The organism is Massilia sp. CF038, from assembly GCF_900129765.1.
Taxonomy (GTDB): Bacteria; Pseudomonadota; Gammaproteobacteria; order Burkholderiales; family Burkholderiaceae_D; genus Telluria_A.
On the sequence record NZ_FQWU01000002.1, the window covers coordinates 1,429,516 to 1,544,858 of the forward strand.

The following is a 115,343-nucleotide window of genomic DNA, read 5'->3' on the forward strand; positions in this document are numbered from 1 at the left end:
ATAAAAGCACCACCACGGTGCAGGGTTTGGCTTGCTTGTATATAATGTAGCCCGCTGTCCATTCGAGAGACAGCAATAACCTTTATTTGGGATATCCATGAAAAAGAATCTTCTGATCGCTCTGATCGCAGCTGCCTCCATCGCTCCAGTTGCTGCACACGCACAAGCCTACCTGGGCGGCACCGTGGGCTATGCTCACCAGAAAGCAACCATCGAAGACATCGGTTCGGTCAAAGACCACGATGTGTCGGGTTCGGTATTCGGTGGCTACCAGATCACCAAAAACTTCGGCGCCGAAGTTGGCTACGTGTGGCTGAACAAGCTGCGTCCAACCGCTGACGACGTCACCTTCACCATCGAGCCACAAGTGACCTACCTGGCAGCAACCGGTTCGTTCCCACTGAACGACAAGTTCGCTCTGACCGCCAAGGTTGGCGTTGCTTCGACCAGCACCCGTTTCTCGGCTGCCGGTGAAGTTTCCGAAAAAACCCGCCAGACCAGCCCAGTTCTGGGCTTCGGCGTGTCGTACGCAATCACCCCGGAAGTTGTGGCAATTGCTCAGTACGAAAACTTCGGCAAAGTCGTGAAAGAAGACGGCGGCCACCTGAAAGCCCAGAACATCGGCTTCGGCTTGCGCGTCAGCTTCTAAGACAGTCTTTTCTGTCTGAACTGAAAGCCGGCCTTGTGCCGGCTTTTTTCATATCGGGCCGCCCGCCCGCGGGTAAAATCAAGCCCTCGCCCACATGGAATGTCGAATGAGCTACGACTTGATGGTCTTCACCCCCGCTGCCGCGCCGGCCAAAAAGCGCGGCCCCTTTCTCGACTGGTATGACGCGCAATCCGAATGGAAGGAAGATCACGGCTACGATGACGCGGCCGTCTGCGGCCCTGCCCTGCGTGCCTTCTATGAAGAAATCGCCCAGATTTTCCCGCCGCTGCTGGAAGACGATGGCAACGGCACCGACTACACCATCGGCAGTGCCCTGATCTATATGACCTTCGGCTGGGACAATGTGGACGCTGCATGGGAAGCGGTATTCCGCCTGGCCGGCAAGCATGCGCTGGGCTTTTTCGATGTCAGCTCCGACCTGGCTGAAACCTGGCTGCCAGACGGCAACGGCGGCTTGTACACCGCGCATGCCGATTAATGGCGCAAGCGCTGCCGATCTTCTGGCCGCACGCGGCAACGGTGGGCCACATCACGGTCAGCAGCGCGGCGGTACATGGGGTATTTCCGGCGCACCAGGGTGACGACGCGCGCATCGGCTGCCACCTGGTCGCCGCCGGCAAATACCGCAATGGCGCAGCGCGCGCCTGGTGCCGCAGTCACCAGCATTACTGGGGCACCAAGGCCGATCTGCAAGCGCTGGCCGAACAAGGCGAACAGCGCTGTGCTGCCGCCGATTGCGCCATGGCTTATGTGCGCCAGCCACAGCTCATCGACCTGACCCTGCGCCCCACCCTCCCCCAGGCCAGTGCGGCGCTGGCGCTGCGCTACGACCACCGCAGCGGCTTGTTTGCCAACGCTGACATCGTGCAGGTGAACCTGACGCCGCCTGCCGTCACGGCGCTGCTCGATGCCATGGCGCAGGGCCGCCAACTCGGTTGCGTCGATTGCCGGCACTGCGGCCATCCGCATCTCGATCTGGGCAGCTTTGCCGAGCGCCCCCACCGCCGTCACACTTGCGGCAACTGTGGGCACGACGCCACGCATAGCAGCAGCGATATCGTTTCCAATCCCTTATTTCCTCTGCTTCAGTATTACGGCGTGGCGATGCAGGCCGCGCTTTCAACCGTGCAGCGCTTTCTCGTGCTATAAAGACATCACCTACCGAGGAGAACAACATGGACGAGATGGAACGCCGCCAGCAGGAGCGCCGCCAGGATCACCAAACCGCCTCCCAGATTACCGAAGCTGCTGCTTTGCAACGTGCTTTTGGCAGCGATGCAGCCCAGCGCTTCCTCAAGCTGCGCGGCATCGGCGACGAGCTGGCGCAAGAACTGCTGATCGAAAACTACGACCGGCGCCAGGAAGCGCGGCGCGCCAAGCTCGCCTCAGTCAACTAGGGCGGCCACGGCCCTCACAGGGCGGCGCGGCGCAGGGCGGCCACCGGCACTGCCTGCAGGCCACCAGGCTCAGCCACGCTGCCCTTGACCGAGCCAATCACCCACAGGGTGGCGGCCACGATCTTCTCGATGCAGTCGAGCACGCCGTGGAATAACTGTCCGCCAATGGTGGCCAGCAGATGCCACAGACCGGTCGCGCTGTCGTGCACGATCCGGGCGTGGGTGGCTGTGCCGCATTCCAGCCAGCTGAACAGATCGCCCACGTCGCCATGCACGGCATGCGGAAACGCGGCCGGCGCAGCTGTCCCAGGCTTGGCGCGCGCGGCATTCTGGCTGCCCAGCGCCAGGTAAGCCTTGCCAAGCGAGGCATCGTCGGCCATGCCGGCGGCGGTCTGAAAGGCTTGCTCCATCGGGTTGACCATCAGGCTGCAGGCGCCGGCGCGCACTTCGAAGCGCGCGCCCGCCAGGCCGCTCACATGATCCACAATGTGCAGGGCACCGTGGGCATCGGTGAGCACGCTCAGGGCCACCGGCCCCACCATCCGGTACAAGCCATTGATATGCACCGAAGTCACACTGCTCGCACTGAGCTGTACAGCCGCGTGTGGCACGGGCATGCCGTTCTCATCGCTGACGCGAATGCAAGTGACGTAGGCAGAACTGCTGCATGCCTGCTGCAGCAAGTTCGACGGCGGCAGCATGATGCGGCGCCGGTTCCACAAGCCGGTCACGGGCGACTTGACCGATTTCAGCAGGCCGTCGGCGCCGCGCGCCAGCAGCACCAGTGCGCCATGCAGGCGGTCGTAGAACGGCGAAAAGGCGCTCACGCCAGCCAGCATGCACAAGGGTTTGCTCCAGGCGCCGGGGTCGGCCGCCTGGCCTTGGGCGCAGCTCAGGTAGAACAGGCTGCCGTCGGCGCGCAAACCCCATACCACCACGCGCTCGCCCGCCCGCAGTGCGCGCAGGCTGCGCACCTGCTCGAACAAGGGGGCCTGTGCCAGGTGCACGGCCTGGGCTTCGCGCGGGCTGCCGGCGGCAAACATATACAGGCCGCCCTGGGCCGCCACGTACAGATCGGTGCTGTTGTCGACGTTGCGGCAGGCGGCGATCGCCTCCGGCACCTGGTCGCCTGGCAAGCGCAGTGCGACCGGCGCTGGCGTGACCTGCCCGCCCGCACCGTGCAAGCTGCTGTACTGCAATCGGCGCAACCCATTGCCGCCTGACAGGGTGTACACGCCCTCGCTGCAGTCCGCGCGGCCCAATACGCTGGCAAAGCCGTCCAGCAGGGGCGCCGCAGCGCTGGCGTGGGCAATCCAGGTCGGATGGCTGGGCGTGCTTAAATCCAGATAGTAGCGGCGCAGGACCAGTTCGCGCGCGCCCGGGTTGGCGATGATATCGATCGCGATTTCGTAGCGGTCGCTGGCGTCGCTGATGAAGACCCTGGCAATGTGCAGCGGCTCCGGCGCCGCGCTGTCTTCCGCATTGTAGGGACAGGGCAACCAGCCGGGCGCATCGGTCCAGCTGGTATCGGCATCGGAATTGCCCAGGCTGAGGTAGAGGTGGTCATCGCTGCCATCGGACAGCACCATGGCCAGGTCAATGGCGCCGGACTCGCCTTGCACGGCAGCGAACTGCTTGCAGCTGGCACCCCACGGAAAATCGCGCCGGGTCTGGCCGCTGGACAGATCGGACCGTGCCCATCCATGTTCGCGCCCCGACTCTTCCTTGGCCACGCACAGCGCTTCGCCACTGCCAATGAAAAACAGCAGGGCGCCGCCGGCGCGGCTGTGCACCGCTTCGAACTGATGCTCGGCGTCGAGAATATCGGCCTGCACGGCGTACTGGGTAAGGTCGGACGCGGCGCTCAGCGTGAACTGTCCTGCACTCATGGGTCTTCCTGATGACTCTAAAACAAGGGAAGCACGGATCGGCGATGTTGACTGCAAATGGCGCAGATTACCGACGGTCGCGCCAGGAAAGGGGCCTAGTGTAGCAGTATTAACAATCCTTTTGAGCAAGTGTTTGCACAAAATGCTACACATTGCTTACTTTTCTGGCAGTCAGAAGCGTTTTACGAAACGTTTGCGCACTTCCTGGAAGCCTTGCGTGAGGTAAAAGCGATGTGCCTCGGTGCGTTTTTCGCTGCAGGCCAGTTCCAGGTGCGCACAGTTGCGCGCTTGGGCCCATTGCTGTGCATGCGCAACCAGCGCCGCGCCAGCGCCCTGCGAACGCCAGGTGGCATCGACCACCAGCGCTGAAATCACAGCCCAGGGACGGGCCACATGCAAGGGGGCAAACAGATGCATGACCAGCACCCCGACCAGCGCGCCATGGTCCATGGCCACGGTCACCTCGGCGCCGGCGCAGCTTAATTGTTGCTGCAGATGGGACAGGGGCGTGTCGTAGCCAAGCTGGATAAACAGGTCGGCAATGCCGGCGGCATCGCTGGCCTGGGCCGGGCGCAAGGTGATGGGTGTGGTCGGGCCGACATGCATGCCGGCATTCTACCCGCTGCTGGCGGGCCGGATGCGGTACACACAGCGGCGCCCGCCGGACAGCAGATGCTCGGCCCGTTCAACCTGGCACTCGTCGCCCAGTACACGCTGGAAAATGGCCAGTTCGGCGCGGCAGAAATTCTGGCATTCGCGCGCCGCCGCGCAGATCGGGCAATGGTTCTCGACCAGCAGCACGCTGCCATCGGCACACTGTTCCGTCTCGGCCATATAGCCCTCCGCATCGCGCAGCCGTGCCAGCGCATCAACCTTGGCCGCCAGATCCGGCTGATCCGCCACTTCCATGCGGTAATTGGCTTCGATCGCTTGATCGCGCGCGGCAATGAGCTGGTCCAGTCCCGCTTCGCCAAACACGCTGCGCGCTTGCAGGATCAACTGCACGGTCAGGTCGGCATGGCGGTCCGGGAAACGCGCATGGCCTGCGGCCGTCAGCACCCAGCGGCGGGACGGCCGGCCCACCTTGTCAGCCACCTCGTCGAAACTGACCAGTCCTTTTTCGTGGGCCGCTTCGAGCTGGCGCCGCGCGCCCATCGAGGTAATCGCCAGCGCGCTGGCCAGCGCCTGTGTGCTGGATGGCCCGCGCGTTTTCAGCAAGAACAGAATCTGTTCGGACGATTTCATGGCGCCACCCCGGCGGCTGGTCCGGCCATTTGCACGCGCCAGCCGCGCAAGCGCCAGCCTGCCCAGGCAGCAAGTGCCGCGCCCAGCAGTAAAATCAGGCGGGTATCGAGCAGGGTCAGTACGGAACCGGCCAGCGCCATCAGGATGTTGGCCAGGCAGAAGGTGGTCGACAGCAAGCCCATGACGGCGCCATGGCCAAAGCTGCCAAAGCGTTCGGCGCACCAGCCTGGCACCACCGCGTTGTAAAACGCGTTGGGAATGCCAAACAGGACGATGGCGGCAATGCCGACCCACACGTTGCCCACCGCAACCAGGGCCACAGTGGCGGCCACCGCGGTGGCATTCCAGGCTGCGCGGCGCAAGGGTGCAATGGCGCTGGGCCGCCCTGCCACCAGCGATGTGAGCGTCATGAGGCCGCACAGCGCCGCCGTGAGCCAGGCAATACCCGTGGCCCCATAGCCCGCCACCTCCACCAGCCACAGGGGATAGAACTCGTAGAACGCCGTCACGCCGCAGGTGTACGCCAGTTGGACAATGAACAGCATGCGCAGTTCGGTATGGCGCAGCAAATTAAAAGCATGCTGGTCGCGTGCCACCTGCCACCAGGCGCTGGTCGCTTTGGACGGCGCTTCCTGCGGCAAGGCCAGCGCCACCATCGCGGCGGTCAGCACCAGGGCGCCGCAGGCGATCCAGAACGGCACTGTGATGCCAAACACCAGCGTGGCGCCCGCCAGCAAGGGCCCGGCCAGCCAGCCCATGTAAAACGCCCCGTTCAGCCATGACAGGGCGCGCACGCGCAGATCGCCCTCGAGCTTGTCGGCCAGCAGCGCGCGTGCCACGGCGCCATTGCCTTCCATCAGGCCGGTGCCAAAGCGCGCCACAATGAACAGGGGGTAGGATTCGACCAGCAAGGCCCCGGCCGTGACGGCGTGGCCGATCGCCGCGCCCAGCGCCGTCAACAGCAGCATGGGGCGGCGCCCGTAGCGGTCGGACAGCGGGCCCAGCAGCGCATTGCCAATCAAGAGACCCAGCGGATTGATGGTCAGGGCCAGGCCAAACAAAAATTTGGGCGGCAAACCCATGAAAGAATTCAAGCCATTGCTGGCGCCAGAGGCAAACAGCGGTGGCAAGATGGGGTACGGCAGCGATGCGCCTATCGTGGCAAACAGGCCCAGCAGACAGGCGGCGGCAATCAGGAGCTTGGTGTGCATGCCCTGACTATACGATCAGCCCATCAATAAGTAAACGAAATAGTTTATAAATCAAAAATAAGGCAGGTCGCACTGGTCGGTGGGCTGGCGCGCGGCATCGAGTCGGAACGCGCACAAATCAAAGCGCACGCCAAAGTCGAGCGTGATGGTTTCTACTTTGCCATAGGGCAGGAACAGCGCGCGCTGCACATGCTGCCTGGCCTGCAGCGCACCCACATTGGCCGGGATGGTCATGCTGCCGTTCTGCTGCGGCGTGGCCGCGTGCTGGCTGCGGTCGACATCAACCATCAAATCGAGCTCGAGCGACACGCCGCCGTCAACCGCACGCACGGTGCCGAAACTGCGCTGCGCGCGCAGCACGCCCCAGCTACAGTTGCCCGCGGCATCGCACTGGCGCAACTGGGCCAGGGGAAAGTGCTCGCTGCTGCCGGTCAGGCTGTGCACAGGCCAGGCCGAACGCAAGCCATCGCGCTTGCCGCTCATGGGATTATCAAACGACAGGCTATTGATCAAAGAAACCGGCGGATCCGGCGGCGCACTGGCGCAGCCCGCCAGTGCCAGCGCGGCGAGGCCGCAAACGAAGGAAAAGGGGCGCATGATGAGCTTCCTGTCCAGCTGAAGAAGTTGACAACACAGGGAGCGTAACAGTGTGGCCGGGCAAGCAGCGCGCGGCTGAAGGAAGGCGGCCCGGCCAGATGTGCAGGCCAGGCCGGTACAGCGAAAACTTAGTCGAGCTTCCAGGCGTAGTCGACTTTGGTCCAGGTTTGCGCGGGTGCGCCATCCTTGGTGCCAGGCTTGAACTTGCAGGCGGAAATCGATTTGATGGCCGCCTTGTCCAAATTCTTGAAGCCGCTGGTTTTTTCCAGCTTCGACTCGACCACACTGCCGTCCGGGGCGATCAGGAAGGACATGGATACCGTCCCCTGTTCCTCGTTCATCAGCGAGGCTTTCGGATATTCGGCCTTGCAGGCGGCCGCGTTAAAGACGGCGGGAACTTCGGCCGCCATGGCTGCACTGCCCATGACCGACATCGTCAACGCTGCAAGAACACTGAGATAACGCGCATTGGTATTCATAATCCCCTCCACTTCGACTTCGAACAAGCTAAAGACTGCGAATCAGAACTCTTCCCACTCGTCGCTGCTGGCGGCGCTGGCAATTTTCTTGGGCTTGGCGGCGGGCGCGGCGGCTGGCGCTGCTGCCGGGCGCTTGAGCGCTGGCTTGGCCTTGGCAGCCGGACGTGCGGCCGGCTTGGTGGCCGAGGCGACCGGCGCCGTTTCCAGGACCGAATGCTGTACCGTCTGCGCTTGCTCGCCGTCGACCAGCTTGAAGACGCTGACCACATGGGCCAGTTCGCTGGCCTGGTCTTGCAGACTCTGGGCGGCAGCGGCCGCTTCTTCCACCAGCGCGGCATTTTGCTGGGTCATGGCATCCATCTCGATGATCGAACGGTTGACCTGTTCGATCCCGGCGCTCTGCTCCTGGCTGGCGTTGGAAATCTCGCTCATGATGTCGGTCACGCGCTTGACGCTGGCAACGACTTCATCCATCGTCACGCCGGCCTGGCCGACCAGCTTGCTGCCGCGTTCGACCTTCTCGACCGAATCGCCAATCAGGGTCTTGATTTCCTTGGCGGCAGCGGCGCTGCGCTGGGCCAGGTTGCGTACTTCGGACGCCACCACGGCAAAGCCGCGGCCTTGTTCGCCGGCACGGGCCGCTTCCACGGCCGCGTTCAAGGCCAGAATGTTGGTCTGGAACGCGATGCCATCGATCACGCCGATGATGTCGACAATCTTGTTGGCCGAGGTGTTGATCGAGCCCATGGTGTCAACCACTTGCGACACCACTTCGCCACCCTTGCGTGCCACGTCCGATGCGGTCGCGGCCAGCAGGTTGGCTTCGCGGGCATTGTCGGCATTCTGTTTGACGGTCGAGGTCAGCTCTTCCATGGCCGACGCGGTCTTTTCCAGCGAGCTCGCTTGCATTTCGGTGCGCGAGGACAGATCGATATTGCCGGCGGCGATTTCACGCGATGCGGTGCCGATGGTTTCGGTACCCACGCGGACCTGGCCCACGATATCTTTCAGGCTGTTGCGCATTTCACGCACTTCCATCAGCAGGCTGCCTTTGGCGGCGCGGGTGGTATCAATCGACACCGACAGGTCGCCGTGGGCGATGCTGCTGGCAATGCGAGCCGTGTAATCGGGTTCGCCGCCAAGCTGCTTGATCAGGCCGCGGGTAATGGCCACAGCAGCCAGAACGCCCAGGAAGACGGCCAGGCCGCCTAGCCCCAGCATGGTATTGCGTGCCAGGCTGTACGCACCGCCGGCGTCGGCCGCGGCTTGTGCGGTTGCTTTTTCTTCCAGCACTGCCAATTGTTCCAGTGCCGCCATCCATTTTTTCTGGGCCGGGCGAATTTCGCGGATCAAGACCTTGGTCGCGTCTTCGGCTTTACCACCGAGCCACATTTCCGATGCCTTGGCGATGGCAGGCATGGCCACCGCTTCATGTTCCTTGATTTGCTTGAGCAAGTCCTTTTCCTGGGCCGTGGTGCTGGCCTCGCTGTCGAACTTTTCGGTCAGCTTCTTCTGGTCGACATCGTAGGCCGCCGCCAGCTCGCTCACGCGCTTCATTTCCGGCGCCATGTCGTCCGGCTCGGACAGCAGGGTCAGAATGCGCAGCGAGGTGATGCGGTCGCCCACGTTGGCGCGCATATTGATCACCAGGCGGTTGACGACGTTGTTCACGCCCACGACGTTGTCCAGGCGGTCCTGAATCAACTTCATGTTGTAAATACCCACGCAGGTGACCGCGACCAGGAAGAACAGGACCAGGCAAAAGCCGAGGCCGAGACGGATACCGACCTTCATGTTGGATAAATTCATAGACGTGTCTTTTAAAAGCTGCGATGGATGGATTTTTGGCCGCATCAACGGGCACTTTTGGCGCGCCGTTTGGAAGAAACCCACGATGTGGATATCTGCGTATTTCAGTCAGGATAAATCAAAAAAATGACTGCGGATGCAAAAATATCGCCGCTTGCACGCATTGTTTCGCTAGAACAACACATTTTATTGTGATTGTATAAAGGAAACTATAATTACTTAAAAGAATTATAAATGGACAGCTTGTTGGACCGATAATTACCGGAGAAAACCGGTAGCTAAAACGACATCGCCCTCGCGGAGGCGGGCTCGCATGCGAGCCCCCTATACCACGCTGAACAACCTCGGCGAGGTGGAATGGGCCCCCGCCTGCGCGAGGGCGATGTGGGGTGTTTGCTTACTCCGCGCTGCTACGCATGCGCGCTGCTGCTTCGAGCAACAAACGGGGATCGGCCCCGGCCAGCTTCTTGGGATCGGACATGGTCTGGCGGAACGCGCGTGCGCCCGGCAGGCCTGCCATCAGTCCCAGCATGTGGCGGGTGATCGAATTGAGCTTCAGGCCGCGGCTGGCGTGCAGGTCCAGCTGTGCCTGAATGTAGGGAATCATCGCCTCGAGCACTTGCTCGCGCGATTTGACGGCGCTGTCGTCGCCGTAAAAACGGCCATCGTAGCTGGCCATCGCATACGGGTTGTGATACGCCTCGCGTCCCAGCATCACGCCGTCGACATGCTGCAAATGGGTGGCAATCTCGTCATCGGACTTGATGCCGCCGTTGATGATGATTTCCAGATCCGGAAACTCGCGCTTGAGCTGGTAAGCCACCTCGTACTTGAGCGGTGGAATCTCGCGGTTTTCCTTGGGCGAGAGCCCTTTCAGAATGGCATTGCGGGCATGCACGATGAATGTCTTGCAACCGGCATCGGCGATCGTGCCAACAAAGTCGCGCACAAAGGCGTAGTCCTCGTTGCGGTCAATGCCAATCCGGTGTTTGACGGTCACGTCAATGGTGACGGCGTCACGCATGGCCTTGACACAGTCGGCCACCAGTTGCGGTTCGGCCATCAGGCAAGCGCCAAAGGCGCCCTTCTGCACCCGTTCCGACGGGCAGCCGCAATTGAGGTTGATCTCGTCGTACCCCCACTGCTGGCCCAGCCTGGCGCTGGTAGCCAGGTCGGCCGGATCGCTGCCGCCCAGCTGCAGGGCAACGGGATGTTCTTCTTCGTTGAAGCGCAGATGCCGCTCCACATCGCCATACACCAGGGCGCCGGTGGTCACCATCTCGGTGTAGAGCCAGGTATGGCGGGTGATTTGACGGTGGAACACGCGGCAATGACGGTCGGTCCAGTCCATCATGGGGGCAACCGACAAGGTGCGCGCAGGCAGGCCGCGTTGCCCTGTGGTTTCGACGGCAGGCGCACCCGCAAGACTGGTTCCAGATTCCATTTTATTTCATATTCCACAACGGTTTTCGCCCTTGCCGCTACCGGCAATGGCGAACGAGGCCGTTATGATAGCGCACTTGAGGGGGATCGGGCTGGCAGGCAAGAAAAGCCCGCTGGGCCAGACGGCGACAGCGGGCGGCGCGACCAGGGGCGCTGGCTGCGCCCCAGTGCAATGCACTACAAATTGTGATGGTAATAGACCAGCACCCGCCCCAGGTTCGACTGGTTGGTGTAGTTGTCCAGCACGGTAATGCTGTTGCCGTCATCACGCAGCAAGGTCCAGTCGCGTTGTGACTGCAGCGTGCAGGTCTCGCCTGGCGGGCACACGCCAATCCGCGAACCGTTGGCGCGACGATAGACGTTAATGACCAGACGGCCATTGTCGAGCAGCCAGGAATTGGTGGTCACGTCGCGACTGGTCCCGTCGGGATTGAGGATCGTTTCGAGACCGTTCTGGTCAGCGCGCAGCTTGATGAAATAAGCGCCGCTGAGGTCCGAAATGCCCAGACTCCAGGTTTGCGCCGCCTGCGCGGCAGAAAACGCGAGGCCGGGCTGCATTTCCACCATGTTCACGCCGTAGGTGCGCATTTCGGTTGGCGTGCTGTAACGCACCAGCCAGCGCTGCGTGTTCAAGCTCAGGTTCGTTGCGCGCGCCATGTCGTAGACGGTGCCATTGCCAAACACCAGGTGCAGTTTGCCATCGACAATGCTCCAGTTGACGCTCATCCCTGGCTGTTCGAGCATGACCGCCGTGCCGTTGGCGGCAAAGGCGATGCGCGACAGCCCCGTACTTGGCACGGCCGACAGCACAGGCGCGCCCCCGAACGATTTGCCGGAAATATCCTGCGCCGCCAGGGCTGGCAAGCTATCCCATGCGTCAAACGCATAGGTTACGGTTTCTTCGTACGGCTCGGCGGTGGCGCCACCCCGACCGATATAGTTGAACGAACCGATGCTGGTCACGGCCATCAGACCGTGATTCGGTCCACCCGTCACCTGACGCAACTTGACCGAATTAATCGTAAACGTCCCCGTATCGCCATGGACGGTCACGCCGCTGCGCGTTGGCGCGGCATTGAACGCAATGTCCAGCGCACGGTCCTTGCTCCAGGTACCACTGACCATCGCATTGTTGACCGACAATTGAGCCACGCCACCCGGCGCCAGCCGTACTTCCAGTCCGGGATTGGCACCCGATGGCAGCAAACCGTTGTCGAGTATCAGGACGCGCTCGCGATCGATCACCAGGCTTGGCACCGACAAATCGAATGCGTTTTGCTGCAATTCCTGCTTGGCCGGTTCGATCAGGTCCGCATGGTTTTGGTACACGTCCTTGGCAAATACAGCATACGTGGCCTCGTTCTGCACCAGCTCCAGCGTGTCGGGCACGCCCGCTGGCAAAGGCAAGGCAGGCTGCTGCAGGCTGAGCGCACGGGTCGCCAGACGCATCATGGCGGCCACCTGGAAAATCTGCGCCTGATTGATTCTGCCATTGGCCACGTCCAGCGCGTTCTGATTTGCCGGCACCAGGCCGGTGTTCGCATCACGCAGCGCGATGTAGCGGCCACTCGACACCAGACTCACATTCAAGTCCGCCACTTGACCGTCGTGCACGCGGCCAGTGCCGGCGCTGGCCGTCAGCAGCGAACGGGCGGTGCCGGCCAGAGTGATCATCTTGATGTACCGGTCGTTGGCACGGATGGGCTGCACGGTGATGGTGACCATCGCGTCCGGTGCCTCGAATACAACCGGGATCTCGTAAAAGCGTTCGTTGATGACAGTTTGCGTGAACGCCCGCCCGCCCACCTTGACCGTGACGGTACTGTCCACGCCGTCAAGCAAGGACAGCTTGCCCGCCAGACGCAGCGGCGTACCGACCACCACCGTCAGCTCGCCAGTCGCGGTGGCAGTGCCGCCAACGGCGCGCACCACGTAGCTGAGTTTGTCTTCACCGGCGTAACCTGCTGCCGGCGTATAGGAAATGGCACCATTCTTGATGACCGCGCTTCCATGCAGCGGCGCTGCTACGCTGACCAGTTCGAGCTTCAGACGGTCAGGATGGCTGTCATTGGCCAGCACGTCGAGCGCATTTTCCTGATTGATGGTGGCAGCAAAGGTTTCGGCCAGCACCACGGGCGGCTTGACCGCTTGGGTTGGTGTGGGTGTTGGTGTTGGCGTGGTCGGCGGCTGCTGTCCCGACGGCGGCGACTGCGGTCCGGTACCGTTCAGATTGAGTGACTGGTCTGCCCCGCCGCCGCCGCCGCAGGCGGAGAGCAGCGTGACTAGTGCGAACCCGGCGCTCGCGAAGGAAAAGCGTGAAAACTTGGTCGTCATGAGTACACTTCAAAAAAGGTGACAGGAAAAGATCAGCATGCCAAAACAGCGCAAAATATTGAACAGCCGGCAAGTATCGTAGCCAGATGAACAAACGTCAATTTTATTTAAGGGAATTGGAAGTTTTACAACACCAACATTTAATTCTATGTACACATAAAAAACCCGCTGCCCGGATAACCGGACAGCGGGTTCGATGAGAGCGGCGCGGCTTACGCTTCGCGGCTGGCCTTCTTGCGCTCGTGCTCTTTCAGGTAGCGCTTGCGCAGACGAATCGATTTTGGCGTGATTTCAACCAGCTCGTCGTCAGCAATGAATTCCACAGCGTACTCGAGCGACATCTGGACTGGCGGCACCAGACGCACGGCTTCATCGGTACCCGACGAACGCACGTTGGTCAGCTGCTTGCCCTTGATCGGGTTGACCACCAGATCGTTGTCACGGGAGTGGATACCGATGATCATGCCTTCGTACACTGGGTCGTTGTGGACCACGAACATACGGCCGCGGTCTTGCAGTTTCCAGATGGCGTAGGCAACGGCAGCGCCGTCATCCTGCGAAATGAGCACGCCATTGCGGCGGCCAGCCATTTCGCCCTTGCTGTTGTCGACAGGCGCGTATTCATCGAACACGTGCGACATCAGGCCGGTACCGCGGGTCAGGGTCATGAATTCGCCCTGGAAACCGATCAGACCGCGTGCAGGGATCTTGTACTCAAGGCGAACACGGCCTTTACCATCCGATTCCATGTTGGTCAGGTCGCCACGGCGACGGCCCAATTCTTCCATCACGCCACCCTGGTTGACTTCTTCGACGTCAACCGACAGGTTCTCGAACGGCTCGTGGCGCACGCCATCGACCATCTTGAACACTACGCGTGGACGCGACACGGCCAGCTCGAAGCCTTCGCGGCGCATGTTTTCGATCAGAATCGTCAGGTGCAGTTCGCCGCGACCCGACACTTCAAAGATGGTGTCGTCGTCGGTTGGTGCCACGCGCAGGGCGACGTTGGCCTTCAGTTCGCGGTCGAGGCGGTCACGCAGCTGACGGCTGGTGACGAACTTGCCTTCGCGGCCAGCCAGTGGCGAGTTGTTGACCATGAAGTTCATGGTCAGGGTTGGCTCGTCGACGGTCAGCATTGGCAACGCTTCTTGCACGTCCGGTGCGCACAGGGTCGAACCGATGCCGATTTCGTCGATACCGTTGATCAGGCAAATGTCGCCGGCAACCGCTTCGTCCACCAGCACGCGCTCCAGGCCCTTGAAATTCAGCACCTGGTTGATGCGGCCCTTGATTGGGGTGCCGCCTGGACCGTTGATGACAACGACGTCCTGGCCGGTTTTGACGCGGCCGCGATTGACGCGGCCAATGCCGATTTTACCCACGTACGACGAGTAGTCGAGCGAGGTGATTTGCATCTGCAGCGGGCCGTCCGGATTGTCATCGCGCACTGGCACGTGTTGCAGAATGGCGTCGAACAAAGGCTTCATGTCGCCTTCGCGCACGTCTTCGGTCAGACCGGCGTAACCGTTCAGGCCCGATGCGTAGACGATCGGGAAGTCCAGCTGTTCATCGCTGGCGCCCAGTTTGTCGAACAGTTCGAACGTCTGGTTGATGGCCCAGTCAGCGCGCGCGCCCGGACGGTCCACCTTGTTGACGACCACGATTGGCTTCAGGCCCAGCGCCAGCGCCTTGCGCGTGACGAAACGGGTCTGTGGCATCGGGCCTTCTTGTGCATCGACCAGCAGCAGCACCGAATCCACCATCGACAGCACGCGCTCGACTTCGCCGCCGAAGTCGGCGTGGCCTGGGGTGTCAACGATGTTGATGTGGGTGCCTTCGTATTCAACCGCGCAGTTCTTCGACAGAATCGTGATGCCGCGTTCTTTTTCGAGGTCGTTCGAATCCATGACGCGGGTATCGACCGCCTGGTTTTCACGGAAGGTACCAGACTGGCGCAGCAGCTGGTCCACGAGGGTGGTTTTGCCGTGGTCAACGTGGGCGATGATGGCGATGTTGCGAATTGCGCGTTTAGAATTTGACATGGTCGTAAAGAACGGAAATGTACGTGGTGTACGAAGGTGTACGGGTATTGCTTGAATCAGGAACCCACTAGTATAGCACGCAAAAGGCACTTATTGCAGGTAGCCAAGCTTGGAAATCGCTGAAAATTCAACAGCTTGCTGCCATTCCTGCCACAATCGCGCCTGTTTTTGGGGCAGCGCGGCAGCGCTTTGCCAGCAAAAACGCCCCCATCGCCTTCGCGCGGCCGCGGGCCCATACCACGCCAGCAAGTGGTGCGATCAGCCCGCCCGTGCGATCATGAAAGGCTCACTGCATCCACCAACTCAGCAATGTCCCTCACCATGACAATACCCGCCGCGCCGATCGAACCCGATTCCTCCGTCTATGAAGACTGGATCAGCCACTGCTTCGACCATCCTGTGGACGACAACGGCTGGAACGACTGGGCATGGAGCGATGCCGCCCTTGCATGGCAACTGCCGGCCAGCACCACCCTCGCCTGCCTGAGACGGCTGTTCAATACATCCTCGGACAGTTTGCGTCGTTTCTCCGACGAACAGCTCAGGAACGGATTTGACTATCTTTTGATGAGCTCGGCCGACATTTACACGCTGAAAGACCCGTCGCTACCCGAAGCGGATCGCCTGACCTGCGTGCGTGCGCTATCCAATCTCTTCAGCGGCATTTTTTCAGAGCGGTGCACGGACGCCCCATGCCGCAACAGCAAAGAGGAAGAACATTCCGTGTTGAACAGCGTTTGCTACATGTGGTTCGACATCATGCCCATTCACGCCACGTTTGGCGCGGAAAGCAAGCGATACGAGGTCGTCATGTTCGATGTGCTCGAAGCAGTCCTCGCGCTCGATTCGCTGGCATGCCAGGAGGCCGCCCTGCATGGACTGGGCCACTGGGCCGATCCTGACAACTTCGACAGGATCGAGCAAATTGTCGCGGCCTACCTGGACCGCATTTCTGCCGATCACGTTCTGCGCGCCTACGCCCGCCCGGCGGCCTTCGGCTCATTGGGGTAAGCTGGCCTTGCTGCGCAGCGCCGCTGCTACCTGGGCGCTGCGCTGACCGGGATCTTGCGTGGCGCCGCCTGCTGCGTTTTGGGAATGCGGATCTTCAACACGCCTTGTGCCAGTTCCGCCGTCGCTTGCGCGCCATCCAGGTCGCGCGACAGCGCAAACGTCCGCTCGTAGTGCTGATGCCGCACCTCTGCATAGCGGGACTGCATGTCCTGCGGAATATCAAGCGAAAGCGCACCCTCGATGGTCAGACTATGCGCCTCCAGGCGCAGATGAAGGTTTTCGCGGGAAACACCCGGTATGTCAGCCAGCAAAGTAATACCGCCGGCGTCCTCGATTACATCCACTGGCGGGGTGAGGACACCCACGTTGCGCGTGCCAGCCGCGCCTGCCGCTGCCGCCCCCTGCTGGCCCGTGCCCTGCCCTTCCATGCGGCCGTCGCCAACCTGCTGCGCCTGCGCCGGCTCGGCGCCCTGGCCCATCGCCTGGCTTTGCTTATCTGTATCCATGCTGCCCTCCCATTTTAGTGAACTGAAATGCGGCGCGGCTGCACTGATTCGCGCCGGGCTACCGAAATGTGCAGCACGCCGTCGCGGTAGTGCGCGCTGACCGATTCCGCATCCACCTCGTCGGGCAAGGTGAGCACGCGGCGAAAACTGCCGGCAAAGCGTTCGTTGATCTGCACGGTCGCACGCTGGGCCTGCGAATGCAGGTCGTCAGTGCGCTGACCGGCAATCGTCAGCACGCCCTGCTCCAGCTGCACATCGATTGTTCCCGGCTCCAGGCCGGGTGCGAACACATACATCTCGATGCTCTTTTGCGTGGTGCCGACATTTAGAGCCGGAAAGCCGCCGCGGGCAAAGCCGCGGATGCTGGACTCCATGTCGAACGCCTGCTGCAGATCGCGCTGGAAGCGATCGAGCTGGGCAAACAGATCATCGGGGAACATGGAACGATAGTGCATCATTGACCTCCATGGAATGCTGGGTTGTCGCGGTTAGACGGGAGGCTGCGCGCAAGGTTCCTATATGATGGCGTCATGCACTCATTCCGACTCCTCGCCCTCGCGCTTCTGTGTTGCTGCACTCCCGCACAGGCCATGCGCCCCGTCTACCATCCGCTCGCGCTCGAAGAGCTGATCAGCCAGTCCGACACGATTGTTCTGGTCGAGCGTGAGGAACCATTGAAGTCTGTTGCGCAAATCGAGGAAAACGGCTGCACCGCCCAGCGCTGGCCGCTGACGGTGCAGACTGTGCTGAAGGCACCGGCTGATCGTGTGCACCCGGGCCAGGTGCTGCCAGTGCTGGTGAACGCGATTCCCTTGATGACTTGCGGCTTCGACAAAAGGAACATCAGCGTGTCGTACCCGGTGCGCCGTTACGTCGGCTTCGACTACAACTTCTACACCGCGCCATCGCGACGTTTTGTGGCCTTTCTGAAGACAGGCCCGCGTGGCCCTGAAATGACCGCCGTCGGCGCCTTTGAAACTGAGGCGCGCATTGGGGATATCGTCAGGCTGATCAAGCCCTGAGACCCCATGGCGGCAGCGTCCGCCGCCATGGGGACTTACTGGGCCTGCTTGCCGTACACCGTGTACTGTGCCAACTTGCCGTCCTTAGTGAACATGCAAATGACACTCAGGTCGCCACCACCGGTCTTGATGCGGAAGATGCGCATCTTCATGCCTGCCTTGTCTTCTTCCATGATCTGATCGATCGCCGTGATTTCGCCTTTTGGCGCCAGTGAGCTGGTGATATCGCTGAGCACCTGCCCGCTCAGATAGCGCGCCAAATCCGCGGTCATGCGCGAGCGCGCAGGTGTCCCGCCCTGCAGATCAGTGAACATGCGGCGCGCCAGTTCGCGGTCGCGGCGTGCCGCGGCATCTGGCACCGGTGGGGCCGCTGCGGCTTGCGGCGCCCCTTCCGGCTCTGCCGCCGGTGCTGCCGCCGTCGCGGGCAGCAGCATCTCTTCCAGCGCGCCTTCGACATTGCCCGCCAGGCGGAAGTCAGCCGTGTTGCTTAGAATGGCAATCGCCAGGCCTTCAGCCGGATACACCAGATTGCGCGACATGAAGCCTGCCACACCGCCGCCATGGCTCCAGCGCGCCCTTCCCTCCGGTGTGACATCGACGGCGATGCCAAGACCGTAATTTGTCTCGGCGCCCCCGGGAACGACAACTTCCTCGGTCAGCAGCGCGCGCGACGCGGGCGACAAAATCGTATTGTTGATCAGCGCGAGATCCCAGCGCACCAAATCACTTGGCGTCATGGCGAAGTGGCCGGCAGCGAAGGTCCAGCCTTTGCCCTCGGGCTTGGGAACGCGCAGCGGGCCCAGCGCGTTTCGTTCGTAGCCTAGCGGGTCGCCCGAGCCCAGATCAGCGTGGTCGAGATCGGTGGCCGATGTCATTCCCAGCGGCGCCGTGATGCGTTCGCGCAGGAAGCGTTCGAGCGTCTGGCCGCTGACTTTTTCGATAATGCGTCCGGCAATGACGTAATTGGTGTTGCTGTAGTCCCAGCGCGTGCCGGGCTTGAATGCCAGCGGCTTGCGGCCGTACTTGTTCATGATCTTGTCCGCGGTGGTTGGTGCGGCCATTTCCACAGGCGCGTATTCGAGCGGGTAATAGTCGACGTAGCCAGCCGTGTGTGCGAGCAGCTGGCGCACACTGACGTCACGCGCGCCGCTCAGTTGCGGGAAGAATTTGGCGACTTTATCGTCCAGGCTGAGCTTGCCATCTTGCCCCAGCAGGAGCACGCCAGCTGCAACGAATTGCTTGGTGACAGAGCCAATCTTGTAGCGCATTTGTGCCGTCGCGGGCAGTGCGGGATCCAGCCGCGCATTGCCGTATGCCTTGGCGTAGGCCAGCTTGCCGTCCTTGCCGATGGCTATCGAAATACTCGGTTCTCCGCTGGCGGCCAGATGTTTTTCGATCAGTGCATCGATCGCCTTTTCAGTGTCGGGCAAAAGCTGGGCCGATGCGGCCAGCGGCAAACAGAAGGCAATGGCAAGGCTGAGACGACGCATGATGCTCCTTTACTTGATGGGAGCATGGTTATCTCATGCGCATCCGGAGCAGTCAATACAGCAAGGCGCTTATCGTATATGCATGACTCAGGTATGAGCGGTCGCGATCAAGCGCTCAGGCGCCAGGATCTGGTATTCCTGCAGATTGGCGGTACCGAGCAATTTACCGTCGTGATACACGCGCACGCGGCCCAGCTCACTTGGCAGTGTGAGCGCTTCCTTACCCAGCGCGAGGCGCTGGCCCTGCAGGAAGCGTTTGGCCAGCTCCGGCGTCAGCTCGACTGCCGGGAAGCTCGACAGCAAGGCGTCGACCGGCGCCAGCAGTTCCACCGGTGCCGGATGGGCGCCGATCTGTTCCAGCGTGACCATGCCATCCATCGTCAGCGCGCCCACCTGGGTGCGGCGCAGCGCGTTCAGGTGGGCGCCGCAGCCCAGCGCATTCCCGATGTCTTCGCCCAGCACGCGGATGTAGGTGCCCTTGCTGCAGGTGACTGACAGCTTCAGGAACGGCGCTTCATACGAGATGAATTCAAGCTTGTGGATGGTGACGGGGCGCGCTTCGCGTTCGAGCGTAATGCCTTCGCGCGCGTATTCATAATAGGCTTTGCCGTCGCGTTTCAGGGCCGAGTACATGGGTGGCACTTGCATGATCGGGCCGCGGAACTGGGGCAGTACGGCGTCGATCTGTTCGCGCGTGACGTTCACTTCTTTCGTGGCGATGGCTTCGCCTTCGGTGTCGCCCGTGTTGGTGGTAATGCCCAGGTGGACCGTGGTGTCGTAGGTCTTGTCGGCTTCAAGCAGGTCTTGCGAGAATTTGGTGGCTTCGCCAAAGCACAGGGGCAGCAAGCCGGTGGCGAACGGGTCCAGGGTGCCGGTGTGACCGGCTTTTTTGGCGTTCATGAAACGCTTGGTCTTGATCAGCGCGTCGTTCGAGGACAGGCCGACCGGCTTGTCGAGCAGGAGAACGCCGTCGACCAGGTCGCGGACTCGTTTTGGGTGGATTGGTTTCATTGTTACCTCAAAAACATCGTCCTCGCGAAGGCGGGGACCCATGCCACGCTGAACGAATTCGGTAACGTGCTATGGGTCCCCGCCTTCGCGAGGACGATGTTGACTCTTATCTTGCGATTATTCCGAATCAGCTTCCGGCTTTGCGTCCGGCTCGGCGTCAGCCGCGCGCGTGGCGTTGGCCTGGTCGATCAGCAGTGACATTTCCATCCCGCGCGAAGTCGAGGTATCGTGCACGAAGTGCAGCATCGGCAGCGTGTGAATGTGCAGGCGCTTGCCCAGCTGGTTGCGGATGAAGCCCGAGGCCGCGGCCAGGCCGGCGATGGTGTTCTTGACCGACTCCTTGTCGTCCTTGAACATGGTGAAGAACACCTTGGCGTGCGCGTAGTCCGGCGTGATCTGCACTTCGGTGATGGTGATCATGCCGATGCGCGGATCCTTCAGGCCCGAGGCCAGAATTTCAGCCAGATCGCGCTGGATCTGGTCAGCCACGCGCAAGCCGCGTGCCGGAATGGTTTTGCTATGTTTGGCCATTTTCTTTTCCTACTCTCTAAAACAAACGGGGCGCCAATAAGCCAGGCTTATTGGCGCCCCGTCGATGTAACGCTAAATTACAGCGTACGGGCGATCTCTTGGACTTCGAAGACTTCGAGGACGTCGCCGACTTCGATATCGTTGTAGTTCTTGAGCGACAGGCCGCACTCGAGACCGGCGCGGACTTCTTTCGCGTCGTCCTTGAAGCGCTTGAGCGAGTCGATCTCGCCAGTCCACACCACGATATTGTTGCGCAGCAGACGAACCGACGACGAACGCTTGACCACACCATCGGTGACCAGGCAACCGGCAATCGCGCCCACTTTCGAGACCAGGATAACCTGGCGAATCTCGACCGCACCAATGATGGTCTCGCGCTTTTCTGGCGCCAGCATGCCCGACAAGGCAGCACGGATCTCATCGATCGCATCGTAGATGATGTTGTAGTAGCGGATGTCCACGCCGTTCGACTCGGCCAGCTTGCGCGCCGATGCGTCGGCACGGGCGTTAAAGCCGATGATGACCGCTTTCGATGCAACCGCCAGGTTGACGTCGGACTCAGTAATGCCACCCACCGCTGCGTGTACAACCTGTACCCGCACTTCGGAAGTCGACAGCTTCTGCAGCGAGCCGACCAGCGCTTCCTGCGAACCCTGTACGTCGGTCTTGATGATGACCGGCAGATTCTTGACTTCGCCTTCGCCCATGTTGTCGAACATGTTCTCCAGCTTGGCCGCCTGCTGCTTGGCCAGCTTGACGTCGCGGAATTTACCTTGACGGAACAGACCGATTTCACGCGCTTTGCGTTCGTCTGCCATGACCATCACTTCTTCACCGGCGACCGGCACTTCGGTCAGACCTTGAATTTCGACCGGGATCGAAGGACCGGCTTCGGCAATCGGCTTGCCGTTCTCGTCCAGCATGGCGCGTACACGGCCATACGAGGAGCCGGCCAGAATCACGTCGCCGCGCTTCAGAGTACCCGACTGCACCAGGATCGTCGCGACCGGGCCCTTGCCCTTGTCCAGACGGCCTTCGACCACCAGACCACGCGCTGGCGCGTCGACCGGGGCTTTCAGTTCCAGCACTTCGGCCTGCAGCAGCACCTGTTCCAGCAGGGCGTCGATGCCCTGGCCGGTCTTGGCCGATACCGGCACGAATGGCGATTCGCCACCGTATTCTTCAGGCACAACCTGTTCAGCGATCAGCTCTTGCGTCACGCGGTCCACGTTACCACCTGGTTTGTCGATCTTGTTGATCGCCACAACCAGCGGTACGCCGGCAGCTTTCGCGTGAGCGATTGCTTCCTTCGTTTGCGGCATCACGCCGTCGTCGGCTGCGACCACCAGAATGACGATGTCGGTGGCTTTCGCACCGCGGGCACGCATGGCGGTAAACGCTTCGTGACCCGGGGTATCGAGGAAGGTGATGATGCCGCGTGGCGTCTCGACGTGGTAAGCGCCGATGTGCTGCGTAATCCCGCCTGCTTCGCCCGATGCCACCTTGGCGCGGCGGATGTAATCCAGCAGCGAGGTTTTACCGTGGTCGACGTGGCCCATGACAGTTACGACTGGTGCGCGCGAAGTCGACTCGAAGTGAGCGTGCTCACCCTGGTCAGCCAGCAGTGCTTCCGGATCGTCCAGTTCAGCGGCAAACGCCTTGTGGCCCATTTCTTCGACCAGAATCATGGCCGTTTCCTGGTCCAGCACCTGGTTGATGGTGCACATCTGGCCCAGCTTCATCAGCTGCTTGATCACTTCGGACGCCTTGACCGACATCTTGTGCGCCAGTTCGGCGACGGTGATGGTTTCAGGGACGTGGACGTCCTTGATCACGGCCTCGGTTGGTGCCTGGAAGTTGGTTTCGCGGTCATCGTTGTGCGACGAACGGCGGCCACCTTTGCTGGCACCACCACGCCAGCCGTCACGGCCAGCCGGCGAACCGGTGTTACCACGTGGCTTGATGCCGCCGCCCGGTGCGCCGCGTTTTTTCGCGTCGTCCGACCAGGTGGAGGAGACATTGGCCGACTTGATCGACTTCTTGTCCGCGCCCAGTGGCTTCTTCTCGTCTTTTTTCTCGCCTGGCTTTTTGTCGGCCGGCTTGTGCAGCGTGCCTTCAGGTGCCTTGGCCTTGATCGCGGCAACCGGTGCCGGCGCAGGTTCAGGCGCCTTGATGGCACGGCGCGGTGCATTCATCATCGCTTTGATCTGCGCGACTTCGTCGGCCACGGCCTTGCGGGCGCGGTCGTTCGCTTCAGCGCGTTCGGCAGCTTCCTTGGCAGCAGTGGCGGCCTTTTTCTTGGCTTCTTCGGCAGCGGCCTTCTTGCTTTCGTCGTCGGCTGCAGCACCAGCGGTGGCGCTGGCGGCAGCGGCGGCGCGCTTGGCTTCTTCAGCCGCTTCTTTTTTCGCGTCGGCGTCAGCCTGCTTGGCTTGCGCTTCTTTTTCCGCTTCCAGCTTGGCCAGACGGTCCTGCTTCTCGCGCAGATCCGCTTCCTGGCGGGCGATCAATTCGGCTTGCTTGCGCGCTTCTTCTTCGCGGCGTGCCACTTCGGCAGCGTCGATCACGGGTGCGGCTGGTGCGGCAGGTGCTGGCGGCGCAACGGGTTCGTCGCGCTGCACGAAGGTGCGCACTTTCTTGACCGCGACCTGGATGGTGCGCGATTTACCGGAGGCGTCAGCCTGCTTGATTTCAGTCGTTTCCTTGCGCGTTAGCGTGATTTTTTTCTTCTCGCCGTCAGGTGCCGACCCGTGGGTCTTGCGCAGGTGATTCAACAACTTATCCTTATCATCTTTCGACAATGGATCTGACGTCGAACTTTTTTCGACGCCGGCAGAACGCAGCTGCGTCAGCAGCAAATCTGCAGGCATCTTCAGTTCGGTGGCAAATTGGGCTACGTTGTTACTCGCCATTCAGTCCTCTTTTCTATGTGTCGCGGAGATGATAAAGATACTCAAATTAAGCCTTGGCCACTTCTGCAAGGCTCCAGGCTTTCGCCTGCAGCGCTTTGGCGCGGTCATCGTACTTTGAGTCGACCAGCTTCATCTCGTCGTCGGTCACATCATTAAATTCATTTTTGATCAGTTCACGTGCACGGTCGGACGACAGGGCCAGAATGGCGCCGAATTCGTCGTAGGCCAGCGCGGCAAACGCACCAACATTCTTGATACCGGCCAGGCCCAGCTTGCCCGCAGTGGTGCGATCCATGCCTTCCAGGTTGACCAGCTGCTCGTCCATGCCTTCGAGGCCTTCTTCCGAAGCGATGGCTTCGGTCACCAGGGCGTCACGGGCACGGGTGCGCAGTTCGTTGACGGTATCTTCGTCGAACGATTCGATGTCCAGCATTTCGGAAATCGGCACGTACGCGATTTCTTCCAGGCTGGCGAATCCTTCTTCCACCAGGATGTCAGCCACTTCCTGGTCAACGTCCAGTTTTTCCATGAACAGGGCACGCACGGCAGCCGTTTCGGCAGCCGATTTGTTTTCCGATTCTTCAGCCGTCATGATGTTGATCTTCCAGCCGGTCAGCTCGGCGGCCAGGCGCACGTTCTGGCCCGAACGGCCAATCGCGATTGCCAGGTTTTCTTCATCAACCACAACGTCCATGGCGTGCTTCTCTTCGTCCACCATGATCGACGACACATTGGCCGGGGCCAGTGCACCAATCACGAATTGGGCAGGATCGTCGGACCACAGCACGATGTCGACACGTTCGCCACCGAGTTCGCCGGTCACAGCCTGCACGCGCGAACCGCGCATGCCGACGCAGGTGCCGATTGGATCGATGCGCTTGTCGGCGGTGTACACCGCGATTTTTGCGCGCACACCGGCGTCACGTGCTGCCGATTTGATCTCCAGCAGGCCTTGCTCGATCTCTGGCACTTCCAGTTCGAACAGCTTCATGATGAACTCTGGCGCGGTGCGCGACAGGATCACTTGCGGCCCGCGCATATTGCGGTCGATACGCAGGATGAAGGCACGTACACGGTCGCCGATACGCAGGTTCTCTTTCGGGATCATCTGGTCGCGCGGGAGGCGCGCTTCGATCTTGCCCGATTCGACGATCGCGTCGCCGCGTTCCATGCGCTTGATGGTGCCGGTCACGAGCGAGTCGCCGCGCTCGAGGAAGTCGACCAGAATCTGTTCGCGCTCGGCGTCGCGCACACGCTGCAGGACCACCTGTTTGGTGTCTTGCGCGAAGCGGCGGCCGAATTCGACGGACTCGATCGGTTCTTCGATGTATTCGTCTACCTCGATGTCAGGGATGTTTTCCTTGGCTTCGAAGTGCAGGATTTCCTGGTCAGGCAGCTGCAGGCCGGCTTCATCAGGGACCACGTGCCAGCGGCGGAAGGACTCGAACTCGCCCGAGTCACGGTCGATCGACACGCGAATGTCGACTTCGCCCTCGTAACGCTTCTTCGTCGCTTGCGCGAGTGCGAATTCGAGCGCCCCGAAGACGACATCTTTATCGACATTTTTTTCGCGCGCCAGCGCGTCAACCAATAATAAAACTTCGCGGCTCATGCTTTGCGTCCCTTAAAATCCACTTGCGGCACCAGGCGTGCCTTATCCAAGTCGGCGAGCGTAAATTCCAACTGCGCCGGACCATCCTTACTTTCAAATTCCAAACCGATTTTGTCGCCCTGCGGCGCTTGCAAAATACCCGTGAAGGTCTTGCGGTTCGCTGCACTGCCCATTGCCACTTTCAGCTTGACGGTGCATTCGCAGCCCGCAAAGCGTTCAAAGTCGGCCATGGTGCGCACCGGGCGATCGAGCCCCGGCGACGAAATCTCGAGCCGCTCGTAGTTGACGTTTTCTACCGTCAGCACGTGCGACAGCTGGTGGCTGACGGTTGCACAGTCTTCCACCGTGATGGGACCTTTTTCAGCCGCATCGGCAGCAGTGAAGTCGATATACACGCGCAAGATCCCGCGCTCGCCCCGTTCGACATCAACGAGTTCGTAGCCCAGGCCACTGACTGTCTTGGCGATCAATTCAAACTGCTGCAAACACATTCTCCAAAAACGATTTACCAAAAAAAAAATGGGCATCTGCCCATCTTCTTATATTCCGTACCAGATGAAAGCACTTGCAGACTCAGGCTGCTCAATACTTTTATTAGGCTGCAGATTATAACCTGTTATGGCCTTTCCCGCAATCGGGACAGGGCAAATGGACAGGCAAACAACACTTATGCAATGTGCATCAATTGCCGTTGGGCACCACTAGCAAAGCACGCTGACCACCACATCGCCCTCGCGAAGGCGGGGGCCCATTCCACGTTGCCGAATTCGGTGAGATGGAATAGGTCCCCGCCTTCGCGAGGACGATGTAGTGGTGCGCTTAACCCCGCCGACCGCGCCGTGGCATGCCGTGGTCGGCGCCGCGCGGGCCTTGCGGACCCTGCGGACGGCGATTGCCACCGCCGGCATTACCAAACCCAAACGTCGTCTGCAGCGGATCCGGCTGACGCGGACCGCGCGGCTGGGCATCACCCTTGCCACCCGGACGCCCCGAACGTTGCTGCCCGTCACCTTGCGGACGCCCACCTGGCCGCCCTTGCCCACGGGCCGGACCATTGCCATTGGCTTCAAACGGACCGCCGCTGCGTGGCTGACCGCCACCCATGCCGCCGCCCATCGCACCACGCCCTTGCGGACGGCCACCCGGACCACGCGCGCGCCCGTTTGGCGGACCAAACGGATCGGCGTTGCGGTTGGCGTCGACGCGGTCGATGCGGTTGCCATCGGCGCGCTTGTCTTCATCGCTGCGGGCACGCGGCTCGCCGCCACGGCCTTTTGGGCCACGGGCGTCGTTACCGGCGCCTTTTTTCTCGACACCAAACGCGGCCAGCAGGTCGCGCACGGTGTTTTCTTCCATTTCTTCCCAGCGACCGCGCTTCAGGCTGCTTGGCAGGGTCATGGCGCCGTAGCGGGTACGAATCAGGCGCGACACCGTCAGGCCCACCGCTTCGAACATGCGGCGCACTTCGCGGTTACGGCCTTCGCCAATCACCACGCGGTACCATTTATTGATGCCCTCACCGCCGCCATCGGCAATCTTGGTGAAGCTGGCCAGGCCATCTTCGAGCTCCACGCCCGCCAACAGTTTCTGCCGCATGCCCTCTTCCAGCTCGCCCAGCGTGCGCACGGCGTATTCGCGGTCGATGTTGTAACGCGGGTGCATCAGGCGGTTGGCCAGGTCACCGGAAGTGGTAAACAGCAGCAAGCCTTCGGTATTGAAGTCGAGGCGGCCAACGGCCAGCCATTTACCGGCCTTCATGGTCGGCAGACGGTCAAACACCGACGGGCGGCCTTCCGGATCGTCGTGACTGACAATTTCGCCAGCCGGCTTGTGGTACACCAGCACGCGCGGCGGCTTGGTCGATACCTTGCGGTGAATCAGCTTGCCGTTGATGCGCACGGCATCGGTCGGCAGAATGCGCTGGCCAATGTGGGCCGGCTCGCCATTCACCGACACGCGGCCGGCAACGATCAGGTCTTCCATGTCGCGGCGCGAACCGAGACCAGCTTCGGCCAGCACCTTGTGCAGCTTGGGCGCATCGTCGTCCGAAGTCAGGTCGCGCCGGGCCGGCTTTTGCGGCTGGCCGCGGCCGCCGTCATTGGCGTCGAACGCATCCGAGGTCACATACGAAAACGCCGCATCGGCGTCGTACACGCGGCCCTTGCCATGGTGTTGCAGGCCAGGGTTGCCCTTCTTGTTCTTTTTAGGACGGTTGCGCTGCTCGGCAGTGCGCTCCGGACGCGGACCGCGCTCCGGACGCGGCGCCTGCTCGGCATCGGCGCCAGCAGTGGCGATCTCTTCGGCACCAGCCGGACGTTCCTGCTGCTTGCGCGCTTCGCGCTGACCACGCTGCTCGCGCATCTGACGCGGACCACGCGGTGCGCGCGGACCACGGTCCTGGCGCGGCTGGCCTTCGGCACTGCTCTCGCCGGCGGCTGGCACGGCTTGCTGGGTCGCCGGTGCGGCGTCGGCAGAAACGGCGGCAGGCTGCTCGGCCTGCGGCTTGGCGGCACGCGGTTTGCGTGCCACTGGTGCGGCGTCGACGGCGGCTGGCGCATCGGCGCCGGCAACTTCGGCCACCACCTTCTTTGCGCGCGGTTTCGGCGCCGGCTTGGCGGCGGCGGTGTCTGCCGCTTCGCCTTCCACTGCCACTTTTTTGGCTGCGCGCTTCGGTTTTGGCGCGTCCACGCCAGCAGCGTCGGCTGCCGGTTCGGTCTGGACCTTGGTGCGGCGCTTCGGCTTGGCAGCCGCTTCGTCATTGCCAGCCATGTCGGCGGCGCTCGTCTCTGGTTTAGTTGGATTCATCGTTCGTTTCTTGGTTGTGCTGACCTGGCGCAGCGTCAACCGTTATTTCTGGCGCAGGGTCGTGAATAAGGACTTCAACAGCGGAAGCAGTGGGGCCGGACTCGTCGATCGCGGCCGGAGCTTCTGGCTCCTGCGCATCGCTGCTTCCTGCACCTTCGTCGGTGACAGCGGCCTCGGCCGCCATCGGTGTTACATCAGATTCTTCGGGTACATCTTGTTCCAGGGCAGGATTTTGATCCTGCTCCTGCTCCTGTTCTTCCTCGACCGGGGCCATGGCCGCCTTGTCGAAGTTTTCCTGCAGGGCCGCTTCCAGCGCTTCCATTTCCTGGCCGCTTTGCGTTGCGGTCAATTCCTGCAGCGGCGGCAGCTGCGACAGGGAACTCAAGCCCAGGTCGTCCAGAAATTGCTTGGTCGTGCCCAGCAGTGCCGGGCGGCCGATCACTTCGCGGTGGCCAATCACATCCACCCAGCCGCGGTCTTCCAGCATCTTGATGGTCTGCGAGTTGACCGTCACGCCACGAATTTCTTCAATATCGCCCCGCGTCACTGGCTGGCGGTAGGCAATGATGGCCAGTGTTTCCAGCGTGGCACGCGAATACTTTTGCGGCTTTTCGGGGCTGAGCCGATCCAGGTACTGCTTCATTTCTGGCCGGCTCTGGAAGCGCCAGCCGCTGGCCAGACTCACGACCTCGATGCCACGGTCTTTCCAGTCCAGGCGCAGCTCTTCGAGCATCAGCTTGATGGTATCGGCACCCACGCCGATGCCCATCGGGCGGCCATTGTCGTCCACGTCGACGAACAGTTTCTTCATGCCGTGAATGGTCATCGGCTCCCGCGCACAGAGCAAGGCGGTTTCGAGGACTCGTTTGGCCTCATCAGTATTCATAACGATGTCGTGTGCGGATAGAGCAATAAAAACCAATCAACGAATGGCGGGCGGCGCCATCGAATGACGCCGTTTTGCAAATAAAAACGTTGAAACTGGAATCCGTCGCCGGGGCCGATGTGCGCCTGGCGGGATGTTACTGGTGGCGGGATCCGTACCCGCGCACACGGCTGAATGCACACCCGGCGATTCTAAGCCGTTGATTTATCTAGGAAAAAACCGGTTCGTCGCAGCGGCCTGGAGGCCAGGCTCGGGGCGCGCAGCGCGTCAATGTTCGGCTAGATCCCGTCTAACTGCGGCCATTGTACCTGATAAAACCGGCAAAGTGAGAAACCGCGCTGGCGGTACTCAGGCCGCCAGCTTTTCGTCCAGGATGGCAGACACGCCCAGGAAGGCGGGATATTGCGCCGTGATCACGTAGGTCGGGACGGCGGCAAGGTAATGCACGAAGCGCCCTTTTTGCTCGAAGCGGCGACGGAATTTGGATTGCGCGAAGCGTGCGCCCAGGCGTGGCACGATGCCGCCACCTATATAGATACCACCTTGCGCACCCAGGGTGATGGCCAGATTGCCAGCGACTGTGCCGAGCATACCACAGAAGGTTTCCACCACGTCATCGCACAGGGCACATTCGCCTGCCAGCGCGCGGCGCGAAATCTCGGGAGCGTCCAGGCCCTCGTTGGGGCGGCCGCTGTGCTCTGCCAACGCACGGTACAGCAACTCCAGGCCGTCGCCCGAGAGGAAGCGTTCGGCCGATACATGGTCGAAGGCTTTCCAGGCAAATTGCAGCACCGCCACTTCGGTCGGGTTTGCGGGCGAAAACGTGACATGGCCGCCTTCGCTCAGCAGCGCGGTCCAGTTGCCGTTGCAGGGAATCAGACCCGACACGCCCAGGCCGGTTCCGGCACCCACCAGGCCCAGCGGGGTTTGCGGTACGGCGTTGCCGCCGCCAATCTGCATTTTCTGGTCATCGGCCAGATGCGGCAGCGCCCGTGCCAGCGCCGTGAAATCGTTGGCCACCACCAGCGTCTTGAAACCGCAAGCGAGGCGCAGCGACTCGATCGAGAATTCCCAATGGTGATTGGTCATGCGCACCAGGTCGCCGGTAATCGGATTGGCAATGGCCAGGGCGGCGTGGTGCAAGGGTGCGCTGGTGACAGCAAGCACCGAAGCGCTGGCCAGGTAAGCCTTGAGCGCGGCCGACAGGGTGGGATAGTCGGCGCACGGCAACACTTGAATCTGCTCGAAGCGGCCAGGGGCAAACTCCAGTGCGAAGCGCGCATTGGTGCCACCAATATCGGCCAGCAGCCGCGGGCCATCGGCATAGAGAGCGGATGACGAAGTGGTCGGCGCGGTATCGGGCTGTGCAGTCATGGCAGGTCATTCTGGATTGGACCTGTCAAGCTTAATGGATGACCATCCAGAGGCGCAAGCACTCTTTGTAGTTTTAGTACAGAATTTAGAAAACAATGAATACACGAGACATATTTCGTACAATTGTTTCGTAGTCTGAGTACTAAAACCGACCTTGTCATGACGTAAATATCAAGATTCGTTTCTGTCGAAAAACTTTACACATTCGGTTGCAACAAAATTACCCAAATGAATAAGTCGTTGAATCTAAATAAGTATTTCCAGCAGGCACGAAGCTTGCATAGGGATGCTTGCCCTCACCAACTTCTTATGATCATGACCTTGAAAAAAATTCTCTTCAGCCTGCTGGCCGTGGCATCGATCGGCACCGCTTCGGCCACGCCGATCAGCGTCGATGAAGCCTACAAAACCTCCGCCGTGGCCATCGTGTCCACCGGTACGGTATTCAGCTTCCTGATCAATGCCGGTGACGACTTTGTCGCCGGTAACGACACCTTCACCTCGGGCTCCCTGTTCTTGCGTCTGAGCGACCCGCTCAAGGGCAATGAGACCTACACCTTCATCCTGGGTGCCGAAGCTGGCGCGCAGAAATTCACCAAGAACGGCAACAACAACGTCAACAACGGCAACAACGCCGTCGACCACGAAGTCGTGCTGAACGCCCATTCGCTGGCGTCGCTGAGCGAAAATGGTTTCCTGCAAGTGTTCCTGAAAGTGAATAACGGCGGGAACTACAGCTTTGAAGGCGCAACGCTGCAAGCCGAAGGCAATCGGGTTCCAGAACCATTCACGCTGGCACTGATGGGCGTGGCGCTGGCAGGCGTGGGCGTGGCCCGCCGCCGCAAGTAATTAGCATGTAAGTAGCAAGCAATTCGCAAGCCTCGCGCCTGCAAGCCCGGTTCACGCAAGTGGCCGGGCTTTTTTTGCCTCTGCGGCTAAGGCCGTGCCGCGTTCCAGGCCTCCAGTCCGCCCTTGAGCGGGCGGGCACGGTGAAAACCGTCAGCCAGCAACTGTTTGGCCACTTGCGCGGCAGTCACATCATTCGGGCAGCTGCAATAGACAACAATATGACGCTCCTTGTCGAGGCCCGCCATGAAGCTTTGCGCGTTGCCCGCATCGAACATCAAGGCACCGGGGATGGCCGCTTCCAGCTGCTGCGCCGTCAGGCTGCGGGCATCGATCACGATGGGCTGGTGTCCTTCGTTGATCAGACTGGTAAATTCCGCCATGCTGATGCGCTCGACATCCATATTGGCAAGAAAGCGGCGCCGCTCCACATACTTATAGAGCACAAACAGCGCCAGCAACGACAAGATCAGCAGCAAGGCGGTGGTGCCCATGGTGCTCATGGTATCGAGCAGCTTGTCGACGCTTTTATGGAACCAGGCGCCAAGCGCAATGCCGGTGCCAGCCCACAAGACACTGCCCGACAGGCTGAACGCGACAAAGCGCGGCGTACTCACGCCCAGCGCGCCGGACATGGGCGAGGCAATGATATTAAAGCCCGGAATGAACTTGGAGACGATCAGCGACTTGGGGCCGAACCTGGCGAACTTGTCTTCGGTCTGGCTCACGCACGAATCCGGCGACAGCGAAATCTTGCACAGCAGACGAAGAATGCGGGTGCCGTAAAAGCGGCCGGCGCGGAACCAGAAAAAATCGGCCATCAGGCAGGCCAGAACGGCCACCGCCAGGCAGGCCAGGCCGCTGATTTCGCCGCCAGCAGCCAGGGCACCGGCCACCACCAGCAGCGGAAAGGCAGGAATCGGCAGCCCGCCCTGCTCCACCAGGACGATGAAAAAGACGATGAAAACACCGTACAGCTGCAGCAGTTCGATCAGGTTGGGCATGGCGACTCGGTTGGAAAATAGGCTTCCGCGGCAACGCTGGCAGCGCGGGGCATACCAATCTTAACACCACCAGACAAACCCTACCGGGCGCCCGGAATCGCTTCCAGCAGCGCCCTGGTGTAGGGGTGCTGCGGCGCGCGGTACAAGGTGTCGGCATCGGCCATTTCCACCACCTGCCCTTGCTGCATGACCATCACCTGGTCGGCCATGTAATGCACAACTGACAGATCGTGCGAGATGAAGATGTAGCTCATGCCGTATTCGTCCTGCAAGTCCTGCAGCAAGTTGAGCACCTGGGCCTGGACCGACACGTCCAGGGCCGAGACGGATTCGTCGCACACCAGGATGTCCGGCCGCATGGTCAGGCAGCGCGCGATGGCAATGCGCTGGCGCTGTCCACCCGAAAACTCGTGCGGGTAACGGCCCAGCGCCTGCGTCGGCAAGCCCACCTTGTCAAGCAAGGCCAGCGCCAGCCGAGTGCGCTCGCCCGTGCCAGCGCCAATGCCATGAATCTGCATGGGCTCGAGCAAAATCTGGCCGACAGTAAAGCGCGGGTTGAGCGAAGCGTAGGGATTCTGAAACACGATCTGCATGCGCCGCTTGTATGCCATGAACTCGCGCGCCGGCATGGCCAGCAGGTCGCGTCCTTCAAACAGCGCGCTGCCACCGCTGGCCTGATGCAAGCGCAGCAAGGTCAGGCCCAGCGTGCTTTTGCCCGAACCGGACTCACCCACCACGCCCAGCGTCTTGCCGCGCGCGAGAGAAAACGAGACATCGCGCACAGCATGGAATGGGCGCGTGCCGAACCAGCCCTCGCGCACGGGAAAACTCGTGCTCAGCTTGTCGACCACTAGCAGCGGCACATCATCCGGCGCGCTGCCCCGATGGCGCTGCGGCGCGGCGGCCGGGTCGACCGGCGCATCGTCGAGCACCGGCAGACGCATCGGGCGCTGGTCCAGGCGCGGCCGGCAGTGCAGCAAGGCTCGCGTGTAGGCATCCTGCGGATCATGCAAGACCTGGCGCACGGCGCCCTGCTCGCGCACTACCCCGTGGCGCATCACCACCACCTGGTCGGCAATCTCTTCCACCAGCGCCAGGTCGTGGGTGATGAACAGCACCGACATGGCATGCGACTTCTGCAGCCTGGCAATCAGCGCCAGGATCTGCTTCTGGATCGTCACATCAAGCGCCGTGGTCGGCTCATCGGCAATGAGCAGCTTGGGCGCGCAGGCAATCGCCATGGCAATCATCACGCGCTGCTGCTGGCCGCCTGACAACTGCGATGGATAAGCGCCGATCCGGCGCTCGGGCTCGGGGATGCCCACTTCGTGCAGCAGCGCCAGGGTACGCGCCCTGGCCTGGCTGGCATTCATGCCCATGTGCAGGCGCAGTACCTCGCCGATTTGAAAACCCACCGTGAACACGGGATTGAGCGACGACATGGGCTCCTGAAAGATCATGGCAATGTCGCGCCCGCACAGGCGCCGGCGCGCATGGCGGGGCATGTGCAGCAGCTCGCGGCCGTCAAACAGCATGCTGCCGGCCGGATCGACCACGGCCGCGTGCGCGTCCAGCAGCCCCATGATGGCCAGCGAGGTGACCGACTTGCCGCTGCCGGACTCCCCCACCAGCGCCACGGTCGCGTTCTCGGGCACGTCGAACGACACGCCGTGCACCACCTCGCTCACACTGTGCGCGCCGGTTCGAAATGCCACACGCAGATCGCGGACCTGAAGCAGCATGCTCATCCTTGTTTGAGGGTGGGATCGAGCGCGTCGCGCAGCGCATCGGTCAGCAGCGAAAACGCGCTCACCAGCAAGGCCATTGCGCATGCGGCCGCGCTCAGCTGCCACCACTTGCCGAGTATGAGCTCGTTCTGCGCTTCATTGAGCATGCTGCCCCATGACACCACGCCCACTGGCACCCCAAAGCCCAGGAACGACAGGATCACCTCGGCCTTGATGAAGCCGACCACCAGGATCGACAACTGCACCAGCGCTACATGGCTGACGTTGGGGAAAATATGGATGAACATTTTGCGCCAGTGCGAGGCGCCAATCGCATCGGCAGCGCGCACGTAATCACGCCCCCGGTGCTTCATGTACTCGGCGCGCAGCAAGCGAAACGGCCCGGTCCAGCCGGTCAGGCCCAGAATCAGCACAATCGTCAGCACCCCCTTATGCTGCAGCACGGCCGCCACGGCCAGGATCATCAGAATGGCGGGAATGGCCGTGAAGACGCTGTACAGCCAGTTGAACAAATCGTCAACCACACCACCGAAATAACCGGCCAGCGCGCCAAACAGGGTACCCAGAGTGACTGCCAGCAGCGCTGCCGCCAGCCCGACCACGACCGACGTTTCGCCGCCCTTGATGGTTTTTTTCAGCACGTCGTGGCCCCATTTGTCGGCGCCAAAGGGCAAGCTGCTGCGTTTGGGCGCCTGCACGCCCGCGCCGGCGCGCTCGAGCTGCGCTGCAATGGACGCAATATCGTCGGCCAGCGGGTCGAAGGCATTCGGCGCCTGCGGCTGTGGCGGCGCCGGCAACAGTGGCGCTGCATCAGCGCCGTCGATCAGGTAAGGCGGCGCATAGCTGAGCGCGACCTCGTCTTCCCAGTCAGCCACGATCAAGCCCGTGCGCGACAGCGCCAGCAGCACCAGGAACAGGCCCACCACACCCAGCGCCAGCATGGCCAGCCGGTCGGCGCACAGCCGCCGCCAGGCCAGCATCCATAAGCCGGGTGCGCTGCGCATCAGGCCAGCCGCACGCGCGGGTCAACTGCCTGATACAGCAGATCGGCCAGCAAGTTGAACACCATGGTGGCCATGGCCACGTAGACCGTGATTGCTTTAATCACCGGAAAATCACTGCGCTCGACTGCCAGGATTACTTCGCGCCCGATGCCCGGTATGCCAAAAAAGCGTTCCAGCAAAAACGCGCCGATCAACAGCGCAGGCAGATTGGCCATCACATGCGTAATGATGGGAATGGCCGCGTTGCGCAGCACGTGCACCCAGCGAATGCGCCGTTCCGGCACCCCCTTGGCACGCGCGGTGCGCACGTAGTCCTGCCCTGCTTCGTCGAGCACAAAACTGCGGTACAGGCGCAGCGTGGGCGCCAGCGACACGGCCAGCCCGATCAGAATCGGCAGCGGCGCGTAACGCAGCAGATTGACGCCAAGACTGTCACCCCAGCCTTGCACCGGAAACAGCCCCATCTTGTACGCGAGCACATACTGGAACACCACGATATAGACCAGGATGCTGACCGACATGCCGACCGTGCACGCCAGCATCACAGCCCGGTCGATGCGCGAACCGCGTTTGAAGGCCAGGGCCAGCGCCAGGGCAATGCCGAGCGCCGTTTCCAGCAGCGTCAATGGCAGCAGCACGGTCAGCGAGGGCCCCAGGCGCGAAGCAAGAATATGCGACACGGGTTCCCCGGTGCTCCAGGCATTGCCAAAGTCGGCACTGAGAATCTGCCCCAAAAAGATCCACAGCTGCACCGGATAAGGCTGGTCGGTGCCGAGCTGGCGGCGGATGTTGGCGATCTCGCCGGCATCGGCCATCTTGCCGGCCAGGATGAATGCCGGGTCGCCGCCAATCCAGTTGAATAGCAAAAACACCAGCACGACAACGCCCGCCATGGTGGGGACCATTTGCCACAGGCGACGCAGGATAAAGGCGAGCAAGGATCGGCCTCCCGGAAGAATTAGCTGCACGATAACGCATCTGCGCGGCTTGCGCACATGATTGGTGCATATACATACGCAATCAGCGCATAAAGGCGCTCATATACTACTTTTTTCGCAAAAGTGTAGGTCTAATTCAGGCGTGCGCATGATGTGTTGTATTTGAACACTTTCCAAGGTTTCAGAATTGACATTGACGCCTTCACAATGCTTCCATAGCTTTTTTGTCCCACGGGAGTTTGAGTAATGATGAAGCCAACTGTGTTGTCGCTGTCCCTGAAAGCCATGTTTGCCGCTGGGGCCGTGATGAGTATTTCAGCGATTGCCCAAGAAGCAGCGCCGACCATGCAACGCGTCGAGATCACCGGATCATCGATCAAGCGTCTGCAAGCTGAGACAGCCACCCCGCTGTCCGTAATCAAAGCAGAAGAATTCGTCAAGGCAGGTGTGACCAACGTTCAGGAAGCCCTGTCGCGCATCCCTGCCAACCAGTCCGGCATGGGTGCCGGTAACGCCGTGGGCGGCAACTACAGCGGCCTGCCAACGGGCGGCATGGCCAGCGCCGACTTGCGCGGCCTGGGCGGCGACAAGACCCTGGTGCTGCTGAACGGCCGCCGTCTGGCCAACCATCCTTACGATGGCGCCGCAGTCGACCTGAACATGATTCCAATCAGCGCCCTGGACCGCGTTGAAGTGCTGCGTGACGGCGCTTCCGCGATCTACGGTACCGATGCGATCGGCGGCGTGGTCAACTTCATCACCAAAAAATCGATCAACCAGACCACCATCACCGCTGAATTGCTGCGCCCGAAACAGCAAGGCGGCGATGAAGAGCGCGTCAACCTGTCTTCCGGCTTCGGCAACCTGGCCACCGACGGCTTCAACATCTTCGGTGTGCTCGACTGGCACAAGCAAGAATCGATTGGCTCGCAGCAGCGCGAATTCTCGAAGACCGGTTACGATCTGGCCAAAGGCCTGAACGCCACCAGCGGCACCACCTTCCCGGCCAACTACCAGGATCCAGGCCTGATCCCGGGCGGCCCTGCCACCACCGGCAATCCAAGCTTTGCCACCGGTTGCAACCCGCCGTACTCCTTCCCTAACCCGGCAGCGGGCGCCACCACCTGCCGCCAGGATTACACCCGCCAGGTCGATGACAATCCGGACCAGAAAAAACTGAGCGCCTTCGTCAAGGGTGCGTTCAAGGTCGGCGACGGCCACCTGGCCACCGTTGAAGTGCTGCATGCAACCAACGAAGTCATTTCGCGCACCGCCCCACCGCCGCAAACCGGTCTGGCGCTGCCGAACACCAGCCCTTACTACCCGGCTGCCGCCAGCGGCGCGACCCTGTCGGTCAACTGGCGTCCACTGGAAGCAGGCCAGCGCACGATTCTGTCGAAAGGCAAAGCAGACCGCATCGTCGCTGCCATGGAAGGCAATCTGTCCGGCTGGGATTACAAGGGTGGCTTGAACTACTCGGTCAGCAAATCGGAAGAGAACTTCATTGGCGGTTACGTCCAGGATGCGTCCTTCGCCGCTGGCGTGGCCAACGGCATTCTGAATCCGTTCGGTCTGCAGAACGCTGCTGGCGCCGCTTACCTGGCCAGCACCGCCCTGCGCGGCCAGGTCCAGAACGCCGAAGTGAAAAACACCGGCTTCGACTTCAAGGCCAGCCGCGACATCATGGAAATGTCGGGCGGCCAGATGGCCGTCGCGTTCGGTGCGGAAGCACGCCGTGAAGTGGCTGACTTCTTCGTCAACCGCGACATCGCAGGCCAGGCCGCCAGCTCCGGTCTGTCCGGCTCGCTGTCGACCGGCGCCTCGCGCAACATCCAGGCACTGTTCACCGAACTGGTCATGCCAGTGACCAAGGAACTGGAAGTGCAACTGGCGGCCCGTTACGACCGCTACAGCGACGTTGGCAACACCACCAACCCGAAGATCGGCATCCGTTACCAGCCATCGACCGCCCTGCTGCTGCGCGGTTCGGCCAGCACCGGCTTCCGTGCCCCAACCCTGTTCGAGAAAAACGCGCCGCCGTCGAAAAACGACACCAGCAACGCGTATAACGATCCGATCCTGTGCCCAGGCGGCGTGGTTGCCAACAATCCGATCGCCAACGAACTGCGCGATTGCGATCTGCAACAGTTCAAGCTGCAAGGCGGCAATGCCAACCTGAGCCCGGAAAAATCGAAGTCCTTCTCCTTCGGTGCCGTGTTCGAGCCAACCCAGGCGCTGACCCTGACGGCCGACTACTGGAACATCAAGCTGAAAGACAAGATCGACGCGCTGCCGGAAGAAATCATCTACGGCGACTACGCGAAATACCAGGCGCGTTTCCTGCGTAATCCGGATGGCACGCCGTTCGCCATTTCCGACTTCAAGGAAAACCTGGGCGAAGTCGAAACCGACGGTATCGACGTGAGCGCGATGTGGCGTCTGCCGAAGTCCGAGATGGGTGCCTTCACCCTGTCGCTGGACGGCACCTGGCTGCACAGCTACAAGTACCAGAACGAAAAAGGCGGCGCCTTTGACGAAAACGTAGGCCGCTTCGGCGCCACCTACGCCAAGTTCCGCTGGCAGCACACCCTGTCGCTGGGCTGGAAGCAAGGTCCATGGGGCGCGACGCTGAGCAACGCCTACAAGACTGGCTACCGCGATCAAGGCGGCACCCGTGACGTCGATGCGTACAGCCTGTGGAACCTGACCGGTACCTGGGAAGGCATCAAGGGCCTGAGCCTGATGGCTGGCGTGAAAAACCTGCTGGACGAAGATCCACCGCTGACCATCCAGTCGACGCTGTTCCAGCAAGGCTACGATGCGCGTTACACCGACCCGGTCGGCCGCGCTCTGTACCTGCGCGCGAGCTACTCGTTCTAAGTTAGTCCGTTGCATGAAAAGGCCCCTTTCGAGGGGCCTTTTTTTATACTTTCGCGACAAAGTTCGCACATAAAATGTTGCACAAACAGTTACACTGCAGAGCCGTCGGCATGTCGCTGTCGGTGTACAACGATCCCACCACAGGACCAAGATGAAGAACAATGCAATGCGCATCGCCGCGCTGATGACGCTGGCAGCAAGTGTGCTGATGACCGGCTGCGCCACGACCCCGACGGACACGGCAGCGCAGCCACAGGAAAATGCGAGCAAAGAATACGCGACGGGTTCGCGCCTGCCTGTGCGCAAGCCAGCGGCAGCCGCCCCTGCTGACAAAATTTGATCGTTGGCGCCCTAGGGCGCCAGACGTTGAAAAGCCCGGCCAACGCAAGTTGCCGGGCTTTTTTTTTGCAGCATCGTCCTCGCGCAGGCGGGGACCTATACCACGTTACCGAAGTTGTTCAATGTGGAATGGGTCCCCGCCTTCGCGAGGACGGTGTAGTTGCGGCTCAGCCTTCCTGGCGCAAGCGGCGCTGGCGCACGGCTGCCGCCAGGCCTTCGAGCACTTGCACGCTGCTGTCCCAGTCGATGCAGCCGTCCGTTACCGACTGGCCGTACACCAGCTCCTTGCCCGGCACCAGATCCTGGCGTCCGGCCACCAGGTGCGATTCCACCATCACGCCCACAATGCGGGTATCGCCACCAGCGACCTGGTTGGCAATGTCGGCGCACACCGGCACCTGGTTCTCGGGCTTCTTGGAACTGTTGGCATGGGAGGCGTCGATCATCAGGCGCGAGGCCAGGCCCTGCGCGGCGATCTGCTGGCAAGCCAGCTCGACGCTGGCAGCATCGAAATTGGGCGTCTTGCCACCACGCAGAATGATGTGGCAATCCTCGTTGCCGTTGGTCGAGACGATGGCCGAGTGCCCGCCCTTGGTTACCGACAGGAAGTGGTGCGGCTGCGAGGCAGCCTTGATCGCTTCCACGGCGATCTTGATGTTGCCATCAGTACCGTTCTTGAAGCCCACCGGACACGACAGGCCAGAAGCGAGTTCGCGGTGCACCTGCGATTCAGTGGTGCGGGCCCCAATCGCGCCCCAGCTGATCAGGTCGGCAATGTACTGCGGGCTGATCACGTCCAGGAATTCGGTACCGGCGGGCAGGCCCAGTTCGTTAATGTCGCGCAGCAGTTCGCGTGCCATGCGCAGACCATCGTTGATGCGGAAACTGTTGTCCATGTACGGGTCGTTGATCAAGCCTTTCCAACCCACCGTGGTGCGCGGCTTTTCAAAGTACACACGCATGACGATTTCCAGGTCACCGGCAAAGCGCTGGCGTTCGGCAGCCAGCCGGTGCGCGTATTCCATCGCGGCCTTGGTGTCGTGAATCGAGCAAGGGCCAATTACCACCATCAGACGGTCGTCCTGGCCATGCAGAATGCGATGCAAGGCCACACGCGCGCCGGCAGCGGTCTGCTCGGCCGCTTCGCCGCAGGCAAACTCGCGAATCAGGTGGGACGGCGGCGTCAGTTCCTTCATTTCGCGGATGCGAAGGTCGTCGGTGCGTGGCATGGTGTTCTCCGTGATGGGTAATCGAATTGGGTAAAAAAAAACCGCCATCGCTGGCGGTTTTTCTGGATTCTTGCTGGATCTCGTCGTTGCTACGTGAACCTGCCGCTACTCCACCGCCCTGAGGTTGGAATGGCTAAAGTAAAAGTGGCAGGTAAAGAAAACAGCGTGGCGCATGGCGTGATCGGAAATGTGTTGCAACGACTATAGCACACATTCCCTGCCCCTTGGCAAGGCCTTTGTGGTCAGCTGCCGCCGCGCTTTGGCACAAGCGGTTGCGGCCTTCCCACAAAGTGCGCGCGATGCCAGCCACCTTTGATCCCGCTCAGACGGCACGCCAATCCCAGTGCAAGACTCGGCTGCTCAAGCCCGATCCGACGGGCGCGCCTTCCTCTTTCCCTGGAGCTCCATCATGACCGAAACCACGCTTTCCCTCGCGCTGCGCAAGTTGTTTGCCGGCAGTGCGGCTTGCAGCGCCGCCTTGCTGGCACTGCCGGCGCAGGCGCAGCAGACCACCACCGAACCCATACAGCGGGTCGAAATCACCGGCTCGTCCATCAAGCGCCTGGCCGCGCAAACAGCGCTGCCCATCACCTCGGTGCGGGCCGAAGACTTTGCCAAGCAGGGCCTGGCCACGGCCCAGGAAGTACTGGCCACCATACCCATGAACCAGACCTCGACCAGCGGCAGCCAGTCGGTCGGGGCCGGCACCGGCGGGCGCAGCGTGGCCGACCTGCGCGGCCTGGGCGGCGACAAAACCCTGGTGCTGCTCAATGGCCGGCGTCTGGCCAACCACCCCTTCTTTGCCGATACGGTGGACTTGAACATCATTCCCATTGCCGCCCTGGACCGGGTGGAGATTCTGCGCGACGGCGCCTCCGCCATCTACGGCACCGACGCCATTGGCGGCGTGGTCAACTTCATCACCAAGCGTTCGTACAAAGGCATGGGCATCACGGCCGAAGCATATGTGCCGACCGCGTCCGGCGGCGGCGACGAAGCGCGTTTGAACTTTACCGGTGGCTGGGGCGACCTGAACGCCGATGGCTGGAATGTGCTCGGCGTGGTGGACTACCACCGCCAGGCGGCATTGCGCGCGGCCGACCGGCCATTTTCCAGCACCGGCGTGCGCCCCGAACGCGGCGTGATCCAGACCAGCGGCACGCCCTTCCCTGCCAACTTCTTTTCCGAAAACGGCATTTCGGGCAACCCCAGCTACGCCACAGGCTGCCTGCCGCCAGGCTCAATTCCCAACAGCGACCCGACCAATCCCACCTGCCGCTTCGACTTCACCCGCTATATCGACAACATTCCGCTAACCTCGCAGCAAACCTTCCTGGGCCGCTTCAGCAAAAAGTTTGGCGACGAGCATACCGCCAGTCTGGAATACCTGCACAGCCGCAGCAACAACGAAGCCGCCGTGTCGCCGCCGCCGCTGGCCAATATTGGTCTGACCATGTACGGCAGCAGCCCGTTCTACCCGGGCGCCGGCATTACGCCCGCCGTGGCTGGCCTGACGGGCGAGCCGCTGGACATCAGCTGGCGCCCGCTGGTGACGGGCAACCGCGTCACCTACGATGTCAGCATGTCGGACCGGGTGCTGGCCAGCATGGAAGGCAGCATGGCGGGCTGGGACTACAACACAGGCTTGTCGCATTCGGTCGGGCGCGCCCGCAGCGCCTTCACCGGCGGCTATGTCATCGACCAGCGCATCATTGAAGGCGTCGGGGCCGGCATTCTCAATCCCTTCGGCGAACAAACGCCCGAAGGCACCGCCTTCCTCGGCAATTCCCTGCTGGCGGGCCGCTTCCTCAGGGCGCGCATCAACAGCAGCGCGTTCGACTTCAAGGCCAGCCGCGATCTGCGTGAAATGGGCGGCGGCCAGCTCGGTTTTGCCATCGGCGGCGAACTGCGCCACGACAAGGCCACGTATACCGTCAACCGCGAGCTCGCTGGCCAGGCCTCCAGTTCCGGCTTTGCCGATGCGCAGGACCAGCGCGGCAGCCGCACCATCCGCGCCATCTTCAGCGAGGTCAATATGCCCTTCAGCAAGGCGCTGGAAGTCAATCTGGCCGGCCGCTACGACTACTACACCGACGTCGGTGGCAATTTCAGTCCCAAGATCGGGGTACGCTTCCAGCCGGCACAGCAAGTGCTGCTGCGCGGTTCCTACAATACGGGCTTCCGCGCGCCCACGCTGTATGACATTTATGGGCCGCAAACGGTCACCAACACGGCCGAGCCCTGGGATGATCCGGTGCTGTGCCCTGGCGGCACGGCCGTGGCCGGCGCCAATCCCAACGTGGTCTGCAACCAGCAGCAAAATATCCGCCAGGGCGGCAATCAGGAAGTCGAGCCGGAAGAATCGCGCACCTACACCGCCGGCATTGTGCTCGAACCCACGCGCAATCTGACACTGTCGGCCGACTACTGGGATATCAAGCTGGAAGACCAGATCAGTGCGCTGGCCGAGCAAACGCTGTTTGGCAACTACCCCAAGTACAGCAATCTGTTTGTCTACAACGCGGCCAACACGCGCCTGGAATACGTGCAGGCCACCACCACCAACCTGGGCGAGATCCGCACCCGTGGGGTCGACCTGAGCTTGCTGTGGCGCTTGCCGCAAAACCCCTGGGGCAATTTCTCGCTGGCCATCGACGGCACCTGGGTGCAGAAGTACGATTATCAGAACGAGCCAGGCGGGCCCTTCACCGAAAATGCGGGGCGTTACGCCGATGCTTCGCCGGTGTTCCGCTGGCGCCATAACGCCACGCTGTCGTGGTCGTCGCGGCCATGGACGATCACACTGTCCAACCGCTATTTGTCGGGGTACACCGACCAGAATGCGGTGGAGCAGCAGTTCCAGCAGCGGGTTGATCATTATTCGATCTGGTCGCTAGCGGGAACGTATTCAGGCAATCCGTCGGTGGACGTGACGGCGGGGGTGAAGAATTTGCTCGATGATGATCCGCCGTACACGAATCAGACCACCACGTTCCAGCAGGGGTACGATCCGAGGTATACAGATCCATTAGGGCGGACCTTTTACGTGCGGGCGACGTACAAGTTCTGAGCGCAAACGCAAGCGTAAACGCACATCGTCCTCGGGCTCGGCGCCCCCCTTGGCGGGGACCTACGATCCTTGGGCGGGACTTTCTACGTGCGGGGAACGTACAAGTTCTGAGCGCAAACGCCAGCGTAAACGCACATCGTCCTCGCGGAGGCGGGGACCTATAGCACGCTGAACGACTTCGGTAACGTGCTATAGGTCCCCGCCTTCGCGAGGACGATGTGGGGTGTTGGCTGGCTTAAGCTGTACCGCCGACGGTCACGTCTTCGATGCGCAGCGTGGGCTGGCCGACGCCTACCGGGACGCTCTGGCCTTCCTTGCCGCACACGCCCACACCCGAATCGAGGCGCATGTCGTTGCCGATCATGGAGACGCGGTTGAGCACGTCCGGGCCATTGCCGATCAGGGTCGCGCCTTTCACCGGGTAAGTCACCTTGCCGTTTTCAATCATGTAGGCTTCGCTGGCCGAGAACACGAACTTGCCGTTGGTGATATCAACCTGGCCACCGCCAAAGTTGACCGCGTACAAGCCATTCTTGACCGAGGCCAGAATTTCCTCCGGGTCCTTGTCGCCGCCCAGCATGTACGTATTGGTCATGCGCGGCATTGGCAAATGCGCAAACGATTCGCGCCGCGCATTGCCGGTCACCGGCATCTTCATCAGGCGCGCATTCATGGTGTCCTGGATATAGCCTTTCAGGATGCCATCTTCAATCAGCGTGGTGCACTGGGTCGGATTGCCTTCGTCATCGATGTTGAGCGAACCGCGGCGGTCGGCCAGGGTGCCGTCGTCGACCACGGTCACGCCCTTGGCCGCGACGCGTTCGCCAATGCGGCCCGAAAACGCCGATGACCCTTTGCGGTTGAAGTCGCCTTCAAGACCGTGGCCGATCGCTTCGTGCAGCAGCACGCCAGGCCAGCCTGGTCCCAGCACAATAGTCATGGGGCCGGCCGGCGCCGGCCGCGCATCCAGATTGACGACGGCGGCCTTGACTGCTTCGGTCGCGTACTTGTCCAGGATCTCGTCGCTGAAGTAGCCATAGCTGTAGCGGCCACCGCCGCCGGACGACCCCATTTCGCGGCGGCCATTCTGTTCCACGATCACGGTAACCGACACCCGCACCAGCGGCCGAATGTCGGCGGCCAGCACGCCATCGCTGCGCACCACCAGCACCACATCGTATTCACCAGCCAGGCCCGCCATGACCTGCACCACGCGCGGGTCTTTTTTGCGGGCCATTTTTTCCACGCGCTCGAGCAGCTTGACCTTGGCCGTGGCATCCAGTGACGCCAGCGGGTCGTTCGGCAGATAGAGCGAGCGTCCGCCCACTTCCGTCATGGATGAGGCCACCTTGATCTTGCCAGCGCCAGCCTTGGCGATGGTGCGGGTGGCCGCAGCGGCATCGAGCAAGGCGCGCTCGGAAATTTCGTCGGAATAGGAAAACGCGGTCTTGTCGCCGGAAATGGCGCGCACGCCCACGCCCTGGTCAATCGAGAAGCTGCCGGTTTTGACGATGCCTTCTTCCAGGCTCCAGCCTTCGCTTTTGGTGAACTGGAAATATAGGTCGGCGTAATCGACCTTGTGGGTAAACATCGTGCCCAGGGTCGAGAGCAGCTTGCCTTCATCCAGGCCAAACGGGGTCAGCAGCACGTCGCGCGCCACGGCCAGGGAAGAGAGATTCGGTTCGAACGGTTTCATGGCAAGACTCTTTCATCAATGAACTGGCATTGTGCCATATCCCTGTGGTGGGGGCGCTTCAGAGCTTGCGGTGCTTGAGTGCAGGCAAGCTTTCGCGCACGCTGGCGAGGTAAGCCGGATCGATGCTGCCGCTAATCACGCCCTCGCCCTCGGGCAGCACAGCCTTGATCTCGCCCCACGGGTCGATCAGCATGCTGTGGCCAAAGGTGCGGCGCCCATTCGGGTGGGTGCCGCCCTGGGCTGACGCCAGCACATAGCACTGGTTTTCGATGGCGCGCGCACGCAGCAGCACTTCCCAGTGGGCCAGGCCGGTGGTGTGGGTGAACGCGGCCGTGACCACCATCAGCGTGCACTCGCCCATGGCGCGGAACAGTTCCGGGAAACGCAGGTCGTAGCAGATAGCCAGGCCAACGCGGCCAAAGGGCGCATCGAATACCATCACCGACTCGCCCGGCACGATGGTGCGCGCTTCGTCGTACGCCTCGCTGCCTTTGGTAAAGCCGAACAGGTGGATCTTGTCGTAGCGGCTGACCGGTTTGCCCTGCGGGTCGTACACCAGGGTGGTGTTGAGCACGCGGCCGGCGTCTGTGGACACCAGTGGCAGCGTGCCGCCAATGAGCCAGATGCCGTGTTCACGCGCGGCCTGGGCCATGCAGTCCTGAATGGGGCCGCTGCCGGGCTGCTCGGCCAGGGCCACCTTGTCGACGTCGCTCATGCCCATGATGGGCCAGTATTCGGGCAGCACCACCAGCTGGGCGCCGGTGGCAGCTGCTTCGGCCACCAGGCGGCGCGCGGCAGCCAGATTGGTTGCCACATCTGGCGTGCTGATCATTTGTACGGCGGCTACCATGCTCATGGTGTTTTTCCTTCCGGGACAGCGGTGCCGGGCTCGGCGGCGGCAGTGGCGCGCGCCCCGGCCAGCTTGGTCACGACCGGCGCCTTCCACGGCCCGGTCACCTGCATTTCATACGTCAGTGCGCGCATCATCGGTTCGCGCAGGAACAGCTGGGCCAGGAAACTGCCCAGCCCAATCACCGGGTTGACCGCCAGGGCATAAACCAGCGGCCCTGTGCCCAGATTGAATTCCGGGATCACCACCACATGGAGGTTGGTGGTCTCGTTTGCAATATCAGCCGTGCCATCCATCAGCACCGTTGCTGCCACGCCCCACATCTTCAGGTTGTCGGTGCGCGCCAGACCGCGCGTGATGGTGGCATTGGCCGTGATGCCGTCAAAGGCCAGGCCTTCGGAAAACACATCATGGAAGTCCAGCTTCAGGATGCGCGGCAGCATTTGCAGGCTGAGCACGCCCAGCAGCTTGGCTGCGCCCGGGTCTTTTTTCAGGAATTGGCCGGACGCCAGGTTCATGTCGATCTTGCCCGAGAGCGAAGGAATATCCAGCGAATATGGCACCCCATTCCAGGCCAGGTCGCCTGACAGCGTGCCCTTGCCCCGCTTCAAGGTATCGGGGAAGCCGAAACGGTCGAGCAGCTTGCCGGCGTCATCGATCTCCAGCTCGAAATTGATGCTGGTGCTGCTGACGCCATCGCGGCTGGCCCACCTGCCCGTGCTGTGCAAGGTGCCGTCCGGATTGGCCAGCAGCAAGCGGTTGATGCGCCACTCCCGTCCGCCTGCCGTGCGTTCATTATTGGCCAGCAACTCCAGCCGGCCCAGGGGTTTGTTGAACAGCTCGAAGCGTTCGGCCACGATGTCGAGCGCGGGAATGGTGGCTGCCGGGCTCTTGGTGTCTTCCAGCAAATCCTTGACGTCGGCAGCGGACGATTCGGGAATCACCAGCGCGGCCAGGCGCGCAGTGACCTTGCCCAGGCCCTGGCCGCCAGCGCCTTCGTCCCAGCTGAGGTGGCCGGCCACCTGGCGCGCATCGATGCTCGCTTGCCAGGTCTGGTTCTGGTGCGACACGCCCACCATCACGTTGTCGAGCTTGCGGCCGGCAATGGTCAACTGGTCCGCGCGCGCAGCCATGACGTCGGGCACCACATACTGCGCCAGGCTCATCGCAGGCGCGGCGCCTGCCGCCACCGGTTCCGGCTTGGCATTGCTGACCGCGCTGGCCAGGGTCATCCACTGGTCCACATTCAGGGCGCGCAGGCTGACATTGACCATCATGCCGCCATCGGGTTCGGGGGCCGGCACATTCACGCCGACTCCGCCGCTTTTCACTTCCCACGCCCCCTTGCCCAGCTTCTGGCGCTGGTAGCGCACGGCCACCGTGCTGCCCAGGGCAATGCGAATGTCGTCGCGGCTGACGCCCTCGCCGGCCGCAATGCCATTGAGCGTGAAATGCAGGGGCATGGCGTCGGCTGCCGCTTTTGCCAGCGGGGCGGGAAATTCCAGGCCCATGCCGGTCAGCGCCGAGTCGACCGTGATCTGGGGCAAGCCATCGCGCACCGTGATCAAGCCGGTGTAACGGGCGCTGCCATGCAGGCGGCTGACCACGGGCACCATGGCCGGGGCCGCGTAATTGCGGCGGATGCCGTCGGCGCTCAGGCTGCCGCTCAGACGGATGGCCACCCCGCTCTCGCGGGTTGAGCCGCCGGTCAGGGCCAGCGGCCCGCCCAGCACGCTGGCGCCGACCCCACTCAGGGTCAAGCCCTGTTCCGTGAAGTCGAGCTTGCCAACCGCGGCCTGCAGGGGCGGCAATTCCGGGAACAGCACCACATCGTTGCGCAGCAATTGCAGCGAGCCCTGCACTTTGGCGTCATGCAAATGGGTCAGCGGCAATTGCAGGCGCAAGCCCAGCTTGGTGTTGCCGGTGGCGCGGGTCGGTTCCGTGAAATGGCCGATCCAGCCAGCCACGGGCGAGGCATCCACATAGCGCAGGAAATCCTGCATCGGCCCGGCGGCGCTGCCTTCGATCTCCAGGGTGCGATCGGGCGAGCCCAGGTCCGCCACCACCGCTTTGACCTTGGTCAGCGGCACGCCCAGGGTGCTGGCCGTCTCCGCCGTGATTTCCATGCGCGAACGCTCGAACAGCAAGTGTCCGTTGATCTGCTCGGCCAGCGGCCACAGTGGCGCTTTGCCGTCGGCAGCAAAATGGTTGGGGGTGTAGTTCAGCACGCCATTTTCAATGCGGCCGGCTACCCGGAATTCCCCCTGCGGCTTGTCACCGCGGAATGGGAACTGGGCCAGGTCGCCGCGCAGGCGCACACTGCCGTCATGCAGGGTGCCATCCTGAATCGCGCCCACCAGCCAGTCGTGTAGGCCGGGCGGGGTTTGCAGGGGCAGGTAACGGCCCAGGGTCTTGGCGTCAAACCCATTGATGGTGCCGCTCAGGTCCGCCATGCCGGCCCCCTTGCCTGGCGGGGCGGCCAGCGGCAACTGGTGGCGCCCGGACAGGGTCACGCGCAGCGGGCCTTGCACCAGCGCCATGTTATCGAGCTGAACCAGCAACTGGTCCTTGGCCGCAAAGCTCCAGCGCGCCTGCAGATTGAGTTCGTCAAAGGCCATGGCCGGGTCGTCAAACCAGGCTGGCAGCTGCAGCACCGTGTCGCGTGCATCGAGTATCAAGGTGCCGCCCACGTCGGTGGCATCGATGCTGCCGGACAAATTGTCGAATCCGGGGATGGCCGGCAGCGCCGCCGTGGCAGCCTCATTGCCGCGCCGCGGCTGCGCCAGGCGGGCCGGCTGGGCGTTCATGCCCAGGCCGGTCAGGCGCCCTTTGACCCGATACGAACGAATGGCCGGGTATTTGCCGCTCCAGCTGGCGGAAAAATCGCTCAGGCTGCCGCGCGGGGCAAAGTCGGTCAGCATCTGGCGCTGCGAGGCGCGCAGCGGCAATTGCACCGCCAGCTTGGCCAGGGTGGCCAGATCGAGCTGGCGCGCGCTCAGGTGGAATTTTTCCGCCTGGCCGTCCCGCGCCGGGGTGTAGGCTTCACTGATCGAGGTTGGGGCCAGGGTCAGGCCGTCGGTGGTGGTCAGGGAAAAATTGTCGAGCGCAATGGTGTGGCCGTTCGCGCCAAACACAGGCTGGTCGCGGTTGCTGCCGTCCGGGAAGGTTTCGCTGGCGGACAGGCGACCGGCCACGCGCGCCAGCGCCAGGGGCGGCAAGTCGGGGGCCAGGCGTGCACTGACATCGACCAGGGCCAGATCGGCCGTGAAAGCGGCCAGCTTGGCGCGGTGCAAAGTCAGCCAGGCGCGCACTGCGCCCTTGCCGCTGCTGATCTGGAAAGGATAATCGACATACGCCTTCCAGCCGGCCAGGTCGGTGCCGGCCACGTCGGCATACAGTTCGCCGCTCCACTGGGCCACGTCCGACACGCGCGCGCCAAAGCGCGGATGGCGGAAGTCGGCCCGCACGTCGAGCGGTCCGGACAGGCTGGCCGGCGGCGTGGCGCGCAGCCCGAAGCGGTGATGGGTCCAGCGGTTGAGCAATTGCAGGTTGACGTTGCCCAGCGCCAGTTCCGGCGCGCCACGCAATTCATCGGTCCAGCGCAGCGTGCCTTCGCGTATGACCACCTCGCGCTGGGACAAGATCCAGTCGCCCCCACCGCCCTTGCCCGGCTTGTTGTCCAGCAGAATCCCTGCCACAGCGATGCGCCCCTGGGGGTCGCGCCGGATATCCAGGTCGGGGCGAATGATTTCCAGACTGTCAAAGCGGGGGCTGGCGGCCAGCACACTCCACCAGGACAGGGTGGCCGACACGCTCGGCAACGACAGCGCCTGGCGGCCCTGGGCGTCGCGCACAATCACGTCGCCCAGGAACAGATTCGGGCGCAAGCCCTGCCAGGATGCATAAATACGCGTGATGGAGACCTCGCTGCCCAGCGCGCGCGTGGCCTGGCGCTCGATATCGGCCTTGTAATAGTCGATATTGGGCAGAATCGCGTAGCGCAGGAACAGGAAAATGAAGGTAAACAGGAAGTAGGCCAGCAGCGCCAGCTTGATCACAAACCCCAGCACATGGTGCGACGCCACATTGGCCATGCGGTACGCGGCGCGCGCGCGGTGCCAGCGCTTGCCCAGGTGCAGGTCGGCGAGGTGGAGGTGATCGGCGTGTTGTTCTTGGTTGTGCATCAATAAGCTGAAAAAGGTGTCGCCGCCGCCTGCGCCGGAGTGCGGCCCAATTCTACCCCATCGCAGACTTTCCCTGAGCCACTTTGGATTGTCATTTGTTTCTGAATGTTAATAGTCTGGCGAGACTTGCGTCGGCGCCGCACGCGCCTTACCATCGCTCCCATGACCTCCCCCTCCCTGACTGGCGCTTCGCGCTTTTACCAACGCTGGCTGGCGGCCGACCCGGGCCGCGCCGGCGCCCTCGATGCCCTGGTCCAGGCGCCCCTGTCCCAGCTGGACCTGGCGCAAGCGCTGGCCCAAGAAGGCGCCAGCGGCCTGCCCCTGCCGCGGGCTCTGCGGCGCCTGCGCAACCTGCTGGTGTGCGGCCTGATCCGGCGTGACCTGGACGGCCAGGCCGACCTGCACGAGGTGGTCACCAGCATGACCGCCTTTGCCGACTTTGCCATCCAGACCCAGCTGGCCGCCGCCATGAGCGAGCTGGTGGCCAGCCACGGCATGCCAATGGGCTACGAATCGGGCTTGCCCCAGCACATGATGGTACTGGCCATGGGCAAGCAGGGGGGCGGCGAACTGAACGTCTCTTCCGACATCGACCTTATTTTCGTTTACCCGGAAGACGGCGAAACGGCGGTGGAAACGGGCCAGCGCCAGCTATCGAACCATGAATTCTTTACGCGTCTGGGCAAAAAGCTCATTGCCGGCCTGTCGGAAATCATCGAAGACGGTTTTGCCTTCCGGGTCGACATGGCGCTGCGCCCGAACGGCGCTTCGGGGCCGCTGGTGGCCAGCCTGAACATGGTGGAGGAATACCTGATCGTGCAGGGGCGCGAATGGGAGCGCTATGCCTGGGTCAAGGCGCGCGCTGTCACCGGCACCGCCGCCGACATTGCCGCCCTGGATGCGATCGTGCGCCCCTTCGTGTTCCGGCGCTACCTCGACTTTGGCGTGATCGACGCGATCCGCAACATGCACGCCCAGATTCGCGCCGAGGTTGACCGGCAGGAGCGCCTGCATCCGGACCGCAGTAACAACGTCAAGCTGGGGCGCGGCGGGATCCGCGAGATTGAATTTCTGGCCCAGGTATTCCAGCTCATTCGCGGCGGACGTGACGCCGCCCTGCGCGACCGGTCCACCCGCGCCACGCTGCGCGTGCTGGCCGACAAGGAGTTACTGCCGGCGGCCACCGTGGACCAGCTGCTGGGCTCCTACACTTTCCTGCGCAATCTGGAGCACCGCCTGCAGTACCTGGACGATGCCCAGACCCACACCCTGCCAGTGAGCGAGGCCGACCGCCACACCGTGGCGCGCATGATGGGCTTGCCCGACTGCGCCACCTTGCTGGCGCAACTGGCCGAACACCGCGCCTTTGTCGCCGGACAGTTCGATGCCATTTTCAGCGACAAGAACGGCAAGGAAGGCGAACAGGTCGACCCGCAATCGTCGAGCACGCTGGCTGACCTGGACCGCCAGGAAGCAATCCAGGCGCGCCTGGCCGAACTGGGCTTTGACAACCCGGGCGCCGCGGCCCAGCGCCTGATGGCCACCTGGCAAAGCCCGCGCCTGCAATCGCTGCCGGAAGCGTCGCGCACGCGTCTGCTGGCACTGGTCAATGCCGCTTTGCCCCAAATTGCCGCCACCGCCGCCGACAGTGCGGTGGGCAGTCCCAGCGCCACGCTGGGCCGGCTGCTGGATTTCTTTGAAGCCATTGCCCGCCGTTCGGCCTACCTGTCGCTGCTGACCGAATACCCGCACACCCTGGCGCGCGTGATCCGCATGATGTACGCCAGCGGCTGGGCCGCCACCTTCCTGACCAAGCACCCGATCGTGCTGGACGAACTGCTGGACGACCGCGTGCGCAATGCCGCTCCCGACTACGTGGCGCTGGCGGCGGAACTGCAGGTGCAGCTGGACCAGTACGACGGCGACACCGAGCGCCAGATGGATATTCTGCGTGAAGCCCACCACGCGCAGCTGTTTCGCCTGCTGGCCCAGGACTTGGCGGGCGACCTGTCGGTGGAAAAGCTGGCTGATTATCTGTCGGCGCTGGCCGACACCATCGTGGCCGCCACCATGGCCGCTGCCTGGAAGACCATTGCCACCCGCCACCGCGAGGTGCCGCGCTTTGCCGTCATCGCTTATGGCAAGTTGGGCGGCAAGGAACTCGGTTATGTGTCCGACCTGGACGTGATCTTCCTGTTTGACGACGACGATCAGGAGGCGCCCGGCAATTACGCCAAGCTGGCCCAGCGCTTCATCACCTGGATGACGGCGCACACCTCGGCCGGCATCCTGTTCGACATTGACACGGCGCTGCGGCCTGACGGTGCCTCCGGCATGCTGGTGTCGTCGGTGCAGGCGTTCGAGCGCTACCAGGAAAATGCGGCCTGGGTGTGGGAGCACCAGGCGCTGACGCGGGCCCGTTTCTGTGCTGGCGAAGCCGCCATTGGGGACAAGTTCGAGGCCGTGCGTGAACGCGTGCTGCGCAAGGACCGCGGCGGCCAGGCGGAGGAACTGCGGACCGAGGTGCTCAAGATGCGCAAGAAGATGCGCGATGCCTACCCCAACCGCACGGCCTTGTTCGACCTCAAGCACGATGAGGGCGGCATGATCGATATCGAATTCATCGTGCAGTACTTGGTGCTGCGCCACGCGGCGCAGTATCCGCAGCTGACTGCGAACTTCGGCAATATTGCCCTGTTGCGCATGTGCGGCGAGCTCGGCCTGATTGACGCGGCGCTGGGCCAGGCCGTGGGCGATGCCTACCGCGCCATGCGCCGCTTGCAGCACCAGTTACGCTTGCAGGGGCAGGACAATGCGCGCCTGGATCCGGCGCTGGTGGCCCAGCATGCCACCCAGGTGCGCCTGCTGTGGACCTCGATCTTGCCGCCGGCATTGCCTGGGTAGGCTGCCCACACGGCCAACCTTGCCATCGGCCTGTCCCAGGGACGCCGCCGCGCCCTGTGCGGCATCGTGTCTATTTCGGTCGCGTTGTGTCTCGTTTTGCCTCATTTGGTCGCGCTTTTCCTAAGCGCACGCGCAATACGGCAAAACGGGACAAAACGGGACAAAACGAGACAAGATAAGACGCGATGCCCCACAGTCGCGCACCCGGCAGTGCCAATGCGGCAGGCGCAAAGTGCAAAAAACAAAGCCGGCTCGCAGCCGGCTTTGTCATACACGGTCCGTCAGATCAGAACGTGTACTTCGCCACCAACGAGAAATAGCGGCCATACGGATTGTGCAAGCCCTCGTTGTAGCCGGCCAAAGGCGCGCCGGTGGTGGTGCTGGTCCCGAAGCCCGGATCATACGGTGCCGGGGTATCAAGCAAGTTCTGAATATTGATATTCAAGCTCAGGTTCTTGATGCCGGTATAGGTATAGCCCACGCCCAGGCGGGTCCAGCTGTTGACCTCGCATTTCGGGAACCATGCCTCGTAGTTCGGATTGCCGGCCGCCCGATTCGGCTCGCTGCCCTGGCGCGTGCCATAGTGGCAGAATGGCTGCTCGTAGGTGGTATCGGCATCATATTTGCGCAGCAGCGAGACCGCACCCACGAAGTTGATGCTGGCGTTGAACGAATGCGCGCCATTGGTCAGCGTGGTCGACAAATTGGTCTTCCAGCGCGGCAGCGGAATGCCGCTCGACAGATTCCAGTCCACCAGCCCGGCCTGATAGCCCGCCAGATTGTGCTCCACGTCGCCCGGATGTTGCGCCAGCGTGTACTTGTGCAGGTAGCTCGAGGTCAGCTTGGCGCTGAACGCGCCCCACTCGCCCAGATTGCGGCGATAGGCTGCATCGAAGTCAACGCCCTGCACTTCGGTGGCGCCCTGGTTGGACCACGGCAGGCGCACAAACAGCAGGGGCCCCGTGCCAGGGATCGCATTGCCATTGCTGTCGCGCAGCAGGTTGGCCGGGTTCTGGTCGCGCTGTACCACGCCTGGATTGGTGTCCTCGTTGCGCAGGGCTTCGAAGGAACTGCCCAGCGCCACCTCACCTTCCTTGCGGATCTTGTACAGATCGATGCCGAAATCCATGCTCGACGTTGGCGAATACAAGAAGCCCAGCGAGACGCTCTTCGATTTTTCAGGCTGCAGATCGGGATTGGCACCGCCCACACCGCCTGCGGTCTTGTTGCAATCGACTTCCGTGGCGCCTGGCTTTGGCGTGCTCTCGTCGATCTCGCAGCGGCGTGGATCATAAATACCGGACTCGAAGAATTGGGAGCCACCTGGCGTGACCTGGTTCAGCGCTGGCGCGCGGAAGCCACGGGCAAGAGTGCCGCGCACGGCAAACCCTTCCGTGACGGTCCACTTGGCGCCCACCTTGGGTACGAAGTTGGTCTTGATGCCGGGGTACTTGTCAGCACGGCCTGCAAAATCCATCTCGAAATTTTTCAGGAATGGGGTGCGCAGTTCGACAAACATCGATTTCACATCGCGCTGGCCATCGATGGCCGAATTGGCCAAGCCGAAGATCTGACCGCTGCCCAACAAGGGATCTGGCGTCATCGTCAGCTTTTCACGCCGCACCTCGGCACCCACCGCCAGTCCCATGGCGCCGCCTGCCAGTTGGCCGAAGGTGGTGTTGGCTTTGACGTCCCAGTGCAAAATGGACGCCATGTTGTCGTTGAGGACATCATGCGACAAGCTCGGATCGGCCGCGACCGACGCGATTGACGCGCCAGCGTTGATCTTGCGCAGGGTTGGCAAGAACAGGCGACCGTAGGTAATGTCGTCGCGCTGCGAACCGTTGTACAGCACGGCGCTTTCCCAGTCCCAGCCGGCGTTGCTTCCCTGTATGCCAGTCACCAGACGCGTGTTGCTGTTGACAGTGCGGGTGCCGCCGCGCAGGTTCTCGAAGCGGTAACCGATCGAGGCGCGTGCGGCCGGGAACGGGTTGTCGGGGTGACCGATTGGCAAAATGGTCTGGTACGGCGCCACCACACTGTCGCTGGCAAAGTTGGTGGTCACGCCCTGGCCCAGCGTGATGGGCGCGCCGGTGTAATCGCGCGCGCTGCGGGTGTACGCCACTTCGGCAAACGCTTTCATGCCGCCGCCGAGCTTCATGACGCCCCGCGCCATCATGCTGGCATCTTTGCCGGCGCCAGTGCCTTCCAGGAATTGATTGGTGTTGAAATTGCAGAACTGACGGCCAAAAAACACGCTGGTGGTGGCCAGCCCCATGTTGGCCGCGCCCGTGAGCAAGCGCGAGGGATCGCAATTGGTGCTGGTCACCAGGCGGGCCGCCATGTTGTTGCGGTTGACGGCAAAGTTGCCGCTGCCCGGCGCCGTTTCGCGGTAAAACGAGGGGTAGGCCGAGACCGTGCTGCCGTACGGCGTCGCGTAGCGGTTGTTCAAAAACTTGGCGGTCTCATATTCGATATCGCGCACTTCGTCGCGCCCCACCCGGTCACGCTGCGACACATCGGCGGTGACAAACACGTTGTAACCATCGTCGTCAATGTCGCCCATGCCCCAGAAGAAGTTGGCGCCTTTGCGGGCAAAGTTGCCATCGTCGTTGCCGCTGGCGCGGGCCGACACTTCCAGCCCCTTGTAATTGTTTTTGGTGATGAAGTTGATCACGCCGCCAATCGCATCGGAGCCGTACACGGCAGACGCGCCATCCTTCAGGATTTCCACCCGGTCCAGCGCCGACAGAGGAATCGCGTTCAGGTCGTAGAGCGTGGAGTTGCCGTTGTTCGGATCGGCATAGGCAGCCGGGGTCATGCGCCGGCCATTGAGCAAAATCAGGGTCGAGGTCGAGGACAGGCCGCGCAAGGAGGCGGTCGACGCCCCGCGCGAGAAGCTGCCGTCATTGGTATCGAGGTTTTGGTCCGAGCCCATGGCGGGCACCTGGCGCATCAGTTCGGTGACAGTGGCCGCGCCGGAGTCGCGGATGTCTTTCGCGGTAATGACCTGGATGGGCGCCGTGCCCTCTTTGGAGGTGCGTTTCAGGTTGGACCCGGTGATGTACACCGTACCGGCATTGCTGGTATCGCTTTGCTGCGCGACTGCCGCATGGCTCGAGGCGATAGCCAAGGCGACGGCAATGACACTTTGCTTGAGGACGAGTTGCTTGTTCATGTGGCTCCATGCTGGCACCCTGGGTAAGGCTGCGCGAAAGGTTGCGGGATTCATACATATATGCATGACCCTCGAATTTCGCATGAACGCTGACAAATAGGCAATTGTGACGGGACGGCAGCATGCAGAATCGATAAATGTGTCGTGTAAACCCCTAAAATGTTAAATTTTGAACTGATGGTGTCTCAAAAAAAACACTGCCCTGGCACTGAGAACAGCCCCGACGGCGTCCTCGCGAAGGCGGCGGTGCGACGCCGCGACCCATAGCGCGCCAAACGGCTAGGCAATGCAAAGGCCAAACGGCGCGCAAAAAAAAACGCCCCGAGGGGCGTTTTTGTCGACAGCATCAAACGCTTACTTCGCGTTCATCAGCGCCACGGTGGTGTCCAGCATGCGGTTCGAGAAACCCCACTCATTGTCATACCACGACGACACTTTCACCAGACGGCCCGACACCTTGGTCAGGGTCGAGTCAAAGTTCGACGACGCCGGGTTGTGGTTGAAGTCGATCGATACCAGCGGCTCGGTCTGGTAAGTGAGTACTTGCGAACCTTCGGCTGCCGCCTTCATGATGGCATTGACTTCATCCACCGTCGTGTCGCGCTTGGCGATGAACGACAGGTCCACCAGCGACACGTTGATGGTCGGCACGCGGATCGCGAAACCGTCCAGCTTGCCGTTGAGTTCCGGCAGCACCAGGCCCACCGCAGCGGCAGCGCCGGTCTTGGTCGGGATCATGCTCATGGTGGCCGAACGGGCGCGGCGCATGTCTTCATGCATCACGTCCGACAGCACCTGGTCGTTGGTGTAAGCGTGCACGGTGGTCATCAGGCCGGTTTCCAGGCCGATGGCGTCGTTGAGCGGCTTGACCAGCGGGGCCAGGCAGTTGGTGGTGCAGGACGCGTTCGAGATCACGGTGTCCGATGCCTTGAGCACGCCTTCGTTCACGCCAAACACGATGGTCGCGTCCACGTCCTTGCCGCCTGGTGCCGAGATGATGACTTTCTTGGCGCCGCCCTTCAGGTGGGCCGAGGCTTTTTCTTTGGTGGTGAAGAAGCCGGTGCACTCAAGCACCACGTCCACGCCCAGCTCGCCCCATGGAATTTCTGCCGGGTTGCGCTGTGCGAACACGCGGATCGAATCGCCATTGACGATCATGTTGTCGCCATCGACCGTCACGGTGCCAGGGAACTTGCCGTGCGCGGTGTCATAGCGGGTCAGGTGGGCGTTCGACTTGGCGTCGCCCAGGTCATTGATGGCCACGATCTGGATGTCTTGCTTTTTGCCACCTTCGTAGAAGGCGCGCAGCACATTGCGGCCGATGCGGCCATAACCATTGATTGCAACTTTGATCGTCATACTAAGCTCCTGATTGATAAGAAAAAGGGACAGCTGGCGGACCTTACGCCGCTAATACGATGTTGACCTTGGCCACGACGTTCTCGACCGTGAAGCCGAAGTGCTTGAACAGCAATGGTGCCGGGGCCGATTCGCCGAAGGTGTCGATGCCGACCACGGCGCCTTCCAGGCCAACGTACTTGTACCAAAAATCGGTCACGCCGGCTTCAATGGCCACACGTGGTACGCCGCGCGTCAGCACGCTTGCCTTGTAGGCGGCATCCTGGCGGTCGAAGACGTCGGTCGACGGCATCGAAACCACGCGCACGGCCACGCCCTGCTCTTTCAGAGCGGCAGCCGATTTGACCGCCAGTTCGACTTCCGAACCGGTGGCGATGAGAATGACTTTGGCGTTCGGCGCATCCTGCAGCACGTAGCCGCCGCGCGCGATGTCGGCGATCTGGGCCGCGTTGCGCTCCATGTAAGGCAGGTTCTGGCGCGAGAAGATCAGGGTCGACGGGCCGTTCTGGCGGCGCACGGCGGCGCCCCAGGCAGCAGCCGACTCAACCGTGTCGCAAGGACGCCAGTTATCCAGGTTCGGGATCAGGCGCAGCGAGGACACGTGTTCGATCGACTGGTGGGTCGGGCCGTCTTCGCCCAGGCCGATCGAGTCGTGCGTGAACACGAAGATCGAACGCAGCTTCATCAGCGCGGCCATGCGCAGCGCGTTGCGGCTGTAGTCCGAGAAGGTCAGGAAGGTGGCGCCAAACGGAATGAAGCCGCCATGCAGGGCCACGCCATTCATGATGGCGCTCATGCCGAATTCACGCACGCCGTAGTTGATGTGGTTGCCAGGTTTGCCGGAACGCAGTGCCACGCACTCTTTCCAGTTGGTCAGGTTGGAGCCGGTCAGGTCAGCCGAGCCGCCCAGGAACTCGGGCAGCGCCGGGGCCAGCGCCTGAATCGCGTTCTGGCTGGCCTTGCGGGTGGCGATGTTTTCTTTCTTGTCCACGCAGGCGGCAATCGCGCCAGCCAGCACGGCGTCGAAATTGGCCGGCAGGGCGCCGGTCATGCGGCGTTCCAGTTCAGCAGCTTCCGCTGGATGCGCGACGCGGTAGGCGGCAAACTTGTCATTCCATGCTGCTTCCATGCTGGCGCCGGCAGCCTTGGCGTCCCAGGCGCTGTACACCTCGGCTGGGATCTCGAACGGCACCGAGGTCCACAGCAGGTGCTCGCGCACGGCCGCCACTTCCTTGTCGCCCAGCGCGGCGCCGTGCACCTTGTCGCCGCCTTGCAGGTTGGGCGAACCCTTGCCAATGATGGTCTTGCAGCAGATCAGGGTTGGCTTGTCCGATGCCTTCGCTTGGGCAATGGCCGCGTCCACCGCCGCCACGTTGTGGCCGTCGACCGCGCGGATCACGTTCCAGCCATAGGCTTCGAAGCGGGCCGGGGTGTCGTCGGTGAACCAGCCTTCCACCTTGCCATCGATCGAGATGCCATTGTCATCGTACAGGGCAATCAGCTTGTTCAGTTTCAAGGTGCCAGCCAGGGCGCACACTTCGTGCGAAATCCCTTCCATCAGGCAGCCATCGCCCACGAACGCGTACGTATAGTGGTCAACCACGTCGAAACCAGGCTTGTTGAATTCGGCTGCCAGCAGGTATTCCGACAAGGCCATGCCCACTGCGTTGGCAATGCCCTGGCCCAGCGGCCCGGTGGTCGTTTCCACGCCGGGGGTAATGTCCACTTCCGGATGGCCCGGGGTCTTGGAATGCATCTGGCGGAAGGCGCGGATGTCATCCATGGTCAGGGCGTAGCCCGACAGGTGCAGCAGCGCGTAATGCAGCATCGAGCCATGCCCGTTCGAGAGCAGGAAACGGTCGCGGTTGATCCACTTCGGATTGGCCGGGTTGTGCTGGTAATGGCCGGCCCACAGCGCAACGGCGATCTCCGCCATCCCCATTGGCATGCCTGGGTGGCCAGAATTTGCCTGTTGAACAGCGTCCATTGCCAGTGCGCGGATTGCATTGGCCATCAGGGTGGTGGGGAGCGTAGGTTTCATGGGTCGGTCAGCTTCGAGTCTGTGGATTGAGAATGCGGGCGGCGTTGCACATAGTACTGAGCCAACTATTTTACCAGACCAGAGGGCGCCGAATTAAAATGCGCAGCGTTCTTCGCCAACTTTTCCACTCTGTCACAGGACCCGCATGCCGCGCTTCTACTGCCCCCTGCCCTTGCTTGCCGGCGCCACCGTCGACTTGCCCGAGACGGTCGCCCACCATGTGCACGTGCTGCGCCTGCAGCCCGGTGATCCGCTGACCCTGTTCAATGGCGATGGCCATGCTTATCAGGCAGCGCTGGTGGCGCAGGACAAGCGGCGCGCCAGCGCGCGCGTGCAAGCGGTGCTGGCGGCCGACCTGGAACTGCCCTACGCCATCACGATTGCCCAGGCCTTGCCCGAGGCATCGAAAATGGACTGGATTGTGGAAAAAGCGGTGGAACTCGGGGTCGCGGCCATCGTGCCCCTGGCCGCCCAGCGCTGCGTGGTGCGCCTCTCGGCCGAGCGCGCCGAGAAAAAAATGCTGCATTGGCAAGGAATTATTGTGGCCGCCGCCGAACAGTGCGGACGCAACCGCCTGACCCGGCTGGCGCCCCCCGCAGCCTTCCAGGACTGGACAAATCAACATGATTTACACCGCCGGATTTTGCTCTCGCCGCGCGCCTCGCAAAGCCTTTCCAGCTGGGCCAAACACCAGCCGCCACAAGCCATTTCGCTGATGATCGGACCAGAAGGCGGCTTTACTGAGCAGGAAGAAGAAATTGCGCTGGCGCGCGGTGCGCTGGCACTGGGCATGGGCACGCGCATTTTGCGCACCGAAACCGCCGCCCTGGCCGCCGTTGCTGGGCTAAACGCCCTATGGCAGAACTAGAACTGCAAGCGAGAAATATTTCATTTGGTTTACTCAACAAGTGTTGTTTGTTTGCTGAATTTGACCGGTGTCATTATTGACAGTCGGCTATCGGAAGTGGTCTCATGCATGGGTCCAAACGATCACGCAGCCTCGCCCATGAAGCAAGGAACGACATGTAAGTCCGTTGTAAAGACGTGATCACCGGTCGTTAAACATTCATTTTGTTTATTACCGCCTGACTAGATCAGCAGGCACATCACCAAAAAATTGGAGAATCCATGCATCAACGTAAACAAATCGCCGTAGCAGTGGCGGTTGCCATCAGCTCGATGAGCGCCTACGCTCAAACCGCCGATACGACAACCGTTCAATCGGTTGAAGTGACCGGTTCGCGCATCAAGCGCGCTGCCGCCGAAGGCGCTCTGCCTGTTACGGTCGTCACGCGTGCGCAGCTGGAAGATTCGGGCGCTGTCACGATTGCTGAATTCATCCGTAACTCGACCTTCTCGAGCGCCGGCCAACCACGTCCGCAATCGGGCTCCTCCGCACAATCCTTCGCTGGCGCCAACCTGCGCGGCCTGGGCTCGGAGCGTACCCTGGTTCTGGTTGACGGCCGTCGCGTTGCGAAGGCACCAAACCGCGGCGATGCAGCTGACATGAACTCGATCCCGATGGCCGCCGTTGAGCGCATCGAGATCCTGACCGACGGCGCGTCGGCAGTGTACGGTTCTGAAGCAATCGGTGGTGTTATCAACATCATCCTGCGTAAAGATTTCGACGGCGTGTACTACTCGGTCGGCCGCACCAAAACCAACATCGACGGTGGCGATCGCGAAGAAGCGTCGGCAATGATCGGTATGACCGGCGAAAAAGGCCGTATCATCGCCGGTATGTCCAAGACCAAGCGCGACATCATCTTCGTGCGCGACTATCCATGGGGCGCAGCGCAAGGCGCGTCCGTGTTTGCCAACACCTGGTACGCAGCGACCTCGGACGGCGAAGGCGGTTTCCTGCCAGTGGCAACCCAGGGTGGCTTCCGCGGCAACGCCGGTGCTTGTAACGACCCAGGCCGTGGCTTCTACATCCCAGCTGGCCAGACCCGCTGCCGTTACGACTTCAACCTGGTTGCCGCTGACGAAGCTGCAACTGGCGCGACCTCGATCTACGCTCGTGGCGAATACAAGATCGGCGCTGATTTCAACGCGTACGTGACGATGTCGAACACCAACAACACCTCGTTCGGCCGCTACGCTCCAGTACCGGATTACATCGAAGTGCAAGCCAACGCACCAGGCAACACCTCGACCACCCCAGGTCAGCGCGTGTTCCTGGCGCACCGCTTTGCCGCTGCCGGCAACCGCGACACCTCGACCGACGGCAACCTGCTCGACATGTCCCTGGGCGTGCAAGGCACCGCAGGCGGCTTCGACATCGACGCTGGCGTTCGCAAGACCAAGTCGCACCTGGTGGAAACCGGCCGTGGCTTCGTCGTCAAAGGTCTGGCAACGACCGCCATCAACAATGGCGTGTACCGTACCGATGATCCGTTCCTGAACTCGGACACCGTCCTGAAATCGATCACCACCACCACTGGCCGTGATTCGCTGTTCCAGTCGACCGAATTCTACGCAAGCGCAACCCACGACGTGTTCTCGATGGCTGGCGGCATGAGCCGTATCTACGCCTCGCTGGAACACCGCAAGGAAGTGTACTCGGACTTGTACGACTCGCTGTCGGAAGCTGGCGAAGTGCTCGGTTCGTCGGGTAGCTCGGCAGGCGGCAGCCGCAAGGTTGACGCAGCATCGGTCGAGTGGCTGTTCCCAATCACCAAGACCCTGGAAGCGAACTTGGCTGCACGTTTCGAGAAATACTCGGACTACGGCAACGACTTCTCGCCAAAAGCATCGCTGCGTTGGGCACCTACCCGTGCTCTGACCCTGCGCGCATCGGTGGGCCGCGGCTTCCGCGCTCCAACCCTGCCGGACATCACCGCCAAGCCAGCCTTCTCGGCTGACGATATCGTCGACCTGCGTCACTGCCTGGCCGATGGTGGCTTCACTGCTGCCCAGTGCGCAAGCCAGGCATTCCAGATCCAGGCTCTGCGTATTTCGAACCCGAACCTGGGCTCGGAAAAATCGAAGCAGTTCAGCTTCGGTGGCGCATTCGACGTGAACCAGTCGTTCACCGTCAAGGCTGACTACTGGAACACCGAAATCACCGACGTGATCTCCTTCGTTAGCGCGCAGGAAATCGTTGACCGTGACAACGGCGACGTTGCCAACCCAATCCCGAACGGCCTGTCGATCACCCGTGATCCAGCCACCGGCGCTATCTTGAAGATCGTCGCTGGTTCGACCAACGAAGGCTTGCTCAAGTATTCGGGCGTGGACGTCGGCGCGACCTTCACCCACAAGTACGCCAACGCTGGTAAGTTCAAGCATGATCTGACCTGGTCGCACGCGTTCAAGTCGGAAGTGAACGGCACCGAAAACAATGGCACCTTCGGTTCGCCGAAGAACCGCGTCTCGCTGAACAACAGCTGGGGCCTGGGCATGGTTGACGTTGCATGGAACGTGAATGCAATCGGCAAAAACGGCGACAAGGAAGACCTGTATGTGTCGACCTACACCACCCACGATCTGCAAGCAACCGTGTCCCCAGGTTTCATCAAGGGCATGAAGCTGAGCGTTGGTCTGGTGAACGCCTTCAACAAGCAGCCACAACTGGTGTCGAACACCTCGAAGCCTTTCAACTACGACCTGTACGATGCGTACGGCCGTCAGGCTTACTTCCGTCTGGAACAGAAGTTCTAAATCGGGTGTGATGACCTGAAGGGGCACGCCTGGCGCACCCCTGTTTGATCGAGCCGCAGCGATGTTTTCGCTGCGGCTTTTTTCTTGTCCCTCCCACTTTGCCAAGACCTCCCATGCCGCCCATTTCCGTCTTGCGCCCTGCCCTGCGCCTGCTTGCTGTCCTTGCGCTCATGCTGGGCCAGCCGCTGCACGCAGCCCCCGCACCGATTCCCGTGCAGGACTTTTTCCGCCACGCGGCCGCATCCGGACCGCGTCTGTCGCCCTCCGGCACCAAGCTGGCGCTGCTGATCCCGAGCGAAAACGGCCGCTATGCGCTGGCCATCGCCGACGTCGCCACTCCCACCCGTTTTGTCGGGATTGCCCGCTTTGACGACGCCGATGTGGCCAGCTTTGGCTGGATCAATGACGAGCGTCTGTGGTTTGACGCCACTGATTTGCAAGTCGAAGGCGGCGAGCAGCTGGCCAACGGCCTGTTTGCCGTCAATGTCGACGGCAGCGGCTTCGTCAAGCTGATCACCCGCCGCAGCGAACGCCAGCTCGGCCAAGGCGCCGAGCGCGACATTCTGCCGGGCGACCGCAACACGTTTTACGGCGTCTTCAATGATGGCTCCGACGACGTCATCGTGCAGCACTACGAATGGGTGTCCGACGATGCGCCACCAGACAGCACCCTGCTGCGCCTGAACACCAGAACGCGCACCAGCAAGACGTTCACGCCAGTGGGCGCCCCCGATGGCGTGCGCAGCTGGCTGCTGGACCGCCAGCGCCAGCCGCGCGTGACCGTCAGCAACGACAGCAAGAGCGGGGTGATGGTGCACTGGCGCGACCCCGCCACCAACCAGTGGAAAAAACTGGCCAGCTACGACGCCGTCACGCCGGACAGCACGGCGTTTTCCCCGCTTGCCATTGACGCTGACGGGCAACTGTACGTCACCGCCATCGACCCGGCCAGCAGCGCCGGCGCGCGCACTGCCGCCCTGTTTCGCTATGCCCCGCAGACCGGCAAGATCAGCGACAAGCCCCTGCTCAGCCTGAAGGGCTTCGACTTTGAAGGCAATCTGCACATCGACCCCGACAGCGGCAAGACGCTGGGGGTGACCTACCGCAGCGATGCCAGCGGCGCGGTCTGGTTCGACCCGCGCATGAAGGCCGACCAGGAAGCGGTCGACAAGCTGTTGCCCGGCACCGTCAACGTTCTCAGCTGCAACCGCTGCGTCACCACCAAGCACGTGGTGGTGAACGCCAGCTCCGACCGCCAGAGTCCGGTCTACTTCCTGTATGAGCGCGCCAGCGGCAAACTGACGCTGATTGCCTCCAGCCGTCCCTGGCTCGACTCGGCCCGCATGGCCGAACAGGATTTCGTGCGCATCAAGGCGCGCGACGGCCTGGAGTTTCCCGCCCTGATCACGCGCCCTCAGGGCAAGGGCCCCTTCCCCACGGTGGTGCTGGTGCATGGCGGCCCCTACGTGCGCGGCGAAGCGTGGGGATTTGCCCCCGATACCCAGTTCCTCGCTTCGCGCGGCTATCTGGTGATTCAACCCGAATATCGTGGCAGTACCGGCTACGGCGATACCCTGTTCAAGGCCGGCTGGCGCCAGTGGGGCCTGGCCATGCAAGATGACATTACCGACGCCACCCAATGGGCCATCAGCACCGGCCTGGCCGATGCCAGGCGGATTGCGATTGCCGGCGCCAGCTACGGCGGCTACGCCACCATGATGGGCCTGGTCAAGGAGCCGGCACTGTACAAGGCGGGCATCAACTGGGTGGGCGTCACCGATATCGGCCTGATGTACGACATCGGCTGGAGCGATTTCATGGGCGACAAATGGATGCAATACAGCATGCCGCGCATGATTGGCGACCCCGACAAGGATGCCGCCCAGCTGCGTGCCACCTCGCCGCTGCAGCAGGCAGCCCGCATCAAGCAGCCAGTGTTAATGGCGTATGGCGAGGAAGATACGCGCGTACCCATGCCGCACGGCACCAAAATGCGGGACGCGCTCAAGCGAGCCGGCAACACCAATGTTGAATGGGTCACCTACCCAGGTGAAGGCCATGGCTGGATGCTGGTCAAAAACAATGTAGACTTCTGGACGCGCGTGGAAAATTTCCTCGCCAAGAACTTGAAATAGCCGTACCGCGGTCCCGCCGGGCGATCCCTGGCGGGCCTGTCCCACCACTTCCGTTTGAACAAGGACGAATAACAATGAAGACAACCCTCCATCGCCTGAGCGCCGTGCTGATCGCAGCGGCATTATCGACGACCGCCAGCGTCACCCTGGCCCAGAGCGCCAAGCCTGCTGCCAAGAGCGCCAAGGCAGGCAAGGACAAGCTGCAGACCAAGGAAGAGCTGCGCGCTTGCATGCTGCTGCGCGAAGACAACCTGGCACGCGCGGCCGACCTGGAAAAGCGCAACGAGGAAAGCCTGAAGAAAAAAGCACTGCTGGCCCAGTCGCCGGAAACCGGCGTGGCCGCAGCCAAGGCCGAGGTCGAAGTCAAACTGGCCGAAGTCCGGGCCGCCGACGCCCTGGTCAAGGAAAACAGCGAAGCCGTTGCCAGCTGGAACGAGCGGATGGCCGATTTCGAAAAGAATTCGAAGGATATGCGCAATGCCGACCGCCGCCGCCAGGTACTCAAGGATGAGCGCTATGCGCTCAAGGCCAAGGATGAAAAACTGGTGGCCGACCGCGCGCTGAAGGTGACCGCCTATGAAGCATCGGTGGCGGCCGCCAATGAAAAAATCGCGAACGGCGGGCGTGCGGCCGAAGAGTGGAACAAGAACAATGATGCGCTGGCCGACGAGCAAGACCGCCTGAGCGACGCGCGTGACAAGTGGCACGCCGAATGCGCCAACCGCCGCTTCATCGACACCGACGAGGCGGAAATCAAGAAAGAAATGAAGGCGCGCAAGTGAAATCTGGCCCTATCCTGACCGTGCCACCGACGGTGGCCGAAGTAATCAGCAAGGCGCGCGCCCTGATGGCGGAATCGCAGGCGATCTCTGCCGAGGCAATCCTGCGTCCGCTGGTGGCCAAGTATCCCGACTGTGTGGAAGCGTGGATGCTGCTGGCCGACCTGGCGGAGCAGCGCGGCGATGACGACCGGGCCCGCGCTTGCCTGGCCAGCGCCCAGGCCCAGGCGCCGCGCAGCGAAGCGCTGGCCATCAATATCGCCCAGGCCCAGCTCGAAGCGGGCAAACTCGGTGACGCGGTCGAGACGCTGGCGCGCCTGCTGGCCGAGCTGCCCCTGAGCGTGCTGGGCTGGGTGATGCTGGGCGACGTGCTGCAGCTGGGCGGCTTGCCTGCGCTGGCAGCCACGGCGCGCTACGAGGGCATCACCCGCGGTCAGTCGCTGGGCTTGATGGTGAACATGGAAACCACCCCCGAGCCCCTCCGTCCCGTGATCGAGCAACTGATTGCCAGCATCAACGAGGAAAAGTTTGCCCGCCTCGGCCAAGCCTTTGCCCGCATGCGCGAGCAACTCGGCGCCAGTGCCATCACGCGCGTGGAGCACGCCATTGCCGCCTACCTGGGCCAGGTCAACGACGGCCCGGCCAGTGTGCACCAGCGTCCCAAGTTCCTGTTCTTCCCCGGCCTGCCCGAGGGTCCATACCACGATCCTTATCTGCACCCCTGGGCCAGGCAACTCGACCAGGGCTACGATGCCATCCGCGCCGAAGCGCTGGCCGTGCTGGGCCAGAACGAGGGCGTGGAAAACTTCCTGTCCTTCCAGCCTGGCCAGAGCAAGGCCGGTTACCTGGGCGGGGACGGCAGCAATCCGTCCTGGGATGCGTTCTTTTTCTACCGCCACGGCCAGCGCAACGATGCCAACCATCTGCGCTGTCCCGCCACTTCCAGCGTGCTCAAGAGTATCGAGCTGTGCGAGGTGGAAGGCCAGGCGCCCGAGATCTGCTACTCGATCCTGCAGCCCGGCACCCACATCATGCCGCACCACGGCGTGACCAACACGCGCCTGGTGATGCACCTGCCCTTGCTGGTGCCAGCCGACTGCGCGCTGCATGTGCACGGCGCCGACCCGCATGTGTGGAAAGAGCGCGAGCTGGTGATGTTTGACGACACCTTCAAGCACGAAGCGTGGAACAAGTCGCAGCATACGCGCGTGGTGCTGTTGATGGATTGCTGGAATCCGCATCTGACGGCGGCCGAGCGGGTGGCCACGCGCCACCTGACCGAGACCATTGCCACCTACGAAAACTTCCCGCTGGAAGACTTGGGCAAGATCGCGCAGCAATTGCGCGGCGCCACGCCGGTCCCGGCGTAAGGCTAGGCCGCGCTGCGGCGTGCACCTGGGTTCAGGTGTGCGCCGCCGCGCGCTGCACGCTGATGGCCCAGCCCATCAGCACGTCCTGCTCCAGGATGGGCGCCAGCGCCAGCGTGCCCTCGGCGCCCGCCAGCGTGCGTCCCAACTGCGCCGCAGCGTCCGCATCGAGCGCGTAATCACGCAATTCCGCCAAGCGCAGGGCGGCGTCGGCCAGCTGCGCGCGCAGTGCCGCCAGCGCCGCTTGCGCACTGGCAGCGCCGTCGCGCATGGCCATGTTCAGAATGGTCGCCAGCGCCTGCCGTACTTCCACCAGCACGTCCGGACAATTGCTGCCTGCCGCTTGCGCTGCCAGTGCATCTTGCAGAGTATTGAAACGCTCGCGCACTGCCTGCGCTGCCGTATCCTGCGCCAGCGCCGCCCGTCCCTGCTCGGTGGCGGCGCGCGCCACCGGCCCGATCATCCCCAGGGCGGTGTCAAGCATGCCTTCGGGCGCGGTCAGCCAATCGAGGTGGGCCAGTTCGGTATGGGCCAGTTGCACTGGCCGCGCCTCGGCATGGTGGCACACCAGGCGCACCTGCCCATCCGGCTTGCACACACGCAGCAATTCCGGCACCGTGCGCGCCAGGTCGGTGTATTCGAGCCCGTACTGGCTGATCACCATGTCAACACTGGCGTCGGCAAATGGCAGCGCTTCGGCGGCCTGCTGGCCGTGAAAGCGCAGCTGCGCGCGCCGTGCCGGCGGCAGCGCATCGAACCAGGCCGGCGCCAGCGTGGCCAGGTCAATGGCGTCGCAGGCAATCTGCCCTTGCGGATCAAAGTCAACCAGCAACTGCGGCAGTGCGCCATTGCCGGTGGCAATGTCGAGCACGCGTGCGCCGGGCGCCAGCGTGGCAAAAGCGCCGCGCCAGAATTGCGCCAGCGCGCCTTCATAGCGGCTGCCAAAGCTGCCGCCGCAAGAATGGGTGGCGCCCTGCGACCAATAGCGGGTCCAGACCGCGCGCCGCTCGTCCAGTGCTTGTTCCATAGGGGATCCTTGCCAAAGCATGAGGCCGTCAGTATCTCCGCCACCTGCCGCGCGGTCAACGAAAAAACCCGCCGAAGCGGGTTTTTTGTGGCACAGCGGGTGCTTAGAACTTGTAGTTGGCAGTCAGGTAGAAGGTGCGGCCCAGCGGGTCGGTGTAGCGCCCGTCGTAACCGACCTGGTTGCCGCCGCCGGCGTTGCGGATCGACAGGGGTGGATCCTTGTCGAGCAGGTTCTTGATGCCGCCTGTCAGGGTCAGGTTGGGCACCAGGTTGGCCTTGAGCTGGTAGTCCAGCGTCACGTAACGTTTGACGTCATGGTCGGTCATGGCCACCACGGCGCCAATGGTGCCGTCTGGATTGACCGCGCGCACCGCCTGGTCCGACACCTCGAACGGCTGATCGTGGTAACCGGAACGGTAGTTGGTGGTGAGCGAATGCAGCGTTTTTTCGCCCTTGAGCGTGAATACCACGCGCGAAATCACACGGAAGGTCACATTGTTGTACGAGTCGAAGCGGCCAATGCTGCGTTCCGTTTCCAGCACGTTCGCGGTGGCGCCCGGGACCGACTGCTCGGCCTTGAGCATGTAAGTGCCGGTCCAGTTCACTGCCAGTGCGCCAATCGGGGTCTGGCCCACGCGCCAGGTGGTATCCCAGTCCAGGCCGCGGTAGTGCGAGTTGGCCAGGTTGAGCGGATTCTGCTCGGCCACCAGCACATTCGATTTCTGGATCGGATCGTAGTAGGAGCGCATGTACTTGTCAGCCAGATCCTGGCGGCCGAACAGCAGGCTTTGCGACAGGAACTGGATCTGATTTTTCAGCTTCACGTCCCACATGTCCAGCCCGAACGACACGCTTGGCACCGGCTCCACGCGGAAGCCAATGGTGGCTTGCTTGGAGGTTTCCGGCTTGAGGCCGGCGTCGCCCGTCAGGGCATTGCCACTGGTCAGCAGGCCATACTCGGCTGAACCGCGGCACAGCGTCAGGCGCGGGTCGCCAGGGGCGAAGGTCGGACAGGGGAAGAAGTTCGACGAGCCACCATTCTTCAGCGGATCGGCGATCTGGTTCATGGTCGGCGCCTTGAAGCCGGTACCGTAGGAACCGCGCACCAGCAGCGTTTGCACCGGGGTCCAGCGCGCGGCCAGCTTGTAGGTCGCCTTCGAGCTGGAATTGCCCACCGAACCAGCAGGGCTAGGCACGCCCTTGATGTCGTAGCTGATGTTCTTCTTGTCCACCGCGTCATAGCTGTCGTAACGCACGGCTGCCGTGGATTCCAGAGTTTTGCTGATTGGCATCAGCAATTCGGAGAACGCACCCCAGTTGTTGCGCGAGGCGTCCAGCGCTTGCGAACCGGTGCCGCCGCCGATGATCACGTCGGTCCAGCCCGGGTTGCCGGGGCCGGGGCCGATCAGGATGCGCGCCGGATCGTCCTTGAAGTCCTGGCGCGTGAAGTCGGCGCCCACACCCAGCATGGCGCTGCCGCCTGGCAGCGAGAACGCTTCACGCGAGGCGCTGGCATTGACGACATCGATTTTCGAGCGTGTCGTTTGCAGCACATCATGCAGCACGGCCGGCGCCAGGATGGCGGCGGCGCCCGTTTGCAGGCGGAATGGATTGTACGCGCCGGTGCGCACCAGTTCTTCGAACTTGTCGCCACTCATGTAGCCGGACACGGCCAGGTCGGTCTGCTTGTTCTGCGAATGGGTGTAGGCCGCATTCATGTCCCAGCCGCCCAGCCGGGTCTGCATGCCCAGCACCACGTGTACGGCGTCGGTCTTGTACTTGTCTTCGCGTCCGCCCGCATCGACGCCGCGATAGTACAGATAGGCGTCGCTGACATCGGCCGGCACAATGCCAACCGTGCTCAGCAAAGGAGCGATGGTCGAATTGTAGGCGCCGATGTAGTTGGCGTTGGTGGTGCGCACACCGGTCTCCTTGTCGGTCGAGAACACCGTCAATGGCTGGGCCGCTGGCGCGTAGCGCGCCTGGTTGCTGAACTTGGACAGCACCATCTCGGCAAACACGGTGGTGTCATCGCTCAGCTTCATGGTCGCGGAGCTGAAAATGCTGTCGCGCTTGAGTTCAGGCAGCAACTGCACGGTGGAAGCATAGTCGAAGCGGCAGGCATTGCCACGCGAGAAGGTGTTCGGCGACGAGCATTTGCCGGTGGTGGTCAGATCGTGGTTGAGCACCTCGTCCTGGTTATCCACGCCGCCGACCTGCGTAATCGCTTCCACGTTGGCAGGGGTGGAATTGATACTGGTTTGCCAGGTCGCAAATTCTTTGCCGTTGTGGTTGAACTTGCGCGCGCCCGTTTTCGCGAATTCGCGCTGGTTCGCATTCAGGGCCTTTTGCTGGTCGTGGCTGTAAGCCACCAGCACGTTGTAACGGTCGGTATCAAGATCGCCCCAGCCTTTGGAAATGGCAAAGTTGCTGCTCTTGCCACCTTTTTCCTGGGGAATATTTGCGGTCGCTTCGATATTGAAGTCGCGCTGGTTTTTCTTGAGAATGAAGTTGACCACGCCGGCAATCGCGTCCGAGCCATACAGGGTCGATGCGCCGTCGGTCAGAATTTCCACCCGCTCCACCGCAGCCAGCGGAATGCTGGCCAGGTTGACCGCGCTGCCGGTGCCGTAAGGCGCCATGCGGCGGCCATTGAGCAGCACCAGCGTGTACTGGGTACCGATGGCATGCACCGAGGCGGTCTGCACGCCGCCGCCGCCGCCGTTGACCGAGGTCGAGGACGTAATAAAGCCTTGCATGGCCGGCAACGCGGCAACCAGGTCAGCCACATTGTTGACGCCAGTCTGTTCGATTTGCGCGCGCGTGAGCGTTTGCACCGGCAGCGAACCTTCGGCGGCAATGCGCTTGATCGAGGAGCCGGTAATTTCCACCCGCTGCATCACGGGTTCAGCAGCCTGTTGCGCCAGCGCGGGTAGCGCCAGCAGGGACAGACCAATGACGGCACTGCCCGCATACATGGTACGCAGCGAACGGGCCAATACGGTTTCATTCATCATGGGGGTCAAAACCTTTATATTTGTCACCACTATTTGATCGTCACTTTCAGGTATCCACCCGAATAGCATGTTGTTGAGCTGGCATTGATCGAATACCAATACTCAACAAATCATGTGACCATATCCAGTCAATACGTGTCAATACATTCAGGCAACATTAGTCATGTTTCAATCGTTTTCCATGCCAAAAGCCACAAGGCATGGCAGCTGCCCCACGGGCTAACGTAAAATAGCGGCTTTGCGCTGTATCCGGAAAGCCTGACCATGTTGCGACTGAACGAAGTAAAACTCCCGCTCGACCATCCCGAACAAGCCCTCACCGATGCCGTGCTGGCGCGCCTGGGCATCGATGCGGAGCAGTTGCGCGGGTTCACCGTGTTCAAGCGCAGCTACGACGCGCGCAAGCGCAGCGCCATCGTGCTGATCTACGCCCTCGACGTTGACGTGGTCGACGAAGTCGGCGTACTGGCCCGCATGAAGGCCGACGCCCACCTGATGCCCGCGCCTGACACCAGCTACAAGTTCGTCGCTGGCGGCGAACAGCTGCAAGGCCATGATCTGGGCGAGCGGCCGATCGTGATCGGCACCGGCCCGTGCGGCCTGTTTGTGGCCCTGATTTTGGCGCAGATGGGCTTGCGCCCGCTGATCCTGGAACGCGGCAAGGTGGTACGCGAGCGCACTGTCGACACCTTCGGTTTCTGGCGCAAGCGCGAACTCAATCCGGAGTCGAATGTGCAGTTCGGTGAAGGCGGGGCCGGCACCTTCTCGGACGGCAAGCTGTACAGCCAGATCAAGGATCCCAAGCATTACGGACGCAAGGTGCTGACCGAATTCGTCAAGGCAGGCGCGCCGGAAGAAATCATGTACGTGAGCAAACCGCACATCGGCACCTTCCGCCTGGTGAAGATGGTTGAGCAGATGCGCGAAAACATCATTGCGCTGGGCGGCGAATACCGCTTTGGCTGCAAGGTGGTCGACATCGAAGTCGAAGGCAGCGGCCAGGCGCGCCAGATCCGCGGCGTGACGCTGGCCAATGGCGAGCACATTGCCAGCCGCCATGTGGTCATGGCCATTGGTCACAGCGCGCGCGACACCTTTGAAATGCTGTACGAGCGTGGCGTGTACATCGAAGCCAAACCGTTCTCGGTGGGCTTCCGGGTCGAGCACCCGCAGTCACTGATTGACGTGTGCCGTTTTGGTCCGAATGCGGGCAACAAGATTCTTGGCGCGGCTGATTACAAGCTGGTGCACCATGCCAGTAACGGCCGTTCCGTCTACAGCTTCTGCATGTGCCCGGGCGGCACGGTGGTCTCGGCCGCGTCCGAGCCGGGGCGCGTGGTCACCAACGGCATGAGCCAGTATTCGCGCAACGAGCGCAATGCCAATAGCGCCATCGTGGTGGGCATCACCCCGGCCGATTATCCTGGCCATCCGCTGGCTGGCATTGCGCTCCAGCGCAAGCTGGAAGAAGGCGCGTTTGCGCTGGGCGGCGGCACCTATGATGCGCCTGGGCAGTTGATGGGCGACTTCGTCAAGGGACGTGCATCCAAGGCGCTGGGCTCGGTTATCCCCTCGCTCAAGCCGGCCGTGCACCTGACGGATTTGGCCACCTCGCTGCCGGATTACGCCATCGTGGCGCTGAAGGAAGCCTTCCCCGCCTTTGACAAGCAGATCCGCGGTTACTACAAGGAAGACGCCTTGCTCACGGGCGTGGAAACGCGCACCTCGTCACCGATTCGTATCAAACGCAACGATGACGATTTGCAGAGTTTGAATACGCGCGGCTTGTTCCCGGCTGGTGAAGGCGCCGGTTACGCGGGCGGGATTTTGTCGGCTGCGGTGGACGGGATCAAGGTTGCGGAAGCGGTGGCCTTGTCGATGGCCAAGGCGAAATAGCCACCACATCGCCCTCGCGAAGGCGGGGGCCCATTCCATGTCAACGATTCCAGCGACATGGTATGGGGCCCCGCCTCCGCGAGGACGATGTGGTGCGGCTATAGCCAGCCGGATTTGCGGAACCGGTAATACAAATACCCGCACAAGCTGAACATGAACGCCAGCGCTGCCGGATACCCCCAGTGCGACTTCAGTTCCGGCATGTAATCGAAATTCATCCCCCACACGCCGGCAAACGCGGTGAACACCGCGAAAATTGCAGCCCAGGCCGCCAGCCGTTTGTTGACCTCGCCCTCATCAATCGCCACCATCGACAAGTTCACCTGAATCGCGGTGCCGATCGTATCGCGTATGGTATCGAGCGAGGTATTGATGCGATACAGATGATCCTGCACATCGCGGAAGTAATCCTGGGTGTCGCGGCAGAAGGCCGGCACCCGCCCACCGTGCAGCTTGCCCACCGCATCCAGCAACGGCGCCACGGCGTGGCGCAGAATCAGCACCTTGCGCTTGAGCTCGTACAGACGCTCGATATTGTCGCGCTGCGATCCCTTGATAAAGATGCGGTCCTCGATCTTTTCCAACTCCGACTCGAACATGTCGACCACCGGGAAATAGCGGTCAACCACGGCATCCATCAGCGCATACAGCACAAATGAGGACCCCATGGCCAGCAAATGGGGTTCGTTTTCCGCGCGCGCACGCACGCCCAGGAAACCGCGGTTGCAGTTGTTGCGCACGGACAGCACGTAATTGTGCGCGACAAAAATATCAACCTCGCCCACGTTGAGCTGGTCGCCTTCCAGTTCCACCGTCTGCACCACGGCAAACAGCGATGCGCCGTATTCTTCGATTTTGGGACGCTGATTGCCGCGCGAAGCATCTTCGACCGCCAGTTCGTGCAAGCCGAACTCGTGCTGCATGACGGCCAATTCTTCCGGCGCCGGTTCGCGCAGCGCCACCCAGACAAAGGTATCGGGATTTTCAATGTAGTCGCTGATGGCCTCGACAGGGATATCGGACAGCTTCTTGCCTTCCTGGTAGGCGACACAATTAATCAGCATAAAATTCCGTAAAGTAAATTCGCGTTGCATACGCAGGCGCAAGCTTACACCACATTACGGGCCCGGTAGCCGCGCTGTAAAACAACATCGCCCTCGCGCAGGCGGGGGCCTATACCACATGTCCGGATTCGGCAACATGGCATAGGCCCCCGCCTGCGCGAGGGCGATGTGGTGGTATTGCTAAATTACTCGTCTTTGGCGCCGTCGATACCCAACTCGGCAATCTTGCGCGTGATGGTGTTGCGGCCAATGCCCAGCCGCACTGCCGCATCGTTCTTGCGTCCGTGCGTGTGCTTGAGCGCCGTCTTGATCAGCGCCGATTCAAACTGCCGTCCCAGCACATCCATCACTTCCGACTGCCCTGCCGACAGCATGCTGGCCGCCTGCAACTCCAGCAAACCAATCCAGCCGCCAGCGGCGCTCAAGGACGCAATCGATGCAGTCGGCACCGTCGCATGAATCGCCCCCATGCCAGGCTCGGCTGCACCCAGCGCCATGCTGGTCTCGCCGCCGCCATCCTGGCCGGCCGTCAATTCCAGCGGCATGTCCTTGATCTCGACCGTCTGCCCTGGCGCCATCACGGTGATCCAGTTGCACAGGTTTTCCAGCTGGCGCACATTGCCCGGCAAATCCAGACTGGACAGGAAATGCATGGCCGAGTCACTCATGCGCTTGGTCTCCACCCCCAGTTGCTTGGCGCTTTGCACCAGGAAGTGGCGCACCAATATGGGGATATCCTCGCGCCGCTCCCGCAAACTGGGCAGGCGCAGCCGGATCACATTCAGACGGTGGTACAAGTCTTCGCGGAACAAGCCATCACGCACGCGCTGTTCCAGGTTCTGATGGGTGGCCGTGATCACGCGCACATTGGCCTTCATCGGCTGGTGGCCGCCCACACGGTAGAAGTGGCCGTCCGACAGCACACGCAGCAAGCGCGTCTGCAAGTCGAAGGGCATGTCGCCAATTTCATCGAGGAACAAGGTGCCGTTCTCGGCCTGCTCGAAGCGGCCGCGGCGGGTAGTCTGCGCGCCCGTGAAGGCGCCGCGCTCGTGACCGAACAATTCGGATTCCAGCAAGTCCTTCGGAATCGCTGCCGTATTGAGCGCGATGAAGGGCTGCTGCGCACGCGGGCTGTGCTTGTGCAGCGCACGCGCCACCAGCTCTTTGCCGGTGCCCGATTCGCCCGTGATCAACACCGTCACGTTCGATTGCGACAGGCGGCCAATGGCGCGGAACACTTCCTGCATCGCGGGCGCCTGGCCCAGGATTTCCGGCGTGTCGGTGGGGCCCGATTCCACGCTGGTTTCGCGCAAGCTCTCTTCCAGCGCGCGCCGGATCAGCTCGACAGCCTTGTCGATGTCGAAGGGCTTGGCCAGATATTCAAAGGCGCCGCCCTGAAACGCGGCCACGGCAGAATCAAGGTCAGAGAAGGCAGTGATGATGATGACTGGCAGACCTGGATAGCTGGTCTTCATGGTCTGCAGCAAATCCAGGCCCGACTCGCCCGGCATGCGGATGTCGGAGACCAGCACTTGTGGGGTGTCGAATTCGAGCGCGGCCATGGCGTCGCGTACGTTTGAAAAACTCTTGGTGGCAAGGTTTTCGCGTGCCAGGGCTTTTTCCAGCACCCAGCGAATGGAGGCGTCGTCGTCGACTATCCAGATTGGTTTCATGTGTTCGCGCTTCCCCGCAATATGGATCTTCAATTGGTGGGATCCGGCTCCCAGGGACGCCGCCACAGCTTATGGCAGCGGCAGCAAGATCCTGAAATCCGTAAATCCAGGCCGGCTTTCGCACTCGATCACACCCATGTGCTGTTGCACGAAGGTTTGCGCAAGCGTCAGCCCCAGTCCACTCCCCCCTTCCCGTCCCGATACCAGCGGATAGAAGATGCGGTCGCGGATCAGGGGTGAAATCCCCGGTCCATTGTCGATGATATGCAAGTCTAATGCCAGCCCGTAGCGCACCTTGGCCAAGGTCACCTGGCGCGCGACCCGGGTCTTGAAAATAAGCTGGGCGTCACCGGCCGCGATCTGGGCCGACAAGGCCTGGGCCGCGTTATGGGCAATGTTGAGTACCGTTTGAATCAGCTGTTCCTTGTCGCCCCGGAACTCGGGAATCGAGGCGTCGTAATCGCGCTTGATGTTCAAACCATTCGGAAACTCGGCCAGCATCAGGCTGCGCACGCGCTCGCATACTTCATGGATATTGACGTCGCCCACGATGTGCGGACGGCGGTGCGGCGCCAGCAGCCGGTCAACCAGGGTTTGCAGGCGGTCCGCTTCCTTGATGATGACCTGGGTGTATTCGCGCAACTGGGTCAGGTGCAGCGGTGGCAGTTCCAGCTCCAGCAGCTGGGCCGCGCCGCGGATGCCGCCCAGCGGGTTCTTGATTTCGTGGGCGAGATTGCGCACCAGTTCCTTGTTGACCTGGCTCTGATCGAGAATGCGCTCCTCGCGGTCGAGCTTGAGCTGCTGCACGTTTTCGCGCAGCTCGATTACCAGCCCGGCATCATCGACGGCACTGACGATGCTGTGCACATGCAGCGGCTCGCGCCCGCTGCGCTCGAGCGCCAGATCCTGGCGCAGGTCGGCGTACTTATGGGCCAGGGCCTGGCTGCACAAACTCATTAATTCTTCGGCATTTTGAAACAGGGCATCGAGCTGCTGCCGCTGCAAGGCCTTGAGCGAACTGTCGAGCAAATGTTCGGCTGCCGCATTGGCCCAGGTAATCATGCCGGTCGGATCGACCAGCAGCACGGCCGAGGCCAGCAAATCGAGGGCGCCCAGCGACTCCGGCGCGTACTGCGCAAAGCCGGGCGCACCACTCATTTGATGTTCGCGATTTCGCGCTCGAGCGCCTCGATGTTTTTCTCGGCGCGGTTGATGCTGTCCTTCATCTGCTCGACGCGTTCCTGGTACTTGGCATAGTTGCGCTCGTTACCCTGACGCTCAGGCTCGCCATTGTTGAATTCCTTCTTCATCTCGGCCAGCTTCTTCTTCTCGGTACGCAGTTCTTCCTCGAGAATGCCGCGCCGGTCGGAGTCACGCGCCTTTTGCTCGGCATCGTTCACCTTGGGAAAGGCGGCCGGCGTGGTTGGCGGCGGGCTCGGTGCCCGGGCGCCGCCCTTGCGTGGCGCTGGAATCGGCGTGCCGACGTTGTTGCTGATGTCGAGTGTCTTGCAGCCGTTCTTGTACGAATCGGTCAGCACCCGGCGCCCTTCGGCGTCAGTGCACAAATAGATACCCTGGGCCTGGGCCGGCAGCTGGACCAGCAGCGCGCCCAGCATGGCAAGCCCCGGCGCGAAGCGGCGCAGAATGGAACGTGGGGTTGTCAGATTCATCTCCATGGTCGTAGTTCACGGTTGCCCGTGCGAAAAATTGGTTCAACCCGAATATACAACAAACAAAGCAAAACGCGAGGAAAGCCGTAGCGCTCCTCGCGTTTTTTACACCGTCCTTACATTTTACGCCAACAGCCCGATGTCAGGTCGACATCAGGTGCTGACAGCATTGCAATTACAGCGAGTAGTACATGTCAAATTCAGCAGGGTGCGTGGTCATGCGCATGCGCTGCACGTCCTGCATCTTCAGTTCGATGTAGGCATCGATCATCGAATCGGAGAACACGCCGCCACGGGTCAGGAACTCGCGGTCCTTGTCCAGCGCTTCGAGCGCTTCTTCGAGCGACGAGCACACCGTTGGGATCAGCTTGTCTTCTTCCGGCGGTAGGTGGTACAGATCTTTGGAAGCGGCTTCGCCCGGGTGAATCTTGTTGGCGATACCGTCCAGACCCGCCATCAGCAGCGAGGCGAAGCACAGGTACACGTTGGCCAGTGGATCCGGGAAACGGGTTTCAATGCGGCGGCCTTTTGGATTGGCCACGTGCGGAATACGGATCGAAGCCGAACGGTTACGTGCCGAGTACGCCAGCTTGACCGGGGCTTCAAAGCCTGGCACCAGACGCTTGTACGAGTTGGTGCCTGGGTTGGTGATCGCATTCAGCGCCTTGGCGTGCTTGATGATGCCGCCGATGTAGTACAGCGCGTCGTCCGACAGACCGGCATAGCCGTCGCCAGCGAACAGGTTCTTGCCGTCTTTCCAGATCGACTGGTGCACGTGCATGCCCGAACCGTTGTCGCCAACGATTGGTTTTGGCATGAAGGTGGCGGTCTTGCCGTAGCTGTGGGCCACGTTCCAGACCACGTACTTCAGGTTCTGGGTCCAGTCGGCGCGCTCAACCAGGGTCGAGAACTTGGTGCCGATTTCGTTCTGGCCAGCGCCAGCAACTTCGTGGTGGTGCACTTCAACTGGAATGCCCATGGCTTCCAGGATCAGGCACATTTCCGAACGCATGTCCTGGAACGAATCAACTGGTGGCACTGGGAAGTAGCCGCCCTTGACGGTTGGACGGTGGCCGCTGTTGCCGCCTTCGGTCTTGGCATCGGTGGCCCACGACGATTCATCCGAATCGATCTTGACGAAGCAGCCCGACATGTCGATCTTCCAGCGCACGCTGTCGAAGATGAAGAATTCTGGTTCCGGACCGAAGAAGGCGGTGTCGCCAATGCCGGTCGACTTCAGGTAGGCTTCGGCGCGCTTGGCGATCGAGCGTGGATCACGGTCGTAGCCCTTGCCGTCCGACGGTTCGATCACGTCGCACTGCATGAACAGGGTGGTTTCTTCCATGAACGGGTCAATGTTCGCGGTGTTTGGATCCGGCATCAGCAGCATGTCCGACGCTTCAATGCCCTTCCAGCCGGCGATCGACGAACCGTCGAAAGCGTGGCCCGACTCAAACTTGTCGAGGTCGAAGTGGGAAATCGGCACGGTCACGTGCTGTTCTTTACCACGGGTGTCGGCGAAGCGGAAATCAACGAATTTGACTTCGTTGTCTTTTGCCATTTTCAAGACTTCTGCGGCGGTCATTGCCATGCGTATTTCTCCTAATTGAAATGGGGACTTGCCGACGGGCGACAAAACTCAGAGGGGACAGAAAGCAGAAACTGTGCCAGCATAATTGGCATGAGCAAATGCAGATTGCGTCGTTGAATGTGCTGGCAATTGATCCTAAAATTGCGTGTTCCTGTTTTGACATCGAAATTGCGCGAGGTCAATCGCGCACAACTCTGGTGCAATCGAATAAATTTGCACCGATTTGATGCGTTTTGCACGAAAACGGGCAAAATGCATCGGGCTGGTGCAAGCGTCGCCTATCTTAAACCACCTATTGTCCTTTGGAGCAGCAAATGAGCACAGTCGACCAAGTATTAGCCGCCGCCCGCGAGCGTGCGCCGGGTGCAGGGTATGCGGGAGCGGTCACGCCAGCCGAAGCGTTTGCGCTGGTGCAGGCTGACCCACGGATGAAGTTGATCGATGTGCGCACCAATGCCGAGCGCGACTGGGTCGGACGGGTGCTGCTGCCCGAGGCCCAGCACGGCGCAGTGCAGTGGAGTACCTATCCGGGCGGCGTGCCCAATCCCGACTTTGTGGCGCAGCTCGATGCCGTGGCCAACAAGGACGACGTGCTGCTGTTCCTGTGCCGCTCCGGCGTGCGCTCGCGCCACGCGGCCACGCTGGCGACGCAGCACGGCTACGCCAACAGCTTCGATATTCTTGAAGGCTTCGAAGGTGACAAGGATGCCGAAGGCCACCGCAAAAATGTCGGCGGCTGGTGCAAGGCCGGCCTGCCGTGGGCGGGCGCCTAAGACACGAACAGATGCACATCGCCCTCGCGCAGGCGGGGGCCCATGCCACCTCACCGAATTCCCAAAGGTGGCATGGGTCCCCGCCTGCGCGAGGACGATGCGGGGCCGCCATCCACACTACAACAACAGACACAGTCGATACTGCTGGCGCAGCTGGTGGAACCAGACCAAAGGCTGACGCGGAAATCAGGCCCGCTGATGCTTGTTAATGCTCGCAATACCGAGTTCCATTTTTTGGCGTGCTGACGAATTCGCGGAATGCACCCGCATTTTCGGAGGAACAAATCCGCGGGTGATCACGGCTTCCTCTACCCACAACACCACGTCATAGCCAGTACCGCGTACGTCATCGCCCAGATCGTGATCCAGGCTCAATTCGGTAACCTGGCCCGTTTCAAGAAGCGCGATTGCTTCGTCGGGCCAGTAGACGCGATGCCAGCCATCGGGCGTCGCTCTCTCATCGTCCAGGTAAACTTTCATCGCGCCCGCACCTCATCACTGATCGATTCTGGGAAAATCATGCCGGCGGGGATGCCGCGGTCTTCACATTTTTATGCATCAACAACTTCACCGAAAAGCTGTTTTTCAATACCGGGACATTGTTGATTTTGCTTTCAAACAGCTTCACGGCAGCACGCCGTTTTGGACCAGACCAGGACCCAGGCCGGTACATCACGAAGCGCTTGCCGTCCCCGTGCAACAACATCATGCCATTCCTGCTGAATTCGATGCTCCGCACCTCGCGCCACAAGATACGGTAGTGGCCAAAGCGATTGATGTCGCTAATGCCTTCTTCGTCCAGCTCCAAGCGCCCGCCCGCGATCAGGATATAGGCGCCAAACAAGATGAAGGCACAGAAAAGCAGAGCGGGACCGACCTGTCCCGCAAGAATTGACGCTGTAGCAAAGAGCATGAAAAACACAATACCGATCCAGGCCATGATCTTCGGGCCGGCGAAATCAACCTGCAGCGGCTTGGCCCGCCTGAAACCTGAAGTCATACGTTACGCGCCGGCCTTATGCAAACCAGTCGTGGGAACCGCGGCATTCATCGCATTCCTCACCCGCTGCCGCACAAAGTTGATGTGGCTGCGCAGCCCATACAGACCATCGGCAAACGCCAGTGGAATGGAAATCTGATTCACCAGTTCTTCAATTTCATCGAGCCGCTTGAGCAAGCCTTCGCACTGGACCGGATCGCCCTGGGCTGTTTCCAGCTCCTGTTCCACGGTGCGCAATTGACCATACCAGCGGTACACGCGCGAGCGGATGCGCCACACATACAGCGGCGGCACCACTTTCGACAGCGGCAGCACCAGGGCAGCCAGCGCCACCACCACAACCCACATGCGGTCGAGGAAATTGGCCATCCAGAAGCTCATATACCGCTGCAGCATCGGCGGGCCATCCTTGTAGAACTTGGCCGCCTCGTGCGCAACCGGAATCTCGGTGTAGCGGGCCGACGGGAACTGCCCCTGCTGCTGGAACCAGCCGGTGCCGCCATGAATCGCCGTGGCTGACTGCACAAACAGATCAACCAGCGCCGGGTGGATATCTTCGCGCGCGACCAGCGTGGCAGTCGGCGCGATCAAATGGTAATCCTGCGACGGAATGTCGCGTCCCACGTCCACAATCCCGCGCGGCAGCACCACGTGCGTCATGTAAGGCAGGCGCCGCGTATAAGCCTCGGCCTGGGTGAAATTGAATAATTTGATGCCTGGCGTTTGCAGCAGCATTTGCACCAGCAGCGCGTCCGGGCCGGACGAGAACACCAGGCCATCGATGCGCCCTTCCAGCAGTTCCACGGTGGCCGGCGTATTTTCCAGCGCACCCATGGTCAGATCGGCGGGTTCCACGCCATTCAAGGCCAGCACCTGGCGGAACATTTTCGGCACACCCGTGCCTTCCGGTCCAACATTGATCTTCAAGCCTTTGAGCTGGGTAAGCTGGTCTACCGCCACAGGCTCGCGCAGGAACAGCCAGACCGGTTCGGTGAACAGGCTGCCCAGTGAGACCAGGCCCTTGCGCTGCGCCTCCGCCTCTTCGGTGGAGCCGCTTTGCACGAAGGCGATATCGACCTTGCCGTCGTTCAGGCGCTGCAGATTCTCCTGCGAGCCCAGCGAGGGCACCAGGGTAACCTTGATCTTGTGCTTGGCCATCGCGGCCACGTATTTTTTGCCCAGTTCCTCATAGGCGCTGTTTTCCTGCCCGGTGGCCAGGGTGACCGCCCGCGGTGGGGTCGGATCGACCAGGAAATAGGCCAGCACGCACAGCGCGGCAATGGTCAGGACAGTGGGACCGGTGGCGGCAACCAGGTCCTTGAAGGAGAACTGGGTAAACTTCCGGATTTTGGACATGGCGAGTTGCAGTGGTTTCATGGACTGGGACAATGCCAACATTCTATGAAACTTGCAAGCTTTACCGTCGCCTCATCGCCCTCGCGAAGGCGGGGGCCCATGCCACGTCACCGAATTCGGACAAATGGCATAGGCCCCCGCCTGCGCGAGGGCGATGTAGCTACTCTCGCTTTCTGCGCTTTATGCGTGGCTCAGCGCACGCAGGCTTTGCCCACCGTATCCTTCGGCGGTTCGATCATCGGCATCAGCGTCGGCGCCAGGGTCGTGAGCAGTTGCACCGGCAATGCGCTGGTAAAGTCGTAATTACCCGCCTCCGGCCCGTGCACATACGCCGTCATACTGCCAAAGAAGCGCTCACCAATATTGAAGACGAAGGTCGCAGACCGGTTCACAAAGCGCGATTCGATCAGACGGCCACCCGCGCCATACACCTCGAAACGCTGGTCACCAGTACCGGTTTTGCCACCGACGGCGATAATCGAACCGTCCGCCATCTTGAACGCCGCCTTGACACGCTTGGCGGTACCTTCCGACACCACGGCGCGAATCGCATCGGCAGCAGCCCGCGCCACCGCTTCGGACAGAATCCGTTCGCCCACTGGCGCCTTGGAATGGCGCACCAGCGTTTCGTACGGCGTGGCAGCGGCAAAGTGCAGCGAATCGATGCGCTCCACCGGCTTGCGTATGCCCTGGTTGACGATAATGCCCATCATTTCGGCCAATGCAGCCGGACGGTCAGCGGACGCGCCCAGCGTGGTGGCATACGACGGCACCAGCGAATCGAAGGGATAACCCATGCGCTTCCATTGCGCGTGAATCTTCAGGAAGGCTTCCATTTCCAACAGGCCGGCAATGCGCCGGTCCTGGGCGTGCTTGCGGTGGGTGTTGAACAGCCACGCATACACTTCCTGGCGCTGCTTGGCACTGGCGCTGACCACGTCGGCAAACTTGGCCTTTTCGTGCTCACGCATGTACCCGACCAGCCACAGTTCCAGCGGGTGGATGGTAGCTAGGTAACCGCGATCGGCCAGCGACATGGTGGTTGGCGCATATTGCTCGTACATGCGGGCGATACGTTCGTCCGGCACTTCGTTCTTCGACTCGAGGTTGTCGTTGATGAAGTCTCCGAACTCCTTGACCGAGGCATTCGGGTAAATCGTGCGATGCACGTTCGCCAGCCGCACCGGCGTTTTACGCATACTGGCCAGCAGCACCTTTTGCGCTTCGTCGGCCGTCTTGTTGCGGTACTTGTTATAGAAGCGGCCCAGGAACTCCTGTCCTTCACGGTCCGCGAAACGGGCAAGGTATTCAGCCCGGCGCGGATCGTCGGCGTCGGCCAGCAGCGCGGCTGAAGAACCAGGTAGCTGGAACATGTAGTAACGGACCACGTCGCGCATCAGGCGCACGAAGACCAGGTTGGTCGAGCTTTTCAGCGCGTCGCGTACCGGCATGATCTTCTTGTCATCGAGCTTGCTGAAGTTACCAAAGGTATGCAGACCGCCACCCGTGAAGAAGCCTTCGAACGGGCTGGCTGAATACTTGCGGTCCAGCGCTGCCGCCAGCATCGCAGGCAAGCCGCGGTCGCCATTTTTGGGCAGGTTCAGGAAGTAAGCAATGCCCCACTGCGACAGCAGGTCCTTGGGATCGACCACGGTCTTTTTCAGTTCCGCCGCGTCCATCGGCTCGAAGCGCTGGTGCAGCTGGTCGACGATGTCGAGGTAGGTGACCAAGGTGCGCAGCTTGGCCGTGGAACCCAGATCGAGCTTGGCGCCTTCATTGATGTCCAGTGGCTGGTCGTAGTTATCGGTCTGCACGCGCAAATAGTTAACGTTCTCGCCGCGTTCCATGAGCGTAAAGCTGTAGACCACATTGGCCGGATCGCCATTGCCCAGCATGCCCTTGCCGGTCAGGCCAGCCGCTGCTGCCGCATCGGCGTCGCGCAGGTTGCGCAGCGCCGCGGTGACTGCTTTCTGCGCGTCGGAATCGAGAGTACTCACCACCGACAGGTCGAGCCGGTCGAGGTTATACAGGCGGCCGTCGCCCAGCAAACTGCCCAGGTGGGTACGCACGGCGTTGGTCGCTTTGCGCGAGACGAAGGTGTTGGCCGCCGGGGGCAGCACGCCCGAGCCTTGCGACGGCTCCAGCTTGACCTTCAGGGCCGCATCGCGCAGCGCCGGGGTAATCACTCCGGCCTGGGCCAGCACCTTCAAGTGCGTGTTGGTCAGTGCTTCCAGGTCGTCCTTGCCGGCGCCCAGGTAGTGCGCCGGGCGGCGCTGGGCAATCATCAGCGACAGCGCCTGCTTGTAAGTGAGCGCTGCCTCGCGTGAGGTCGGATTGCCTTTCAGGGACGCTTTCATATCGTTGAAGTCGCGCCCATACCAGACCCACATGCCGTCGCCAATGCCGTTGACTTCGCCGTAGCCCAGCTTGGCCGACAGAGGCACCGTATTCAGATAGTCCACCACGATCTGACGCCGAGCCACGGTGGTGTCTTCGCCATACTGGTAGGCGCGCAGCGTGGCAGAACCCATCTGGCGCAGTTTTTCCGACAGCGAACTGGTACGGCCGTCCGGTGAATGGCGGTATTTTTCGATCTGGGTGGCCAGCGTGCTGCCGCCGGCCGAGCGCTGATCGCTGCCGGTGAAGACATTGAGCGATTTGTCGAACACGGCCTTGCTGAAGCGGTCCCACTCGACAGCCGGATTGCGTTTCGGGTAAGTGGTATCAAGCAGTTCGCGGTTTTCGATGAACAGCAGGCTTTGCACCAGCAGCGTGGGCGCCTGCTCGAAGTTTTCGAAAAAGCGCTCAGGGTAGCGCGCAGCGAACAACGGCTGGCTCTTGCAGTCGAGGATTTCCAGGCCGACCTTGGTCTTTTCGCGGTAGGTGGCAAACAGGCCCATGTCGGCCAGTTCGATCATCTTCGGCGAAATGCGGGCTTGCGCTTCGATGTCGTAGTCGCGCTCCTTCAGTTTGCCCAGGTAGTCGGGCAAGTTGGCGTAACCGAGCCGCTCGTCGTACGGGCTGTCATGCGGGAAGCGGATCGCGTTGCTTGGCCCCTTTTCGACCTTGTAGCTGATTTTTTTGGCAATCTTGGAAAACACGCGTGCCTGCATGGACGAGGTACGCGACTCGTTAATGGCCCACACCACGGCAACCGACAGCAGCATCAGCAACAGCAGGATCAGTGCGGGTTTGATACGGCTGCGCTTTTTGGGCGGCGTGGGCGCTGCTTCCTGCGGCGCGGATTCATTCTGCATGCCTTCACCATCTTCTTGTGGTCCCTCAGGCACCAGCGACAGGTGGGGATGCGGATAACTGAACGCGGGCTGACCGCGTTCCTGCGAATTTGCCGACACGGCGCGGGCGCGTAACTTGCGTACTGCGCGCGCGACGATGCGGGGCCGTCGAAAACGACGATTACTTTCCATGATGGCTCAACCGGTTTGAATCAATCGTACCTGCGTTCACCGCATCAACCTTCGCCATCTGTGCAACAGGTTTCTCCAATGAGCGTGGTGGTCAATCGTATTGCTTTGTTTATTCAAATTGTCACAGGAATTTTGCGATGAATTCCCGTGTACGCACGACTACCATTGCACCACATCGCAGGCAGCGGCACGAAGGTCTGTTCAATAAAAACTGAACTGCCTGTTTGTTTTTCGCAAAAAAACAACGGCTGAGTACACAGCATGAAAACATGCCTGCCGTTTTGTCATGCAACGGTCATCGAGCACCTGCATGACACACTGATCAGACCGGCTTGAATTCCACTTTCATGCGCGCCAGTTCGGCACACAGATGCGCAAACGCCGCCTTGGTTTGCTGCGCCTCGCCTTTCACGCCCAGCTCGATGTGGCGACGCGTCGTTGCATCACCCACACTTGGCAGACTGAACACCTTTACCGGTGCGTAGCTTGCCTCGATTGCGACCATCAAGGGTGTGAGTTCCGACTCCGCTGCACCAAAAACAAGCACCGACTGCTCGCTGCGCGCTTCCAGATTAAACAGGTCGCTGTAGTGTTCATCGAGCACCCAGGCAATCATAGGCCAGGCCATGACCGGGAAACCTGGCACAAAATGATGATGCCCCACGGTGAAACCGGGCACCTTGTTGTACGGATTGGGAATCAGGCTGGCGCCACGGGGGAATTCGGCCATTTTCAGGCGGTGCAGATTGTCTGGCGTATCCAGCTCGGGTGTCTTGCCGGCTTCGAGGTACATCTCGCGGATGCGCTCCTGAATCAGGCGCTTGCCTTCCGGATGCAGCTCAAGCGGCAAACCGAGCGCTTGCGCGGCGGCCTGGCGCGTATGGTCATCCGGCGTGGCGCCAATCCCGCCGCAGGAAAATACAATATCGCCGCTGGCCATGGTGCGCGCCAGGGTGGCGCTGATACGGGCCGGATCGTCGCCCAGATATTCCGCCCAGGCCAGTTGCAAACCGCGCTCGGCCAGCAGGGCCACCACTTTGGCAAAGTGCTGGTCCTGGCGCTTGCCGGACAGGATTTCGTCGCCAATGATAATCAGACCAAATGCCACCTTGCCCCCTTGATTAGAGTTGCTTGCCGGCCGCGCGCAAGTCCTGCAGCGCTTGCAGGCAGTAATACTGGAACCACAGACCGGTAAAAATGAAGATCAGCACAAAGATCCAGATCGACAAGGGCGCCAGGATGGGAAACAGCACCACTGACAGCACTGTGCCGCCGACCCAGACCAGCCCCGGCAAGGCCCCTGCCACGCCGGACACGATGCCGATCACCATCAAAGGGGTGCGGTGCCGACGCTTGAGTTCCTGGCGCTCTTCCTCGCTGGCATGATCGGCCAGTGCGTCGTAACTCATCACATGCGCAGTGAGCCAGCCCCACAGCAGCACCTGGACCGGCACCGATAGCGGATACAGCGGCAGCGTCAGCAGCCAGATTGGCAGAAACACCAGCATGCCGCCCATATTGGTTTTCACACTGCCGATGAAACTGCCCCCGTTCTTCTTCTCCAGCTGGGGATATTGGCGCGCCGACACATGACGCACGATGGCGGGCATGGCCGCCACCCCCATGAAAATGAATGCCGTCACTATCATCAAGGGCAACAACAGCAACATCGCCAGCAAAGGCACAAGCACGTTTTTCAGGAATCCCAGGCCCAGCATGCCCAGCACCCCATTGCCTTCCTGCAATCCGTTAGCGTCGAAAAAGGCCTGGATCGCATCGAACAATGGCTGCAAGCCGGTGTAGAGCAAGCCGCTCCACAAGGCCACCGACAGGAAAAAGGGAATCGCCGACAGCAGAATCATGCGACCACTGAACTGGGACACCAGGGCGCGCCCGAAGGCGGTCAGAACAGGACGCAAAGCGAGTTGGGACATGGGTGGCGGGCTGTTAAAAATGACAATGAAACCGAAGCATAATCGAAATTCTGTCCACCCATGTGCAATAGCGCTTTGGGGCGCCTTCGACTACAATCCCCGGTTACTCCCACATTAACAAGGAATAACATGTCCACGATCACCACCGATTCCGGTCTGCAATACGAAGAAATTACCGTCGGCGGCGGCGCCGAAGCCAAAGCAGGCCAGCACGTTACCGTGCATTACACTGGCTGGCTGCGCAACGACGACGGCACTCAGGGCGCCAAATTCGATTCGAGCAAGGACCGCAATGACCCATTCCAGTTCTCGCTGGGCGCAGGCCAAGTGATCCGCGGCTGGGACGAAGGCGTGCAAGGCATGAAAATCGGCGGCCTGCGCCGTCTGACCATTCCTGCCAGCCTGGGCTACGGCGCACGTGGCGCGGGCGGTGTGATTCCACCGAACGCCACCCTGATTTTCGACGTCGAACTGCTGGGCGTTTAAGAATGCGCGCGCTGCTCCTGGCACTGTTGCTGCCGGCATTAGGCGGATGCACGGTGCTGGCGGTCGGCGGCGCGGTCGTTTCGGTGGCCTCGACGGCTGTCGGTGCTGGCGTGGCCGTGACCAAAGGCGCGGTCAACGTCGCAACCTACCCGTTCCGCGACAGTGACGAAGAAAAAGAAGCAAAGCGCAGGAAAGAAGAAGCAGAAGAAAAGCAGAACGACTGACCATCGCCCCTTCGGGGGCGATGTTGTTTGTGCCGCTCGCTCCGTGTTATAGTAACAACCCTCTTCGTTGTATTGGCTGCTGCCTCTGAAGAAACCGCCTCTTGCGAGGTGCGATTTCTTACGTCTTGAAAGCAGCCATGAAACACCCTGTATCTCCCTATCGCCTGAGCAAGGCGCTTGCCGCGCATGGCATTCTGGCCGAACGCGATGGCAACATCGTGCGCGTCAGTGCAGCCGGCCAGCACGATGTCTCTGCCGAAATTTTGCTTCCCGCCTCCCTCCCCTTGGAGGCCAAGGCAATTACCCAACTGCTGGCTTTCGCCGGCGTACGTCATCCATCCGGCGGCCAAGTGTGCAAAGCCTGCGCCACGCCCGACTTTCATCCGGGCTCGGTGGTTCCGGTCGGCAGTATTCTGGTGACCAGCCACGATCTCGTGATCCCGCAAGCAGTTGGCACCGATATCAATTGCGGCATGCGCCTGCATGTTCTGGATCTGAGTCTGGACCAGTTCCTGGCAAAAAAGGCCCAGCTGATTACCCTGCTCAAAGGCGATTTGCTGGAAGGCAGCCGGAATGTGCCGACCACACCAGCGGCCATGACGGCGCTGTTCCAAGGCGGTCTTGGCGCGTTCTGGGAAACCATGCAATGCACGCCCGAGGGAATTTTCGCGCACCTGGATTTTGCACAGGTCAAAGCTGAAACGGAAAAACTGTTTGCCGCCTCGTTCACCCTGGGCAATCCTGACTATGCGCCGGAGGGACTGCAAGACCGCCGCCGCGGCATGATGCGCGACCCAGGCTTGGCCACCATCGGCGGTGGCAACCATTTTGTCGAATTTCAGCAAGTCTCGGAAGTGCTCGACCGGCGCCGTGCGTACGCGCTTGGCGTGCGCCCCGGTCAGCTGGCAGTGATGGTGCACACAGGGTCACGCGATGTTGGCTTTTATGTGGGCCAGCGCTGGATGGATCGCGCAAAACAGGAATGGCCGGCGGGCCTGAAACATCCTGCTTCCGGTCTGTATGGTCTGGTCGGGCCCCTGGCGCAGGAATACCTGTCCGCAATGCACGCGGCGGCCCACTATGCCGATGCCAACCGCGCACTGGTGATGGAACTGGTGCGCCAGCGCATACGGCAAGTGTATGGCGACCTGGCCATGCCGCTGGTGTGCGATGTTCCCCACAACATCGTGCTCAGCGAAGCAGCCGGCAATGTCCACCGCAAAGGTGCCACGCCCGCGCATCCGGGGCAGCCGCTACTCATACCGGGCTCGATGGGCGACGACTCCTACTTGCTCGACGGGCTGGGCAACACGCGCTTTGCCAATTCCGCCAGCCACGGCGCCGGGCGCGCGGTATCGCGCATGGAAATGACCTGGAAGTCCAACAATGACGGCCTGGTCGCCGCCAGACAATTTGAATGCATCACCTTGCGCGAGGAGCGAAGGATTGAAGAGGCGCCCAGTGCCTACAAACCGATCGGCCCGGTAATTCAGTCACAAGTGGAGGAAGCCCTGGTCAGCACCATCGCGCGGCTGACGCCGCTGTTGACCTTCAAAGCCTGACACCAACCCCCGTCGCCCTCGCGAAGGCGGGGGCCCATTCCACCGATGATCGACCGTGGAATGCGGATGGAACGAAGCCCTACTCCCAATCACCCATCAGCGCCAGCATCACCAGCTTTTCAAATTCCGGCGCAAAGCGCTTGATAATATTATCCGGGTCCTGCACCAGCGCATCGTCAGTCACTATGCCAAACTGCACCCCGCCGTTATAACTCAGGATCGATACCCCAATCCCGATGTCGCCCGACTGCGGCACCCAGAACATGCACTGATCCAGCTGGCTACCCGCAATAAACAGCGGCTGCTGTGGACCGGGCACATTGCTCATGACGGCCGTGGCCTTGCGCGCGAAGTAATTCTGAATCTCAGTCTGTACCTGCTTGGGCGTCGCCCCCAGCACACCCAGCACCGACATGGCCACCAGCGCCGTATAGCTGCCCTTGAGCTCGTTCATGCGGTGGCGCACTTCAAACAAGCGCGCCACTGGATTCTCCAGCCCGACCGGCAGCACCAGCGGCACCAGCCCGAACGCATTGCCCAGCTTTTGCTGACGGCTGGCCTTGCGCAGATTGACCGGCACCATGACGCGCACGTCGCAATCGCTTTCAACGGCGTCGCCCTTGGAACGCAGGTAGGCGCGCAAGGCGCCTGCCACGCTGGCCATCAGCACGTCGTTAATGGAGCAGCCAAACGCCTTACTGATGGCTTTGACCTCGGCCAGCGGCAGCGGTTCACTCCACGAGACATGCTTCTTGCCGTTGGGTTTACCCTTGAGGCGAGTATGACTATCTTCGTCCATCGTGGTCAGCTTGACCGCATCAATCGCCAGCTGGCCTGCTGTGTGCCCCAGTGTCGACAACTGCCCGGGCAACTTGTCGAGGTCGGTCATCATGGTGAGCGACTTGATGAACATCGACGACGACAGATCGATGGCCTTGACGGACGCGGCCGTCACCGGCAGCATGATCTGTTCCCACGGGTTTTCTTCGGCAGCGGCGGCCGCACGCGGCGTGGGCGAATGGTCTTTTTCGTCGACGCTCTTGTCGAACATCGACATGAACACGCCCACGAGCGCCACCCCATCCGCGATGCAGTGGTGGATGCGGATGATCAGCGCCTGGCGCAGCTTGCCGTCTTCCCCCATGCAATTGTCGACCAGGTGCATCTGCCAGAGCGGCTTTTCCGGGTTCAGGGGCTGCTGCGAAAGCGTGCCCACCAGTGCCTGCAGCGCTGGCTTGTTGCTGGTGTTATTCTTGTTGGACGGGAGCGCCGTGTGGATCACATGGTCGTCCAGATCGACTTCCTGTTCCTGCCACCAGGCACCCGACAAATCATTCACCACGCGGCTGCGGAAACGGCTGTACACAAGGAAACGCGACTCGAGCGCCTGGCGCAGCCCTGCCACACTGACCGGCTTGCTGAGCATCGAGACGCCCACGATCATCATCAGGTTGCCTTCAGAATCCATCCTCAGCCATGCCGTGTCGACCGTCGACATTTTCCTGCGGCTTAATCCGGACAGAGCTTTCGACAACATGGAGCGTCTCCTCTAAAGAACTGCGTTTTGGCTATTATGTCGCGCAATTCGATTGCCGTTGCGCTAAGATTCTAGGCACATTACTCTAGCGACAATATCCGAGCAACCATTTTTCAGCCAACAGGAGACTTTATGAGTTTGCAAGAACAATTCGACCAGGCCCTCGCCGATTCCAAGAACCTGCCAGAGCGTCCGGACAATATGACGCTGCTGAAAATCTACGGTCTGTACAAGCAGGCATCGGCTGGCGACGCCGACGGCAAGCGTCCAGGCTTCACCGACATGGTCGGCCGCGCCAAGTTCGATGCATGGGATGGCCTGAAAGGCACCAGCAAGGAAGACGCGATGCAGCAGTATGTGGATTTGATTGAAGAATTGAAGGGCTGATCCCAGCAATCAGACGAATGCCGCTCACCCTTGGTTGAGCGGCATTTTTATTGGCGGGTGATACTCGTCTGAAGGAAATCCATGCTGCACCATATTTCGCTCGGCGTACGCGACCTGGCGCTGTCCAGCGCGTTCTACGACGCGGCGTTCGCTGCTATCGCTTATCGGCGCGTATTCGAAGATGATGATGCTGTCGGTTACGGCCTGGTCGATGGACAAGACATTCTCTGCCTCAAACTGAACGACGCGGCGCAAGCGCCGGGGCCGGGCTTTCATCTGGCCTTTAGCGCCAACTCACGTTCGCAGGTAGATGCGTTTTACGCAGCGGCCCTGAAGATCGGCGGGCACTGCAATGGCGCGCCGGGGCTGCGTCCGGATTACGGCGACCATTACTACGCCGCATTCCTGATTGATCCGGATGGCTACCGAATTGAAGTGGTTACCAAGAACCCACTGCAGTCCTATTCATCGTGACTAGCAATTCTGTCGATCGCCGAAACGCTGCATCCCCGGGGGCAGAATATCGTCAAGGTCTCCGAATGCGGGTTCACCAAACCCCATTCACGCGTGATTTTCCATTTTGGCAGTTCATCGGTATCTTCGCTCGCCGGACTGACGGCAAACGACCAATGGCCTGAGTAAAATGCATGCAGATAAAGTGCAGGTTCGCTCTGCGCAGTCTGTATTTCCAGCGTGGCGACATACCCTTGCTGCGCCAATTTTGGATGGCTGGTCGTGTTGAATTCGTTCGTTTCCCCATCAATCCCACTGCAGCAGACCATCCGATTGCTCGCGCCCCAAAACACTGCGGCGACGCTATCGTCCGATGCGTCTGCTTTTTTGTTTTTATTGAAGAACACGTCATTCCTCTCAAAATTCTAGCGGATCAGGATAGAAGCAAGGCATACGCCAGCCAAAGCAGGCTGCCATAGAGTCCCGCATAAGAGATCCAGACAACGCACGCCAGGGCCTTGATCCATCCACTCGTCAACCGCCAGGCATGACCAGTCAACACAAACCTGACAAAACGGAACTGGATTTTCCAGTCGGAGGGCGATCTCGAAAATATCGTGCTTGCCTTGGGCCGTCCGAGTTCATCGAACGACGACGGGGCGTGGGCCGAAAAAAAACGCAGGAATAGCGGTACTGACACGTACGCAAGAATAGTAAAGCCAAGAAAGGAGAAAATCGCAAGCGGTGGGATCGGGTATGACGACATGCGCCCTCTTCAATGATGGACCGAAGATGAACTGGGCCACAAATGAGACAAAATATGGATCTCGACGGGCAACTTCATGCCGCCGCGCCTTCTTGATGTCAGGCAGCCCCAAACACCTTCTTCATGTTCTCGTGCACCTTGGCTTCAATGGTTGGCGCAAACGCGCTCATCAAAAAACCCAGGCGAATGAACATCTCGGCCTTCTTTTTTTCCAAGGTCAACTGCCCCTGCACACCGCTGCGCTCGAAGCGCAGCACATCGCCCTCCCATTCGCATTCCAGACCGTATTCGTCAGCAATCGAGTCCGCCACTTTCTGTGCGGCTTCGCGCGCCTTTTTAGGGGTGAGTTTATGTTCGTGGACGATATTAATGTCTGCCATGTTGTTCTTCCTTGGTCATTTTTCGGCCATCATACCACCTGCAACATAGGCCCTGTAGCACCGTATTGCTGATTTATAATTGCTCTCTAACATTGCGCCAGGAATCCCATGACCGATATCCAACTGATTGCCGCCGTTCTCTTTGGCCTGGCCCTTGCGCACACCTTTGCTGCCAAAACCTTTGAACGCTTGGCCGACCGCTTCCCGCGCCACGCTGGCCTGTTCCATTTCTTCGGCGAAGTCGAGGTGGTGTTTGGCCTGTGGGCGCTGGTGCTGATTATTGCCATGGCCGTCGTGTCCGGTGGCGCCGAAGCGATCAAGTACGCCGAAACACGCACTTACACCGAGCCCCTGTTCGTGTTCGTCATCATGGTCGTGGCCGCGTCCAAGCCAGTGCTGGAAACCATCCGCGCGCTGATTAGTACTGTGGCGAAAGTCGTTCCCTTGCGCACTGCCGTCGTGCGCGTGTGGCTGTGTCTGGCGCTGGTGCCGCTGATCGGCTCCTTCATTACGGAACCGGCGGCCATGACGCTGGCCGCATTGATGCTCGGCCCTTTGATTTTCCGCCAGGGGATTCCTGAGTGGCTCAAATACGCCGCGCTGGGCGTGCTGTTCGTGAATATTTCGATCGGCGGCACGCTGACCTCCTTCGCCGCCCCGCCCGTGCTGATGGTCGCCACCACCTGGAATTGGGACAGCGCTTACATGGCCACGCACTTTGGCTGGAAGTCGGCCCTGGCCGTGGGCCTGAATGCGACCGTCATTACCTTCCTGCTGCGCACCCACATCAGCAACGACGCGCCCGGTGCCCCAAAACCCGACCGCATCCCGCCCCTGGTGGCACTGATTCACTTGCTGTTCCTCGGTGGCGTGGTCGCGTTTGCCCACCATCCCGTGATTTTCATGGGCCTGTTCATGTTCTTCCTCGGCTTTACCAAGGCGTATGAGCAATACCAGAACCCGCTGATTTTGAAGGAAGGCTTGCTGGTCGGCTTCTTCCTGGCCGGGTTGGTGGTGCTGGGTGGCATGCAGCAGTGGTGGTTGCAGCCGATCGTGTCGAGCCTGAAGCCGACCGCGCTGTTCTTCGGCGCCACCGCCCTCACGGCCATTACCGACAACGCCGCCCTGACTTACCTGGGCTCCCTGATTGCCGGCATGAGCGAGGAAGCCAAGTACATGCTGGTGGCCGGTGCCGTTGCCGGCGGCGGCCTGACCGTGATTGCCAATGCGCCCAATCCTGCGGGCGTGTCGCTGTTGCGAGAAGGCTTCAACGACAACGAGATCGGCTTTGGCAGCCTGCTCCTGGGCGCCCTGCCACCCACTGTGGTGGCCATGCTGGCCTTGTTCCTGCTGTAGGCGCACTGTTTGACCTGAATCAATCGCTGAGCCCGCCAGCCACGCCACTATTTCCGCTATAGCCGCCTTGTTTCTGGCGGTGCAAGCGGAGATTTCATCATGGAACGTCGGTCCAGCAAATCAGAACCTTTTTCGGCGCATCAGCCGCCGGTCAGCTTCATTCCCACCCCCAGCGCTGCCTATCGGCAGCATCGCAAAAGTGTCGCCACCCTGCTTGAACCCGGCCCTCCCCGTACCGGACTTGGCGCGGAACCGGTGCCCGTGCCATTTGGACTCGGTGCGCGCGTCCTGATGTGGCGCCAGGATCCGTCGGTGGCCGAAATCAGCACCCGCAAGGTGTTTTTGCCGGGGCTGATGCTGGACGGCCCGCGCGACGCCCGCGTCACGTTCGGCCAGCCAGGCATTGAGGCGGTCAGCCCGAATGCCTTTGGCGACTTTGTCACCACGCCCGATACGCCCCAGTTCGATGCTGTGCACACCTACGCCGTGGTGCGCCAGACGCTCACCATGTACCAGCGCGCCCTGGCCGGCAACGATGCGACCGACACGCCCTTGCCCTGGCAGTGGAATGATGGCGCCAACGTCGAACCGCTGACCATCTTCCCGTACGGTTTGCCGAATGTAATGAACGCGTTTTACAGCCGCACCGAGGCGTGCCTGAAATTTGGCGACTTCGTGCCGATCGGCCAGCCAAGCCGTGTCTACACCTGCCGCTCGCTCGATATCGTGTCGCACGAAACAGCGCACGCCGTGCTCGACGGCCTCAAGCCTGAATGGCTGTTGGCCGACAATCCGCCCCAGACGGGCGGCCTGCACGAATCCTTCGGCGACATGACGGCGATCTTCCTGACCTTGTCGCAGCTGGACCAGTGCGAAGCCATCGTGGCGCAAACGCGCGCCCGCCTGCACGATAAAACCTTCCTGGCAGACATTGCCGAGCAATTCGGCCTGGCACTGGGCCGCCCCAACGGCCTGCGCAACGCCGACAATGACATCACCCTGTCGCAGGCCGGCACCGAAGTGCACGCCATTTCGCAAGTGTTCACCGGCGCCGTGTACGACGTGCTGGCCGACGTGTTTGCGCTCGAACGCGATCCCGCGCGCAAGGACGACGCGGCCGTGCTGCACCAGGTCGGCGCCGTGATACGCGGGCTGGTCCTGCGCGCTTTCATCGCCGCGCCCGACCATGCCGCCACGTACGCCGATGTAGTCAATGCCATGCTGCGCCTGGCGGTAGACGATGCATTGCCGATGGCGACCCGCAACGCGATCCGCAACCGCTTTGTACAGCGCGAAGTCGTCCAGGGCGAGGTGGACCAGGACCATGTCGCCGGTGTCGACTTGTTACCCGGTGTGCAGGATGCGCCGGGAGCAATCCAGGACCGGCGCGCCTGTTGCGGGACGATGAACCTGGCGGAGTATTACGACGTCGAAGCCTTACTGGACGTGGAACGCGATCAGCTGGCGAAATGGTGCGCTGAAAATGGCCGGCCAGCGCCACTGCAGCCTTGACATCTGGAGACAGCTATGAAAATCACAGCACATTGTGCCAGCGGCCTTAGTGGCCAGGCGGAACACTACCAGGTCGACACGGCTCTGTTGCATAACGGCTCCTGCATCGAAGCCCTGCTCGACAGCGTGGAATACCTGCCCGCCGCGCGTCCGCCGCCGCTGGGCGCAGATATCGGCCAGTGGCACATCACACTCGACAACGGTCGACAGCAGCATACGGTGGCCTTCGTCGAAGATGGCAGTGCAGCCGCCTTGCCGTGGCAAACCCTGCTCACCCAGCTGCGCGCCAGCGCCGAAACGGGCTTGAACAGCCCGTTTCTCCGTTAAAAAATCGTCAACATGCGCGCTGACCCTTGTATTTGCTTATGTATATTGTGTATAAGCCTGATTTGTGGGAATAAGCGAATTGCCTTAAAATACAGTGCTTTGCTTTAGTAGGCGGACGTGTTACGCACCGCCAGCGCGCAGCACCCCTTTCTAGATAGGACTGTTATGACCCACGTTGTCACCGAATCGTGCATCAGCTGTCGTTACACCGATTGCGTCGATGTATGCCCGGTAGATTGTTTCCGGGAAGGCCCGAATTTCCTGACGATCGACCCTGACGAGTGCATCGACTGCGCCGTGTGCGTGGCCGAATGCCCAGTCAACGCCATTTTCGCCGAGGAAGACGTGCCGGCCGACCAGCAGCAGTTCATCAAAATCAACGTTGAACTGGCACGCGCCTGGCCGTCCATCACCAAGACCAAGCCAGCCCTGCCAGACGCAGAGCAGTGGAAAGACGTCAAAAACAAGTTGGACCAGCTGGTACGCTAACACGCTCCCGGCGCCGCTGCGGCGGCGCCAGCACGATTGCGCAGGACATGGCACACTGATGCCCCTGACGCGGTGCAACATCGCACTACCATTCAAAATCAACAGGAAGTAACGCATGTCTATTACCGCCACCCACGAAGCGGGCAGCATTGCTGCCAACAGTACCTTTGCCGGCGCCATCGAAACCGATGCCGTGATTATCGGCGCGGGCCCGGTCGGCCTGTTCCAGGTGTTCGAACTCGGCCTGCTGGAAATCAAGGCTCACGTGATCGATTCGCTGGCAGCGGTAGGCGGACAATGCGTTGAACTCTATCCTGACAAGCCGATCTACGACATCCCTGCCGTGCCTGTCTGTACCGGCCAGGAACTGACCGACAACCTGCTCAAGCAGATCGAACCGTTCGAACCAACGTTCCACCTGGGCCAGGAAGTCACCGGCGTGCAGCGTCGTGAAGACAGCCGTTTCAACGTTGAAACCTCGACCGGCACCCGCTTCATCACGAAGACCATCTTTATCGCCGCTGGCGTCGGTTCGTTCCAGGCGCGTACGATCAAGGTGGATGGCATCGAAGTGTATGAAGGTTCGCAGCTGCACTACCGCGTGAAAGATCCAAGCCTCTTTGAAGGCAAGAACCTGGTCATCTGCGGCGGCGGTGACTCCGCGCTGGACTGGGCACTGAACTTCGTTGGCAAGGCTGAATCGGTTGTGCTGCTGCACCGCCGCGAAGACTTCCGCGCTGCGCCAGCATCGGTGGCCAAGATGAAGGCTCTGTGCGATGCCTACGAAATGCAACTGATCACCGGCCAGGTGACTGGCTTTGACGAAAAAGACGGCAAGCTGGCCGAAGTGAAGGTCACCGGTGCCGATGGCGTCACCCGCCGCGTACCGCTCGACATGCTGCTCGTGTTCTTCGGTTTGTCGCCAAAACTGGGCCCGATCGCGGAATGGGGCCTCGATATCGAGCGTCGCCAGCTCAAGGTGCAAAACACCGAAAAGTTCGAAACCAATGTACCGGGCATCTTCGCCGTGGGTGACATCAACACCTACCCAGGCAAGAAGAAGCTGATTCTGTCGGGCTTCCACGAAGCTGCTCTGGCCGCTTTCGGCGCTGCACCATATATCTTCCCGGACAAGAAGATCCACATGCAGTACACCACCACCTCGCCGAAGCTGCACAAGATTCTCGGTGTGGAAAGTCCTGTATTTGACTGACATTGTTCAGTAACTCGCACGCAACAGATGCCCCGCTCAGTCGGGGCATTTTTTTTATGCGTTAGGTAGCTCATAAACGCAGTGCAGCATACTGTGTTAAAACTGGTTAACGCTTACGGATTCCTTACGCGAAATTCCAGTGATGCTGGATTTCCAATAGGCACCCAAAATTGCAAGTTGCCTTTCCCAAATAGCCTATAATCGGCGGGCGGGAGCTGCAAACGATTGCAAGCCAACCGATCATTTTGAAGGAATATGTATGCTTTACCAATTGCACGAGATGCAACGCTCATTCCTGACTCCGTTGATGCAGTGGGCTGATGCCTCAGCGAAGTTGTTCTCCAATCCCGTGTCGCCCCTGGCCCACACGCCGTTCGCGCAGCGTATCGCTGCCGGTTACGAGCTGATGTACCGCCTCGGCAAAGATTACGAAAAACCAGCCTTCGAGATCCGTTCTGTCGTCATCGGCGGCGAACCCGTCGGCATCATGGAACACACGGTCGAAGAACGTCCGTTCTGCAAACTGCTGCATTTCAAGAAAGACTTGAGCGACAAACAGTTCGCCAAGCTGAAGCAGCCAAAGGTGCTGGTCGTTGCACCGCTGTCCGGCCACCACGCCACGCTGCTGCGCGACACCGTGCGCGCGCTGCTGGTCGAACACGACGTCTACATCACCGACTGGACCGATGCGCGCATGGTCCCGGCGACCGAAGGCCCGTTCCACCTGGACGACTATATCTACTACGTACAGGATTTCATTCGCCTGCTTGCACCCGATCTGCATGTGATTTCGGTGTGCCAGCCAACGGTTCCGGTATTGGCCGCCATTTCACTGATGGCCACTGCCAAGGATCCGCAGCTGCCGAAGACCATGACCATGATGGGCGGCCCGATCGACCCGCGCCGCTCGCCGACCGCCGTCAACGATCTGGCGACCGAAAAGGCGTACTCGTGGTTTGAGAACACGGTCATCTATTCGGTGCCCGCCAACTACCCTGGTTACGGGCGCCGCGTGTATCCGGGCTTCCTGCAGCATGCGGGCTTCATCGCCATGAACCCCGGCCGTCACGCGCAGAGCCATCGCGAGTTCTACATGCACCTGGTGACCGGTGACGACGAACCGGCCGAAGGTCACCGCAAGTTCTACGACGAGTACAACGCGGTGCTTGATATGCCTGCTGAATATTATCTGGACACGATCAAGACCGTGTTCCAGGACTTCAGCCTGCCGAAGGGCACCTGGATGGTGGGTGGCCAGCTGGTACGGCCGCAAGACATCACCAACGTGGCGCTGCTGACCGTCGAAGGCGAGCTGGACGACATCTCCGGTGCTGGCCAGACCCAGGCGGCGCATGATCTGTGCACCGGCATTCCGGCTGACATGCAGCAGGATTATGTGGCGCCGGGTGCCGGCCACTACGGCATCTTCTCGGGCCGGCGCTGGCGCGAGACGATCTGTCCGAAGATTGGCGAGTTCATCCGCCAGCACGGGTAAACAAAATGCCGCGAACTTCGCGGCATTTTTTTCGCACATCGCCCTCGCGAAGGCGGGGGCCCACACCACGCTGAACAACTTCGGCGGCATGCTATAGGCCCCCGCCTCCGCGAGGGCGATGCGCTAACGGCGACGCGACCATCCCCCAGCAGCAACATCGCCCTCGCGAAGGCGGGGGCCTATTCCACGCTGAACAACTTCGGTAACGTGGAATAGGTCCCCGCCTTCGCGAGGACGACGCGCCAACGGCGACGCGACCATCCCTTCAGCAACCACATCGCCCTCGCGAAGGCGGGGGCCTATTCCACGCTGAACAACTTCGGTAACGTGGAATGGCTCCCCGCCTTCGCGAGGACGATGCGCTAACGGCCACGCCCCCTATCCCTCCGGCAGCAACATCGCCCTCGCGAAGGCGGGGGCCCATACCGTGCTGAACAACTTCGGTAACGCGGAATAGGTCCCCGCCTCCGCGAGGACGATGTCGCTCTTGGCGACTATAATATCGCCATGTCCGCAACAAAAACCCTCGCAGACCAGGTCGAAGACCTTTTGCCGCAAACCCAGTGCACCAAGTGCGGGTTCGCAGCCTGCCGCCCTTACGCGGAAGCCATCGCCGACGGCAGCGCCAACATCAACCAGTGCCCGCCTGGCGGCATGGAAGGTGTGCGCCGCCTGTCCGCACTTACCGGCCGTCCCGTCATCCCGATCAACCCCGTCAACGGTATCGAACGCCCACGTCCGGTCGCCTTCATCGACGAAGCGCTGTGCATCGGCTGCACCCTGTGCATGCAAGCCTGCCCGGTGGACGCCATCCTGGGCGCGAACAAGCAGATGCACACGATCCTGCCCAGCCTGTGCACCGGCTGCGACCTGTGCGTGGCACCCTGCCCGGTCGACTGCATCACCATGATGCCGGTCACCGGCGAGCGCACCGGCTGGAACGCGTGGTCACAGGAGCAGGCTGACGACGCCCGCTCGCGTCACGACTTCCGCACCCTGCGCCTGGCACGCGAACGGGCCGAGAACGATGCGCGCCTTGCCGCCAAGGCGGCCGCCAAAATGAAGGAAGTGGTGGCCGAAGTGACCAATACGCCGGAAGAACTGGCAGAAAAAGAACGCAAGCGCGCCATCATCGCCGCCGCTATGGAGCGCGCCCGCCAGAAAGCCCAAGGTCAATGAATCCCGCCAAACGCCAAGCCATCTTCGAGCGCCTGCGCGCTGCCAATCCATCCCCCAAAACCGAACTGGAATACACGACCCCATTCGAATTGCTGATTGCCGTGCTGCTGTCGGCGCAAGCAACCGACGTGGGTGTGAACAAGGCCACGCGCAAGCTGTACCCGGTTGCCAATACGCCGCAGGCGATTCTGGATCTGGGCCTGGACGGCCTGAAGGAATATATCAACACGATTGGCCTGTATCCCACCAAGGCCAAGAACGTGATCGCCACCTGCCAACTTCTGGTAGACCAGTATGGCGGCGAAGTGCCGCGCACGCGCGAGGAGCTTGAGCAGTTGCCAGGCGTGGGCCGCAAGACGGCCAATGTGGTCCTGAACACCGCGTTTGGCGAGCTGGCCATGGCGGTGGACACGCACATCTTCCGCGTGTCGAACCGGACCAAGCTGGCGCCAGGAAAGGACGTGGTGGAAGTCGAGCACAAGCTGATGAAGTTCGTGCCCCAGGAATTTTTACTGGACGCGCACCACTGGCTGATTCTACACGGCCGCTATACCTGCATTGCGCGCAAACCAAAGTGCTGGAACTGCGTGATTGTCGATCTGTGCGAATTCAAACAAAAGACCCCAGCGCCCGAGGGTCTTTGATCAGCCACCACATCGCCCTCGCGAAGGCGGGGGCCTAAGTCGGCGTATCCACATCATCCCACTGCGCATGCTGGAAGCGCACCAGCCAGTTCAGCGCGTGATGCCGTTCCGAGACAACGCCCGCATCGATGCCCTCGATTTCCGGCTGCGCCTTGCGGCGCCGTTCCCGAATCGACCAGTGCAAACGATAGTGCAAATCAAGCGCATCGAGGATCTCCCCAGGATCGCGCAGCTTCCCTTTGCTCAGCTCACCCAGCAAGCGCACACACTCACCCGCATCGCATGGCTGCGGGGGATATGGCAGCTCGGGCGCCAGTCCCAGCGACCACAGTAATAGATACACCGCTTCATAGCGCCAAAGCAGCTGCACGCTCTGGTGCTGCGTGGGCGCGTCCAGCTCAAGGTAGGCTTGCTCGGCAGCGGAAAGATGGTCGTCCGCGCCCAGAATTTTACTGAACAGCTCATCCACGCTCATCGGCTGCCCGGCCAGGCATGACTCGGCCCGCAGTGCGCATACCAGCAAGGCCTTGATACGGCCAGCGATCTCCTCTTCGCTGCGCAGAACGAGCTCTTTCTCGCACACCAAGGGCGGCAGACTGGCACCTGTTTCAACACCAGCAGCCGCCAGCTTGCCTTCGATGCGCGCCTTGCGCGCCAGTGCCTGCTCCGGATATGGTTCGCTCGCGCCGGCGGCGCTGCTGCCGTCACCGGCGTGCACCAGCACCAGACCATCCGGGTCAAGCACATGCCCATCCGGGAGGAACAGCAGCGCATTGGCCTTGCGCGCCCACGCGTACAGCGCGGGCATTTCGCCCGGCGCGACCCACAGGCTGGCATGCTGCTGCACGCGCTGCAGGTGCAAGATGGCGTGGTATTTGTGACTCGACATTTCGGGGGTGCCGCGCGACAGCACATAACCGCAAAAGCCATCCAGATGCGTCAGTAACTCAGGATCGGACAGGTCGCGCCGGTTATTGAGCACGTGGCCAAATTCAGGCTTGGGCAATGCCAGCAAGGTGCTGTAGGCATTCACCAGAATCATGTCGTCGGTGGCTTTGGTCGCTGCGATGTCGTCTGGCGCGCGCCGGAACAGGTTTTTGAGTCGTTCGATCATGGGCGTGTCGATAGTTGGTCGGTAGGTCGGTCGCGATCGGCCGGCGCATGCGTGGTATGGGCCCCCGCCTGCGCGAGGGCGACGTTATTTCGACTAGATCAAGACCAGGTTATCGCGATGAATCAGCTCAGGCCCTTCCAGGAAACCGAGAATCGCTTCGATCTCCGCCGAAGGCTTACGCATGATGCGGCGCGCCTCGGAACTGGTGTAGTTGCTGATGCCGCGCGCCAGCGCCGTGCCATCTTCAGCCAGGCAGGTAATCACGGCGCCACGGCCAAATTCGCCGCGTACTTCCATCACGCCAATCGGCAGAAGGGACTTGCCCTCGCGGGTCAGCTTGGCCACGGCGCCCGCATCCAGCACCACCTTGCCTGCCGTGTGCAGATGATCCGACATCCACTGCTTGCGCGCTGTCAGGTGCCCGGTTTGCGCAGTCAGCTGGGTGCCGATGGCTTCCCCGGCCGCCAGGCGCGAGAGCACGTCGCTGTCGCGGCCCCAGGCGATGATGGTGTGGGCGCCCGAACCGGCAGCGCGCTTGGCCGCCAGGATCTTGGTCAGCATGCCGCCACGCCCGATGCTGCTGCCGGCGCCGCCGGCCATCGCTTCCAGTGCCGGGTCGCCGGCCTTGCCTTCGGCGATCAGCACGGCCGCAGGATCCTTGCGCGGATCCGCGCTGAACAGGCCATGCTGGTCGGTCAGAATCACCAGCGCGTCAGCTTCGATCAAATTGGCCACCAAGGCACCGAGGGTGTCGTTGTCGCCGAACTTGATTTCATCGGTGACGACCGTATCGTTCTCGTTGATGATCGGGACCACGCCCAGCCGCAGCAGCGTGGTCAGCGTCGAGCGCGCGTTCAGATAGCGTTCGCGGTCGGCGAGGTCGGCGTGGGTCAGCAGCACCTGGGCTGTGCCCAGACCATGCGCGCGGAAACTGGTTTCGTAAATCTGCGCCAGTCCCATCTGCCCGACGGCGGCGCAGGCTTGCAGTTCATGGATGTCGGTGGGGCGCTTTTCAAAGCCCAGGCGCAGCATGCCTTCGGCAATTGCGCCCGAGCTGACCAGCACCACCTGCTTGCCCAGCGCGCGCAAGGCGGCAATCTGGGCAGCCCAGCGGGCAATGGCGTTGTGATCGAGTCCGCGCCCGTCGTTGGTGACGAGCGAGGAGCCCACTTTGATGATGATGCGTTGTGCAGTTTGTATGACGGATTTCATCGGCGCTTTAGGATCAGCGCGGGCGCAGGGCCAGCAGCGCTAAGCCGCCAGCCAGTTCCAGCCCGCATATGACTAACAAATATCCCTGGGGCAGACCGATTGCAAAGGCCGCGATCAGGCGGCCAGCCGGCTGCGCCAGGATGAACAATGCTGTGATATCGCCGAGCACAGGCTGGTCGCCATGCTTTGCTGCCAGAAGCGCCAGTCCCGCGGTAGCGAGCCTGACGCCGACGTACATGGCGAAGAACTGGCTGTAGCCGTTCACGCCTGCTAATAACATGCCAAAACTGGTGGCCACACGGTCCGGATCGATCAGTGCCATCCAGGCCGACAGGCTCGACACCAGCGCAATCAGCTTGAGCAGCGCAGCGCGCTGGCCAAGCCGGGACTGCAGGGCCAACGGCAGCTTAATCAAGGATCTTGAAGCGCGGATCGTCCGGATCGATCGACGAAATGCCGCGTGCTTCTTCAGTCATCTGGGTCTCTTCGGCACGGTGCTCGCTGTGACGCTTCGCTTCCAGGTGCAGGTAGATCGCATTGACCAGTTCCTGGCAACCGTCGTGGTTGAGCGCCGAAATCTCGAACACAGGGCCCTTCCAGGCCATGCGCTTGATGAAGTCCTTGACGATCTTTTTGCGATCATCTTCCGGCACCACATCGAGCTTGTTGAGCACCAGCCAGCGCGGCTTGTCGACCAGCGCTTCATCGTACTTTTGCAGTTCCTTGACCAGCGCCTTGGCTTCCTTGACCGGATCGACATTGGTTTCAAACGGCGCCAGGTCGACAATGTGCAGCAGCAGGCCGGTACGCTGCAAGTGACGCAGGAACTGGTGGCCCAGGCCCGCGCCTTCGGAAGCGCCTTCGATCAAGCCAGGAATGTCGGCGATCACAAAGCTCTTCTCGTGCGAGACGCGCACCACACCCAGGTTCGGGTGCAGGGTGGTAAATGGATAGTCAGCGATCTTCGGCTTGGCGTTCGAGACCGCGGTGATGAAGGTCGACTTGCCGGCGTTCGGCATGCCCAGCAGGCCCACATCGGCCAGGACCTTCAGTTCCAGACGCAGCTCGCGCCGTTCGCCTTCTTTACCCTCGGTCTTTTGCCGCGGGGCGCGGTTGGTCGACGACTTGAAGTGGATATTGCCCCAGCCGCCCTCGCCGCCCTTGGCCAGCAGTTCGGTCTGGCCGTGTTCGGTCAGGTCGGCGATGATTTCGCCGTTGTTGTTATCGACGATCAGCGTGCCGACCGGCATGCGCATGTAAATGTCTTCCGCGCCCTTGCCATAGCAGTCCGCGCCGCGGCCAGGTTCGCCGTCTTTGCCCTTGTGCATTTTGGAATAGCGGAAATCCACCAGCGTGTTGATGTTGCGGTCAGCCACTGCCCAGATCGAGGCGCCCTTGCCGCCGTCGCCACCGTCCGGTCCGCCAAATGGGCGGAACTTCTCGCGACAGAACGAGGCGCAGCCATTGCCGCCGTCGCCGGCGATGACTTCGATTTTTGCTTCGTCGATAAACTTCATATTTTTGCCGCCATAAAACTAAAAAGGCTCTACCGTGGGCAGAGCCTTTCGATTGAAGGCTTGCGCCTTACAAGATGCGCGCCATGACAGCGCGGGTAGTACTTAAGCTGCTACAGCTTCGTTCGGTACAACGGTGACGAACTGCTTCGAGCCCACACCTTTGACAACGAACTTGACTTTGCCGTCGACCAGCGCGAACAAGGTGTGATCCTTGCCGGTGCCGACGTTTTCGCCTGCGCGCACTGGGGTGCCGCGCTGACGGATGATGATGCCGCCGGCGTTGATGGTCTGACCACCGTACACTTTAACGCCAAGACGCTTTGATTCTGAATCGCGGCCATTTCGCGTTGTGCCGCCGCCTTTTTTGTGTGCCATTTAATGCTCCTAGATAGCTGGTTTAAACCGGGCAAACAGCGATTAGCCGTTGATCGATACGATTTGGATTTCGGTGAAATTCTGGCGATGGCCTTGGTGCTTCTGGTAGTGCTTACGACGACGCATCTTGAAAATCTTCACTTTATCGTGACGACCGTGTGCCACAACAGTTACCAGAACCTTTGCACCTTCGACCAATGGCGCACCAAACTTGATGGTGTCGCCCGCGCCTACTGCGAGTACTTGATCGATGGTGATTTCGGAACCAATGTCTGCCGGTATCTGTTCTACTTTAAGTTTTTCGCCAGCGACAACTTTGTATTGTTTGCCACCGGTTTTTATGACCGCGTACATGATATGAAACCTCATCAAATGTTAATAGATTTCCCTGGCCGGAGCCGGGGGAACCGCAGATTATACACGGAATGAATTTTTTCGTCAAAAGGGATGCACAGCGCATCAAGTTCGTGGTATGTCGACAACTTGACTACATGCCGCCGTAGCGGCTGCGGATCTGGTCGAACACGCCGCGCTTTTGCAGGCGCTCGATGGCGGCGTCAATACGGCGCACATCGGCCTCGGGGACAGTGGCACGGGAAAACATCAGGTGCACCCGCGATTGTAACAGCCAGAACGGCAAGGGCTGGACCTTCACCCCCTGCCGCGCGGCCGCATGCTCGACCCCGGATGCGTCGCCCAGCATGAAGTCGGCACGCCCGGCCGCCAGCATGCGCATGCCCTGGGTAAAGTCAATGAACTGAGACAAGCGCTTGGCCGCCAGCAGCGGCGCCATGCTTTTCTCGTACAGCGGCCCGTAGTACCCCACCCGCGGCGCCAGCAGCGACCATTGCGGCTGGCCGACCACCTGCTCGAAACTGTGTAAACCGGCAAAACGGGCGCTGCTGGCGCCAGCAAGAAAGAACAAGCCCACGGTTTCATCCCGGTACGGCAGACTGAAGCGGGCCCGCTTGAGCCGCTCGGGGGTGCGCGAAGCACCCGTCATGAGGTCGATTTTGTCACGAAAGAACAGCGTGAGATTGCGGCTGGCCGGCATGGGCCCCAGCTCCACCAGATCACAGCGGGCTTCCTGAAAGATGGCGCGCACCATGTCCGCGTCAATGCCCGTGAAGTGCCCCTGGGCATCGAAGTAGCTGTAAGGCTCCCATTGGCCGGTCGCGAGGGTGATCGGTTTGCTGCACTGGCCGGCCAAGGCGAGCGGGCACAACACGGCCAGCGCGAGAACCATCCCCGCGCGTGCACATCCCCGCTCCACGTACCCAATCATCGCCGTCCCCAAAAAATCATTCGCTATGAGTAATTTGCCACAGGTAACAGCAATGTCAAGGAATCAAGGTAACGATTGGTATTTGCGATTCAATATTTGCAACGCTTTGGCGTCCCGCCCTGGTCAAACCCGGCAGCGCACCAGTGCTTGTCGTATAATCCCCGCACCCAACGTCTACAGCAGGTTTGCCTTGTCCGCCGCCACCCTTCAAGCACCACAAAACAACATCGCCCATTCGATCGCCCAGGACATGGACGCGGTCAACACGGTGATCCGCACGCGCTTGCACTCCGAGGTCAGTCTCGTGAACCAGATCGCCGAGTACATCATCAGCGCCGGTGGCAAACGCATCCGCCCTGTGCTGGTGCTGCTCGTTGCGAATGCCTACAACTACAAAGGCACTGCGCACCACGAACTGGCCGCGGTGGTCGAGTTCATCCATACTGCGACTCTGCTGCATGACGACGTGGTGGACGAATCGTCCATGCGCCGCGGGCGCCAGACTGCTAATGCCTTGTTCGGCAACGCCGCCTCGGTGCTGGTGGGCGACTTCCTGTATTCGCGCTCGTTCCAGATGATGGTTGGCCTGAACAATATGCGCGTCATGCAAATTTTGTCGGACGCCACCAACGTCATCGCAGAAGGCGAAGTACTGCAGCTGCTCAACATGCACGACCCGGACGTCAGCCAGGACAGCTACCTGAAAGTGATTCGCTCCAAGACGGCCAAGCTGTTTGAAGCAGCCGCCGAACTGGGCGCGCTGATTTCAGGCGCGAACGATACCCAAATTGCTGCCGCTGGCGAATATGGCCGCTCGCTGGGCACCGCCTTCCAGCTGATTGACGATGTGCTCGACTACGCTGGTGACGCGGCCGAAATCGGCAAGAACGTGGGCGACGACCTGCGTGAAGGCAAGCCCACCCTGCCGCTGATCTGGCTGATGGAAAATGGCACGCCAGAACAGCGCGAACTGGTGCGCAACTGCATCGAGCAAGGCGACGAGCAGCACTTCGACGCCATTCTGGCAGCAGTCACCAGCAGCGGTGCGCTGGATTACACGCGCCGCGAAGCCGAAACCGCGGCACGGCGCGCAGCGGACGCGGTTGCCGGTCTGCCCGAGAGCATCTACAAGGACAGCTTGCTCCAGCTTTGCAAGTTTGCGGTCGACCGCAACCACTAAGCGGCACCTGCGCCCGACCAGCCCCAGCAATGGGGCTTTTTCATTTCTGGGGCAGCAGGCATATGCCGCTCTGCACGTCTAGCCCTGCATTGTCACAGGTGACAGGAACTATTGGCCCGCGCTACGATTCCAAGCAAGGACTGCATCCACGTCGGGGTGTGGCTCAGCCTGGTAGAGCGCTGCGTTCGGGACGCAGAGGCCGGAGGTTCGAATCCTCTCACCCCGACCAGATCACGGCGTCACCCTTATTGAACGGCCGCAGTGATGAATGTGCGGGCCAGCTGCGAAGGCCTATGGCGAAAAGCAAAACAACAAGTCCAACGCAGATCCAGCCGAATACATCCCCGATGCGTGTGTAAAGTGTACCGATCTGCGCCGGAAGCGTGGCCCGGTACAACATGGCTTTGCCAGGCAAGGGGGCACTGTCCTCGCGCGCCAGCATGCGTCCGTAGCCATCGGTCACCGTCAGCCAGCCCTCTCGCGAGGCGCGCACGATCGTGTAACCATTCTCCACCCCGCGCGTGAGCGTGATCGCACTGGCAAGCTCTGCATCATCGATAAAATCCCAGGCGGGCACGAGCATGACAGCCGCGCCCCGCTGGCCATAAGCACGCCCCATCGACGCAAAATGAAAATCCTTGCAAATGGCCAGGCCATACTGCACCCCGGCGATGACATGGGTGTTGTATTCATGGCCGGGAATAAACTCGCGCTCCGGCGGCGCCATGCGGTGCTTCTGATAATTTTCGACCAGGCCTGCCTGCGGTGACAGCATCCATGCCAGATTGACCCGTTTGCCACCATCGTCCACGCCCACCCCCGCGACGATCCAGATGTTCAGCTTTGCGGCCAGCGCCGCCAGGTGGGTTTGCAAGGCAGTTGACGCAGCTGGGGGCAGAACCTCGATCTTCTCGGGGAGCACGATAATCTGCGCGCCTTGCGCGGCAAGCGATTCAATCAGCACATCGTAGCGGCTCCACACCGCCGCCGACACTGAGCGCGGAATTTTTGCGTCCAGATAATCATCAACGACCGCCAGCCCTAGCACTGTCGGCGTGCCTGGCGTTGCTGGCGTGGCCAGGCGCGCGGCGCCGTAGGAAAGCGTGCCAAGTAGAACAAGCGCGGACAAGGCACTGGCGCGCCATGCTTGTGGCAAGGTGCGGCCGAAGGTCAGCGGCATTGCCAGCGCCGATGCCGTGAGCGACATGACGAACACGAGCCCGGGAACGCCGAACAGTGCTGTCAACTGCAGCGCAGGCAGAAAATCGGCCTGGGTGTAGCCGAGACTACCCCAGTTACCGTCCGGCAGGAACGCAGCCGTCAAGGTGTCCAGCGCTGCCCAAATCAGCGGATACGCAAACACGGTCCACCAGGCGCCGTAACGCAGTACCACGCGGCGCGCGGCCATGACGACCACAAGCCACGTCAGGGCTTGCAGCACAATGACCAGCAACGCAAACTGCAGCGGCATGACTTTGGCAAAGTACGGCAGGTTGACGCTGGTCCCGATGAGCGCAGCGAAGGCGACAGTCCAGCGCGCATCACTCGCGCTACTGCGGCAAGCCAGCGCCAGCAATGGCGCGGGGACGACCCAGGCCAGCCACCAGACTGACTCCAGCCCGACCACGGCGCGCAGCGCGATCCCCATCACTGCTGCCAAAAGAAAGCGCTGCCAGCGTGGCGACGGGAGAGGGAGCGGTACGGTCCTGATCATGGATGCCTTGTTTGGGAAGCTCGCTGCATTGTATTGCAACAATCACATCAAGTTCCCATATGCATGGCAAATAAAAAGGCGCGAGGATCAGCCTATCTGCTGAAGCAGCACCTGTGCCGCTGCGGCAGACGAGGCCGGATTCTGGCCCGTGATTAGCAAACCGTCCGTCACCACATACGAGCCCCAGTCTTCACCTTTGGAATAGACACCACCCAGCGACTTGAGAACATCCTCAACCAGGAACGGCACCACCTTGGTCAGGCCCACGCCCTCTTCTTCGGTGTTGGTGAATCCGGTGACCCTTTTGCCTTCAACCAGCGGACGGCCAGACGCATTTTTTACGTGCCGCAGCACGCCAGGCGCATGGCAGACCAGCGCCACCGGCTTGCTGGCAGCGATGAACGATTCGATCAGCGCGATCGAATTGCGGTCTTCAGCCAGATCCCACAGTGGCCCATGGCCGCCTGGATAAAACACGGTGTCGAAATCGGCTTGATCAATCGTATCCAGACGCACCGTGGCAGCCAGTTGCGCGCTGGCTTCGGCGTCGGCTTCAAAGCGGCGGGTCAGCTCGGTCTGGAATGATGGCTCATTGCTTTTCGGGTCGAGCGGTGGCTGGCCGCCGAGCGGTGAAGCGAGCACGATGTGCGCGCCCGCATCCTTGAACGCGTAGTAAGGCGCAGCCAGTTCTTCCAGCCAGAAACCGGTTTTGCGGCCAGTGTTGCCAAGTTCGCTGTGCGAGGTCAGTACCATCAAAATCTTCATGTTGTTGCTCCTGTGTGTAGTCAATAAAACTTGTTAGTAGACCAGTCGTCTAGAAATCAAGCGTAAAAAAGCATCTCAAGTGAAATGCGAGAACCCACCGTTCAGGCTGGTGGGAGTTGTAATAATTGGCGCGTGGTCGACAATGCCGCCACAAACGGTGCGCCGTCGCGATGGATCTTGACCATCACGCTGGCCCCGAGCCAAAGTTGATACAGACTCTGGCCTGTGCTGTCGGGATCACCGTTGATCGCAAGCGAACCCTCGGCCACGCCGGCGCGAATGGCGGCGGCCAGCCGGCTCACGATCCCTTCGGTGCCACGCTGCAGAGCCAGGCGCATCGTGTCGGACAAGTCCGCCACTTCCGCCCCCAACTTAACCGCCAGGCATTTGCCCTGGCAGTCCAGATACGATTGCGCTGCCTGCCAGCTCTGCCAGTAATTGAGCAGCCGCTGTGCCGAGGTCAGCCCTGGCAGACTCAAAATCGCGTCCATCTCGGCCAGGTATTGCTCAAAGTAGGTTTCCAGCATGGCCGCGCCGAACGCTTCTTTCGAACTGAAGTAATGGTAGAACGAACCCTTCGGGACGCCAGCGGCGGTCACAATTTCATTCAACCCAACTCCGGAGAATCCTTTGCCAGCCATGATGCGCTGTCCGACAGCGAGAATGTTTTCGCGGACGTCGTTGGTTGCAGTGGCGGTGGCAGCATTCATGAAACGCACTGTAGCATCAAATAGACCAGTCGTCTAGTGTCTTTTTCACAGAATTCCGATCAAGCGGCGGGGCATGGTTTGGCGGCCTTGCGCACCAGCCGGCCAGCAAAATAGAAGCAGGGAACGGCCGCTACCCAAGGCAGCATACCGACCAGCACAGCGTGGGTAATCGGCTCGGCCAGTCCTTGCGCTTGATACAGGTCCGTCAGCCATCCCACCTGCAAGTTCCCTGGCGATGTACCCAGCAAGGTCATGCATAAGATAAGAAAGGCAGTCATCGTCGAGCGCAGCCGGTCCGGGGCCAGGTCCTGCACGATCGCAAACAGCGGGCCGTATCCCACCGTGAGCAGCACACTGCACAGCAGCATGGCCGGCAGGAACAGCACGCTGGACGGATCGGCGAGACGGAAAAAGTACGCCACCGGAATGCCCAGCAAATAGACCAGTACCAGGAATTGCAAACGTCCGCCAGGGCGCCGGCTTTCCATCAGGTCGGCCGCGTAGCCGCCGCTCAGCGCGCCTACCACGCCACCGATCAGAAAAATCACGCCGGACACGTTCTGCGCCTGCTGCTTGCCGAAGCCGCGCTCCTGCACCAGCCACAGCTGATCGAGCACCAGCGCACCTTGCGCATAGATCACCAGCACGCCACCCAGAATGACCAGGCACAGCGCGGGCGACGCCTTCAGGCAGGCAGCGATATCGCGCATCACTTGCGACGGCGCGGAGCGCGATGCACCGGTAATGGCATGAGCGGACGTGCGCGGCTCGCGCACCAGCAGCAGCAACAGGGACAGGCCTGCCCCAAGAACACCCAGGGCAATGAAGCACTGGCGCCAGCCAATCACCGCGCCCAGTGTGCCGGCAATAATGAACGCCAGACCGATCCCGACCGGCGCGCCCAGGTAATACACGCCCGATACCGATGCGCGCCGCCTGGCATCCCACACATCGCCCAGCAAACCGAGCGCGGCGGGCGTCAGCGTCGCTTCGCCGACACCGACGAACAGGCGGCAGAATGCAAGCTGAGCGAAATTGCCGGTCAGTGCTGTCAAGCCGGTCAAGGCACTCCACGCGGCGACACCTGCCGCCATCAGGCGCGGACGATGCACACGGTCGGCAAGTGCGCCCATGACCAGCCCCAGGCAAGTGTAAAAGCCGGTGAACACAAAGCCGGTCAGCAGCGTAAATTCCAGTTTGCTCAGCTTCAGATCAGCCGTCATATCCACCGCGAACCCCTGCAGCAGAAACCGGTCCGCAAAATTGAGGATGTTCAGTATCGTAAGAAAAATCAGCAGCGAGGCTGCGCGGGTTGTCCCGGAAAAGGTGGTCATGGATCGCTAGCCTGTTCAGTTTATTATTTGGTTGATCAACCAATAAACGCAGCGTACCCGATTGGACAGGCCAAAACAAGTATAATTTGGTCGATCAACCAAATTAATTACCACCATGGCCAGAAAACCAAACACCGATCAGCGTCGGGGAGAAATTGTCGCTGCCTTACTGGCGACCATGGCAGAACACGGTTACGAGAAAGCCACCATCCAGCTCATCGCCAGACAGGCCGGCCTGGCGCCAGGTTTGCTGCATTACCACTTCAAAACCAAGGCGGAGATTCTGCTGTCTCTGGTGCAGACCCTGGCCGACCAGGGCCGAGCCCGGTTTGCCACCTTGGCGGCAGCCGCAATCACACCGGAACAACGCCTGGAGGCCTACATTCGCGCCCGGCTTGGCATGGGCGAAGGCGCGAGCTCGGCAGCTGTTGCCGCCTGGGTCGTGATCGGCGCCGAAGCAGTGCGCCAGCCTGATGTGCGCGCGATTTACCAGGACGTCGTTGCGCAGGAATGCGCGCAGATTGAGTGTCTGCTGCGCGACTGTCTGTCGGCAAACGGCAAGCAGGAAAACCAGGCTCGGCCGCTGGCGGCAGCCTTGCTTGCCTTGATGGAAGGCGCTTTCCAGTTGGCCAGCGCCGCACCGGGTGTCCTGCCTGCCGGTTTCGCTGCCGACACCACCCTGGCCTTGGTCCAGCGCTACCTGGCAGCGGAACTCCCCGCTCGGCCTGAGCAGTTACACCAGACTTACCGATTCCCCGCGCCAAAGCCGGAGTCGCCCTGATTAAAATCCAGGCAGCAACTTTTGGCGTGAACGCACATATGCCTGTCGCATTCGGACAAGACCCCATACATACGCTCCCTTAAATTGGCTTCTCGCCAATAAAAGGAGCGGACCATGTCGAAACGCAGCAGCACGGAACGGCGCCAGTTCATGGCGGCGATGGGCGGCCTGATGGCCGGCGCCGCCCTGCCCTCTGGCAGTGCCCAGGCAGCCACGCTGCCGCCCCGCACTCCCTTGACCCTGCCCGCCAGTGAGCTGCGCGGCGACTACGATGTGCTGGTCATTGGTTCAGGCTACGGCGGTGCGGTCATGGCCGCCCGCCTGGCGCCGGGTCGCCGTCTGGCCGTGCTGGAGCGCGGCAAGGAATGGGCGCCCACGGACTTCACCAGTGGCCTGATCGATACCTTGGCCCAGTTCCGCTCCGCCAGCAAGCCGCTCGGTCTGTTCGACTACCGCATCGGCGGCACTGTCGACGTCTTGAGCGGCAACGGCATCGGTGGCACCTCGCTCATCAACGCCAACGTGGTCATTGCACCCGACCGCGACATTTTTGGGCGCTGGCCCCAGTCGGTGCAGACGGCATACGCCAGCGGCGCGATGGATGTGTATGAAGAGCGCGTACGCGCCATGCTGGCCGCAGACACAGTCCAGGAGAACGACGCCCTGCGCAAGAACTGGTTCCACGTCTCTACCACGAAAGCGCGCCAGCGCGCCGGTGCCCAGGTGAGCGCGAAAGCCTTGCCGATCGCCGTCAACCTGCGCCGCTACAACGGTCAGCAGAACGCCCAGGGCGTATGGCAGAACCCCTGCACCCACTGCGGCGATTGCGTGACCGGTTGCCCCACAGGCGCCAAGAACAGTCTGGACGTGAATTACCTGCCGCTGGCGCGCAACGCCGGTGCGCAGATTTTCTCGCGCATGGAGGTGGACTGGGTCGAGCGCCTGCCCGACAGCCGCTGGCGCGTGCACTACACCAGCCGCGCTGCCAGTGGTGCTGCTGTCAGCGGGTCCGTAATTGCGGGCAGCGTGATTTTGGCCGCCGGCTCCCTCGGCAGCACCCAGATCTTGCTGCGCTCGCGCGGCCACGGCCTGGCACTCTCGCCGGCACTGGGCACGCGCTTTTCCACCAACGGTGACCTGCTTGGCGTGTCGTACAACACCAGCGTGCAGACCAACATCATGGGCTTTGGCAGCGGCGCGGCGCCATTCGGCCAGAAGCGCACCGGCCCCACCATCACCACGGCGGCCGACTATCGGGGCGGCGGCCGGCCTCCCGAACAGCGCTTCATGATCGAGGACGCGGCCATCCCCAGCGCGCTGGTCGACGCCATGCGCGTGGCCATGCCGCTGGCCGCCGGGGGCGCGTTTGACTTCCCCTCCACCCAGCGCATTGCGCGCGACGCCCTGGCGCGCCGCAGCGACGGTGCC

The 115,343-nt window shown here is 61.5% G+C and carries 93 protein-coding genes and 1 tRNA gene (1 of these 94 running past the window's edge); 35 read left to right on the forward strand and 59 right to left on the reverse strand.

From position 1 onward, the window contains the following. Positions 1–97 precede the first annotated feature (97 nt). The 4 genes from BUC24_RS16860 to BUC24_RS16875 all read left to right on the forward strand — a co-directional run bounded on the left by BUC24_RS16860 (position 98) and on the right by BUC24_RS16875 (position 2,067). A complete protein-coding gene (locus BUC24_RS16860; protein WP_073218672.1) occupies positions 98–649 on the forward strand; it encodes an outer membrane beta-barrel protein in 552 nt (183 codons plus the stop codon). A 106-nt stretch (positions 650–755) separates the two neighbouring features. Further along, complete coding sequence (locus BUC24_RS16865) at positions 756–1,148, forward strand: hypothetical protein (RefSeq protein ID WP_073218674.1); 393 nt, start codon at positions 756–758, stop codon at positions 1,146–1,148. Beyond that, positions 1,148–1,819 carry a hypothetical protein gene (locus BUC24_RS16870; protein WP_073218677.1) on the forward strand — a complete coding sequence of 224 codons (672 nt, stop codon included), beginning with the start codon at positions 1,148–1,150 and terminating at the stop codon, positions 1,817–1,819. The genes BUC24_RS16865 and BUC24_RS16870 overlap by 1 nt, the downstream gene beginning before the upstream one ends. 26 nt (positions 1,820–1,845) lie before the next feature. Continuing rightward, on the forward strand, positions 1,846–2,067 hold the full coding sequence (locus tag BUC24_RS16875; RefSeq protein WP_073218680.1) for a hypothetical protein: 222 nt from the start codon (positions 1,846–1,848) through the stop codon (positions 2,065–2,067). Positions 2,068–2,081: 14 nt separating this feature from the next. On the opposite strand, the gene BUC24_RS16880 is transcribed toward BUC24_RS16875, so the two are convergent. The 10 genes from BUC24_RS16880 to typA all read right to left on the reverse strand — a co-directional run bounded on the left by BUC24_RS16880 (position 2,082) and on the right by typA (position 15,119). Next, positions 2,082–3,956, reverse strand: coding sequence for a hypothetical protein (locus BUC24_RS16880; RefSeq protein WP_073218683.1), 1,875 nt, complete (start codon positions 3,954–3,956; stop codon positions 2,082–2,084). Positions 3,957–4,127: 171 nt separating this feature from the next. Next, positions 4,128–4,562 carry a GNAT family N-acetyltransferase gene (locus tag BUC24_RS16885; RefSeq protein ID WP_073218684.1) on the reverse strand — a complete coding sequence of 145 codons (435 nt, stop codon included), beginning with the start codon at positions 4,560–4,562 and terminating at the stop codon, positions 4,128–4,130. 9 nt (positions 4,563–4,571) lie between these two features. After that, on the reverse strand, positions 4,572–5,201 hold the full coding sequence (locus BUC24_RS16890) for a helix-turn-helix transcriptional regulator (protein ID WP_073218687.1): 630 nt from the start codon (positions 5,199–5,201) through the stop codon (positions 4,572–4,574). After that, positions 5,198–6,412 (reverse strand): MFS transporter, encoded by a 1,215-nt coding sequence (locus BUC24_RS16895; protein WP_073218690.1) that lies wholly within the window; start codon positions 6,410–6,412, stop codon positions 5,198–5,200. The genes BUC24_RS16890 and BUC24_RS16895 overlap by 4 nt, the downstream gene beginning before the upstream one ends. Positions 6,413–6,463: 51 nt before the next feature. Beyond that, positions 6,464–7,009, reverse strand: coding sequence for a hypothetical protein (locus BUC24_RS16900; RefSeq protein ID WP_073218693.1), 546 nt, complete (start codon positions 7,007–7,009; stop codon positions 6,464–6,466). Between the two features lie 128 nt (positions 7,010–7,137). Next, positions 7,138–7,488, reverse strand: a complete 351-nt coding sequence (locus BUC24_RS16905) for an energy transducer TonB (RefSeq protein WP_073218697.1) — start codon at positions 7,486–7,488, stop codon at positions 7,138–7,140. 42 nt (positions 7,489–7,530) lie between these two features. Next, positions 7,531–9,297, reverse strand: a complete 1,767-nt coding sequence (locus BUC24_RS16910) for a methyl-accepting chemotaxis protein (RefSeq protein WP_083598964.1) — start codon at positions 9,295–9,297, stop codon at positions 7,531–7,533. Between the two features lie 397 nt (positions 9,298–9,694). Then, positions 9,695–10,741, reverse strand: coding sequence for a tRNA dihydrouridine(20/20a) synthase DusA (gene dusA, locus BUC24_RS16915; RefSeq protein WP_178372562.1), 1,047 nt, complete (start codon positions 10,739–10,741; stop codon positions 9,695–9,697). Between the two features lie 176 nt (positions 10,742–10,917). Continuing rightward, positions 10,918–13,074: an Ig-like domain-containing protein gene (locus tag BUC24_RS16920; RefSeq protein WP_073218703.1), complete on the reverse strand. Its 2,157-nt coding sequence runs from the start codon at positions 13,072–13,074 to the stop codon at positions 10,918–10,920. Positions 13,075–13,286: 212 nt separating this feature from the next. After that, positions 13,287–15,119 (reverse strand): translational GTPase TypA, encoded by a 1,833-nt coding sequence (gene typA, locus BUC24_RS16925; protein ID WP_073218707.1) that lies wholly within the window; start codon positions 15,117–15,119, stop codon positions 13,287–13,289. Positions 15,120–15,428: 309 nt separating this feature from the next. Here typA and BUC24_RS16930 point away from each other — a divergent pair, with 309 nt between their 5' ends. Next, on the forward strand, positions 15,429–16,130 hold the full coding sequence (locus tag BUC24_RS16930) for a hypothetical protein (RefSeq protein WP_073218710.1): 702 nt from the start codon (positions 15,429–15,431) through the stop codon (positions 16,128–16,130). Between the two features lie 26 nt (positions 16,131–16,156). Here the strand turns inward: BUC24_RS16930 and BUC24_RS16935 are convergent, their stop codons facing one another. Together BUC24_RS16935 and BUC24_RS16940 are read right to left on the reverse strand one after the other, a co-directional pair. Continuing rightward, positions 16,157–16,636 carry an Hsp20/alpha crystallin family protein gene (locus BUC24_RS16935; protein WP_229448255.1) on the reverse strand — a complete coding sequence of 160 codons (480 nt, stop codon included), beginning with the start codon at positions 16,634–16,636 and terminating at the stop codon, positions 16,157–16,159. 14 nt (positions 16,637–16,650) lie between these two features. Beyond that, a complete protein-coding gene (locus tag BUC24_RS16940) occupies positions 16,651–17,091 on the reverse strand; it encodes an Hsp20/alpha crystallin family protein (RefSeq protein WP_073220267.1) in 441 nt (146 codons plus the stop codon). 135 nt (positions 17,092–17,226) lie between these two features. Between BUC24_RS16940 and BUC24_RS16945 the strand changes: the two genes are divergently transcribed. Further along, a complete protein-coding gene (locus tag BUC24_RS16945; protein WP_073218713.1) occupies positions 17,227–17,658 on the forward strand; it encodes a hypothetical protein in 432 nt (143 codons plus the stop codon). Between the two features lie 35 nt (positions 17,659–17,693). Here the strand turns inward: BUC24_RS16945 and BUC24_RS16950 are convergent, their stop codons facing one another. From BUC24_RS16950 to BUC24_RS16990, 9 genes are all read right to left on the reverse strand, one after another. Further along, positions 17,694–19,148 carry a serine hydrolase domain-containing protein gene (locus BUC24_RS16950; protein WP_073218715.1) on the reverse strand — a complete coding sequence of 485 codons (1,455 nt, stop codon included), beginning with the start codon at positions 19,146–19,148 and terminating at the stop codon, positions 17,694–17,696. 87 nt (positions 19,149–19,235) lie between these two features. Further along, positions 19,236–20,159, reverse strand: a complete 924-nt coding sequence (truB, locus tag BUC24_RS16955; RefSeq protein ID WP_073218718.1) for a tRNA pseudouridine(55) synthase TruB — start codon at positions 20,157–20,159, stop codon at positions 19,236–19,238. Between the two features lie 117 nt (positions 20,160–20,276). Continuing rightward, positions 20,277–20,690 carry a 30S ribosome-binding factor RbfA gene (gene rbfA / locus BUC24_RS16960; RefSeq protein ID WP_073218722.1) on the reverse strand — a complete coding sequence of 138 codons (414 nt, stop codon included), beginning with the start codon at positions 20,688–20,690 and terminating at the stop codon, positions 20,277–20,279. 77 nt (positions 20,691–20,767) lie between these two features. Then, entirely contained in the window at positions 20,768–23,599 is a 2,832-nt protein-coding gene (gene infB / locus BUC24_RS16965) for a translation initiation factor IF-2 (protein ID WP_073218725.1), read from the reverse strand. A 46-nt stretch (positions 23,600–23,645) separates the two neighbouring features. Continuing rightward, positions 23,646–25,211 carry a transcription termination factor NusA gene (nusA, locus tag BUC24_RS16970; RefSeq protein ID WP_073218728.1) on the reverse strand — a complete coding sequence of 522 codons (1,566 nt, stop codon included), beginning with the start codon at positions 25,209–25,211 and terminating at the stop codon, positions 23,646–23,648. After that, positions 25,208–25,738 (reverse strand): ribosome maturation factor RimP, encoded by a 531-nt coding sequence (gene rimP, locus BUC24_RS16975; protein ID WP_373887975.1) that lies wholly within the window; start codon positions 25,736–25,738, stop codon positions 25,208–25,210. Before rimP ends, nusA begins: the two co-directional genes overlap by 4 nt. 292 nt (positions 25,739–26,030) lie before the next feature. Next, positions 26,031–28,016: a 23S rRNA pseudouridine(2605) synthase RluB gene (rluB, locus tag BUC24_RS16980; RefSeq protein ID WP_073218733.1), complete on the reverse strand. Its 1,986-nt coding sequence runs from the start codon at positions 28,014–28,016 to the stop codon at positions 26,031–26,033. Continuing rightward, on the reverse strand, positions 28,003–28,902 hold the full coding sequence (gene scpB / locus BUC24_RS16985; RefSeq protein ID WP_073218736.1) for an SMC-Scp complex subunit ScpB: 900 nt from the start codon (positions 28,900–28,902) through the stop codon (positions 28,003–28,005). The genes rluB and scpB overlap by 14 nt, the downstream gene beginning before the upstream one ends. Positions 28,903–29,250: 348 nt before the next feature. Continuing rightward, positions 29,251–30,276 carry a glucokinase gene (locus BUC24_RS16990; RefSeq protein WP_073218739.1) on the reverse strand — a complete coding sequence of 342 codons (1,026 nt, stop codon included), beginning with the start codon at positions 30,274–30,276 and terminating at the stop codon, positions 29,251–29,253. 321 nt (positions 30,277–30,597) lie between these two features. Here BUC24_RS16990 and BUC24_RS16995 point away from each other — a divergent pair, with 321 nt between their 5' ends. Beyond that, complete coding sequence (locus BUC24_RS16995; protein WP_178372563.1) at positions 30,598–31,125, forward strand: PEP-CTERM sorting domain-containing protein; 528 nt, start codon at positions 30,598–30,600, stop codon at positions 31,123–31,125. Between the two features lie 86 nt (positions 31,126–31,211). Here the strand turns inward: BUC24_RS16995 and BUC24_RS17000 are convergent, their stop codons facing one another. The 4 genes from BUC24_RS17000 to BUC24_RS17015 all read right to left on the reverse strand — a co-directional run bounded on the left by BUC24_RS17000 (position 31,212) and on the right by BUC24_RS17015 (position 35,816). After that, the gene (locus BUC24_RS17000; RefSeq protein WP_073218744.1) at positions 31,212–32,126 is read right to left on the reverse strand and encodes a rhodanese-like domain-containing protein; all 915 of its coding nucleotides are present in this window, start codon (positions 32,124–32,126) and stop codon (positions 31,212–31,214) included. A gap of 80 nt (positions 32,127–32,206) precedes the next feature. Then, a complete protein-coding gene (locus tag BUC24_RS17005; RefSeq protein ID WP_073218747.1) occupies positions 32,207–33,874 on the reverse strand; it encodes an ABC transporter ATP-binding protein in 1,668 nt (555 codons plus the stop codon). Next, the gene (locus tag BUC24_RS17010; protein ID WP_073218750.1) at positions 33,871–34,878 is read right to left on the reverse strand and encodes an ABC transporter permease; all 1,008 of its coding nucleotides are present in this window, start codon (positions 34,876–34,878) and stop codon (positions 33,871–33,873) included. Before BUC24_RS17010 ends, BUC24_RS17005 begins: the two co-directional genes overlap by 4 nt. After that, complete coding sequence (locus BUC24_RS17015; RefSeq protein ID WP_073218753.1) at positions 34,878–35,816, reverse strand: ABC transporter permease; 939 nt, start codon at positions 35,814–35,816, stop codon at positions 34,878–34,880. Before BUC24_RS17015 ends, BUC24_RS17010 begins: the two co-directional genes overlap by 1 nt. A 246-nt stretch (positions 35,817–36,062) precedes the next feature. On the opposite strand from BUC24_RS17015, the gene BUC24_RS17020 reads away from it, so the two are divergent. Continuing rightward, entirely contained in the window at positions 36,063–38,696 is a 2,634-nt protein-coding gene (locus tag BUC24_RS17020; protein ID WP_073218756.1) for a TonB-dependent receptor, read from the forward strand. A gap of 151 nt (positions 38,697–38,847) precedes the next feature. Then, positions 38,848–39,036: a hypothetical protein gene (locus BUC24_RS17025; protein ID WP_073218759.1), complete on the forward strand. Its 189-nt coding sequence runs from the start codon at positions 38,848–38,850 to the stop codon at positions 39,034–39,036. A gap of 166 nt (positions 39,037–39,202) precedes the next feature. Here BUC24_RS17025 and aroG read toward each other — a convergent pair whose 3' ends face one another. Beyond that, entirely contained in the window at positions 39,203–40,264 is a 1,062-nt protein-coding gene (aroG, locus tag BUC24_RS17030; protein ID WP_073218761.1) for a 3-deoxy-7-phosphoheptulonate synthase AroG, read from the reverse strand. A gap of 409 nt (positions 40,265–40,673) precedes the next feature. Here aroG and BUC24_RS17035 point away from each other — a divergent pair, with 409 nt between their 5' ends. After that, positions 40,674–43,334: a TonB-dependent receptor gene (locus tag BUC24_RS17035; RefSeq protein WP_073218764.1), complete on the forward strand. Its 2,661-nt coding sequence runs from the start codon at positions 40,674–40,676 to the stop codon at positions 43,332–43,334. A 235-nt stretch (positions 43,335–43,569) separates the two neighbouring features. On the opposite strand, the gene tldD is transcribed toward BUC24_RS17035, so the two are convergent. The 3 genes from tldD to BUC24_RS17050 are packed head-to-tail and all read right to left on the reverse strand — an operon-like array spanning position 43,570 to position 50,064. Next, positions 43,570–45,030, reverse strand: a complete 1,461-nt coding sequence (gene tldD / locus BUC24_RS17040) for a metalloprotease TldD (protein ID WP_073218767.1) — start codon at positions 45,028–45,030, stop codon at positions 43,570–43,572. Between the two features lie 58 nt (positions 45,031–45,088). Next, entirely contained in the window at positions 45,089–45,886 is a 798-nt protein-coding gene (locus BUC24_RS17045) for a carbon-nitrogen hydrolase family protein (RefSeq protein WP_073218769.1), read from the reverse strand. Continuing rightward, positions 45,883–50,064: a YhdP family protein gene (locus BUC24_RS17050; protein ID WP_073218772.1), complete on the reverse strand. Its 4,182-nt coding sequence runs from the start codon at positions 50,062–50,064 to the stop codon at positions 45,883–45,885. Before BUC24_RS17050 ends, BUC24_RS17045 begins: the two co-directional genes overlap by 4 nt. 162 nt (positions 50,065–50,226) lie before the next feature. Here BUC24_RS17050 and glnE point away from each other — a divergent pair, with 162 nt between their 5' ends. Then, positions 50,227–52,968, forward strand: a complete 2,742-nt coding sequence (glnE, locus tag BUC24_RS17055) for a bifunctional [glutamate--ammonia ligase]-adenylyl-L-tyrosine phosphorylase/[glutamate--ammonia-ligase] adenylyltransferase (RefSeq protein WP_073218775.1) — start codon at positions 50,227–50,229, stop codon at positions 52,966–52,968. Positions 52,969–53,254: 286 nt separating this feature from the next. Here the strand turns inward: glnE and BUC24_RS17060 are convergent, their stop codons facing one another. The 3 genes from BUC24_RS17060 to tkt all read right to left on the reverse strand — a co-directional run bounded on the left by BUC24_RS17060 (position 53,255) and on the right by tkt (position 59,546). Then, positions 53,255–56,146, reverse strand: coding sequence for a TonB-dependent receptor plug domain-containing protein (locus tag BUC24_RS17060; RefSeq protein WP_073218777.1), 2,892 nt, complete (start codon positions 56,144–56,146; stop codon positions 53,255–53,257). Positions 56,147–56,500: 354 nt separating this feature from the next. Then, positions 56,501–57,505, reverse strand: coding sequence for a type I glyceraldehyde-3-phosphate dehydrogenase (gene gap, locus BUC24_RS17065; RefSeq protein ID WP_073218780.1), 1,005 nt, complete (start codon positions 57,503–57,505; stop codon positions 56,501–56,503). A 43-nt stretch (positions 57,506–57,548) separates the two neighbouring features. Continuing rightward, positions 57,549–59,546, reverse strand: coding sequence for a transketolase (gene tkt / locus BUC24_RS17070; RefSeq protein WP_073218783.1), 1,998 nt, complete (start codon positions 59,544–59,546; stop codon positions 57,549–57,551). A 145-nt stretch (positions 59,547–59,691) separates the two neighbouring features. On the opposite strand from tkt, the gene BUC24_RS17075 reads away from it, so the two are divergent. The 5 genes from BUC24_RS17075 to BUC24_RS17095 all read left to right on the forward strand — a co-directional run bounded on the left by BUC24_RS17075 (position 59,692) and on the right by BUC24_RS17095 (position 67,493). After that, positions 59,692–60,414: a 16S rRNA (uracil(1498)-N(3))-methyltransferase gene (locus BUC24_RS17075; protein ID WP_073218785.1), complete on the forward strand. Its 723-nt coding sequence runs from the start codon at positions 59,692–59,694 to the stop codon at positions 60,412–60,414. A gap of 260 nt (positions 60,415–60,674) precedes the next feature. Beyond that, the gene (locus BUC24_RS17080; protein WP_073218788.1) at positions 60,675–63,209 is read left to right on the forward strand and encodes a TonB-dependent receptor domain-containing protein; all 2,535 of its coding nucleotides are present in this window, start codon (positions 60,675–60,677) and stop codon (positions 63,207–63,209) included. 113 nt (positions 63,210–63,322) lie between these two features. After that, positions 63,323–65,344, forward strand: a complete 2,022-nt coding sequence (locus BUC24_RS17085) for an alpha/beta hydrolase family protein (RefSeq protein ID WP_083598967.1) — start codon at positions 63,323–63,325, stop codon at positions 65,342–65,344. Between the two features lie 74 nt (positions 65,345–65,418). Next, positions 65,419–66,126, forward strand: a complete 708-nt coding sequence (locus BUC24_RS17090; RefSeq protein ID WP_073218791.1) for a hypothetical protein — start codon at positions 65,419–65,421, stop codon at positions 66,124–66,126. Beyond that, the gene (locus BUC24_RS17095) at positions 66,123–67,493 is read left to right on the forward strand and encodes an aspartyl/asparaginyl beta-hydroxylase domain-containing protein (protein ID WP_073218794.1); all 1,371 of its coding nucleotides are present in this window, start codon (positions 66,123–66,125) and stop codon (positions 67,491–67,493) included. Before BUC24_RS17090 ends, BUC24_RS17095 begins: the two co-directional genes overlap by 4 nt. A gap of 31 nt (positions 67,494–67,524) precedes the next feature. Here the strand turns inward: BUC24_RS17095 and BUC24_RS17100 are convergent, their stop codons facing one another. Beyond that, complete coding sequence (locus tag BUC24_RS17100) at positions 67,525–68,517, reverse strand: class I SAM-dependent methyltransferase (protein ID WP_073218797.1); 993 nt, start codon at positions 68,515–68,517, stop codon at positions 67,525–67,527. Between the two features lie 103 nt (positions 68,518–68,620). After that, positions 68,621–71,533: a TonB-dependent receptor domain-containing protein gene (locus tag BUC24_RS17105; protein WP_073218799.1), complete on the reverse strand. Its 2,913-nt coding sequence runs from the start codon at positions 71,531–71,533 to the stop codon at positions 68,621–68,623. Positions 71,534–71,797: 264 nt separating this feature from the next. Here BUC24_RS17105 and BUC24_RS17110 point away from each other — a divergent pair, with 264 nt between their 5' ends. Then, positions 71,798–73,429: an NAD(P)/FAD-dependent oxidoreductase gene (locus tag BUC24_RS17110; protein ID WP_073218802.1), complete on the forward strand. Its 1,632-nt coding sequence runs from the start codon at positions 71,798–71,800 to the stop codon at positions 73,427–73,429. A 98-nt stretch (positions 73,430–73,527) separates the two neighbouring features. Here BUC24_RS17110 and corA read toward each other — a convergent pair whose 3' ends face one another. From corA to glnA, 5 genes are all read right to left on the reverse strand, one after another. After that, positions 73,528–74,493 carry a magnesium/cobalt transporter CorA gene (corA, locus tag BUC24_RS17115; protein ID WP_073218805.1) on the reverse strand — a complete coding sequence of 322 codons (966 nt, stop codon included), beginning with the start codon at positions 74,491–74,493 and terminating at the stop codon, positions 73,528–73,530. A gap of 185 nt (positions 74,494–74,678) precedes the next feature. Beyond that, positions 74,679–76,166 (reverse strand): nitrogen regulation protein NR(I), encoded by a 1,488-nt coding sequence (gene ntrC / locus BUC24_RS17120; protein ID WP_073218808.1) that lies wholly within the window; start codon positions 76,164–76,166, stop codon positions 74,679–74,681. Between the two features lie 69 nt (positions 76,167–76,235). Beyond that, positions 76,236–77,324: a nitrogen regulation protein NR(II) gene (glnL, locus tag BUC24_RS17125; RefSeq protein WP_073218811.1), complete on the reverse strand. Its 1,089-nt coding sequence runs from the start codon at positions 77,322–77,324 to the stop codon at positions 76,236–76,238. After that, positions 77,321–77,836 carry a DUF4124 domain-containing protein gene (locus tag BUC24_RS17130; RefSeq protein ID WP_229448256.1) on the reverse strand — a complete coding sequence of 172 codons (516 nt, stop codon included), beginning with the start codon at positions 77,834–77,836 and terminating at the stop codon, positions 77,321–77,323. Before BUC24_RS17130 ends, glnL begins: the two co-directional genes overlap by 4 nt. A 175-nt stretch (positions 77,837–78,011) precedes the next feature. Next, a complete protein-coding gene (gene glnA / locus BUC24_RS17135) occupies positions 78,012–79,427 on the reverse strand; it encodes a type I glutamate--ammonia ligase (protein ID WP_073218814.1) in 1,416 nt (471 codons plus the stop codon). A gap of 314 nt (positions 79,428–79,741) precedes the next feature. Between glnA and BUC24_RS17140 the strand changes: the two genes are divergently transcribed. After that, complete coding sequence (locus BUC24_RS17140) at positions 79,742–80,200, forward strand: rhodanese-like domain-containing protein (protein ID WP_073218816.1); 459 nt, start codon at positions 79,742–79,744, stop codon at positions 80,198–80,200. 186 nt (positions 80,201–80,386) lie between these two features. Here BUC24_RS17140 and BUC24_RS17145 read toward each other — a convergent pair whose 3' ends face one another. The 6 genes from BUC24_RS17145 to BUC24_RS17170 form a co-directional block, all read right to left on the reverse strand. After that, entirely contained in the window at positions 80,387–80,680 is a 294-nt protein-coding gene (locus tag BUC24_RS17145) for a cyclic-phosphate processing receiver domain-containing protein (protein ID WP_073218819.1), read from the reverse strand. A gap of 37 nt (positions 80,681–80,717) precedes the next feature. Next, positions 80,718–81,200, reverse strand: a complete 483-nt coding sequence (locus BUC24_RS17150; protein WP_073218822.1) for a hypothetical protein — start codon at positions 81,198–81,200, stop codon at positions 80,718–80,720. A gap of 3 nt (positions 81,201–81,203) precedes the next feature. Continuing rightward, entirely contained in the window at positions 81,204–82,556 is a 1,353-nt protein-coding gene (locus BUC24_RS17155; protein WP_073220276.1) for a TAXI family TRAP transporter solute-binding subunit, read from the reverse strand. Between the two features lie 191 nt (positions 82,557–82,747). After that, positions 82,748–85,813, reverse strand: coding sequence for a transglycosylase domain-containing protein (locus tag BUC24_RS17160; protein ID WP_073220278.1), 3,066 nt, complete (start codon positions 85,811–85,813; stop codon positions 82,748–82,750). A gap of 493 nt (positions 85,814–86,306) precedes the next feature. Next, entirely contained in the window at positions 86,307–87,092 is a 786-nt protein-coding gene (locus tag BUC24_RS17165; RefSeq protein ID WP_073218825.1) for a competence/damage-inducible protein A, read from the reverse strand. Between the two features lie 13 nt (positions 87,093–87,105). Continuing rightward, complete coding sequence (locus BUC24_RS17170; RefSeq protein ID WP_073218828.1) at positions 87,106–87,918, reverse strand: EI24 domain-containing protein; 813 nt, start codon at positions 87,916–87,918, stop codon at positions 87,106–87,108. Between the two features lie 129 nt (positions 87,919–88,047). Here BUC24_RS17170 and BUC24_RS17175 point away from each other — a divergent pair, with 129 nt between their 5' ends. The 3 genes from BUC24_RS17175 to BUC24_RS17185 all read left to right on the forward strand — a co-directional run bounded on the left by BUC24_RS17175 (position 88,048) and on the right by BUC24_RS17185 (position 90,190). After that, positions 88,048–88,404, forward strand: coding sequence for an FKBP-type peptidyl-prolyl cis-trans isomerase (locus tag BUC24_RS17175; RefSeq protein WP_073218831.1), 357 nt, complete (start codon positions 88,048–88,050; stop codon positions 88,402–88,404). A gap of 2 nt (positions 88,405–88,406) precedes the next feature. Beyond that, positions 88,407–88,628: a hypothetical protein gene (locus tag BUC24_RS17180; RefSeq protein WP_073218834.1), complete on the forward strand. Its 222-nt coding sequence runs from the start codon at positions 88,407–88,409 to the stop codon at positions 88,626–88,628. Between the two features lie 137 nt (positions 88,629–88,765). Further along, complete coding sequence (locus BUC24_RS17185) at positions 88,766–90,190, forward strand: RtcB family protein (protein ID WP_073218837.1); 1,425 nt, start codon at positions 88,766–88,768, stop codon at positions 90,188–90,190. A 79-nt stretch (positions 90,191–90,269) separates the two neighbouring features. On the opposite strand, the gene BUC24_RS17190 is transcribed toward BUC24_RS17185, so the two are convergent. Beyond that, on the reverse strand, positions 90,270–91,727 hold the full coding sequence (locus BUC24_RS17190) for a wax ester/triacylglycerol synthase family O-acyltransferase (protein WP_229448257.1): 1,458 nt from the start codon (positions 91,725–91,727) through the stop codon (positions 90,270–90,272). Between the two features lie 132 nt (positions 91,728–91,859). On the opposite strand from BUC24_RS17190, the gene BUC24_RS17195 reads away from it, so the two are divergent. Both BUC24_RS17195 and BUC24_RS17200 read left to right on the forward strand, forming a co-directional pair. Continuing rightward, positions 91,860–92,114, forward strand: a complete 255-nt coding sequence (locus BUC24_RS17195) for an acyl-CoA-binding protein (RefSeq protein ID WP_073218842.1) — start codon at positions 91,860–91,862, stop codon at positions 92,112–92,114. Between the two features lie 81 nt (positions 92,115–92,195). Further along, positions 92,196–92,588: a VOC family protein gene (locus tag BUC24_RS17200; protein WP_073218845.1), complete on the forward strand. Its 393-nt coding sequence runs from the start codon at positions 92,196–92,198 to the stop codon at positions 92,586–92,588. Here BUC24_RS17200 and BUC24_RS17205 read toward each other — a convergent pair. Beyond that, entirely contained in the window at positions 92,576–92,974 is a 399-nt protein-coding gene (locus tag BUC24_RS17205; RefSeq protein ID WP_073218848.1) for a hypothetical protein, read from the reverse strand. The two genes, BUC24_RS17200 and BUC24_RS17205, sit on opposite strands and share 13 nt — an antisense overlap. Before the next feature lie 457 nt (positions 92,975–93,431). Continuing rightward, a complete protein-coding gene (locus BUC24_RS17215; protein WP_073218854.1) occupies positions 93,432–93,713 on the reverse strand; it encodes a polyhydroxyalkanoic acid system family protein in 282 nt (93 codons plus the stop codon). A 108-nt stretch (positions 93,714–93,821) separates the two neighbouring features. Here BUC24_RS17215 and BUC24_RS17220 point away from each other — a divergent pair, with 108 nt between their 5' ends. The 8 genes from BUC24_RS17220 to nth all read left to right on the forward strand — a co-directional run bounded on the left by BUC24_RS17220 (position 93,822) and on the right by nth (position 101,928). Beyond that, entirely contained in the window at positions 93,822–95,069 is a 1,248-nt protein-coding gene (locus BUC24_RS17220) for a putative Na+/H+ antiporter (RefSeq protein ID WP_073218857.1), read from the forward strand. A 99-nt stretch (positions 95,070–95,168) separates the two neighbouring features. Continuing rightward, positions 95,169–96,581, forward strand: a complete 1,413-nt coding sequence (locus BUC24_RS17225) for a gluzincin family metallopeptidase (protein ID WP_073218860.1) — start codon at positions 95,169–95,171, stop codon at positions 96,579–96,581. A gap of 15 nt (positions 96,582–96,596) precedes the next feature. Beyond that, a complete protein-coding gene (locus BUC24_RS17230) occupies positions 96,597–96,908 on the forward strand; it encodes a hypothetical protein (RefSeq protein ID WP_073218862.1) in 312 nt (103 codons plus the stop codon). Between the two features lie 165 nt (positions 96,909–97,073). Next, positions 97,074–97,397 (forward strand): ferredoxin FdxA, encoded by a 324-nt coding sequence (gene fdxA / locus BUC24_RS17235; RefSeq protein WP_073218865.1) that lies wholly within the window; start codon positions 97,074–97,076, stop codon positions 97,395–97,397. 115 nt (positions 97,398–97,512) lie between these two features. Further along, positions 97,513–98,610 (forward strand): NAD(P)/FAD-dependent oxidoreductase, encoded by a 1,098-nt coding sequence (locus BUC24_RS17240; protein WP_073218868.1) that lies wholly within the window; start codon positions 97,513–97,515, stop codon positions 98,608–98,610. Between the two features lie 259 nt (positions 98,611–98,869). Continuing rightward, positions 98,870–100,105, forward strand: a complete 1,236-nt coding sequence (locus BUC24_RS17245) for a polyhydroxyalkanoate depolymerase (protein WP_073218871.1) — start codon at positions 98,870–98,872, stop codon at positions 100,103–100,105. Positions 100,106–100,612: 507 nt separating this feature from the next. Beyond that, positions 100,613–101,284, forward strand: a complete 672-nt coding sequence (gene rsxB, locus BUC24_RS17250) for an electron transport complex subunit RsxB (protein ID WP_073218874.1) — start codon at positions 100,613–100,615, stop codon at positions 101,282–101,284. After that, positions 101,281–101,928 (forward strand): endonuclease III, encoded by a 648-nt coding sequence (nth, locus tag BUC24_RS17255; protein ID WP_073218877.1) that lies wholly within the window; start codon positions 101,281–101,283, stop codon positions 101,926–101,928. Before rsxB ends, nth begins: the two co-directional genes overlap by 4 nt. A gap of 34 nt (positions 101,929–101,962) precedes the next feature. Here the strand turns inward: nth and BUC24_RS17260 are convergent, their stop codons facing one another. The 7 genes from BUC24_RS17260 to BUC24_RS17290 form a co-directional block, all read right to left on the reverse strand. Continuing rightward, a complete protein-coding gene (locus tag BUC24_RS17260) occupies positions 101,963–103,042 on the reverse strand; it encodes a DUF4272 domain-containing protein (RefSeq protein WP_073218880.1) in 1,080 nt (359 codons plus the stop codon). A gap of 93 nt (positions 103,043–103,135) precedes the next feature. After that, entirely contained in the window at positions 103,136–104,254 is a 1,119-nt protein-coding gene (proB, locus tag BUC24_RS17265; RefSeq protein WP_073218883.1) for a glutamate 5-kinase, read from the reverse strand. A 13-nt stretch (positions 104,255–104,267) separates the two neighbouring features. Then, the gene (locus tag BUC24_RS17270; protein ID WP_229448261.1) at positions 104,268–104,669 is read right to left on the reverse strand and encodes a DUF4345 family protein; all 402 of its coding nucleotides are present in this window, start codon (positions 104,667–104,669) and stop codon (positions 104,268–104,270) included. Beyond that, positions 104,662–105,771, reverse strand: a complete 1,110-nt coding sequence (gene obgE, locus BUC24_RS17275; protein WP_073218885.1) for a GTPase ObgE — start codon at positions 105,769–105,771, stop codon at positions 104,662–104,664. The genes BUC24_RS17270 and obgE overlap by 8 nt, the downstream gene beginning before the upstream one ends. Before the next feature lie 102 nt (positions 105,772–105,873). Further along, positions 105,874–106,146, reverse strand: coding sequence for a 50S ribosomal protein L27 (gene rpmA / locus BUC24_RS17280; RefSeq protein WP_073218887.1), 273 nt, complete (start codon positions 106,144–106,146; stop codon positions 105,874–105,876). Between the two features lie 42 nt (positions 106,147–106,188). Beyond that, positions 106,189–106,500: a 50S ribosomal protein L21 gene (rplU, locus tag BUC24_RS17285; protein ID WP_026172134.1), complete on the reverse strand. Its 312-nt coding sequence runs from the start codon at positions 106,498–106,500 to the stop codon at positions 106,189–106,191. Positions 106,501–106,633: 133 nt separating this feature from the next. After that, positions 106,634–107,392: a substrate-binding periplasmic protein gene (locus tag BUC24_RS17290; RefSeq protein WP_073218890.1), complete on the reverse strand. Its 759-nt coding sequence runs from the start codon at positions 107,390–107,392 to the stop codon at positions 106,634–106,636. 229 nt (positions 107,393–107,621) lie between these two features. Between BUC24_RS17290 and ispB the strand changes: the two genes are divergently transcribed. Next, a complete protein-coding gene (gene ispB, locus BUC24_RS17295) occupies positions 107,622–108,611 on the forward strand; it encodes an octaprenyl diphosphate synthase (protein WP_073218893.1) in 990 nt (329 codons plus the stop codon). A 152-nt stretch (positions 108,612–108,763) separates the two neighbouring features. After that, positions 108,764–108,840: transfer RNA gene (locus BUC24_RS17300), tRNA-Pro, on the forward strand. Here the strand turns inward: BUC24_RS17300 and BUC24_RS17305 are convergent. The 4 genes from BUC24_RS17305 to BUC24_RS17320 form a co-directional block, all read right to left on the reverse strand. After that, positions 108,829–110,325 (reverse strand): carbon-nitrogen hydrolase family protein, encoded by a 1,497-nt coding sequence (locus tag BUC24_RS17305; RefSeq protein ID WP_083598971.1) that lies wholly within the window; start codon positions 110,323–110,325, stop codon positions 108,829–108,831. The two genes, BUC24_RS17300 and BUC24_RS17305, sit on opposite strands and share 12 nt — an antisense overlap. A gap of 87 nt (positions 110,326–110,412) precedes the next feature. Then, a complete protein-coding gene (locus BUC24_RS17310) occupies positions 110,413–111,090 on the reverse strand; it encodes a type 1 glutamine amidotransferase domain-containing protein (protein ID WP_073218899.1) in 678 nt (225 codons plus the stop codon). A 101-nt stretch (positions 111,091–111,191) separates the two neighbouring features. After that, positions 111,192–111,800 (reverse strand): TetR/AcrR family transcriptional regulator, encoded by a 609-nt coding sequence (locus tag BUC24_RS17315; RefSeq protein ID WP_073218902.1) that lies wholly within the window; start codon positions 111,798–111,800, stop codon positions 111,192–111,194. 59 nt (positions 111,801–111,859) lie between these two features. Then, positions 111,860–113,134, reverse strand: coding sequence for an MFS transporter (locus BUC24_RS17320; RefSeq protein WP_073218905.1), 1,275 nt, complete (start codon positions 113,132–113,134; stop codon positions 111,860–111,862). 115 nt (positions 113,135–113,249) lie between these two features. Here BUC24_RS17320 and BUC24_RS17325 point away from each other — a divergent pair, with 115 nt between their 5' ends. Together BUC24_RS17325 and BUC24_RS17330 are read left to right on the forward strand one after the other, a co-directional pair. Then, a complete protein-coding gene (locus BUC24_RS17325; RefSeq protein ID WP_073218908.1) occupies positions 113,250–113,915 on the forward strand; it encodes a TetR/AcrR family transcriptional regulator in 666 nt (221 codons plus the stop codon). A gap of 114 nt (positions 113,916–114,029) precedes the next feature. Beyond that, a protein-coding gene (locus BUC24_RS17330; RefSeq protein WP_073218911.1) for a GMC family oxidoreductase N-terminal domain-containing protein crosses the window boundary here: on the forward strand, positions 114,030–115,343 show its 5' portion. 450 nt of this gene lie beyond the right edge of the window; the window shows 1,314 of its 1,764 coding nt (coding positions 1–1,314); it begins with the start codon at positions 114,030–114,032; the stop codon falls past the right edge of the window.

Excerpts from the sequence above, each read along its gene's own strand:
- BUC24_RS16860 (WP_073218672.1), top strand. The coding sequence starts at position 98 with ATGAAAAAGAATCTTCTGATCGCTCTGATCGCAGCTGCCTCCATCGCT.
- BUC24_RS16865 (WP_073218674.1), top strand. The coding sequence starts at position 756 with ATGAGCTACGACTTGATGGTCTTCACCCCCGCTGCCGCGCCGGCCAAA.
- BUC24_RS16870 (WP_073218677.1), top strand. The coding sequence starts at position 1,148 with ATGGCGCAAGCGCTGCCGATCTTCTGGCCGCACGCGGCAACGGTGGGC.
- BUC24_RS16875 (WP_073218680.1), top strand. The coding sequence starts at position 1,846 with ATGGACGAGATGGAACGCCGCCAGCAGGAGCGCCGCCAGGATCACCAA.
- BUC24_RS16880 (WP_073218683.1), bottom strand. The coding sequence starts at position 3,956 with ATGAGTGCAGGACAGTTCACGCTGAGCGCCGCGTCCGACCTTACCCAG.
- BUC24_RS16885 (WP_073218684.1), bottom strand. The coding sequence starts at position 4,562 with ATGCATGTCGGCCCGACCACACCCATCACCTTGCGCCCGGCCCAGGCC.
- BUC24_RS16890 (WP_073218687.1), bottom strand. The coding sequence starts at position 5,201 with ATGAAATCGTCCGAACAGATTCTGTTCTTGCTGAAAACGCGCGGGCCA.
- BUC24_RS16895 (WP_073218690.1), bottom strand. The coding sequence starts at position 6,412 with ATGCACACCAAGCTCCTGATTGCCGCCGCCTGTCTGCTGGGCCTGTTT.
- BUC24_RS16900 (WP_073218693.1), bottom strand. The coding sequence starts at position 7,009 with ATGCGCCCCTTTTCCTTCGTTTGCGGCCTCGCCGCGCTGGCACTGGCG.
- BUC24_RS16905 (WP_073218697.1), bottom strand. The coding sequence starts at position 7,488 with ATGAATACCAATGCGCGTTATCTCAGTGTTCTTGCAGCGTTGACGATG.
- BUC24_RS16910 (WP_083598964.1), bottom strand. The coding sequence starts at position 9,297 with ATGAATTTATCCAACATGAAGGTCGGTATCCGTCTCGGCCTCGGCTTT.
- dusA (WP_178372562.1), bottom strand. The coding sequence starts at position 10,741 with ATGGAATCTGGAACCAGTCTTGCGGGTGCGCCTGCCGTCGAAACCACA.
- BUC24_RS16920 (WP_073218703.1), bottom strand. The coding sequence starts at position 13,074 with ATGACGACCAAGTTTTCACGCTTTTCCTTCGCGAGCGCCGGGTTCGCA.
- typA (WP_073218707.1), bottom strand. The coding sequence starts at position 15,119 with ATGTCAAATTCTAAACGCGCAATTCGCAACATCGCCATCATCGCCCAC.
- BUC24_RS16930 (WP_073218710.1), top strand. The coding sequence starts at position 15,429 with ATGTCCCTCACCATGACAATACCCGCCGCGCCGATCGAACCCGATTCC.
- BUC24_RS16935 (WP_229448255.1), bottom strand. The coding sequence starts at position 16,636 with ATGGATACAGATAAGCAAAGCCAGGCGATGGGCCAGGGCGCCGAGCCG.
- BUC24_RS16940 (WP_073220267.1), bottom strand. The coding sequence starts at position 17,091 with ATGCACTATCGTTCCATGTTCCCCGATGATCTGTTTGCCCAGCTCGAT.
- BUC24_RS16945 (WP_073218713.1), top strand. The coding sequence starts at position 17,227 with ATGCGCCCCGTCTACCATCCGCTCGCGCTCGAAGAGCTGATCAGCCAG.
- BUC24_RS16950 (WP_073218715.1), bottom strand. The coding sequence starts at position 19,148 with ATGCGTCGTCTCAGCCTTGCCATTGCCTTCTGTTTGCCGCTGGCCGCA.
- truB (WP_073218718.1), bottom strand. The coding sequence starts at position 20,159 with ATGAAACCAATCCACCCAAAACGAGTCCGCGACCTGGTCGACGGCGTT.
- rbfA (WP_073218722.1), bottom strand. The coding sequence starts at position 20,690 with ATGGCCAAACATAGCAAAACCATTCCGGCACGCGGCTTGCGCGTGGCT.
- infB (WP_073218725.1), bottom strand. The coding sequence starts at position 23,599 with ATGGCGAGTAACAACGTAGCCCAATTTGCCACCGAACTGAAGATGCCT.
- nusA (WP_073218728.1), bottom strand. The coding sequence starts at position 25,211 with ATGAGCCGCGAAGTTTTATTATTGGTTGACGCGCTGGCGCGCGAAAAA.
- rimP (WP_373887975.1), bottom strand. The coding sequence starts at position 25,738 with ATGCCCATTTTTTTTTTGGTAAATCGTTTTTGGAGAATGTGTTTGCAG.
- rluB (WP_073218733.1), bottom strand. The coding sequence starts at position 28,016 with ATGAATCCAACTAAACCAGAGACGAGCGCCGCCGACATGGCTGGCAAT.
- scpB (WP_073218736.1), bottom strand. The coding sequence starts at position 28,902 with ATGAATACTGATGAGGCCAAACGAGTCCTCGAAACCGCCTTGCTCTGT.
- BUC24_RS16990 (WP_073218739.1), bottom strand. The coding sequence starts at position 30,276 with ATGACTGCACAGCCCGATACCGCGCCGACCACTTCGTCATCCGCTCTC.
- BUC24_RS17000 (WP_073218744.1), bottom strand. The coding sequence starts at position 32,126 with ATGCCCAACCTGATCGAACTGCTGCAGCTGTACGGTGTTTTCATCGTC.
- BUC24_RS17005 (WP_073218747.1), bottom strand. The coding sequence starts at position 33,874 with ATGAGCATGCTGCTTCAGGTCCGCGATCTGCGTGTGGCATTTCGAACC.
- BUC24_RS17010 (WP_073218750.1), bottom strand. The coding sequence starts at position 34,878 with ATGCGCAGCGCACCCGGCTTATGGATGCTGGCCTGGCGGCGGCTGTGC.
- BUC24_RS17020 (WP_073218756.1), top strand. The coding sequence starts at position 36,063 with ATGATGAAGCCAACTGTGTTGTCGCTGTCCCTGAAAGCCATGTTTGCC.
- BUC24_RS17025 (WP_073218759.1), top strand. The coding sequence starts at position 38,848 with ATGAAGAACAATGCAATGCGCATCGCCGCGCTGATGACGCTGGCAGCA.
- aroG (WP_073218761.1), bottom strand. The coding sequence starts at position 40,264 with ATGCCACGCACCGACGACCTTCGCATCCGCGAAATGAAGGAACTGACG.
- BUC24_RS17035 (WP_073218764.1), top strand. The coding sequence starts at position 40,674 with ATGACCGAAACCACGCTTTCCCTCGCGCTGCGCAAGTTGTTTGCCGGC.
- tldD (WP_073218767.1), bottom strand. The coding sequence starts at position 45,030 with ATGAAACCGTTCGAACCGAATCTCTCTTCCCTGGCCGTGGCGCGCGAC.
- BUC24_RS17045 (WP_073218769.1), bottom strand. The coding sequence starts at position 45,886 with ATGAGCATGGTAGCCGCCGTACAAATGATCAGCACGCCAGATGTGGCA.
- BUC24_RS17050 (WP_073218772.1), bottom strand. The coding sequence starts at position 50,064 with ATGCACAACCAAGAACAACACGCCGATCACCTCCACCTCGCCGACCTG.
- glnE (WP_073218775.1), top strand. The coding sequence starts at position 50,227 with ATGACCTCCCCCTCCCTGACTGGCGCTTCGCGCTTTTACCAACGCTGG.
- BUC24_RS17060 (WP_073218777.1), bottom strand. The coding sequence starts at position 56,146 with ATGAACAAGCAACTCGTCCTCAAGCAAAGTGTCATTGCCGTCGCCTTG.
- gap (WP_073218780.1), bottom strand. The coding sequence starts at position 57,505 with ATGACGATCAAAGTTGCAATCAATGGTTATGGCCGCATCGGCCGCAAT.
- tkt (WP_073218783.1), bottom strand. The coding sequence starts at position 59,546 with ATGAAACCTACGCTCCCCACCACCCTGATGGCCAATGCAATCCGCGCA.
- BUC24_RS17075 (WP_073218785.1), top strand. The coding sequence starts at position 59,692 with ATGCCGCGCTTCTACTGCCCCCTGCCCTTGCTTGCCGGCGCCACCGTC.
- BUC24_RS17080 (WP_073218788.1), top strand. The coding sequence starts at position 60,675 with ATGCATCAACGTAAACAAATCGCCGTAGCAGTGGCGGTTGCCATCAGC.
- BUC24_RS17085 (WP_083598967.1), top strand. The coding sequence starts at position 63,323 with ATGCCGCCCATTTCCGTCTTGCGCCCTGCCCTGCGCCTGCTTGCTGTC.
- BUC24_RS17090 (WP_073218791.1), top strand. The coding sequence starts at position 65,419 with ATGAAGACAACCCTCCATCGCCTGAGCGCCGTGCTGATCGCAGCGGCA.
- BUC24_RS17100 (WP_073218797.1), bottom strand. The coding sequence starts at position 68,517 with ATGGAACAAGCACTGGACGAGCGGCGCGCGGTCTGGACCCGCTATTGG.
- BUC24_RS17105 (WP_073218799.1), bottom strand. The coding sequence starts at position 71,533 with ATGATGAATGAAACCGTATTGGCCCGTTCGCTGCGTACCATGTATGCG.
- BUC24_RS17110 (WP_073218802.1), top strand. The coding sequence starts at position 71,798 with ATGTTGCGACTGAACGAAGTAAAACTCCCGCTCGACCATCCCGAACAA.
- corA (WP_073218805.1), bottom strand. The coding sequence starts at position 74,493 with ATGCTGATTAATTGTGTCGCCTACCAGGAAGGCAAGAAGCTGTCCGAT.
- ntrC (WP_073218808.1), bottom strand. The coding sequence starts at position 76,166 with ATGAAACCAATCTGGATAGTCGACGACGACGCCTCCATTCGCTGGGTG.
- glnL (WP_073218811.1), bottom strand. The coding sequence starts at position 77,324 with ATGAGTGGTGCGCCCGGCTTTGCGCAGTACGCGCCGGAGTCGCTGGGC.
- BUC24_RS17130 (WP_229448256.1), bottom strand. The coding sequence starts at position 77,836 with ATGAATCTGACAACCCCACGTTCCATTCTGCGCCGCTTCGCGCCGGGG.
- glnA (WP_073218814.1), bottom strand. The coding sequence starts at position 79,427 with ATGGCAATGACCGCCGCAGAAGTCTTGAAAATGGCAAAAGACAACGAA.
- BUC24_RS17140 (WP_073218816.1), top strand. The coding sequence starts at position 79,742 with ATGAGCACAGTCGACCAAGTATTAGCCGCCGCCCGCGAGCGTGCGCCG.
- BUC24_RS17145 (WP_073218819.1), bottom strand. The coding sequence starts at position 80,680 with ATGAAAGTTTACCTGGACGATGAGAGAGCGACGCCCGATGGCTGGCAT.
- BUC24_RS17150 (WP_073218822.1), bottom strand. The coding sequence starts at position 81,200 with ATGACTTCAGGTTTCAGGCGGGCCAAGCCGCTGCAGGTTGATTTCGCC.
- BUC24_RS17155 (WP_073220276.1), bottom strand. The coding sequence starts at position 82,556 with ATGTCCAAAATCCGGAAGTTTACCCAGTTCTCCTTCAAGGACCTGGTT.
- BUC24_RS17160 (WP_073220278.1), bottom strand. The coding sequence starts at position 85,813 with ATGCAGAATGAATCCGCGCCGCAGGAAGCAGCGCCCACGCCGCCCAAA.
- BUC24_RS17170 (WP_073218828.1), bottom strand. The coding sequence starts at position 87,918 with ATGTCCCAACTCGCTTTGCGTCCTGTTCTGACCGCCTTCGGGCGCGCC.
- BUC24_RS17175 (WP_073218831.1), top strand. The coding sequence starts at position 88,048 with ATGTCCACGATCACCACCGATTCCGGTCTGCAATACGAAGAAATTACC.
- BUC24_RS17180 (WP_073218834.1), top strand. The coding sequence starts at position 88,407 with ATGCGCGCGCTGCTCCTGGCACTGTTGCTGCCGGCATTAGGCGGATGC.
- BUC24_RS17185 (WP_073218837.1), top strand. The coding sequence starts at position 88,766 with ATGAAACACCCTGTATCTCCCTATCGCCTGAGCAAGGCGCTTGCCGCG.
- BUC24_RS17190 (WP_229448257.1), bottom strand. The coding sequence starts at position 91,727 with ATGTTGTCGAAAGCTCTGTCCGGATTAAGCCGCAGGAAAATGTCGACG.
- BUC24_RS17195 (WP_073218842.1), top strand. The coding sequence starts at position 91,860 with ATGAGTTTGCAAGAACAATTCGACCAGGCCCTCGCCGATTCCAAGAAC.
- BUC24_RS17200 (WP_073218845.1), top strand. The coding sequence starts at position 92,196 with ATGCTGCACCATATTTCGCTCGGCGTACGCGACCTGGCGCTGTCCAGC.
- BUC24_RS17215 (WP_073218854.1), bottom strand. The coding sequence starts at position 93,713 with ATGGCAGACATTAATATCGTCCACGAACATAAACTCACCCCTAAAAAG.
- BUC24_RS17220 (WP_073218857.1), top strand. The coding sequence starts at position 93,822 with ATGACCGATATCCAACTGATTGCCGCCGTTCTCTTTGGCCTGGCCCTT.
- BUC24_RS17225 (WP_073218860.1), top strand. The coding sequence starts at position 95,169 with ATGGAACGTCGGTCCAGCAAATCAGAACCTTTTTCGGCGCATCAGCCG.
- BUC24_RS17230 (WP_073218862.1), top strand. The coding sequence starts at position 96,597 with ATGAAAATCACAGCACATTGTGCCAGCGGCCTTAGTGGCCAGGCGGAA.
- fdxA (WP_073218865.1), top strand. The coding sequence starts at position 97,074 with ATGACCCACGTTGTCACCGAATCGTGCATCAGCTGTCGTTACACCGAT.
- BUC24_RS17240 (WP_073218868.1), top strand. The coding sequence starts at position 97,513 with ATGTCTATTACCGCCACCCACGAAGCGGGCAGCATTGCTGCCAACAGT.
- BUC24_RS17245 (WP_073218871.1), top strand. The coding sequence starts at position 98,870 with ATGCTTTACCAATTGCACGAGATGCAACGCTCATTCCTGACTCCGTTG.
- rsxB (WP_073218874.1), top strand. The coding sequence starts at position 100,613 with ATGTCCGCAACAAAAACCCTCGCAGACCAGGTCGAAGACCTTTTGCCG.
- nth (WP_073218877.1), top strand. The coding sequence starts at position 101,281 with ATGAATCCCGCCAAACGCCAAGCCATCTTCGAGCGCCTGCGCGCTGCC.
- BUC24_RS17260 (WP_073218880.1), bottom strand. The coding sequence starts at position 103,042 with ATGATCGAACGACTCAAAAACCTGTTCCGGCGCGCGCCAGACGACATC.
- proB (WP_073218883.1), bottom strand. The coding sequence starts at position 104,254 with ATGAAATCCGTCATACAAACTGCACAACGCATCATCATCAAAGTGGGC.
- obgE (WP_073218885.1), bottom strand. The coding sequence starts at position 105,771 with ATGAAGTTTATCGACGAAGCAAAAATCGAAGTCATCGCCGGCGACGGC.
- rpmA (WP_073218887.1), bottom strand. The coding sequence starts at position 106,146 with ATGGCACACAAAAAAGGCGGCGGCACAACGCGAAATGGCCGCGATTCA.
- rplU (WP_026172134.1), bottom strand. The coding sequence starts at position 106,500 with ATGTACGCGGTCATAAAAACCGGTGGCAAACAATACAAAGTTGTCGCT.
- BUC24_RS17290 (WP_073218890.1), bottom strand. The coding sequence starts at position 107,392 with ATGGTTCTCGCGCTGGCCGTGTTGTGCCCGCTCGCCTTGGCCGGCCAG.
- BUC24_RS17305 (WP_083598971.1), bottom strand. The coding sequence starts at position 110,325 with ATGATCAGGACCGTACCGCTCCCTCTCCCGTCGCCACGCTGGCAGCGC.
- BUC24_RS17310 (WP_073218899.1), bottom strand. The coding sequence starts at position 111,090 with ATGAAGATTTTGATGGTACTGACCTCGCACAGCGAACTTGGCAACACT.
- BUC24_RS17315 (WP_073218902.1), bottom strand. The coding sequence starts at position 111,800 with ATGAATGCTGCCACCGCCACTGCAACCAACGACGTCCGCGAAAACATT.
- BUC24_RS17320 (WP_073218905.1), bottom strand. The coding sequence starts at position 113,134 with ATGACCACCTTTTCCGGGACAACCCGCGCAGCCTCGCTGCTGATTTTT.
- BUC24_RS17325 (WP_073218908.1), top strand. The coding sequence starts at position 113,250 with ATGGCCAGAAAACCAAACACCGATCAGCGTCGGGGAGAAATTGTCGCT.